Origin of the sequence: Nocardia ignorata NBRC 108230, assembly GCF_001612905.1 — a bacterium.
Lineage (GTDB): Bacteria > Actinomycetota > Actinomycetes > Mycobacteriales > Mycobacteriaceae > Nocardia > Nocardia ignorata.
The window spans coordinates 114,316-224,598 of the sequence record NZ_BDBI01000023.1 but is presented as its reverse complement, the minus strand read 5'-3'; the positions used below and the strand labels follow the sequence as shown (position 1 = coordinate 224,598).

80 protein-coding genes, 1 tRNA gene and 1 pseudogene (1 of these 82 only partly in view) are annotated in these 110,283 nt (G+C 69.3%); 41 read left to right on the top strand and 41 right to left on the bottom strand.

Annotated elements, in window-relative coordinates; all coding sequences use genetic code 11:
* The 5 genes from NI2_RS35210 to NI2_RS19385 form a co-directional block, all read right to left on the bottom strand.
* Window positions 1–12,175 (bottom strand): non-ribosomal peptide synthetase (locus NI2_RS35210; RefSeq protein ID WP_255284028.1); only part of this gene is annotated, 12,175 nt, incomplete at its 3' end.
* A 62-nt stretch (window positions 12,176–12,237) separates the two neighbouring features.
* On the bottom strand, window positions 12,238–19,575 hold the full coding sequence (locus tag NI2_RS19400) for a non-ribosomal peptide synthetase (protein ID WP_166655759.1): 7,338 nt from the start codon (window positions 19,573–19,575) through the stop codon (window positions 12,238–12,240).
* Window positions 19,576–19,715: 140 nt separating this feature from the next.
* Entirely contained in the window at window positions 19,716–25,520 is a 5,805-nt protein-coding gene (locus tag NI2_RS19395) for a non-ribosomal peptide synthetase (RefSeq protein WP_067492597.1), read from the bottom strand.
* Window positions 25,521–25,592: 72 nt separating this feature from the next.
* The gene (locus tag NI2_RS19390) at window positions 25,593–32,870 is read right to left on the bottom strand and encodes a non-ribosomal peptide synthetase (protein WP_067492549.1); all 7,278 of its coding nucleotides are present in this window, start codon (window positions 32,868–32,870) and stop codon (window positions 25,593–25,595) included.
* Between the two features lie 235 nt (window positions 32,871–33,105).
* The gene (locus tag NI2_RS19385) at window positions 33,106–33,966 is read right to left on the bottom strand and encodes a M23 family metallopeptidase (protein WP_225281822.1); all 861 of its coding nucleotides are present in this window, start codon (window positions 33,964–33,966) and stop codon (window positions 33,106–33,108) included.
* A 261-nt stretch (window positions 33,967–34,227) separates the two neighbouring features.
* Here NI2_RS19385 and NI2_RS19380 point away from each other — a divergent pair, with 261 nt between their 5' ends.
* Both NI2_RS19380 and NI2_RS19375 read left to right on the top strand, forming a co-directional pair.
* Window positions 34,228–35,259: a nitronate monooxygenase gene (locus tag NI2_RS19380; RefSeq protein WP_174552220.1), complete on the top strand. Its 1,032-nt coding sequence runs from the start codon at window positions 34,228–34,230 to the stop codon at window positions 35,257–35,259.
* A gap of 84 nt (window positions 35,260–35,343) precedes the next feature.
* Window positions 35,344–35,736: an SCO5389 family protein gene (locus NI2_RS19375; RefSeq protein WP_067492545.1), complete on the top strand. Its 393-nt coding sequence runs from the start codon at window positions 35,344–35,346 to the stop codon at window positions 35,734–35,736.
* A 99-nt stretch (window positions 35,737–35,835) separates the two neighbouring features.
* On the opposite strand, the gene NI2_RS19370 is transcribed toward NI2_RS19375, so the two are convergent.
* A complete protein-coding gene (locus NI2_RS19370) occupies window positions 35,836–37,470 on the bottom strand; it encodes a long-chain fatty acid--CoA ligase (RefSeq protein ID WP_067492543.1) in 1,635 nt (544 codons plus the stop codon).
* Between the two features lie 154 nt (window positions 37,471–37,624).
* On the opposite strand from NI2_RS19370, the gene NI2_RS19365 reads away from it, so the two are divergent.
* The 3 genes from NI2_RS19365 to NI2_RS19355 all read left to right on the top strand — a co-directional run bounded on the left by NI2_RS19365 (window position 37,625) and on the right by NI2_RS19355 (window position 39,714).
* Window positions 37,625–38,764 carry an acyl-CoA dehydrogenase family protein gene (locus NI2_RS19365; protein WP_067492540.1) on the top strand — a complete coding sequence of 380 codons (1,140 nt, stop codon included), beginning with the start codon at window positions 37,625–37,627 and terminating at the stop codon, window positions 38,762–38,764.
* Between the two features lie 100 nt (window positions 38,765–38,864).
* Entirely contained in the window at window positions 38,865–39,575 is a 711-nt protein-coding gene (locus NI2_RS19360; RefSeq protein WP_174552219.1) for a DUF1542 domain-containing protein, read from the top strand.
* Window positions 39,576–39,641: 66 nt separating this feature from the next.
* Window positions 39,642–39,714: transfer RNA gene (locus NI2_RS19355), tRNA-Arg, on the top strand.
* A 307-nt stretch (window positions 39,715–40,021) separates the two neighbouring features.
* Here NI2_RS19355 and NI2_RS19350 read toward each other — a convergent pair.
* Together NI2_RS19350 and NI2_RS19345 are read right to left on the bottom strand one after the other, a co-directional pair.
* Window positions 40,022–40,882 (bottom strand): DUF6670 family protein, encoded by an 861-nt coding sequence (locus NI2_RS19350; RefSeq protein ID WP_133733956.1) that lies wholly within the window; start codon window positions 40,880–40,882, stop codon window positions 40,022–40,024.
* 253 nt (window positions 40,883–41,135) lie between these two features.
* The gene (locus tag NI2_RS19345) at window positions 41,136–41,738 is read right to left on the bottom strand and encodes a TetR/AcrR family transcriptional regulator (protein WP_067492536.1); all 603 of its coding nucleotides are present in this window, start codon (window positions 41,736–41,738) and stop codon (window positions 41,136–41,138) included.
* A gap of 86 nt (window positions 41,739–41,824) precedes the next feature.
* Here NI2_RS19345 and NI2_RS19340 point away from each other — a divergent pair, with 86 nt between their 5' ends.
* Both NI2_RS19340 and NI2_RS19335 read left to right on the top strand, forming a co-directional pair.
* Window positions 41,825–42,721 carry a sterol desaturase family protein gene (locus tag NI2_RS19340; RefSeq protein WP_067492534.1) on the top strand — a complete coding sequence of 299 codons (897 nt, stop codon included), beginning with the start codon at window positions 41,825–41,827 and terminating at the stop codon, window positions 42,719–42,721.
* Window positions 42,718–43,227, top strand: a complete 510-nt coding sequence (locus NI2_RS19335) for a DoxX family protein (RefSeq protein ID WP_067492532.1) — start codon at window positions 42,718–42,720, stop codon at window positions 43,225–43,227. Before NI2_RS19340 ends, NI2_RS19335 begins: the two co-directional genes overlap by 4 nt.
* 154 nt (window positions 43,228–43,381) lie before the next feature.
* Here NI2_RS19335 and NI2_RS19330 read toward each other — a convergent pair whose 3' ends face one another.
* Window positions 43,382–44,269, bottom strand: coding sequence for an exodeoxyribonuclease III (locus NI2_RS19330; RefSeq protein ID WP_067492530.1), 888 nt, complete (start codon window positions 44,267–44,269; stop codon window positions 43,382–43,384).
* A gap of 107 nt (window positions 44,270–44,376) precedes the next feature.
* On the opposite strand from NI2_RS19330, the gene NI2_RS19325 reads away from it, so the two are divergent.
* Window positions 44,377–44,937, top strand: coding sequence for a TetR/AcrR family transcriptional regulator (locus NI2_RS19325; protein ID WP_067492528.1), 561 nt, complete (start codon window positions 44,377–44,379; stop codon window positions 44,935–44,937).
* A gap of 46 nt (window positions 44,938–44,983) precedes the next feature.
* Here the strand turns inward: NI2_RS19325 and NI2_RS19320 are convergent, their stop codons facing one another.
* Both NI2_RS19320 and NI2_RS19315 read right to left on the bottom strand, forming a co-directional pair.
* The gene (locus NI2_RS19320) at window positions 44,984–46,105 is read right to left on the bottom strand and encodes an alpha/beta hydrolase (RefSeq protein WP_067492526.1); all 1,122 of its coding nucleotides are present in this window, start codon (window positions 46,103–46,105) and stop codon (window positions 44,984–44,986) included.
* Window positions 46,106–46,195: 90 nt separating this feature from the next.
* Window positions 46,196–47,722, bottom strand: coding sequence for a flavin-containing monooxygenase (locus NI2_RS19315; RefSeq protein WP_255284027.1), 1,527 nt, complete (start codon window positions 47,720–47,722; stop codon window positions 46,196–46,198).
* Window positions 47,723–47,918: 196 nt separating this feature from the next.
* On the opposite strand from NI2_RS19315, the gene NI2_RS19310 reads away from it, so the two are divergent.
* Entirely contained in the window at window positions 47,919–48,944 is a 1,026-nt protein-coding gene (locus tag NI2_RS19310; protein WP_243749841.1) for an AraC family transcriptional regulator, read from the top strand.
* Here the strand turns inward: NI2_RS19310 and NI2_RS19305 are convergent.
* The gene (locus NI2_RS19305) at window positions 48,928–49,887 is read right to left on the bottom strand and encodes a quinone oxidoreductase family protein (RefSeq protein WP_067492522.1); all 960 of its coding nucleotides are present in this window, start codon (window positions 49,885–49,887) and stop codon (window positions 48,928–48,930) included. The genes NI2_RS19310 and NI2_RS19305 overlap by 17 nt on opposite strands.
* Window positions 49,888–49,957: 70 nt before the next feature.
* Between NI2_RS19305 and NI2_RS19300 the strand changes: the two genes are divergently transcribed.
* A complete protein-coding gene (locus NI2_RS19300; protein ID WP_067492520.1) occupies window positions 49,958–50,593 on the top strand; it encodes a TetR/AcrR family transcriptional regulator C-terminal domain-containing protein in 636 nt (211 codons plus the stop codon).
* 172 nt (window positions 50,594–50,765) lie between these two features.
* Here NI2_RS19300 and NI2_RS19295 read toward each other — a convergent pair whose 3' ends face one another.
* The 4 genes from NI2_RS19295 to NI2_RS19280 form a co-directional block, all read right to left on the bottom strand.
* A complete protein-coding gene (locus NI2_RS19295; protein ID WP_067492518.1) occupies window positions 50,766–50,951 on the bottom strand; it encodes a hypothetical protein in 186 nt (61 codons plus the stop codon).
* A 288-nt stretch (window positions 50,952–51,239) separates the two neighbouring features.
* Window positions 51,240–52,598 (bottom strand): aminotransferase class I/II-fold pyridoxal phosphate-dependent enzyme, encoded by a 1,359-nt coding sequence (locus NI2_RS19290; protein WP_067492516.1) that lies wholly within the window; start codon window positions 52,596–52,598, stop codon window positions 51,240–51,242.
* Complete coding sequence (locus NI2_RS19285) at window positions 52,595–58,900, bottom strand: type I polyketide synthase (protein ID WP_067492593.1); 6,306 nt, start codon at window positions 58,898–58,900, stop codon at window positions 52,595–52,597. Before NI2_RS19285 ends, NI2_RS19290 begins: the two co-directional genes overlap by 4 nt.
* Window positions 58,901–58,915: 15 nt before the next feature.
* Window positions 58,916–59,536: a GNAT family N-acetyltransferase gene (locus tag NI2_RS19280; protein ID WP_243749840.1), complete on the bottom strand. Its 621-nt coding sequence runs from the start codon at window positions 59,534–59,536 to the stop codon at window positions 58,916–58,918.
* A 268-nt stretch (window positions 59,537–59,804) separates the two neighbouring features.
* Between NI2_RS19280 and NI2_RS19275 the strand changes: the two genes are divergently transcribed.
* Window positions 59,805–61,145, top strand: a complete 1,341-nt coding sequence (locus NI2_RS19275) for a TrkH family potassium uptake protein (RefSeq protein ID WP_067492513.1) — start codon at window positions 59,805–59,807, stop codon at window positions 61,143–61,145.
* A complete protein-coding gene (locus tag NI2_RS19270; protein WP_067492511.1) occupies window positions 61,135–61,809 on the top strand; it encodes a potassium channel family protein in 675 nt (224 codons plus the stop codon). The genes NI2_RS19275 and NI2_RS19270 overlap by 11 nt, the downstream gene beginning before the upstream one ends.
* Window positions 61,810–61,837: 28 nt before the next feature.
* Here the strand turns inward: NI2_RS19270 and NI2_RS33185 are convergent, their stop codons facing one another.
* From NI2_RS33185 to abc-f, 3 genes and pseudogenes are all read right to left on the bottom strand, one after another.
* Window positions 61,838–62,005, bottom strand: a complete 168-nt coding sequence (locus tag NI2_RS33185; RefSeq protein ID WP_084457272.1) for a DUF4236 domain-containing protein — start codon at window positions 62,003–62,005, stop codon at window positions 61,838–61,840.
* Window positions 62,006–62,049: 44 nt separating this feature from the next.
* Window positions 62,050–62,470, bottom strand: a pseudogene (locus tag NI2_RS35750) (CatB-related O-acetyltransferase); the annotation flags it as partial.
* Between the two features lie 18 nt (window positions 62,471–62,488).
* Window positions 62,489–64,090, bottom strand: a complete 1,602-nt coding sequence (gene abc-f / locus NI2_RS19260; protein ID WP_174552218.1) for a ribosomal protection-like ABC-F family protein — start codon at window positions 64,088–64,090, stop codon at window positions 62,489–62,491.
* A gap of 149 nt (window positions 64,091–64,239) precedes the next feature.
* Here abc-f and NI2_RS19255 point away from each other — a divergent pair, with 149 nt between their 5' ends.
* The gene (locus NI2_RS19255; protein ID WP_067492507.1) at window positions 64,240–64,860 is read left to right on the top strand and encodes a TetR/AcrR family transcriptional regulator; all 621 of its coding nucleotides are present in this window, start codon (window positions 64,240–64,242) and stop codon (window positions 64,858–64,860) included.
* Here the strand turns inward: NI2_RS19255 and NI2_RS19250 are convergent.
* Window positions 64,849–65,280, bottom strand: coding sequence for a DUF6194 family protein (locus NI2_RS19250; RefSeq protein ID WP_067492505.1), 432 nt, complete (start codon window positions 65,278–65,280; stop codon window positions 64,849–64,851). The two genes, NI2_RS19255 and NI2_RS19250, sit on opposite strands and share 12 nt — an antisense overlap.
* Before the next feature lie 61 nt (window positions 65,281–65,341).
* Here NI2_RS19250 and NI2_RS19245 point away from each other — a divergent pair, with 61 nt between their 5' ends.
* The gene (locus NI2_RS19245; protein ID WP_067492503.1) at window positions 65,342–66,076 is read left to right on the top strand and encodes a MerR family transcriptional regulator; all 735 of its coding nucleotides are present in this window, start codon (window positions 65,342–65,344) and stop codon (window positions 66,074–66,076) included.
* Here the strand turns inward: NI2_RS19245 and NI2_RS19240 are convergent.
* Window positions 66,040–66,936: an NAD(P)-dependent oxidoreductase gene (locus tag NI2_RS19240; protein ID WP_067492501.1), complete on the bottom strand. Its 897-nt coding sequence runs from the start codon at window positions 66,934–66,936 to the stop codon at window positions 66,040–66,042. The two genes, NI2_RS19245 and NI2_RS19240, sit on opposite strands and share 37 nt — an antisense overlap.
* Window positions 66,937–67,127: 191 nt before the next feature.
* On the opposite strand from NI2_RS19240, the gene NI2_RS19235 reads away from it, so the two are divergent.
* The 4 genes from NI2_RS19235 to NI2_RS19220 all read left to right on the top strand — a co-directional run bounded on the left by NI2_RS19235 (window position 67,128) and on the right by NI2_RS19220 (window position 69,669).
* Window positions 67,128–68,114: an adenylate/guanylate cyclase domain-containing protein gene (locus NI2_RS19235; protein ID WP_067492499.1), complete on the top strand. Its 987-nt coding sequence runs from the start codon at window positions 67,128–67,130 to the stop codon at window positions 68,112–68,114.
* A gap of 55 nt (window positions 68,115–68,169) precedes the next feature.
* Window positions 68,170–68,412, top strand: a complete 243-nt coding sequence (locus NI2_RS19230; protein ID WP_084476532.1) for a ribbon-helix-helix domain-containing protein — start codon at window positions 68,170–68,172, stop codon at window positions 68,410–68,412.
* Window positions 68,409–68,717 (top strand): PIN domain-containing protein, encoded by a 309-nt coding sequence (locus NI2_RS19225; protein WP_208115339.1) that lies wholly within the window; start codon window positions 68,409–68,411, stop codon window positions 68,715–68,717. Before NI2_RS19230 ends, NI2_RS19225 begins: the two co-directional genes overlap by 4 nt.
* Before the next feature lie 184 nt (window positions 68,718–68,901).
* Window positions 68,902–69,669 (top strand): RluA family pseudouridine synthase, encoded by a 768-nt coding sequence (locus NI2_RS19220; protein ID WP_084476531.1) that lies wholly within the window; start codon window positions 68,902–68,904, stop codon window positions 69,667–69,669.
* Here the strand turns inward: NI2_RS19220 and NI2_RS19215 are convergent.
* A complete protein-coding gene (locus tag NI2_RS19215) occupies window positions 69,659–70,201 on the bottom strand; it encodes a DUF4333 domain-containing protein (protein ID WP_133733955.1) in 543 nt (180 codons plus the stop codon). The two genes, NI2_RS19220 and NI2_RS19215, sit on opposite strands and share 11 nt — an antisense overlap.
* Window positions 70,202–70,476: 275 nt before the next feature.
* Between NI2_RS19215 and NI2_RS19210 the strand changes: the two genes are divergently transcribed.
* Both NI2_RS19210 and NI2_RS19205 read left to right on the top strand, forming a co-directional pair.
* The gene (locus NI2_RS19210; RefSeq protein WP_067492494.1) at window positions 70,477–71,256 is read left to right on the top strand and encodes a metallophosphoesterase; all 780 of its coding nucleotides are present in this window, start codon (window positions 70,477–70,479) and stop codon (window positions 71,254–71,256) included.
* 88 nt (window positions 71,257–71,344) lie between these two features.
* A complete protein-coding gene (locus tag NI2_RS19205; RefSeq protein WP_067492492.1) occupies window positions 71,345–72,523 on the top strand; it encodes an acyl-CoA dehydrogenase family protein in 1,179 nt (392 codons plus the stop codon).
* 21 nt (window positions 72,524–72,544) lie between these two features.
* Here NI2_RS19205 and NI2_RS35195 read toward each other — a convergent pair whose 3' ends face one another.
* Both NI2_RS35195 and NI2_RS19200 read right to left on the bottom strand, forming a co-directional pair.
* On the bottom strand, window positions 72,545–73,147 hold the full coding sequence (locus tag NI2_RS35195) for a hypothetical protein (protein ID WP_243749839.1): 603 nt from the start codon (window positions 73,145–73,147) through the stop codon (window positions 72,545–72,547).
* Window positions 73,148–73,255: 108 nt separating this feature from the next.
* A complete protein-coding gene (locus NI2_RS19200; protein WP_243749838.1) occupies window positions 73,256–75,337 on the bottom strand; it encodes an ATP-binding protein in 2,082 nt (693 codons plus the stop codon).
* A 95-nt stretch (window positions 75,338–75,432) separates the two neighbouring features.
* On the opposite strand from NI2_RS19200, the gene NI2_RS19195 reads away from it, so the two are divergent.
* From NI2_RS19195 to NI2_RS19185, 3 genes are all read left to right on the top strand, one after another.
* Window positions 75,433–77,526: an ATP-binding cassette domain-containing protein gene (locus tag NI2_RS19195; protein ID WP_084476529.1), complete on the top strand. Its 2,094-nt coding sequence runs from the start codon at window positions 75,433–75,435 to the stop codon at window positions 77,524–77,526.
* Window positions 77,523–78,263, top strand: coding sequence for an energy-coupling factor transporter transmembrane component T family protein (locus NI2_RS19190; protein WP_067492490.1), 741 nt, complete (start codon window positions 77,523–77,525; stop codon window positions 78,261–78,263). The genes NI2_RS19195 and NI2_RS19190 overlap by 4 nt, the downstream gene beginning before the upstream one ends.
* A gap of 211 nt (window positions 78,264–78,474) precedes the next feature.
* Complete coding sequence (locus tag NI2_RS19185) at window positions 78,475–79,110, top strand: DUF8020 domain-containing protein (protein ID WP_067492488.1); 636 nt, start codon at window positions 78,475–78,477, stop codon at window positions 79,108–79,110.
* 79 nt (window positions 79,111–79,189) lie between these two features.
* Here the strand turns inward: NI2_RS19185 and NI2_RS34765 are convergent, their stop codons facing one another.
* The 5 genes from NI2_RS34765 to NI2_RS19160 form a co-directional block, all read right to left on the bottom strand.
* Window positions 79,190–79,369: an antitoxin gene (locus NI2_RS34765; protein ID WP_225281792.1), complete on the bottom strand. Its 180-nt coding sequence runs from the start codon at window positions 79,367–79,369 to the stop codon at window positions 79,190–79,192.
* Between the two features lie 74 nt (window positions 79,370–79,443).
* Window positions 79,444–81,711 (bottom strand): ATP-dependent DNA ligase, encoded by a 2,268-nt coding sequence (locus NI2_RS19175; RefSeq protein ID WP_067492484.1) that lies wholly within the window; start codon window positions 81,709–81,711, stop codon window positions 79,444–79,446.
* 51 nt (window positions 81,712–81,762) lie between these two features.
* Entirely contained in the window at window positions 81,763–82,011 is a 249-nt protein-coding gene (locus tag NI2_RS19170; RefSeq protein ID WP_067492586.1) for an antitoxin, read from the bottom strand.
* A gap of 60 nt (window positions 82,012–82,071) precedes the next feature.
* The gene (locus NI2_RS19165) at window positions 82,072–83,205 is read right to left on the bottom strand and encodes an MBL fold metallo-hydrolase (RefSeq protein WP_067492482.1); all 1,134 of its coding nucleotides are present in this window, start codon (window positions 83,203–83,205) and stop codon (window positions 82,072–82,074) included.
* On the bottom strand, window positions 83,205–83,933 hold the full coding sequence (locus NI2_RS19160) for an enoyl-CoA hydratase (protein ID WP_067492584.1): 729 nt from the start codon (window positions 83,931–83,933) through the stop codon (window positions 83,205–83,207). The genes NI2_RS19165 and NI2_RS19160 overlap by 1 nt, the downstream gene beginning before the upstream one ends.
* A 91-nt stretch (window positions 83,934–84,024) precedes the next feature.
* Here NI2_RS19160 and NI2_RS19155 point away from each other — a divergent pair, with 91 nt between their 5' ends.
* A complete protein-coding gene (locus NI2_RS19155; protein ID WP_067492480.1) occupies window positions 84,025–85,143 on the top strand; it encodes an NAD(P)-binding domain-containing protein in 1,119 nt (372 codons plus the stop codon).
* Here the strand turns inward: NI2_RS19155 and NI2_RS19150 are convergent.
* Together NI2_RS19150 and NI2_RS19145 are read right to left on the bottom strand one after the other, a co-directional pair.
* A complete protein-coding gene (locus NI2_RS19150) occupies window positions 85,124–85,978 on the bottom strand; it encodes an aldo/keto reductase (protein ID WP_067492478.1) in 855 nt (284 codons plus the stop codon). The two genes, NI2_RS19155 and NI2_RS19150, sit on opposite strands and share 20 nt — an antisense overlap.
* Window positions 85,979–86,070: 92 nt before the next feature.
* Window positions 86,071–87,567 carry an acetyl-coenzyme A carboxylase carboxyl transferase subunits beta/alpha gene (locus NI2_RS19145; protein ID WP_067492476.1) on the bottom strand — a complete coding sequence of 499 codons (1,497 nt, stop codon included), beginning with the start codon at window positions 87,565–87,567 and terminating at the stop codon, window positions 86,071–86,073.
* An 83-nt stretch (window positions 87,568–87,650) separates the two neighbouring features.
* Here NI2_RS19145 and NI2_RS19140 point away from each other — a divergent pair, with 83 nt between their 5' ends.
* Both NI2_RS19140 and NI2_RS19135 read left to right on the top strand, forming a co-directional pair.
* Window positions 87,651–87,929 carry a helix-turn-helix transcriptional regulator gene (locus tag NI2_RS19140; protein ID WP_067492474.1) on the top strand — a complete coding sequence of 93 codons (279 nt, stop codon included), beginning with the start codon at window positions 87,651–87,653 and terminating at the stop codon, window positions 87,927–87,929.
* Window positions 87,926–88,468 carry a hypothetical protein gene (locus NI2_RS19135; protein ID WP_067492472.1) on the top strand — a complete coding sequence of 181 codons (543 nt, stop codon included), beginning with the start codon at window positions 87,926–87,928 and terminating at the stop codon, window positions 88,466–88,468. Before NI2_RS19140 ends, NI2_RS19135 begins: the two co-directional genes overlap by 4 nt.
* 49 nt (window positions 88,469–88,517) lie before the next feature.
* Here NI2_RS19135 and NI2_RS19130 read toward each other — a convergent pair whose 3' ends face one another.
* The 4 genes from NI2_RS19130 to NI2_RS19115 are packed head-to-tail and all read right to left on the bottom strand — an operon-like array spanning window position 88,518 to window position 93,588.
* Window positions 88,518–89,120, bottom strand: a complete 603-nt coding sequence (locus NI2_RS19130; protein ID WP_174550224.1) for a GTP-binding protein — start codon at window positions 89,118–89,120, stop codon at window positions 88,518–88,520.
* Window positions 89,101–89,475 (bottom strand): DUF742 domain-containing protein, encoded by a 375-nt coding sequence (locus NI2_RS19125; RefSeq protein ID WP_067492470.1) that lies wholly within the window; start codon window positions 89,473–89,475, stop codon window positions 89,101–89,103. Before NI2_RS19125 ends, NI2_RS19130 begins: the two co-directional genes overlap by 20 nt.
* Before the next feature lie 7 nt (window positions 89,476–89,482).
* On the bottom strand, window positions 89,483–89,896 hold the full coding sequence (locus tag NI2_RS19120; RefSeq protein WP_011207200.1) for a roadblock/LC7 domain-containing protein: 414 nt from the start codon (window positions 89,894–89,896) through the stop codon (window positions 89,483–89,485).
* Window positions 89,893–93,588, bottom strand: coding sequence for a sensor histidine kinase (locus tag NI2_RS19115; RefSeq protein WP_084476528.1), 3,696 nt, complete (start codon window positions 93,586–93,588; stop codon window positions 89,893–89,895). Before NI2_RS19115 ends, NI2_RS19120 begins: the two co-directional genes overlap by 4 nt.
* 316 nt (window positions 93,589–93,904) lie before the next feature.
* On the opposite strand from NI2_RS19115, the gene NI2_RS19110 reads away from it, so the two are divergent.
* The 12 genes from NI2_RS19110 (at window position 93,905) to NI2_RS19055 (ending at window position 102,314) form a co-directional block, all read left to right on the top strand.
* A complete protein-coding gene (locus NI2_RS19110; RefSeq protein WP_067492468.1) occupies window positions 93,905–95,935 on the top strand; it encodes an AMP-binding protein in 2,031 nt (676 codons plus the stop codon).
* A gap of 169 nt (window positions 95,936–96,104) precedes the next feature.
* Window positions 96,105–96,809, top strand: coding sequence for a response regulator transcription factor (locus NI2_RS19105; protein ID WP_067492466.1), 705 nt, complete (start codon window positions 96,105–96,107; stop codon window positions 96,807–96,809).
* 41 nt (window positions 96,810–96,850) lie between these two features.
* Window positions 96,851–98,173 (top strand): sensor histidine kinase, encoded by a 1,323-nt coding sequence (locus tag NI2_RS19100; protein WP_307657540.1) that lies wholly within the window; start codon window positions 96,851–96,853, stop codon window positions 98,171–98,173.
* Between the two features lie 119 nt (window positions 98,174–98,292).
* Window positions 98,293–98,856 (top strand): RNA polymerase sigma factor, encoded by a 564-nt coding sequence (locus tag NI2_RS19095; protein WP_067492462.1) that lies wholly within the window; start codon window positions 98,293–98,295, stop codon window positions 98,854–98,856.
* Window positions 98,847–99,419, top strand: a complete 573-nt coding sequence (locus NI2_RS19090; RefSeq protein WP_067492460.1) for an Asp23/Gls24 family envelope stress response protein — start codon at window positions 98,847–98,849, stop codon at window positions 99,417–99,419. Before NI2_RS19095 ends, NI2_RS19090 begins: the two co-directional genes overlap by 10 nt.
* Window positions 99,420–99,424: 5 nt before the next feature.
* Complete coding sequence (locus NI2_RS19085) at window positions 99,425–99,793, top strand: Asp23/Gls24 family envelope stress response protein (protein ID WP_067492578.1); 369 nt, start codon at window positions 99,425–99,427, stop codon at window positions 99,791–99,793.
* A complete protein-coding gene (locus NI2_RS19080; RefSeq protein ID WP_067492458.1) occupies window positions 99,790–100,125 on the top strand; it encodes a hypothetical protein in 336 nt (111 codons plus the stop codon). The genes NI2_RS19085 and NI2_RS19080 overlap by 4 nt, the downstream gene beginning before the upstream one ends.
* Window positions 100,126–100,198: 73 nt before the next feature.
* Entirely contained in the window at window positions 100,199–100,669 is a 471-nt protein-coding gene (locus NI2_RS19075) for an Asp23/Gls24 family envelope stress response protein (RefSeq protein ID WP_067492456.1), read from the top strand.
* A gap of 1 nt (window position 100,670) precedes the next feature.
* A complete protein-coding gene (locus NI2_RS19070; RefSeq protein WP_067492453.1) occupies window positions 100,671–100,859 on the top strand; it encodes a hypothetical protein in 189 nt (62 codons plus the stop codon).
* Window positions 100,856–101,209 carry an Asp23/Gls24 family envelope stress response protein gene (locus NI2_RS19065; RefSeq protein ID WP_084476526.1) on the top strand — a complete coding sequence of 118 codons (354 nt, stop codon included), beginning with the start codon at window positions 100,856–100,858 and terminating at the stop codon, window positions 101,207–101,209. Before NI2_RS19070 ends, NI2_RS19065 begins: the two co-directional genes overlap by 4 nt.
* Window positions 101,206–101,742: a DUF6286 domain-containing protein gene (locus NI2_RS19060; RefSeq protein ID WP_067492452.1), complete on the top strand. Its 537-nt coding sequence runs from the start codon at window positions 101,206–101,208 to the stop codon at window positions 101,740–101,742. The genes NI2_RS19065 and NI2_RS19060 overlap by 4 nt, the downstream gene beginning before the upstream one ends.
* Window positions 101,739–102,314 carry a hypothetical protein gene (locus NI2_RS19055; protein ID WP_067492451.1) on the top strand — a complete coding sequence of 192 codons (576 nt, stop codon included), beginning with the start codon at window positions 101,739–101,741 and terminating at the stop codon, window positions 102,312–102,314. The genes NI2_RS19060 and NI2_RS19055 overlap by 4 nt, the downstream gene beginning before the upstream one ends.
* Window positions 102,315–102,387: 73 nt before the next feature.
* Here the strand turns inward: NI2_RS19055 and NI2_RS19050 are convergent, their stop codons facing one another.
* Window positions 102,388–103,041, bottom strand: a complete 654-nt coding sequence (locus tag NI2_RS19050; RefSeq protein ID WP_067492449.1) for a DUF8020 domain-containing protein — start codon at window positions 103,039–103,041, stop codon at window positions 102,388–102,390.
* Between the two features lie 238 nt (window positions 103,042–103,279).
* On the opposite strand from NI2_RS19050, the gene NI2_RS19045 reads away from it, so the two are divergent.
* Both NI2_RS19045 and NI2_RS19040 read left to right on the top strand, forming a co-directional pair.
* Window positions 103,280–104,440 carry a YhgE/Pip domain-containing protein gene (locus NI2_RS19045; RefSeq protein ID WP_067492447.1) on the top strand — a complete coding sequence of 387 codons (1,161 nt, stop codon included), beginning with the start codon at window positions 103,280–103,282 and terminating at the stop codon, window positions 104,438–104,440.
* Window positions 104,441–104,475: 35 nt separating this feature from the next.
* Window positions 104,476–105,057, top strand: coding sequence for a Uma2 family endonuclease (locus tag NI2_RS19040; RefSeq protein WP_067492445.1), 582 nt, complete (start codon window positions 104,476–104,478; stop codon window positions 105,055–105,057).
* A 48-nt stretch (window positions 105,058–105,105) separates the two neighbouring features.
* On the opposite strand, the gene NI2_RS19035 is transcribed toward NI2_RS19040, so the two are convergent.
* Window positions 105,106–105,729 carry a DUF8020 domain-containing protein gene (locus NI2_RS19035; RefSeq protein ID WP_067492443.1) on the bottom strand — a complete coding sequence of 208 codons (624 nt, stop codon included), beginning with the start codon at window positions 105,727–105,729 and terminating at the stop codon, window positions 105,106–105,108.
* Between the two features lie 205 nt (window positions 105,730–105,934).
* Here NI2_RS19035 and NI2_RS19030 point away from each other — a divergent pair, with 205 nt between their 5' ends.
* Complete coding sequence (locus NI2_RS19030; protein WP_067492441.1) at window positions 105,935–106,507, top strand: hypothetical protein; 573 nt, start codon at window positions 105,935–105,937, stop codon at window positions 106,505–106,507.
* Window positions 106,508–106,560: 53 nt separating this feature from the next.
* Here the strand turns inward: NI2_RS19030 and NI2_RS19025 are convergent, their stop codons facing one another.
* The 4 genes from NI2_RS19025 to pdxH all read right to left on the bottom strand — a co-directional run.
* Entirely contained in the window at window positions 106,561–106,920 is a 360-nt protein-coding gene (locus tag NI2_RS19025) for an FKBP-type peptidyl-prolyl cis-trans isomerase (RefSeq protein ID WP_067492438.1), read from the bottom strand.
* Between the two features lie 40 nt (window positions 106,921–106,960).
* Window positions 106,961–108,274, bottom strand: coding sequence for a citrate synthase (locus NI2_RS19020; RefSeq protein ID WP_084457266.1), 1,314 nt, complete (start codon window positions 108,272–108,274; stop codon window positions 106,961–106,963).
* Window positions 108,275–108,568: 294 nt separating this feature from the next.
* Entirely contained in the window at window positions 108,569–109,852 is a 1,284-nt protein-coding gene (locus NI2_RS19015; protein WP_174552217.1) for an MFS transporter, read from the bottom strand.
* Window positions 109,853–109,916: 64 nt separating this feature from the next.
* Window positions 109,917–110,283, bottom strand: the 3' portion of a protein-coding gene (gene pdxH, locus NI2_RS19010; RefSeq protein WP_371851991.1) for a pyridoxamine 5'-phosphate oxidase. Its footprint extends 317 nt past the window's final position; 367 of the gene's 684 nt are visible here — the last part of the coding sequence; the start codon falls outside the window, past its right edge; the stop codon is at window positions 109,917–109,919.

The window sequence follows — 110,283 nt, the reverse complement described above, 5'->3', positions numbered from 1 at the left end:
CGGCGGTGAGTTGCGCGCGCTCGGCGAGGGCGCCGACGGTGCGCGCGGCGAACAGGTCGCGCGGGCGCAGGGTGACGCCGGCGTCGGCGGCCCGCGACACCACCTGGATGGCGGTGATGCTGTCGCCGCCGAGGGCGAAGAAGTCGTCGTCCACACCGACCCGGTCGTGGCCGAGCACCTCACCGATCACGCGGGCGACGGCGCGTTCGGCGGAGCTGCGCGGCGGCCGGAACTCGCGGCGGCCGAGCACCGGATCGGGCAGGGCGCGGCGGTCGAGTTTGCCGCTCGGGGTGAGCGGCAGTTCGTCGAGTACGACGACGGCGGCGGGCACCATGTAGTCCGGCAGTGCCTCGGCGGCGGCGGCGGTGAGTGCGCTCGGTTCCAGATCGGTGCCTTGCACATAGGACACGAGCATGGTCGATCCGGCACCGTTGTCGCGGCCCATCGTGCTGACCCAGCTGACGCCGGGTGCGGCGGCCAGCACGGCATCGATCTCGCCGAGTTCGATGCGCAGACCACGGATCTTCACCTGGAAGTCGTTGCGGCCCAGGTATTCCAGCACGTCGCCGCGGCGGCGGACGAGGTCGCCGGTGCGGTAGAGGCGGGCACCGGCCGGACCGTGCGGATCGGCGACGAAGCGGGCTGCGGTGAGGCCCGCGCGCTGATGGTAGCCGCGCGCCAGCTGGATACCGCCCACGTAGAGCTCACCGGTGGTGCCTTCGGGCACCGGGTGCAGACGGGGGTCGAGGACCAGGGCGCGGATGCCATGGATCGGACCGCCCATGTGCACGTCGGTGCCGTGCAACGGTGCGCTGATCGTGGCAGCGATGGTCGCCTCGGTGGGGCCGTAGGCGTTGTGCAAGCGGCGTTGCGGCAGCGTGCCCCAGCGAGCAGCGAGGTCCGCGGGCAGGTGCTCGCCGCCGACGATCAGGACGCGCAGATCGGGTAGCCCCTCGGGCTCGAGGGTGGCGAGCACGGTCGGGGTGAGGAAGGCATGGCTGACTCCTTCCGTGCGGATCAGTTCGGCCAAGTCGGTGCCGCCGACACTGTCGGCCGGCGCGACGACGAGCGTGCCCGCGCCGCCGAGGGCGAGCAGCAGTTCCAGCATGGACGCATCGAACGACGGCGAGGCGAATGCCAGGGCGCGCGTGGACTTGTCGAGCCGGTAGCGCTCGACCTGTTCGGCGCAGAAGTTGGCGACACCGGCATGGGTGACCACGACGCCCTTGGGCAGACCGGTCGACCCGGAGGTGTAGATCATGTACGCCGCGCCGCCCGGGCGCGCGGTGCCGAGGAGCTCGATCTCGCGCAGCCCGACACCGGGATTCGCCGCGACCTCGGCGGTGAACGTGCGGTCGTCGAGCGCCACCCAGCCACCGGCGGCGGGCAACGCGGGCAGGTCGGCCAGTTCGGCGGCCAGGGTGACGCCGAGGGTCGCACCCGAATCAGCGACCATGTGCGCGATCCGGTCGAGGGGGTAGCCGGGGTCGATCGGCACGATCACCGCGCCGGTGCGGGCGATGGCCCACAGCGCGAGCACGGATTCCACCGATCGCCGGATGGCGACGGCCACCGGCACTTCCGGGCCCGCGCCACGGGCGATGAGCGCACGGGCCAACTGGTTGGCGGCCGCGTCGAGGTCGGTGTAGGTGAAACCGCGTCCTTCGCCGCGCAGGGCGATTCCCGACGGGTTGGCGCGGACCGCGTCGCCCATGAGCTGGGCGAGGGTGCGCGCAGGCGCGGCGGGTGGGCCCACGAAGGTCGTCTGCGCGGCGAGTTCCCGCTCGTCGAGCAGGTCGATATCGCCGACGGGCGCGGTGGGGTCCGCGGCGACGGCTGCCAGCAGGCGGGTGAAACGGGCACCGAGAGTACGCACCGTCGATTCGTCGAACAGGTCGGTGGCGTAGGTGAATTCGGCGTACATGCCGCCGTTGCGCTGCTGCTCGCGCACGGTGAGCAGCAGGTCGAACTTGGCGTCGGCGGTGCGGGCGTCGAGGGCGTGCACGGCGAGACCGGGCAGTTCCACGGTCACCGGCGCGAGGTTCTCGAATGACAGCGCCACCTGGAACAGGGGGTGCCTGCTGGTCGAGCGGGCTGGTTGGACCGCGTCGACGACCCGCTCGAACGGGACGTCGGCGTGGGCGAAGGCGCGCAGGTCGGTGTCGCGGGTCGCGGCCAGCACCGCGGTGAACGGTTCGTCGCCCGCGATGCGGCTGCGCAGCACGAGGGTGTTGACGAACATGCCGACGAGGTCGTCGAGTTCGCGCGCACCGCGACCGGCGATCGGGGTGCCGATGGCGACATCGTCGGTGTCGGACAGGCGGGCCAGGAGAGTGGCGAGCGCGGCCTGCACGACCATGAACAGGGTGACGCCTTCCCGCCGTGCCAGTGCGGCGAGTCCGGCGTGCAGGTCGGCGTCGATGTCGAAACCTGTTGTGCCACCGGCGAAGGACTGCACCGCTGGGCGTGGCCGGTCGGTCGGCAGGTCGATCTCGTCGGGGAGGTCGGCGAGTTCGGTGGCCCAGTAGGCGAGCTGGTTCGCGGCGATCGATGACGGGTCCGCCTCGTCGCCGAGCGTATCGCGTTGCCACACCGCGTAATCGGCGTACTGGAGGGGCAGTGGCGTCCACGCGGGCGCGGCACCCGAGGTGCGCGCGGTGTAGGCGAGCACCAGGTCCCTGGTGAGTGGGCCCATCGAGAAGCCGTCGGCGGCGATGTGATGCGCGACGAACACCAGCACGTGTTCGTCGGCGCTCAGCCGGAGCAGACGCAACCGGACCGGTGGCGCGGCGGTGACATCGAACCCGGTCGAGGCGGTGCACCGAACTTCGGCGAGGACATCGTCGGCGGTGACCGGTACAGGTGTGAGGTCGAGGTCGACCGCGCCCGGAGCCAGCACCTCCTGCACGGGCCGGTCCCAGCCTTCCCGTTCGGCGCCGCGCCCGGCCGTGGCATCCACCGACGCACCGGTCGCCGGTTGCCCGGCGGCGGTTCCCCTGGTGAGCGCCGCAGGCTGCCGGACCCGATCGTGCGGGGTCGCCGGGTAGCGGGTGCGCAAGACTTCGTGGCGGGTGAACAGGTCGCGGACGGCGGCCTCGAGGGCGGGCAGGTCGAGGGTGCCGGTGAGGCGGATGGCCGCGGGGATGTTGTAGACGGTCGCGTCGGGGTCGAGCTGGTTGAGCAGCCACATGCGCTGCTGGGCCAGCGACAGCGGCACCTCGGCCGGGCGCGGTCCCGCGACCGGGCGCGCGGCCGACAACTCGTCGGCCCGGTGCACCCGCAGCGCGAGTTCGGTGACCGTCGGGGCCTCGAACAGCAGTCGCACGCCCACCGCGCGGTTCAGCGCCTCGGCGATGCGGGCGGCCGCACGGGTCGCGAGCAGAGAGTTACCGCCGAGGGCGAAGAAGTCGTCATCGGCCCCGACGTCGTCCACCCCGAGGATGTCGGCGTAGACCCCGGCGATCAGCTGCTCCGTAGGCGTCGTCGGCGCCCGGAAAGCGGCGGATTCGAAGACCGGTGCGGGCAGGGCAGCGCGGTCCAGCTTGCCGTTGACGGTGCGTGGCAGCGCATCGAGCACCACGAATGACTCGGGCACCAGGTACGCGGGCAATGTCTCCCGCAGCGCGGACTTGACCTGCGCCACATCGAGTTCCGGACGAATGGCCGGGGCGGATGCCGCGACCGAGTTCTCGGCAGCACCGAAATGCGCGGCGCGGCCGGCGGCCGATTCAGAGTCCGCCGGCACCACGTACGCGACGAGGCGGTCGCCGTAGTGGGCGTCGGTGCGTGCCAGGACGGCGGCTTGGGCGACCTGTGGGAGGGCGAGGAGCGCGGCTTCGACCTCGCCGGGTTCCACCCGGAAGCCACGGACCTTGACCTGGAAGTCGGTGCGGCCCAGGTAGATCAGTTCGCCACGCGATGCGCTGTCCGCGGGCGTGCGGATGACCAGGTCGCCGGTGCGGTACATGCGGGCACCCGGCTGGAAGGGGTCGGCCAGGAAACGTTCGGCGGTGAGGGCCGGTTTGCGCAGGTAACCCCTGGCCAGCTGGACGCCACCGAGGTACAGCTCGCCACGCACGCCGGGTGGGACGGGACGCAGGCGCTCGTCGAGCACGTAGACACGGCTGTTCCACTCGGGCGTGCCGATGGGGACGGTCTCGGTATCGGCGGAAGTCACCCGATGGTCGGTGATCGAGACGGCGGCCTCGGTGGGACCGTAGAGGTTGTCGATCCTGGTGTCCGGCAGGGTATTCAGCAGTCGCTGCGCCAGCGGGGCGGGCAGTGTTTCGCCGATCGCCAGGATGCGGTGCAGGGGTGGCGCGGTCGCCTCCCAGTAGCCGACGAGGGTGTCGAGCAGCGACGGTACCGCCGTGAGTGTGGTTACGTCCGCGTCGGCGATGAGCGCGTCCAGGTAGGCCGGATCGCGGTGCCTGTCGGGTGCGGCGATCATCAGGCGGCCACCGCAGACGGCCGCCGACCAGAACTCCCACACCGAGAGGTCGAAAGTGGCGGGCGTCTTCAGCAGGAACGCGTCGGCCGCGGTCGTCTCGAATTCGGCACGAAGCCACTGCAATTGGTTGACCACCGCCGCGTGCGGGACCGCGACACCCTTGGGTCGTCCGGTGGATCCGGAGGTGAAGATGACATACGCCGTGTTCTCCGGACGCAGCGGCGCCCGACGATCCGCATCGGTCACCGGGGCCGGATCGGCGGACTGCACCGCCGGATGGTCCACCCGGACCACGGGCGCCGCGTCCGTGCGGAAACCGTTGGACAGCACGCAGATCGGGGCTGCGGTGTGCAGGATGTAGTCGGTCCGGTCGGCGGGTTGATCCGGGTCGATCGGCACGTAGGCACCGCCGGAACGAGCCACCGCGTACATGGCGACCACTAGATCCACCGAACGGGGCAGGGCGAGCGCGACCAGCGACTCCGGGCCGACACCGAGCGAGATGAGGTGGCGGGCAAGGCGATTCGCGCGCGCCTCGAACTCGGCATAGGTCAGTTCGAGACGTCCCTCCGGCAGGTCCGCGACGAGGGCGATCGCTTCGGGCCGCGCCGAGGCGGGCAGATCGGCGAGGGTGCCGGTCGGCATCGCGAGATCGGCGGCACCGCTGACGATTTCGCTCGACCGCTCGACGGCCGTGCGCAGATCGACATCGCCGACCACCCGGGCCGGGTCCCGCACGATCGCGTCGAGCAGCAGGTTCAGCCGCTCGGCGAACCCAGCCACGGTGGCGGCGTCGAACAGGTCGGTGGCGTAGGTGAAGAACCCTTCGATGCCGGTGGGGCTGCCGTCCTCGGCGTACCCGTCACCGACGATCAGGTGCAGGTCGAATTGCGAGACCGCGAGATCCGCGGGCACCGGGGCGATCCGCAGACCCGGCAGTTCGAGGGTGGCGTGGTCCACGTTCTGGAAGGACAGGCCGACCTGGAACAGCGGGTGACGTGCCGTGGAACGCGGCGGGTCGAGGACCTCCACCAGCCGTTCGAAGGGCACATCGGCGGCGGCGAAGGCGGCCAGATCGCGGGAGCGCTGGTCGGCGAGCAGATCGGCGAAGGCCGCGCTCCCGTCGTAGCGGGTGCGCAGGACGACGGTGTTGACGAACATGCCGATCAGGTCGTCGAGTTCGCGTTCCCCGCGGCCGGCGACAGGTGTCCCGACCGCCACGTCGGCGGTACCGGCCAGCCGCGCGAGCAGCACGGCGAAGGCGGTGTGCAACACCATGAAGACCGTCGATCCGGTCTGCTGCGCGATCCGCGCGAGCCCGGCGTGGGTGTCGGCGTCGATCCGCACCGGCACCCGGTCACCCGCGAGCGAGGCGACGGCGGGGCGTGGGCGATCGGCGGGCAGCTCGAGCAGGTCCGGCAGCCCGGACAGTTCCGCCTGCCAGAAGGCAACCTGTTGCGCGGCGAGCGATTCAGGGTCGGTTTCGGCACCCAGCCGGTCCACCTGCCACAGCGCGTAGTCGGCGTACTGCACCGGCAGACTCACCCAGTCGGGCGCGTGCCCGGCCGCCCGTGCGAGATAGGCGGTGGTCATGTCGCGCACCAGTGGCGCCATCGACGAGGCGTCGGCCGCGATGTGGTGCACCACCACCGCGAGCACGTATTCCGTCGGCGCGTCCGGATCGGCACCGGTCACCTCGAACAACCGCACCCGCAAGGGCACCTCGGTCGTCACATCGAAGGCGGTCGAAGCCAGTGCGGTGATCTGTTCGACCAGCTCTGCGCCTGACCCGGACTCGGCCGGTAGCCCACCAGAACGGACGAAGGGCCGCCCGGCCGCATCAGGTGCGCCCGCATCGGCGGCAGCGTTCACGATGGGGAGCTTGGTGGTGGCGAAGGGGTCGGCGGGTTCACCGATACGGTGGACCGTGATGCCGAGGTCGATCTCGTCGGCGGGCAGGATCCGCTGGATCGGGCCGTCGCCGGTGTCGGGGTAGACGGTGCGCAGGACTTCGTGGCGGGCCAGGACGTCGTGCAATGCCGTGGTGAGGGCGTCGACGTCCAGGTTGCCGGTGAGGCGCAGCGCGAAGGGCAGGTTGTAGGCGGCGGTGCCGTCGCCGGTGGCGCCCTGGTCGAAGCGGTTGAGGAACCACATGCGGCGCTGGGCCGGTGACAGTGGAAGTTCGGCCGGGCGGTCCAGGCTGCCGAGGGTGGAGACGGTGTCCGCCGTCGCGTCGACGGCGGCCGGGTCGAGGGTGGCGGCCAGCGCCGCGACCGTCGGGTGCTCGAACAGGGTGCGCACGGGGATGCGGCTGCCGGTGGCGGCGCCGAGACGGGCGACCAGCCGGGTCGCGACAAGAGAGTTTCCGCCCAGGGCGAAGAAGTCGTCGTCGACACCGATGTCCCTGCGCCCCAGCACTTCCCCGTAGAGCTCAGCGACCAGTTTCTCAGCCGCGGTCGCCGGGGCACGGAAGGCGCGCGTGGTGAAATGCGGTGCGGGCAGCGCTTTGCGGTCGAGTTTGCCGCTCGGGTTGAGTGGCAATTCGTCGAGCACCGTGATGGCGGCCGGAACCATGTACGCCGGAAGGGTTTTGGAGACCGAGGCCAACAGACGATCCGGGTCGGCGGCGCGGCCGGGCGCCGGAACCACATAGGCCACCAGCTGATCGCCGAGTTCGGTCGCGGCGACCATCGCCACCGCCTGGCTCACGGATTCGCTTGCCAGCAGGGCGGTTTCGATCTCGCCGAGTTCGATGCGCTGGCCACGGAACTTCACCTGGAAGTCGATGCGGCCCAGGTAGTCGAGCCGCTGGGGCTCGCCCGCGGTCGGCCTGCGCCACACCACCAGGTCACCGGTGCGGTACATGCGGGCGCCGGTCACCGAACCACCGAAATCGGCGGCGAACGGGTCGGCGACGAACCGGTCGGCGGTGAGACCGGGCCGCGCGACATACCCGCGCGCGAGCTGATCGCCCGCGAGATAGAGCTCGCCCGCGACGCCCGGCGGCACCGGCCGCAGCCGCTCGTCGAGCACGTACACGCGAGTGTTCCACTGCGGCAGACCGATCGGCACCGACCGCTCCCCCGCCCTGGCGGGCCAGTAGGTCACCGAGACAGCCGCCTCGGTCGGCCCGTACAGATTGTGCAGCCGCGCCGAACACACCTCGGCCATGGCATCGACGGTTTCCGGCGGCAACGCCTCACCGATCACGAACACGTCGCGCAATGTCGACAGGCTGGCAGGCCGCGCATCTACGGGGCCGGGTAGCGGGTTGGCCGACGTCCGCGAGGCCCGCAGCGACCACGCGGGCGGCTCGTCCTCCTGAGCGGGCTCGGTAGCCAGCGCCGAACGCAACAGCCGCTCACGGGTGACACGATCCCCGACGGAGCCGGACGGAGCCGTCGACGCCGGACCACCCAGACCGTGCGCCTGTCGAGAACCCGAACCGGACTGCGTCGAGCCACCGAGCCCGGGCGAGGCCACACCGGCATCGTCCGTCGCCACGCGCGCCGGACCACCTCGGAGCCCTGCGGAATTCCCGGGCACGCGCTGCGGCAGCCCACCCGGCGCACGTCGCGGCTGCGCCGAGTCGCCGGATCCGGCCGAGGCTTGCGCGGCGTCGACGACCACACCGGAAGCGCCCTCGCCACGTGCCGACGCGCTCGCCACGGACTCGATTTCCGGCCGACCGGCACGTGCCTGCGCCGCGAAGACCGTGAGCATCGACGGGACGAAGTCGGTGACGGTGACGCGGTGGGTGTCGATGAGATCGATGAGGTACGCCGGATCGCGGTGGCCGTCGGGGGTCGCCAGCAGCAGAGTGGCCCCCACGCGCAACGGGAGGAAGTAACCCCAGAGGGACACGTCGAAGGTGGTCGCGGTCTTCTGGAGGTAGACGTCGCCCAGGACCAGGGGGTATTTCGCCAGCATCCACACCAGCTGGTTGTGGATGGCGGCATGCGAGATCAGCACGCCCTTGGGTCGGCCGGTGGAACCGGAGGTGAAGATGACGTAGGCGGGGTGCTCGGGGTGCAGCGGAGCGAGGAGTTCCTCGGGGCGCACCGGTTCGACGGACACGCCGGCGGTGCCGAGTTCGTCGATTAGCACCACGTCGATTCCCGTGGGGAGGGCGGTGGCGTCGGCGCGGGTGCTCAGTACGCAGGCGGGGCGGGCGGTGTCGAGGATGTAGGCGATGCGGTCGGCCGGATGGTCGGGGTCGAGCGGCACGTAGGCGCCACCGGCGGTGAGCACCGCGTACGTGCCGATCACCAGTTCCGGCGAGCGCCGGACAGCCAGTCCGACAAGGCTTTCCGGTCCGACGCCCGCGCCGATCAGCACGCGGGCCAGCGCGTTGACCCGCTCGTCGAACTGCCGATAGGTGAGCGCGGCGCCCTCGTACACCAGCGCCGTGGCCGACGGATGGGCCTGTACCGCACGGCGATAGGCGTCGAGCACGAGCTCCGGCGCCACCGGGTGGGTGGTGTCGTTCCAGGCGACGATGCTCTGGTGACGTTCCTCGTCGGTGAGCAGGTCGACTTCGGCCACTCTCAGCGACGGCTCGGCGGTCACCGCCGAGAGCAGGCGGGTGAAGCGTCCGGCCAGGTTCTCGATGGACTCCGCGTCGAACAGATCGGTGGCGTAGGTGAACAGCGCCGCCATCGGTTCGGCCGGATCGGTGCCGGGCACGACGGTCAGTTGCAGATCGAAACGCGCGACCGTGCCACCGAATTGGACCGGCGCCACTTCCATGCCGGGCAACCGCAACGTCGGCAGGTCGAGGTTCTGGAAGAACAGCGCCACCTGGAACAGCGGATGATGCGCCTGCGAGCGCACCGGGTCGAGCAATTCGACGAGCCGTTCGAAGGGCAGGTCGGCGTGGGCGAAGGCGGCCAGGTCGGCGCGTTTGGTCGCCCGCAGCAGCTCGAGGAAGCTCGCCCGCTGGTCCACCTGGGTGCGCAGGACCAGGGTGTTGACGAACATGCCGATCAGGTCGTCGAGTTCGCGGGCACCGCGCCCGGCCACCGGGGTGCCGATGGCGATGTCGTCGGTGTGGGCCACCCGGCTCAGCAGCACCGCGAGTGCGGCGTGCACGACCATGAACTCCGAGGTGCCGGTGCGTTGGGCCAGGTCGGCGAGCGCGGTGTGCACGGCGGCGGGGATCTGGAAGCCGAATTCCGCACCGCGACCGGTGAATACGGGCGGCCGCGGGCGGTCGGTCGGCAGGTCGAGGCGGTCGGGCAGGGCGGCGAGCGTATTGCGCCAGAAGGTGATCTGGGCGGCGGCGAGCGAGTCGGGATCGTCCTCGGCGCCGAGCAGTTCGCGATGCCACAGCGTGTAGTCGGCGTACTGCACCGGCAGGGGCGCCCAGCTGGGCCGGGACCGGTTGCGCCGCGCCAGGTAGGCGCCGAGCAGGTCGCGCAGCAGTGGGGTGATGGAGGCACCGTCGGCGGTGATGTGGTGCAGGGCGATCGCGACCACGTGATCGCGCGGGCCGAGTTCGGCCAGCGCCACCCGCAGCGGAACCCCGGCCGCCACATCGAAGCCCTTGGCGGCGAATTCGGCCAGCCAGAGCGGCAATTCGTCCTCGGACAGGCTGTCTACGAGCACCTCGGGCACCGCTTCGGAGGCGGGCAGGATCACCTGGTGCCCGACACCTTCGGCCACACCGTCGTCGGCGGTTTCACCGGCAGTGAGCACCGGATACCAGGTGCGCAGGGATTCGTGCCTGCCGACCAGATCCGACAACGCCGCGTACAGCGCGTGCGCGTCGAAAGGCCCGGTCAGGCGCAGAGCGAACGGGATCGTCTCGGCCGTGGAGTTCGGGTCGAACTGGTTGAGGAACCACATCCGCCGCTGCGCGGGCGAGAGCGGGATCAGCTCGGGACGGCCGCGCCGGGTCAACGGCGCGTGCCCACCCGCACCCTTCAGCGGCTCCAGCAGCGCGGCGAGCCCGGCGACAGTGGGACTCTCGAAGACATGCCCGGCCGGAACACGGGTCGACAGTTCGGCGCCGAGCCGAGCCGCGACCCGGGTGGCGAGCAGGGAGTTACCACCGAGGGCGAAGAAGTCGTCGTCGGCGCCGATCGGATCGGCCGGGTGCAGCAGGTCGGTGAAGACCGCTGCGACCAGCTCCTCCATCGCCCCGGACGGCCTGCGGAACTCGGCGGCGCGCAGGGTCGGCGCGGGCAGCGCGGCCCGGTCGAGCTTGCCGACAGGCGTGAGCGGGATGGTCTCGAGCACCGTCAGCGCGGTCGGCACCATGTGGGCGGGCAGACCAGCCCTGGCGTGGGCGAGCACCTCGTCGAGATCGATCGAGGCGCCCGGCGCGGCATGCACGTAGGCGGCGAGAATCGTTGTGCCGTTGTCGAGTTCGTGGCCGACGGTCACCGCGAAGTCGACGGACTCGTGCGCGGTGAGCACGGTGTCGATCTCGCCGAGCTCGATGCGGAATCCGCGCACCTTCACCTGGAAGTCGTTGCGTCCCACGAATTCGACGGCGCCGTCGGGCCGTCTGCGCACCAGATCGCCGGTGCGGTACATGCGTCCGCCCGCCGGGTCGAACGGGTCGGTGACGAATCTGGACGCGGTGAGCGCGGGCCTGCGGTGGTAGCCGCGCGCCAGCCCGTTACCCGCGATGTACAGTTCGCCGATCATCCCGTCGGGCACGCGGACGAGGCGTTCGTCGAGCACGTACTCGGTGACCCCACGCAGCGGGGCACCGATGTTCACCGTGTCGCCGATCTCCAGCGGCGCACTGATATTGGTGACGATGGTGGTTTCGGTGGGCCCGTAGCAATCGTGGAAACGCCGGGTGCCGGTGGCCCAGCGGCGGATCAGATCCGGCGGGCACGCCTCACCACCGGTGGTGACCACGGCCAGTTCGTCGAGCCCGGTGGGATCGAGCGAGGCGAGGGCGGCGGTGGTGATGAACATGTGCGTCACCGACTCGCGGCGCAGCACCTCGGCCAGCTCGGCACCGCCGAGGATGCCCGCGGGCGCGACCACCATGGTCGCCCCCGCACCGACGGCCATCAGCAGTTCCAGCACGGCCGCGTCGAACGACGGCGACGCGAAATGCAGAGTGCGCGAAGTGGGTTCGATGCCGTAGTGGGCGCGTTGCTCGGCGCAGTACCCGGCGAGACCGGCGTGGGTCACCACGACACCCTTGGGCAGACCGGTCGACCCGGAGGTGTACACCACGTAGGCGGGATGCTGTAGCCGCAGCGGGCGCACCCGGTCGGCGAAGGTCACGGGGTCGCCGGGGTGTTCCTCGGCCGCGCGGCGCACCGCCGGGTCGTCCAGGCACAGCCATTCCACGGTGCCGGGCAGGCGATCGACGGCCGCCGACATCGACAGCCCGACCACCGCGCCCGCGTCGGCGAGCATGTGCGACACCCGCGCCTGCGGGTAGTTCGGGTCGACGGGCAGGAAGGCCGCACCGGCCTTGGTCACCGCCCACATGGCCAGTACCGACTCCGGTGAGCGGCCGATGCCGACGGCGACCACGTCCTCGGGACCGACTCCACGCTCGATCAGCAACCGGGCCAACCGGTTGGCGCGCTCGTCGAGTTCGCCGTAGGTCAGGCGAACCGGCGCCGACACACCGTCGGACCAGCTCAGCGCCACCCCACCCGGATTGGACTCCACCGCCACGGACAGCAGTTGCGGCAGCGTCTTGCCCCGCTGCCTGGCTCGGGTACCGGACGCCCGCGACGCCCTGGTCACGACAGCCCCATCCGATCGCCGGAGTCGACTCGCCGCTGCCCGGTCATGCACGCACCTCGTACCTATCCATCCATCCCAGCCACCGCACGCCGCTGCTGCGACCGGCCGGCGTTGCCGATCATCTCACTCAACGCGACGATCGTCGCACCGGCACCTTCCCCTGGTTCGGCGACAGCGACCGCCGATTCGGTGAACACATGGCTCACCTCGTCGGCGCCGTCGTCACCGGACCCCAAAACGACAGCCGCACCGGCGATTCCGGCCGCGACCAGTTCGAGCACCCCGGCCACCGAATCCGGCCTGCCCGCCGTGCGGGTCCGTGATTCGAAATTCAGACCCGTACGCTGCCCGATCCGCTCGGCCGCACCGGCCAGCTCGTCGTAGTTCAGCACCCGGCCACCACCGACGAAGGCCACGTCGTCGCCGCGCAGGGCGCGGGTGCGGTGGGCGTAGCCGATGGGGCGCGGTGACTCGGCGGCCAGTTCAGCGCGCAGGGCGGGGTCGGCCAGGTCGTACCAGTCCAGACCGTCGGGCGGGTCGAGGATGTCGAGGCTCAGCCCGAGCTTCACCTCCAGCCCGTCGGGTAGCGGCGCGTCGATGGTGAGCAGCGGCACCACCGCCGCCCCCGCCTTGAGCACCGCCCACACGGCGATGGCGGCCTCGGCACCCCGGTCGAGCCGGATCGCGACGCCATTGCCCGGTCCCGCACCACGCGCGATCAGCGACCGCGCCAACTGTGAGGAGCGGGCGTCGAACTGGTGGTAGCTCAGTTCGGCGTCGCCCAGGTCGAGGGCAGGCGCGTCGGGGTCCTCTTCCACGGCGGCGGCCAGTTCCTGGGCCAGTGCGGCGCCGTTGGCCGACGGGGCGGGCGCGTAGGCCGCGGCGGTGAGTTCGCGTTCCTTCTCCCTGGCATCGCGCAGGTCGATATCACCCACCCGCACCGCGGGATCGGCGGCGACGGCCGCGACGATCTCGGCGAAGCCACGCGCCAGCGCGGCGACGGTGTGTTCCTCGAAAAGATCTGTCGCATAGGTGAACACGACACCGACCTCGTCGGGTTCACCGGTGGCGGTGTGCGTGGGTTCCACGTTCACCTGCAGATCGAACTTGGCCGAACGGGCGGCGGAGTCCACCGCCTCGATGGTGAGTCCAGGCAGCCGCAGGATCGGTGTCTCGTTGTTGTGGAACGACAGCACCACCTGGAACAGCGGGTTGTGCGAGACGGCGCCGGTGGGCGCCACCTCCTCCACGATCCGCTCGAACGGCAGGTCGGCGTGGGCGAACGCGGTGAGGTCGACTTCGCGTACGGTGTCGACGAATTCGGCGAAACCGCGCTGCGGCGTGACCTCGGTGCGCAGGGTCAGCGTGTTGACGAACATGCCGACCAGGTCGTCGAGCTCCGGCTCCCCCCGCCCGGCGATGGGCGTGCCGATGGCGATATCGGTGTCACCGCTCACCCGGGCGAGCAGCACCGCCAGCGCCGCGTGCACGACCATGAACAGCGACGCGTTGTGCTCGCGGGCGATCTCGGCCAGCCCGGCGTGCACGTCGGCGGGCAGCGTGGTTCGCACTTCGGCACCGCGCAACGAGGCCTGCGGCGGACGCGGGTGGTCGTGCGGCAGTTCGATGGTTCCGGTGCGACCGGCCAGGGTGGTCCGCCAGAAAGCGAGCTGGCGTGCGGCGGTGGAACTCTCGTCGTTCTCGTCGCCGAGCACCGCGCGCTGCCACAGCGCGTAGTCGGCGTACTGCACCGGCAGCGGCGCCCAGCTCGGCGAACGCCCCTCCACGCGGGCGCGGTAGGCGATCACCAGATCGCGGGCCAGCGGGGCGAGGGAGGCACCGTCGGCGATGATGTGCTGCACCACCACCGCGAGGACATGCTCCTCCTCGGCCAGCGGGTCGGTGTCGGGCACGGTGAACAGGCACGCGCGCAACGGAACTCGCTCGGTGACATCGAAACCACCGGCCAGCAGCCGCATCACCCGTTCGGCCGGGTCGTCGCAGGTCTCGATCGGCAGCCCGCCCGGCAGCACCGCGCTCACCGGCAGGATCTCCTGATACGGCAGCTCGCCCGGTGCGTCGGCCGGGAAGCGGGTGCGCAGCGCCTCGTGCCGCTCGAGCACATCGGCCACGGCGTAGCGCAGTGCCGAGGTGTCGAGCGCGCCGCGCAGGCGAAGCACCAGCGGGATGTTGTAGGCCGGGGAATCCGGGTCGATGCGGTTGAGCAACCACATGCGCTGCTGGGCGGGCGAGAGCGGGATGACGCCCCGATCCTGGGCGGGAACCAGCGGCGGGCGCGGGTTGGTGACCGCGCCGGGGCGCACCCGCGCGGACAGGGCGGCCACGGTCGGCGCCTCGAACAGGTCGCGCACCACCAGGTCGGCGGCCAGGGCGGTGTCGATGCGGGCGATGGCGCGGGTCGCCAGCAGCGAATTGCCGCCGCGATCGAAGAAGTTGTCGTCCAGGCCGACCTCGGGCACGCCGAGCAGGGTGGCGAACACCTCGGCCACGCTCTGTTCGATCGGGGTGGTCGGCGCGCGGAACGTCGCCGCCGAGGCGAACTCGGGGGCGGGCAGCGCGGCCCGGTCGAGCTTGCCGTTCGCGGTCAGCGGCAGCCCGGCCACCACCATCACGGCGTCGGGAACCATGTACCCGGTGAGGAATTCGGCGACGGCCGCGCGGACGGCCACCGGGTCGAGGTCCGCCCCCGCCACCGGCACCACGTACGCGATCAGCCGGTCGCCCGCGTGTTCGTCGGCACGCACGACCACCGCCGCCTGCCCGACACCGGCGACGCCGAGCAGCGCCGACTCGATCTCGCCCGGCTCGATCCGGAAGCCGCGCAACTGCACCTGCTGGTCGCCACGGCCGCCGTATTCGAGGGTCGGGGTGCCGCGGAAGCTGACCCAGCGGCCGAGGTCGCCGGAACGGTAGCGCCGCGATCCGGGCGGACCATACGGGTCGGCGACGAAACGGGTCGCGGTCAGTCCCGGCTTGCCGAGGTAGCCGCGCGTCACCTGGTTGCCCGCGATGTAGAGCTCACCGGCCACGCCGAAGGGCACGGGACGCAACCGGTCGTCGAGCACCGCTACCGAAAGACCGGGCAGGGCGCGACCGATCACGCTGCCCGCGGTCGCCGACGGCTGCGGCGAGAGAGCCAGGTGCGACACGTGCACCGTGGTCTCGGTGATGCCGTACATGTTCACCAGTTCCGGTGCGGCGGGGCTGTTTCCGTACCGGTCGTACCAGCGGACGAGTTTGCGCGGGTCGAGCGCCTCGCCACCGAAGATCACGTAGCGCAGCGCGAGCGGGGCGGCGCCCGCGGCCTGGGCGGCACGGTCGGCCTCGTCGAGCTGGGCGAACGCGGTCGGCGTCTGGCTCAGCACCGTCACCTGTTCGCGGGCGAGCAGGTGACGGAACTCGATCGGCGAACGCGAGGTGACATGGTCGACGACCACCACCGAAGCGCCACCGGCCAGCGCGCACCACAGCTCCCACACCGAGAAGTCGAAGGCGAAGGAGTGGAACACCGTCCATACGTCGTCGACGTCGAAGCTGAACAGTACCTGGGTATTGGCGAACAGCTCGAGCACGTTGCGGTGGCTCACCGCCACGCCCTTGGGCAGACCGGTGGAACCGGAGGTGTAGATGACGTAGGCCAGATGGTCCGGACGCAGCGGAGCGTGACGTTCGGACGAGTGCAGCGGCGCGTCGGAATGCAGGGCGCGCTCGTCGAGCAGCACCACCGGCAATGCCGAGGCCCAGCCGTGTCCGGCCTCGCGCAGGATGTCGTATTCCGACGACGACGCAAGCAGCACAGCGGGTTGCGCGTCGTCGACCACGTACTCCAGGCGTTGCGCCGGGTATCCGGAGTCGATCGGCAGATAGCCCGCGCCCGACAGCAGTACCGCGAGCAGCGCGACCGGCAACTCCTCGGTGCGTGGCACAGCAACGGCGACAAGGGTTTCCGGACCCGCGCCGCGGGCGATGAGCGCGCGGGCCAGCGCCGAGGCCTGACCGAACAGGTCGGCGAAGCTCAGCGACCGCTCCCCCGCCCGCACCGCGACGGTGTCGGGCCGCTGCCGCGCCTGGGCGGCGAGGAGGTCGACCAGGGTCACCTCGGGAACCGGCACACCGGGCGAATTGCCTTCGCGGAGCACGAGATCGCGCTCACCGGGAGCGAGGACGTCGATATCCCCGACGGGCAGGGTCGGATCGGCGACCACGGTGCCGAGTACCCGCGCCCACCGATCGGCGAAATCGCTGACGGTGCCGCGATCGAACAGGTCGGTGGCGTACCCGAACGACACGGCCATGCCCTGCGGCGCGCCGTCGTCACCGATGTGTTCGGCGACCTCCACCTGCAGATCGAACTTGGCGATCGGCACCGTGAAATCACCGTCGCTGACGGTGAGCCCGGGCAATTCGAGATCGGTGCGGGCCAGGTTCTGGAAGGTGAGCATCACCTGGAACAGCGGATGCCGCGACGTCGAACGGACCGGCTCGAGCAGTTCGACGAGACGCTCGAACGGCACGTCGGCGTGGCCGAAAGCGGCCAGGTCGCGGGCGCGGACATCGATGAGCAGTTGCCGGAACGACACCGCCGGGTCGATCTCCGTGCGCAGCACCAGGGTGTTGACGAACATGCCGATGAGCTCGTCGAGCGCCTGCTCGCCGCGCCCGGCGACCGGGGTGCCGATGGCGATGTCGCGGGTGCCCGACAGGCGCGCGAGCAGCAACGCCAGCGCGGTGTGCACCACCATGAACACGGTGGCGTTGTGTTCGCGCGCGAGGTTCTGCAGGCCCGCGTGCACCGAGGCCGGGACATGGATGTGGTGCAGGTCGCCCTCGTGACTCGCGACGGCGGGGCGCGGCCGGTCGGCGGGGAGTTCCAGCTGCTCGGGCAGGCCGGCGAGGGTGTCACGCCAGAACGCCATCTGGGTGGCGAGCAGCGAACGCGGGTCGTCCTCGCTGCCGAGCAGTTCGCGCTGCCACAGCGTGTAGTCGGCGTACTGCACCGGCAGCGGCGGCCACTGCGGTACGCCACCGCCGCGTCGCTCGGCGTAGGCGGTGAGCAGGTCCCTGGTGAGCGGGGCGAAGGAGAACCCGTCGGCGGCGATGTGGTGGATCACGCACGCCACGACGTGTTCGGACTCGTCGAGTTCGAAGATGCGGATCCGCACGGGCGGGGCGGCGGTGACGTCGAAGCCGGTGAGCACGGTGTCGGCGACGGCGTCGGCCAGCTCGGCCTCCTCGATCGCGACGACCTCGAAATCCGGAGTGGCCAGCGGGTCGCCGGGCGCGAGGATGAGCTGGTGGCCGTGGCCTTCCAGCACCGGCCCGTCGACACCATCGATGGCCGGGTACACCGTGCGCAGCACCTCGTGCCGGGTGGCGAGGTCCCCGATCGCGGCTCGCAGGGCGGGCAGATCCAGGCGCCCGTTCAGGCGGAGGACGAGCGGGATGTTGTCGACGGCCGAGGACGGGTCGAACCGGTTGAGGAACCACATCCGCTGCTGGGCGTAGGACAGCGGGATCTGTGCGGGTCGCGACCGGGCGACGAGTGCCAGCGCGCCCGCCGAGGTCCGCTGCTGTTCGGCGCGCTGGGCCAGCGCGGCGACGGTCGGCGCCTCGAAGACGGCCTGCACGGGCACCCGCACGTCGAGTGCGGCACCGATGCGGGCGACGGCCTGGGCGGCCAGCAGCGAGTCGCCGCCGAGCTCGAAGAAGTCGTCGTCGGCGCCGACCCGGCCCGCGCCGTCGCGCAAGAGCAGCGCGGCGAACACATCGGCGACGGCCTGCTCGGCGGGTGTGGCGGGCGCACGGAAACCGCGAGCGGTGAACACCGGCGTCGGCAGTGCGGCGCGGTCGAGTTTGCCGACCGAGTTCAACGGCAGCTTGTCCAAGACCATGATGACGGCCGGAATCATGTACGCGGGCAGTGATTCGGCGAGGAATTCGGCCAGTTCGCCGGTGTCGACCGTGCGCCCGAGACGCGGCAGCACATACGACACGAGACCGGTGGCCCCCGACGGCATGGACTTACCGAGGGTGACGGCGTAGTCGAGGTCGGGATGGGCAGTGAGGGCGTTGTCGATCTCCCCGAGCTCGATGCGGAAGCCACGCACCTTCACCTGGAAGTCGGTGCGGCCGAGATATTCCAGGGTGGCACCGGATTCCACGCGGCGCACCAGGTCGCCGGTGCGGTAGAGCCTGCCCGGCCCGAACGGCGAGGCGATGAACCGCTGCGCGGTGAGCCCGGGCTTGCCGAGATACCCCTGCGCCAGCGCCGGACCCGAGAGGTAGAGCTCGCCCACCACGCCGGCGGGCACCGGTCGCAGCCGCGCGTCGAGCACGAACAGGCCCATACCGGGCACGGCGGTGCCGAGGGTGATCGGCTCGTGCGGGTGCAGGGCGGCGGTGCTGGTGGCGAGAATGGTCGCCTCGGTCGGCCCGTAACCGTTGTGGAAGTTGCGGCCGTCGACCGCCCAGCGGCCGACCAGTTCCGGTCCGAACCGGTCGCCCGCCACGACGACGGTGCGCAGGTCGGGCAGCCCGGCCGGGTCGACCGACTCCAGGGCGCCGGGCGTGATGAGCAGATGGGTCACGCGCTCGCGGCGCAGCAGATCCGACAGTTCGAATCCGCCGAACACGCGCGGCGGCGAGATCACCAGCGTGGCACCGCTGGCGAAGGTGAGCAGCAGCTCGAGCACCGAGACGTCGAAGTTCGGCGAGCACACGTGCAGCACTCGCGAATCCGGGCCGACCCCGAAGTTCTCGCGTTCGGCCGTGACCAGCGAGGCCAGACCCGCGTGGGTCACCACCACGCCCTTGGGTTTGCCGGTGGAGCCGGAGGTGTAGATGACGTAGGCCGGGTGGGCCGGGTCGATCTGGCGCACCCGGTCGGCGTAGCTCACCGCGTGCGCGGGGTGGGCCGCGATGCGCTCGGCGACGACGGGGTCGTCCAGCTCGATCCAATACAGGCTCGTCCCGAGGCTCGCCCGGTGGGCGGCCGTGGTGAGGCCGAGGGTGGCGCCGGAATCGACGGCGATGTGCGCGATCCGGTCGCTGGGGTAGGCCGGGTCGACGGGCACGTAGGCGGCGCCGGTCTTGGCGACCGCCCACACCGCGAGCACCGATTCGATGGAGCGGGAGATGCCGACGGCGACCACGTCACCCGCGCCGACACCACGGCCGATCAGTTCACGGGCCAACCGCGAGGAGCGTTCGTCGAGCTCACGGTAGGTGAGCACCTGCTCGGCACCGGGCATGCCGGTCGGGTTGTAGCGCAGCGCGACCGAATCGGCTGCGGACTCGACAGCAGCCGTGAGCAGCTGGCCGAACAGCGCTCGGCCGCCGGTTCGACGACGTTCACGGCCAGCGCGGCGGGGGCTTTCCACAGACCAATACACCTCTCGCGTCCGACGAGGCCGAACGGGACACAGCATAGATCTCTACCTTGCACCGCCGACCGTCGCCGAGGTGTGCGCCATGACACACCGACTCTCTGGCAACAGAATCGTAATCTGCCGCCCGCCCGTTACGTGGTGCTATGCCCAGACCCGCTGATCACCTGGTGCAGAACCGGTCCGATGACGGCCGGTGCCGGGTCGGCGAGCATGAGCTGATGTGTGGTGGCGACGGGGTGATCGACGATGACCCCGCTGATGTGGTGCCGCCACCGCGAAGCGGCGCCACGGTCCACGCCGCCGGTGTCCATGGCCGTGAAATAGGTGAGTGATCCGTCGAACCGGTCCGGGACGAGTTCGGTCACCAGCGCGACCGAACGCAGCGCGCCCCGGTACATCGCCACGAAATCGTCCCGTGAGATCGGCAGGTCGGCCGCGAGGGTGGTGTGCAGAGCGGCCACGGCTTCGTCGCCGAGGTCGGCCAGGTCGTCGGTCGAGGGGAGCTTGCCGTCGGGGATGCCCAGGTCGAGCAGGGCATGACGCAGTTCGGCGCGGAAGTCGGTGAGGTCGGCGCCCGGCACACTGTCGAGCATGGTCAGCGAGGCCACCGGCTGGCCCGCTGCCTGCAGTCGGGTGGCGACGGCGTGGGCGAGCACACCGCCGAGCGACCAGCCGAGCAGCCGGTACGGGCCGTGCGGTTGGACGGCGCGGATTTCGGACACATAGCGGTCGATCAGTTCGTCGGCCGAGCCGGGCCGGAAGCCGGGTTCGCTGAGGGCGGGAGACTGGACCCCGATCACCGGCCGGTCTGCGGGCAGGTACGGGACCAGCGACGAATACGCCCAGGCCAACCCGGATACCGGATGCAGGCAGAACAAAGGTTCCGCGCTCACCGGGCCGCCGACCCGCGTGCCGCCACGGGCGGCGTCGTTCAGGGGCAGGACGACCGACAGCGCGGCCGTCAGATCCTGCTGTCCCGAACCGCCGAGACGTTCGGCGAGGCCGCCCACGGTGGGGTCGGCGAAGAACGCGGCGACCGTGAGCGCGGTTCCGGTGCGTTCGTGCAGGCGGTGGACCACGCGGGTGGCGAGCAGGGAGTTGCCGCCGAGGGCGAAGAAGTCGTCGTCGAGGCCGGGGTCGCCGACACCGAGCACCTCGGTGAAGACCTCGGCGACCGCGATCTCGTCGCCGCTTTCCGGCGCCCGGTACCGGCGCGGTTCGATGACCGGTGCGGGCAGGGCAGCGCGGTCGAGCTTGCCGTTGGCATTGAGCGGCAGCCGATCGAGGACGACGAACGCCGACGGCACCATGTACGACGGAAGCACCTGCGACACCGCGTTTCTGGCGACGGTCGCGGTGAGTTCGGCGCCGGGGGCCGGCACCACATAGGCCACCAGCCGGTCACCGAGCCGCGGGTCGGTGGTGGCGAGCACCGCGGCCTGGGCCACCTGCGGCGCCGCGAGCAGGGCCGATTCGATGTCGCCGAGTTCGATGCGGAAGCCGCGGATCTTCACCTGGAAGTCGGTGCGGCCCCGGTAGTCGAGTTCGCCGACCGCGTTCCAGGCGACCAGGTCACCGGTGCGGTACATGCGGGCGCCCGGTTCGAAGGGGTTGGCGACGAAGCGGTCGGCGGTGAGGTCGGGGCGGGCGAAGTAGCCTCGGGCGAGCTGGTCGCCTGCCAGGTACAACTCGCCTGCTACGCCCGGGGACACCGGCCGCAGGCGGGCGTCGAGCACATAGACGCGGCTGTTCCATTCAGGCGCGCCGATCGGCACCGTGGTGCGGTCGGCGGCGGTGACGCGGTGGTCGGTGATCGACACCGCCGCCTCGGTCGGCCCGTACAGGTTGTGCAGGGCGGCGTCGGTGGCGGCGAGAAAACGCTGAGCCGTGTCGGCCGGGAGGGCTTCGCCGATGGCGAGCACGCGGCGCAGCGAAACCGGAAGTGCGCCCGCGCATTGGGTGAGCAGCGCGTCGAGCATGGACGGGACCACATGCAGCGTGCTCACCTGCTGATCGGTGAGCACCCGCAGCAGGTAGGCGGGGTCGCGGTGCCCGTCGGGTGCGGCGATCACCAGTGTGCCGCCGCTCACGGCGGTGGTCCAGAACTCCCAGACGGAGAGGTCGAAGGTGGCGGCGGTCTTCAGCAGCACGGAGTCGTCGCCGGTGAGGCCGAAACGCTCGGTCTTCCACAGCAATTGGTTGACGATGGCGCCGTGCGGCACCGCGACACCCTTGGGCTTGCCGGTGGACCCGGAGGTGAAGATGACGTAGGCCGTGTTCTCCGGCCGCAGGTAACCCCGCCGCTCACGTGCCTCGATCGGTCCAGCCGGATACCCGGCGAGGTCGAGTGTGTCGATCGCCACGGCATCGCCGAAACCCTCACGCGCGGTGGTCAATACGCACACCGGTGCGGCGGTGTCGAGAACGTGGCGCACCCGGTCGGCGGGCTGATCGGGATCGAGCGGGACATAGGCCGCGCCCGCCTGAGCCACCGCGTACATGGCGACGACGAGATCCACGGACCGCCGGATGGCGAGCGCCACCCGGTCCTCCACACCGACACCCTGCGAAATCAGGTGCCGCGCAAGCTGATTCACCCTTGTCGCGAACTCGCGGTAGGTCGCCTCGGCCCCGTCGGGAGCGACCAGCGCCACCCGATCGGGATGTGCGGCGACCGTCTCGTCGAACAGCGCGGGCAGTGTGGTCGACGGGCAGACATGCCGGGTGTCGTTCCAGTCGTGCAGGATTCGTGTTCGCTCGTCCTCGGACAGGAGCTCGATCTCGCCGACGGGACGCCGCGGGTCGGCGGCGATTCCCGCGAGTACCCGTGCGAACCGGTCGGCGTATGTCCGCGCGGTCTCGGGCTCGAAAAGATCGGTGGCGTAGGTGAGTACACCGTTGATGCCCTGGGCCGCACCTTCGCTGTCGTAGGCGTCGGCGACGATGGCGTGCAGGTCGAACTGCGAGACCGCCAGGTCCACATCCACGCCTTCGACGTCGGTCTCCCCCAGCTCGAGCCCGGTGCGGGTGAGGTTCTGGAAGGACAGGCCCACCTGGAACAGCGGGTGCCGCGCAGTGGAGCGAGCCGGATTGATCGCCTCGACGAGTCGTTCGAACGGCAGGTCGGCGTGGGCGAAAACCTGCAGGTCCGTTTCCCGTTGCCGCGCGAGCAGATCGGTGAACGGTTCACCGGCGTTCAGAGTGGTGCGGAAGACGAGGGTGTTGACGAACATGCCGATGAGGTCGTCGAGCGCGGCCTCACCACGACCGGCGATGGGGGTCCCGATGGCCAGGTCATCGGTACCGGCCAGCCTGCCGAGAGTCACGGCGAGCGCGGCGTGCACAACCATGAACAGGGTGGCGCCCTGCGCACGGGCCAGGGCGAGCAGCGCGCGGTGGGTGTCGGCGTCGATCTCGATCGGCACCCGGCCACCGGCCAGCGACTGGACGGCGGGACGCGGGTGGTCGGTGGGCAGGTCGAGCTGGTCGGGCAGCCCGGCCAGGGCCGTGCGCCAGTAGTCGAGCTGGGCCGAGGCCAGCGAATCCGGGTCGTCCTCGCCGCCGAGCAGCTCGCGCTGCCACAGCGCGTAGTCGGCGTACTGCACGGGCAGGGGCGCCCAGTCCGGTGCCGTACCCGCCGAGCGGGCACCGTAGGCCAGCATCAGATCGCGGCTGAGCGGGGCGAGCGAGCTACCGTCCCCGGCGATGTGATGCACGACGACCGCGAGCACCGATTCCTCGGGACCGAGCTGGAACAGCGCGACCCGCAGCGGCACCTGACTGCGCACATCGAAACCGTGGGAGCCGAGTTCCCGCATGGCCGCCGGCAATTCGGCGGCCGTCAGGGTGCGCACCTCGAGCCGGGGCGTCGCCTCCGACGGGTCGAGGATCCGCTGCACCGGCCCGTCGTCGGTCTCGGGGTAGACGGTGCGCAGGGTTTCGTGCCTGGCCACCAGGTCGGCGACGGCCGCGTCGAGCCCGGCCACGTCGATGGCGCCGGTGAGCCGCACCGCCATCGGGATGTTGTAGGCCACCGACTGCGGATCGAACTGGTTGAGGAACCACATCCGCTGCTGGGCCAGCGACAGCGGGATCCGGTCGGGCCGCTCGCGGGCCACCAGCGCCGGACGCGCACCGGCACCGGCGGATTCGGCGAGCCGACGCGCCAGGGCCTCCACCGTCGGCGCCTCGAACAGCAGCCGCACCGGGAATTCGGTGTCGAGGGCGGCGCCGAGCCGGGCCGCGACCTGAGTGGCCAGCAGCGAGTTGCCGCCGAGGGCGAAGAAGTCGTCGTCGAGGCCGAGTTGGGTGTCGGCGTCGAGTACCTGGGCGAAGGTGCCTGCCACGATCTGCTCGATCGGGGTGACGGGCGGGCGGAATGCGGCGTGCTCGAGCACCGGCACGGGCAGCGCCCGGCGGTCCAGCTTGCCCACGGGGGTGAGCGGGATGGTGTCGAGTTCCATCAGCACGGTCGGCACCATGTGCGCGGGCAGGCTGCGTTCGGCGAACGCGGTGAGCTCGGCGGTGTCGACGACGCCGCCCGGGGCGGCGTGCACGTAGGAAACGAGAATAGTCGCGCCGCTGTCGAGTTCGTGGCCGACAGTAGCGGCGAAGTCGAGACTCTCGTGCGCGGAGAGCACGGCGTCGATCTCGCCGAGCTCGATCCGGAAACCACGAATCTTCACCTGGAAGTCGTTGCGCCCCACGTACTCCAGGGCACCGTCGGTGGTCCAGCGGACCAGGTCGCCGGTGCGGTAGAGCCGGGAACCGGCGGGCTCGAACGGGTTCGGCACGAAACGCGACGCGGTGAGCCCCGGCCGCGCGTGGTAACCGCGGGTGAGCTGGGCGCCGGTGATGTACAGCTCGCCGGTGACACCGGGCGGCACCGGGCCGAGCCGGTCGTCGAGCACGTATTCGGCCACACCGGCCAGCGGTCCGCCGATGGTGAGCGGATCACCCGGTTTCAGCGGCACACTGATATTGGTGACGATGGTGGTCTCGGTCGGCCCGTACACATTGTGGAACTGCCGCAGACTGCCGTCGGCCAGCGGAATCGCCCAGCGCCGCAGCAGATCCGGCGGACACGCCTCGCCACCCACCGCGACCACCCGGAAGTCGTCGAGACCGGCCGGGTCGATCGAGGCGAGCGCGGCCGGGGTGATGAAGGCGTGACTCACCCGCTCCCGGCGCAGCAGCGCGGCCAGTTCGTCACCGCCGAACACACTCGGATCGACGATCACCATGGTCGCGCCCGCACCGACGGCGAGCAGCAGTTCGAGAATGGAAGCGTCGAACGACGGTGAGGCGAAATGCAGTGTCCGCGAATGCGCTTCGACCCCGTAGTGCTTGCGCTGTTCGGCACTGAAGCCGGCGAGCCCGGCCTGCGACACCGCCACACCCTTGGGCAGACCCGTCGAACCCGAGGTGTAGATGACGTAGGCGAGGTCCTCGGCGCGGATCTGGCGCACCCGGTCGGCATTGGTGATCGGCACACCGGAGAACTCGTCGAGCCGGGCCACCGTCGCCGCGTCGTCGATGGCCAGCCACTGGACCTGGGCGGGCAGCCGCTCGGCCGCGCTCGCGACGGTCAGACCGAACACCGCTCCGGAATCGGTGACCATGTGCGCCACCCGGTCCGGCGGGTAGTTCGGGTCGACGGGCACGAAACCGGCACCGGTCTTGGCCACCGCCCACACCGCGAGTACCGACTCGATCGAGCGCGGAATCCCCAGGGCCACCAGGTCACCCGCGCCGATCCCGCGCGCGATGAGCAGGCGCGCGATGCGGCTGGACCGCTCGTCGAGCTCGGCGTAGGTGAGGCTACCGAGGGTGCGGGTGGCATCGGCCAGCACCACGGCGACACCGTCGGGAGCGGTCTCCACGGCGGTGGCCAGCAGCTGCGGCAGCGCGGTCACCCGGGCGCGGCGTGTGCGCACCGGGCGTGTGCGTACCGGTCGTGTCATCGCGAATCCACCTCATCCGTCACCGAAACTGCCTCGGTCATGGTTTCAGACCGCGGCGGCGCTCAGCTCGGCGAGTACCAGGACCACCTCGGCTCGGCCCGCGTCGCCGGGCGCCGCGTCGTCGGCGATCACCGCGCGCAGATCCTCGAGCTCGCCCGTGTCCACCGCGTCCAGACCGGCCCGGTCACCGAACAGGTGGCTCACCCATTCCTCGGCGAGCGCCGCCGACGGATCGCCGGTGACCAGCACCATCGACGCGCCCGCCACACCGGCCGCGACCGGTTCGACGACGGCCGCGAAGGTGTCGGTCGCGGTGGCGAAGGTCCGTGATTCGAAGGTGAGCTCTGCCTCGGTACGCACCCGCGAGCCCGCCGTAGCGAGGTCGTCGTAGCTGCGCACGCCCTCGGCGCCGACGAAGGCCGGGTCGCTGCCGCGCAGGGCGCGGGTGCGATCGGCGTAGGTCACCGGGCGGGCCGACCGCGTGGACAGTTCGGTGCGCACGGCGGGATCGTCGAGCACCACCCAGTCGAGCTCCGACGAGGGTGCCGTGCCGGTGGTGATGCCGATCTTGGCCGTCGGCTCGGCCGCCGTCTCCCGCGAGAACGGCACGATCGCCGCACCCGCCTTGAGCACCGCCCACACCGCGACGGCCCAGTCGGCGCCACGCGGCAGATCAAGGGCCACACCGGAACCCGGTCCGAAGCCACGCCCGATCAGCAAGCGTGCCAGGCGCGAGGAGCGGGCGTCGAGCTGTTCGAAACCGAGCTGCTCGTCGCCCCAGACCAGCGCCGGGCCTTCCGGGTCGTCCTCGGCGGCGGCGGTGAACGCCTGGGTGAGCGTGGTTCCGCCGGTCGCCGTGGTCGGCGCGGGCGCCTGGGCGGCCCCTGCGAGCAAGCGGGCGCGTTCGCTCTCGTCGAGGATGTCGATGTCGCCCACGCGGACCTGCGGGTCGGCGGCCACCGCCGTGAGGATGCGAGCGAAGCGCGTGCCGATGGAACGAACGGTCGCCTCGTCGAACAGGTCGGTGGCGTAGTTGAACAGGGCGACCAGCTCACCGGGCGCGCCTTCGTCGGTGTAGCGCGGCTCCACGTCGACCTGCAGGTCGAACTTGGCCGACACCCCGGTGTCGAGCGCGGCGACGGTGAGGCCGGGCAGTTCGAGTGCGGCGGTCTCGTTGTTGCTGAAGGTCAGGGCCACCTGGAACAGCGGGTTGTGGGCGCTGCCCTTGCCCGGCGCCACCACCTCGACGACCCGCTCGAACGGCAGATCGGCATTGGCGAACGCGCCGAGATCGGTCTCGCGGGCCAGGTCGACGGCCTCGTCGAACGAACCGGCCGGGTCGAGGGCGGTGCGCAGCGTGAGCGTGTTGACGAACATGCCGACCAGCTCGTCGAGCGCCCGCTCACCACGACCGGCGACGGCGGTGCCGATCGCGATGTCGGTGCTGCCCGACAGCCGGGCGAGCAACACGGCCAGCGCCGCGTGCACAACCATGAACAGCGACGACTTGTGCTCGCGCGCAAGATGATTCAGCTGCTCGTGCACCTCGGCCGGCAATCGCAGCTCGGTGGTCGCACCGCGCAGGCTCGGCACGGAGGGACGCGGACGGTCCTGCGGCAGCTCCAGCAGCGGCGGCATCCCGGCCAGCTGGCCGCGCCAGTAGTCGAGCTGGGCGGCGGCCACCGAACCCGGCTCGTCGTCGGCGCCGACCACTTCGCGCTGCCAGAGCGCGAAGTCCGCGTACTGCACCGGCAGCGGGGTCCACGCCGGGCTCTGCCCACCCGTGCGGGCGACATAGGCGGTGATCAGGTCGCGCGCCAGCGGGGCGAGCGAGGCACCGTCGGCGGAGATGTGGTGCACCACGAACACCAGCAGCGAATCCGACGATCCGTCGGTGAGCAGCCGCGTCCGCACGGGCACCTCACGGGTGACGTCGAAACCGGCGCTCGCGAGTTCGGCGACCCGGCCGAGCGCGTCGTCGGTGGTCTCCACGACCAGACCGTCGGGCAGCACCTCGGCGACCGCGACGATCTCCTGGTAGGCGCCGTCGCCGTCGGCGGCGGGGAAACGGGTGCGCAGCGACTCGTGCCTGCCGAGCACATCGGCGATGGCGGCGTCGAGCGCGGCCACATCGAGGCCCCCGGTGAGGCGGAGCGCGAAGGGCAGGTTGTAGGCACCCGAGGCGGGGTCGACCTGGTTGAGCACCCACATGCGCTGCTGCGCCAGCGACAGCGGAATCCGCTGCGGGCGCGCGGCGGGGACGAGGGCGGGCCGTGCGCCGGAACCGCTCGCGCTGATCCGGGCGGCCAGCGCGGTCACCGTCGGGGCCTCGAAGAGGTCGCGGATGCTGATGTCGGCGTCGAGCGCCTCGTTGATCCTGGCGATCGCACGGGTGGCCAGCAGCGAGTTGCCGCCGAGCGCGAAGTAGTCGTCATCGGCGCCGACTCGGGCCATGCCGAGCAGTTCGGCGTAGACGCCCGCCACGATCTCCTCGGTGGGCGTGGCCGGTGCCCGGAACTCGCCCGCGGTGAAGGTGGGGGCGGGCAGCGCCTTGCGGTCGAGTTTGCCGCTGGGGTTGAGCGGCAGTTCGTCGAGCGCGACCAGCGCGGCCGGAACCATGTAAGAGGGCAGCGTCTCACCGATGGCGGCCAGCAGCGGTGCCGGTTCGATCGTGGCGCCCGGCTTCGGCACCGCGTAGGCCACGAGCTGTTCTCCCGCAGGCGAATCCGCGACAATCGCCACGGCCTGGCTCACGGCGGGCCGGCCGAGCAGCGCGGTCTCGATCTCGCCGAGTTCGATGCGCTGACCACGGAACTTCACCTGGAAGTCGGTGCGGCCCAGGTATTCCAGCGTGCCACGGCCGTCTGGCTGCGTGCGCCAGACCACCAGGTCGCCGGTGCGGTACATGCGCGCGTTCGCACCGAAGGGATTGGCGACGAAGCGGTCTGCGGTGAGGTCCGGCCTGGCGACATACCCGCGCGCGAGCTGATCACCGGCGAGGTAGAGCTCGCCGACGACACCCGCGGGAACCGGACGCAGCCGCGAATCCAGCACGTACACCTGGGTATTCCACTCCGGCACACCGATCGGCACCGAGCCGCGGCCCGGGTCGTCGGCGGGCCAGTAGGTCACCGAGACGGCGGCCTCGGTGGGCCCGTACAGGTTGTGCACGCGGGCGTCCGAGACCGCGCGCACGGCGGCGACGGTCTCCGGCGGCAGCGCCTCACCGATCGCGAACACATCGCGCAGGGTGGGAATGCTGCCCGGCGCGGTGTGCGCGGCGAAGACGGTGAGCATCGACGGCACGAAGTCGGTCATCGTGACGCGTTGCGCCGCAATGGTTTCGGCGATGTAGGCCGGGTCGCGGTGCCCGTCGTGGGTGGCGACGACCAGCTTCGCGCCGGTGCGCAGCGGCATGAAGTAGCCCCACAGCGACACGTCGAAGGTGGTCGCGGTCTTCTGCAGGTACACATCGCCGGGGCCGAGCGGGTATTCGGCGAGCATCCAGGCGATCTGGTTCTCGATCGCCGCGTGCGACACCGCGACACCCTTGGGCCTGCCGGTGGAACCGGAGGTGAAGATGACGTAGGCGGGGTGCTGCGGCAGGACCGGGCGCGCCAGCTCGGACGCGGTCAGCGGTTCGGCCGAGAAGTTCTGCAGCGCAACGGTATCTATTGCGATCACCGGGGTTCCGGCAGGCACCTCGACCGCGTCGGCGGTGGTGGTGAGCACGCACACCGGCTGCGCGGTGTCGAGAATGTGGGCGATGCGCTCGGCGGGGTGGTCCGGGTCGAGCGGCACGTACGCGCCACCGGCCGTGACGATGGCGTACATGCCGACCACCAAATCGAGCGAACGCCGAACCGCCAGCGCCACATACGATTCCGGTCCGACGCCGTCGGCGACAAGCTTGCGCGCCAAACGGTTCACCCGCTCGTCGAACTCCCGGTATGTCAGTTCGGCGCCCTCGTAGGCGAGCGCGACCGCATCGGGGTGTTCGGCCACCGCACGGCGGTAACCGTCGAGCAGCAGCGCGGGCGCCAGCTCGTGACGGGTGTCGTTCCAGCCCAGCAGGATTCGATCCAGCTCGGCCTGCTCCATCAGCTCGTGCCCGCCGAGCGGGGCCGCCGGGTCGGCGACGACGGCGGTGAGCAGCCGGACGAACCGGGCGGCGATACCTTCCACGGTTGCCGCGTCGAACAGGTCGGTCGCATAGGTCAGGCCGACCGCGATGCCGTGCGGTACGCCGTGGCGATCGGTGTCCTCGACCATCTCGAACTGCAGGTCGAACTTGGCGAACGGGATGCTGAGGTCCACCCCGCTGACGGTCATCCCCGGCAGCTCGAGCGCGGTGCGCGCCATGTTCTGGAAGGCGAGCATCACCTGGAACAGCGGGTGCCGCGCGGTGGAACGGGCCGGATCGAGCAGCTCGACCAGCCGCTCGAACGGCACGTCGGCGTGGCCGAACGCGGCCACATCGGTGGCGCGGGCCTGGGCGAGCAGTTCCTCGAAGCCCATCGCCGGATCCACCTCGGTGCGCAGCACGAGGGTGTTGACGAACATGCCGATGAGGTCGTCGAGGGCGGCGTCACCACGGCCCGCCACCGGCGTGCCGATCGCGATATCGGTGCTGCCCGACAGCCGCGCGAGCAGCGCCGACAGCGCCGCGTGCACCACCATGAACAGCGTCGAGTTGTGGGCGTGCGCGAGCTTGTCCAGCCCGGCGTGCACGTCGGCGGGGATGCGGAAGTCGAAGGTGGCGCCACGGTAGGTGGCGACCGAGGGGCGCGGCCGGTCGGCGGGGAGGGCGAGCTGATCGGGCAGGCCGGCGAGTTGGGTGCGCCAGTAGCCGATCTGCTGCGCCAGCACCGACTCCGGATCGTCCTCGGTGCCGAGCACGGCGCGCTGCCACAGCGTGAAGTCGGCGTATTGCACACGCAGCGGCGGCAATTGGGGTTCGGACCCCGCGCTGCGCTGCACATAGGCGGTCATCAGGTCGCGGGTGAGCGGGCCCATCGACACACCGTCACCGGCGATGTGGTGGACCACGCAGATCAGCACATGCTCCTGCGCGGTGAGCCGGAGCAACCGCAGCCGGATCGGCGGCGCGAGCGACACATCGAAGCCGACACCGACGGTCTCGGCGACGAGCCCGGGCACCTGCTCCTCGGTGACCTGCTCGCAGGCCATCTCCGGCACCGCGCGCGGATCGGACACCGGCAGAATCAGCTGCTGACCGGCGCCGTCGACCTGCGGGTACATGGTGCGCAGCACCTCGTGCCTGGTCACCAGGTCGCGTACCGCCGCGCGCAGGGCGTCGACGTCGAGCGCGCCCGACAGCCGCACCGCGATGGGCATGTTGTTCACGGCACTGGCCGGATCGAACCGGTTCAGGAACCACATCCGCTGCTGCGCGAACGACAGCGGAATGATCTCGGGCCGCTCCTGGGGCAGGAGTTCCTGGCCGGAGCCGGTGCCGATGTGGCGTTCCACCCGTTCGGCCAGCGCCGACACGGTGCTCGCCTCGAACAGCACCTGCACCGGCACCCTGGTGTCGAGCGCGGCGCCGATGCGGGTGGCCGCCTGGGCGGCGAGCAGCGAGTTGCCGCCGAGTTCGAAGAAGTCGTCGTCGGCGCCGACCCGGATCTCCTCGTCGCCACCGGTGGTGAGCAGGGCGGCGAAGACGTCGGCGACGATCTCCTCGACCGGGGTGGACGGTGCGCGGAACTCGCGCGCGGCGAACACCGGTTCCGGCAGGGCGTTGCGGTCGAGCTTGCCAACCGGGGTGAGCGGGATCCGGTCGAGCACCATGATGGCGGCCGGAATCATATAGCCGGGCAACGACTCCGAGAGGAACGCGTCGACGGCGGGGATGTCGAGGGTGGCGCCCGCGCGCGGCAGCACATACGACACCAGCGCGGTGACGCCCGAGGGCAGTGTCTTGCCGAGGGTGGCCGCGAAGTCGATGTCGGGGTGCGCGGTGAGGGCGTTGTCGATCTCGCCGAGCTCGATGCGGAAGCCGCGGATCTTCACCTGGAAGTCCGAGCGGCCCATGTATTCGATGACACCGTCACCGGATTCGCTGCGGCGCACCAGGTCGCCGGTGCGGTACAGCCGGGCGGTGGCGTCGCCCGCCTGCGCGCCGAACGGGCTCGCGACGAAACGCTCCGCGGTCAGCGCGGGCCGGTTCAGATAGCCCTGCGCCAGCGCGGGACCGGACAGGTACAGCTCGCCGATCACCCCGGCGGGCACCGGTCGCAGCCGCGAATCGAGCACGAACGCACCGATTCCGGCGATGGCCGAACCGATCGTCACCGGGGCGGCGGGATCCATCGGCGAGGTGCTGGTGGCGAGGATCGTCGCCTCGGTCGGGCCGTAACCGTTGTAGAAGCGGCGATCACCGACGGCCCAGCGGCCGACCAATTCCGGGCCGAACTTGTCACCCGCGACCACGACGACCTTCAGATCGCCGAGATCGGCCGCCTCCACCGATTCCAGCGCACCGGGTGTGATGAGCATGTGCGACACCCGCTCGCGGCGCAGCAGGTCGGCCAGTTCGAAGCCGCCGAACACCTGCGGCGGCGCGATCACCAGGGTGGCGCCCGCCGAGAACGCCAGCAGCAGCTCGAGCACCGACACGTCGAAGTTCGGCGAGCACACGTGCAGCACGCGCGAGTCGGCGGTGACGCCGTAGTGCTCGCGTTCGGCGGCGACCAGCGGGGCGAGGCCGGTGTGGGTGACCACGACGCCCTTGGGCTTGCCGGTGGAGCCGGAGGTGTAGATCAGGTACGCCGGATGACGCTCGTCGAGCGTGCGGACGCGGTCGGCGTAGGACACCGGGTGCGCGGGCTGGGCGGCGATCCGTTCGGCGGTCGCGGAGTCGTCGAGCTCGAGCCACGGCAGTGTGGTGCCGAGGACCGCGCGGTGCGCGGTGGTGGTGAGGCCGAGGACCGCACCGGAGTCGGACAGGATGTGGGCGATGCGGTCGGCCGGGTAGTTCGGGTCGACCGGCACGTAGGCGGCGCCGGTCTTGGCGATGGCCCACACCGCGAGCACCGATTCGATGCTGCGGGCGATGCCGATGGCGACCACGTCGCCGGGGCCGATGCCGCGCCCGATCAGTTCCCGCGCCAGCTGGGCCGACCGCTGGTCGAACTCCGAATAGGTGAGCTCGCGCTGATCGGCGGGCTCGCCGGTGGGATTGAACCGGACTGCCACCCGATCGGCCGACGACTCGACAGCGGCGGTCAGCAACTGCCCGAAAGTCGGACTGCTCGACCGGCGACGGCGGTTACCGCGGGCAGAACGACGGGCAGTTTCCATGCGGGATCATTCACCTCTCATCGAGCCTGACGCGCGGCCACAACCGCACCGTGCAGATCGGGCCATCATATCGACCGTCCACACACATACCGGGATCGCGCCGGTAGCCCCCAGAATCTCGGGCCCAGAGGAGTATCGGCGCAGGCTTTGTCACTGTTGCCCGTTCAACGGCAAAGTGACGGGGCTCATACGAACCACCGTCACTCGATCGTGCCTGTTTGCGGGCGATATCCGCTCAGTGAGCCGACGGGCCCCATTCCATCGGAACGCCCTTGGAAGCCAGGTACGGCAGCGGGTCGATCTTGGCGCCGCCCTGATCCCAGATCTCGAGGTGCAGGTGCGGGCCGGTGGACTGGCCGCGGTTGCCGACGGTCGCGATGACCTGGCCCGCGTTCACCCGCTGACCCTCGCTGACGAGCATGTCGTTGACGTGGCCGTAGACCGCGGTGGTGCCGTCGTCCTGCAGCACCCGCACCCACAGGCCGAAGCCCGAGGCCGGGCCCGCCTCGACGACGGTGCCGCTCATGACGGAGTGGATCGGGGCGCCGAGGTTGTCGGCGAAATCGATGCCGCTGTGCATGGCGCCCCAGCGGGCGCCGAAGCCGGAGCTGATGGGACCGGCGACCGGGCGGGCGGCCTGCGGCGGCGCGACCTGGTGCTGGATGCCCTGCAGGATGTCTTCGACCTGCGCCAGTGGGCCGGAGATCTCCGGGGGCAGGTTGCCGATACCGAACGGGGCGGCCACCGGAGCGGCGATGGGGGCGGCGACGGCCTGCACCGGCGCGGGCGCCTCGACGTGGGAGGCGACTTCCTGCGCGGCGACGAGGTTCACGTCTTCGCGGGCCGACTCCGGAACGACGGATTCCTCGACGTCGTCCTGGGTGGTCGGCAGCAGCGGGGCGGCGTAGGCGATGGCGGGGACGACCTGCGCGGCGGTCCCGACCAGGGCGCCCGCGGCGACCGCGGCACCGGCGGCGGCCCGCACCCGCTCGGTGCGCGAGGGCGCGGCGCGGTGCCGGCTGGGGCGTCCGGCGCCACCGTCGGCCAGCAGGGCCTTGACGGAGATCGAATCGGGGCCCATACGGTGCTGCGACAAGGTTTCGTCCTAGCGTCCGGCGACAATGACGGTACGAAGCCGATCTCGCGATCGACCTGGGATCTCTCCCGATGCCGGACTATGTGTAACGGTTCGGCATCCGTCGTGATGTGAACTGTACCGCGCCGTGATCATTCCGCAACCTTCGGTGGCAAAATCCCAGGTGAATCGGGTGTTGATTGGTAACGAGCCCAGGTTCGAGGCGTGTTACAGACGGTGTCGCGGGGGCTGGACACCGGTTCGCCGGGCCACACTCTTGGCATGGTGATCGAGAGCTTGCGCGTCCCCGTCGTCGCCGCGCCCATGGCGGGCGGCCCGTCCACTCCCGAATTGGTGGCCGCGGTGTCGGCCGCGGGCGGATTCGGACAGCTGGCCGCCGGGTACCTCGGCACCGAGGCGGTGGCCGCGCAGATCGCCGCCATCAGGACGCTCACCCCGGGACCGTTCGGCGTGAACCTCTTCGCGCCTGGCCCGGTCGCCGATCCAGCCTCCTACGCGGGCTACCTGGCCGAACTCGGGATCGAGTTTCCGCTCGGCACACCCAAGCACGACACCGACGGGTGGGCCGACAAGCTCGACCTGCTGGTCGAGGAGCCGGTCGCGGTGGTGTCGACCACCTTCGGCTGCCCCACCGCGGTGGAGGTGGACCGGTTGCACGCCGTCGGCTCCGAGGTCTGGGTGACGGTGACCTCGCCCGCCGAGGCCACCATCGCGCTCGACGCGGGCGCCGACGCACTGATCGCCCAGGGGGCCGAGGCGGGCGGGCACCGCGCGTGCTTCCTCGACGATCCGGCCGACGACCCGATCGACCCCCTCGGCCTGCTCGCCCTGCTGCAACTGCTCACCGCCGCCACCGATCGTCCGATCGTCGCCGCGGGTGGCATCGCGACCGGCGCGGCGGTCGCGGCGGTTCTCGCCGCGGGCGCACGGGCGGCGCAGGTCGGCACGGCCCTGCTGCGCTGCCCGGAAGCCGGAACCAACGCGGTGCACCGTGGCGCGATCGGCTCCCCCGAACCGACCATGCTCACCCGCGCCTTCACCGGTCGGCGTGCGCGCGGCATCCGCAACGGGTTCCTCACCGACCACACCGCGGGAGCACCCGCCGCCTATCCTGAAATCCATTACGCCACTTCGCCTTTGCGCGCCGAGGGCCGGGCTGCGGGCAACCCGGATCAGGTGAATCTGTGGGCCGGGCAAGCACATTCGCTCAGCCCCGAGCAACCAGCGGGCGAACTGGTCACCGCCCTGTGGTCGGATGCGAAATCCTCGCTGCGCCGCGCCCTTTCGGACTGAACCCCGCTTATCGACAACGGATTTCGTTTACACTCGGCCGGGCATCGCATTCCACCGAAACACTTCGAGCAGGAGGAGAGCGCCATGTCCCTCGATGTTCCCGCCGCCTTACTTGAACGCGCCGAACAGGGCGATATCGACGACGCGGAATTCGTCGACTGTGTCCGCCAGTCGCTGCCCTATGCCTGGGAAGTGGTGAGCCGGGTCGCCGATGACCTACGTTCGGGCACCGACGAATACGCCGACAACCGGGTCCCGCCGCCGGACGAGGCGGCCCGCGGCCAGCTGCTGCGTGCCCTTGCCTCCGACGCCATCCGCGGTGGCCTGGAACGCCACTTCGGGGTCAAGTTGGCCTTCCAGAACTGCCACCGGGTCGCGGCCTTCCCGCTCTCGGCGGTCGGCGGGGAAACCTACACCCGCTACATCAGCCCACGCGCCCAGCTCTTGAACCAGAGTCCCGAGCTCCGTAACTGCTGAATCTTCGGCGGCCGGCGCCGCGGGTCTTGCTCCGAGAAGGGGCTTGGACGGCAGAAAGGGCGGGCGTGGAAGCGATTCCGCGCCCGCCCTTTCGTCGTTCTAGACCGTGACGACCTCGAGCTCGCCCTCGGCGTACTGGGCGCGCAGACGCTTCTTGTCGAATTTGCCGACGCTGGTCTTGGGCACCTCCGCGATGAAGGTCCAGCGCTCCGGGAGCTGCCACTTGGCGAACTTGTCGGCCAGGAAGTCACGCAGCTCGGTGGCCTCGGCGGCGGCACCCTCGGCCAACACGATGGCGACCAGCGGGCGCTCGTCCCACTTCTCGTCCGGCACGCCGATCACGGCCGCCTCCGCGACGGCGGGGTGGCCCATCACCGCGTTCTCCAGGTCGACCGAGGAGATCCACTCGCCGCCGGACTTGATGACGTCCTTGGAACGGTCGACCAGGGTCAGGTAGCCGTTGGGGCTGATCTTGCCGACATCGCCGGTGCGCAGCCAGCCGTCGTCGAACTTGTCCGGGTCGACCTCGGCGCCGGTGGGCGAGTAGTAGGAGCCGGTGATCCAGGCACCACGCACCTCGAGCTCACCGAGGGACTCACCGTCGTTGGGGACGACCTTGCCGTCGTCACCGACGAGGCGGGCCTCCACGTTGGCCGGGAAGCGGCCCTGGGTGTAGCGGTACTCCCAGGCCTCGTCGCCCTCCACGCCGGCGGGCGGGTGCGCGACGCTGCCCAGCGGCGAGGTCTCGGTCATGCCCCAGGCGTGCAGAATGCGCACACCGTGCTTCTCCTCGAAGGCACGCATCATCGACGGGGGAACCGCCGAACCACCGACGACAGCCGTGCGCAGGTGCGAGATGTCCTGCGGCGCGGCCGCCAGCGCGGCGAGCACACCACCCCAGATGGTCGGCACCGCGGCGGCGAAGCTCGGCTTCTCGGCGGCCATCATCTCCAGCAGCGGCGCGGGCTGCAGGAAACGGTCCGGCATCAGGATGTTGGCGCCCGACATCAGCGCCGCGTACGGCAGGCCCCACGCGTTGGCGTGGAACAGCGGAACGATCGCGAGCACGTAGTCGCCGCCGTGGAAACCCATGCCGTTGGGCGAGTTCACCTGCATGGCGTGCAGCCAGTTGGAGCGGTGCGAGTAGACGACACCCTTGGGGTCGCCGGTGGTGCCCGAGGTGTAACACATCGCGGCGGCCGAACGCTCGTCGACGACGGGGAAGTCGAACTCGGCGGACTGGCTGTCGAGCAGCTCACGGTAGGAATGCACCTGCACGCCCTCGGGCGCGGTGAGCGCGGCCGGGTCACCGTTGGCGACGATCACGTGCTTGACCGTCTTCAGGTTCGGCAGGTACTGGGCGAACAGCGGAACCAGCGTGCCGTCGACGATCACCACCTGGTCCTCGGCGTGATTGGCGACGAACACCAGCTGCTCCGGGAACAGCCGGATGTTGAGCGCGTGCAGGACGGCGCCCATCGCGGGGACCGCGATGTAGGCGGTCATGTGCTCGTTGTTGTTCCACATGAAGGTGCCGACCCGGTCGCCCTCTTCGATGCCGAGCCCGCGCAGCGCGTTGGCCAGCCGGGCGGAATCCGCGCCGAGCTCGCGGTAGGTCATGGTGCGAACACCGTCGCCGGTCCAGGTGGACACAGTGGAGTCGCCTTGGAAAGTGGCGGCATAGTTGAGCAGTTTCGCCAGCGAGAGCTGGTCGTCCTGCATTGTGCTCAGCATCGGTGCTCCTTCGAATCCCTCGCCGCGGAATGATCCACGTCACACGGGATGTTACCGAAAGGTTTGGCCTGGGCAACGGTTCTCCCCGCCAAGATTCCGGCGGACACATTGTCGGCGCGAACCGTTCGACGGGCCCCGCCGTAATGTGACGGCCATGGCTGTTGACCGCATGTTGCCCACCGAAGAAGCGCGCGATCTGATCGAGCTGACCCGTGAGATCGCCGACAAAGTGCTCGAGCCGCGCGTTGCCGAGAGCGAGAAGACCGGGGTCTTTCCCGAGGGCGTTTTCCCCGCCCTCGGCGCGGCCGGACTGCTCAGCCTGCCCTACCCCGAGGAGTTCGGTGGCGGCGCGCAGCCGTACGAGGTTTACCTGCAGGTGCTCGAGGAGCTGGCGAGCCGGTGGGCGGCGGTCGCGGTGGCGGTGAGCGTGCACGGGTTGTCGTGCCATCCCTTGTTCACCTACGGCACCGACGAACAGAAACAGCAGTGGCTGGCCGGAATGCTCTCGGGCGAAACCATCGGCGCCTACAGCCTTTCCGAGTCGCACGCCGGTTCCGACGCGGCCGCGCTGCGCTGCCGCGCGACCCCCGTCGACGGCGGTTACCGGATCACCGGAACCAAGGCCTGGATCACCAACGGTGGCCGCGCCGACTTCTACACCTTGTTCGCGCGCACCGGCGAAGGCTCGCGCGGCATTTCGTGCTTCCTCGTGCCCGCGGGCACCGAGGGTCTGAGCTTCGGCAAGCCCGAGGAGAAGATGGGTCTGCGCGGCATCCCGACCACCACCGCCGCCTACGACGACGTGTTCATGCCCGCCGAACGCCGCATCGGCGAAGAGGGGCAAGGACTTTCGATCGCCTTCAGCGCCCTCGACGCGGGCCGCCTCGGCATCGCCGCCGTCGCCACGGGCGTCGCCCAGCGCGCGCTCGACGAGGCCGTCGCCTACGCCAAGGAGCGAGAAGCGTTCGGCCGCAAGATCATCGACCACCAGGGCCTCGGCTTCGTGCTCGCCGACATGGCCGCCGCCGTCGACACCGCCCGCGCCACCTATCTCGACGCCGCCCGCCGCCGCGACGCCGGGCTGCCCTATTCGCGTCAGGCCAGCGTCGCCAAACTCGCCGCCACCGATGCCGCGATGAAGGTGACCACCGACGCCGTCCAGGTGTTCGGCGGCTACGGCTACACCCAGGACTTCCCCGTGGAGCGCTACATGCGCGAGGCGAAGGTGATGCAGATCTTCGAGGGAACCAATCAGATCCAGCGCCTGGTGATCGCCCGCCATCTCGCCGGGTGAGCAATTCGGCAACGCGCTGATCAACAACGGTCAGCGCGTTCGCCGCAACCGGTCAGTAAACTGGACGGCATCTCGACACCTCGACGAAATGAGGCGTGCGATGCTGTGGTGGCTGGTGTTGATCGTGGTGGTATCGGTGGGCGCCCTGCTGTACCTGCGCGCCGAGCAGAACAAGCGGATCGCCCGCGAATTCGACGAGGCGCGAGCCGAGGCCAGGGTGGGCATCGAACGCCTCGGCGGCCAGGTCTACGCCCTCACTCCGCGCAACGAAGCCGCCCACCAGGCCCTCGCCGACGCCGCCGAACGCCACACCGCCGCCACCGCCCAGCTCGACCGTGCGCGCTCACCCCACCAGGCCGACCTCGCTCGCCGCACCGCGCTCGAAGGCCTCTATTACGTCCGCGCCGCCCGGCAGGCGATGAACATGGACCCCGGCGATCCGATCCCCGCCCTCGACGGCCAGGACATCGCGGGCCGCGTCGAACAACCTCGAACCATCGACTACAACGGCCGCCGCATCACCGCCTCCCCCCACCCCTCCCCTACCACCGGCCACTACTACCCCGGCGGCCGAGTCGCCGGCCGCCCCGTCCCCGCGGGCTGGTACTCCGAACCCTGGTGGAAACCCGCCCTCCTCGCCGGCGCCTGGGGAGCCGGCTCGGTCCTGTTGTTCTCGGCCCTGTTCGCCGGCATGCACGGCATCGGCTACGACGCCGAAGCTTTCGAAGACGGCACCGGACAAGCCGCCACCCCCACCCCCACAGACCTCACCGACCCCGGCTACGACACCGGCACCTACCCCGCCTTCTGACCGAGCCCCACACCCCCCACCCACCCCTCGCGTTATACTCACCTCGGCCCGCCGAGCGAGCCCCCCGCCTTCGTAGCTCAGGGGATAGAGCACCGCTCTCCTAAAGCGGGTGTCGCAGGTTCGAATCCTGCCGAGGGCACAACCCTTCACCTGCATTTCCAGGTGAAGGGCTGGTTTCAGTATCGCAGGTTCGACCCACCACGGTCCTGCGCCCAATTCACCAGCGCGCCCACCGCCTTGGCCAGCGCAGCGTTACTTCGCCTTCTGCACACCGACGTACCGAAGGTGGGGGACACTGTGATCCCGCCACACACCGCGTCCACCATATCCTCCGATCGTCATTCGCCTGTTCGAGGTCCACCCCGCAGTACCAGCCGAGCACCGGCATGCCGGTGTGCCCGAGTCCGGGTGTTCGCCGCCACCGTGGGCCCAGCGTAGGGATTCGATCAGCGGCAGTCGATGTACTCGAGGTAGGCCCGGCCGACGATGTGGCGGCCCAGATAGGTGCCGGTGTAGTCGTAGGTACCGACGAACCCGGCACCGAGGCCATAGGAGTAGTCGCCGCCGGACGTGCCGACGATGGTGATCAAGTCCCGGCCATCGTCGTCGAGTACCCGCCACGACAACGCCTGTGGCAGACGCATCGCGCGGCCGTCGGGGGTGCGCCGCGGCTGGGGTTCGTAAGCGCTGACATGGAAGTCGAACCCCCGGGTGAACACACCACCGTAGCTGTCGAGCGAGCGCAGGTAGACCGCCTTCTGGATGGGGAACCCCCAGGGTCCGAGGACCTGGACCAACAGCGCCTGCGTGCGATCGTCGATGTTGAGTACATGGTAGGTGAAGAACTTCGCCGGCAGCTTGGGCCGCGTCGACGCCAGCATGCTGTGGGTACCGACGCCGGTGGCGTATTCCACGGTGCACAACCCGTTGACGTCGATCCGGTCGCCGCGGTGATCGATATGGCCGCGGTAGGTCGACAGCAGGCTCCAATGCCGATACATACCGGGGATGTTCGCGAAATGGGCCACCTTGTCGGTGGCCTCGATCTGGAGTTCGACGGTGACGTCGGGATGGGTCCTGCGCACGGTGAAGTGTGGGTAGGTGCCCGCGATATCGAGTTCATCGCCGAACCGCAGACGGCTCCCGTCCGGGGTGAATTCGCAGTCGCGGGCGATACTGTGCGCCAGGAATTGACCGTCGATCATGGACGCCGTCGCCGATGAGGTGTAGACGGTGTCGGACGGTGTGGTCGAGATGGCGTGATCGTTGGCGAAAACCGTCACCCCGGGCGTGCCGAGGATCGCCATGACGCCGAATGACCGGTGTGGCTCTGGAAGATTGGGCACCATGACCCCGTAATGGACCCAGTTCCGCAGCCGCCCCGACGGCGGGCTCATGGGTCGGGCGGAATCGAACGGAGAACCGTTCACCCGGCCGGTTCGATTCACCAGACCTACCAACCGCTGCGCCATTCGTTGCGCGTCGACCATCGTTCGCTCTCCATCCCCTCGGCCCGGTTACCCAGCCATAGTCGAAAGTGATATCAGTGCGGCCCGCGTATCAGCGAGCGGCAGCGGTGAGTGCCGCGACCAGGCGGCGACTGCGGGCGCTCATCTGTGCCGCGGTCTGGTCCGGATGACGCAGCCACCACAGAACCAGCGAGGTGACCGTGCCCATCCAGATATCGGTGAGCGCGGAGAGGTCATCTGGGTCGGCGAGGTCGACGGCGCCCAGGACACCCGCCACGCCGCGGGCAGCCTGCGCCGCGATGCGGCGTCGCGCCCTGCGGGCGGCGTCGGCGGCGGGACCTTCCTCGGGGTGGGAGCGGTCGAACACGACCGTCCAGTCGTGTGGACGCGGTTCGAGCACGACGAAGATCGCGTCGAGGGTTCGCTGCGCCATCAGCAGGTCGTTGCCTGCGGTGATCGCCGATTCGATCGCGTCGCACAAGATGGCCTCAGCCCGCTCCACGCACGCGACATAAATAAGATCCTTGGACTGAAAATAGGTGTACACCAGCGGTTTCGACACCCCCGCACGTTGCGCGACGTCGGCCAGCGAGAGACCGGCATAGCCGGTGCGGCCGATCTCGGCCACCGCGGCATCGAGGATCAACTGCTCGCGCCGCGCGCGGGGGACACCCTTGGTTCCGGCTGTGCTCACCCCACCATCCAATCATCTCCGGTCGGCCACTTGACGTTGAATTTACTTTTTTGTAAATTACCATAGCGTCTACATAAGGAGTCGGCTTGCTGTCCACACTGTGGGACCACATCAACAACCCCTTGGTCTATGCCACCCCCGCTTTCCTCGTCTTGATCGGGATCGAGGCAGCGAGCCTGCGTCACGCGGGCGAGGATTCCAGTCCGCGCGCCTACTCCCCCATCGACACTCGAACCAGCCTCACCATGGGCATGGGCGCGATCGTGGCGATGCTGATCTTCAAGACGCTGACGCTGCTGCTGTTCGTCTTCGTGTGGGTGGAACTCGCGCCATGGCATCTGCCGACCGACGCGTGGTGGTACTGGCCGCTGCTGCTACTGGTCGTCGATATCGCCTGGTACTGCAATCACCGCTTCTCGCACCGCGTCCGCATCGGCTGGGCCGCGCACCAGGCCCATCACTCGAGCGAGTATTTCAACCTCGGTACCGCACTGCGACAGAAGTGGAACCCGTGGTCGGAGGCGATCTTCTGGCTGCCGTTGCCGCTGCTCGGCTTCGCACCGTGGACGATCTACGTCGCGTTCGCCTTCAACCTCATCTACCAGTTCTTCACCCACACCGAGACGATCGACAAGATGTGGCGCCCGATCGAATTCGTGTTCAACACACCGTCGCATCACCGGGTGCATCACGGCAGCGACCCGGTGTACCTGGATCGCAACTACGGCGGCATCCTGATCATCTGGGATCGGATGTTCGGCACCTTCCAGGCCGAATTGCACACGCCTACCTACGGTCTCACCACTCCGGTAGGTACCTACAACGTGCTGAAGTTGCAGTATCGCGAGTACGGCAACATCATCGGCGATGTTCGCCGAGCGACCCGGTGGCGCGACCGGCTCGGCTACGTCTTCGCCCCGCCCGGCTGGCAGCCCGCCGCACAGCGGGCGAGCAGTGCCGCGCTGGACAAGCAGTCCGCGTGAGCGCCGTCGACGCCGCCGCCCTGATCCTGCGCCTGACCCTCGGTGCAGTCGTCCTCGCCCACGGCATCAATCACGCCTGGGGCGGCGGCAAACTCGCGGGCACGGCGGGCTGGTTCGCCTCGATCGGTCTACGTCCGGGAAAGCTGCACGCGGCCCTCGCCACCGCGACCGAGATCGCGGCGGGCCTGCTCCTCATCGTCGGCCTGCTTACGCCGTTCGCCGCGGCCGCCGTTGTTTCGACGATGACGGTCGCGTTGATCACCGCGCACCTGCGCAACGGGTTCTTCATCTTCCGGCCAGGTCAGGGCTGGGAGTACACCGCGGTCCTCGCCGCGATGGCCCTGGCGACCGCCACGCTCGGACCCGGCAGGTGGTCGACCGACCATCTTGTCGACATCGATTTCAACGGCATGGCAGCACTAGCGATCACGGCTGTCCTCGGCGTCGGGTCGGCAGCGCTGCTGCTGACCGTGTGCTGGCGCCCAGCACCGCGCAAAAACCGCTGATCCGATTTCGTAGTCCTCGACTCGTCTGGCCCGAAACGACGACTATGGCGCCACATCGGCCTTGCCGTCATCGCTGGATCGGATAGCAATACGCGATGAACAGGCGTTTTCCGGTTCTCATGTTTGCATGTCCGACCGAGGGCGCCAGAACTTCTCAGTCGGGCGTCGCCGAGTAGGTCACTACGAGGGGCGCGTGATCGGAGAGGCGCTCGGCGGGTGACGGTTCCTTGTCGACGACGACAGACATCGCGTGGCGGGCAAGGCCGGGTGTCGCGAGTTGGTGGTCCACTCGCCAACCCACGTCCTTGGCGAACAACTGACCCGCCCAGCTCCACCAGGTGAGTGGACCCGGGCGATCGCCGTGCACCTGTCGCACCACGTCTACGAGCCGGCGCGTGCCGAGAACCGAACTGAACCACTCGCGGTCGGCGGGCAGGAAGCCGTCCATCGTGCGGGCGGCACGCCAGTTGGTCACATCGTGCCGGGTGTGCGCGATGTTCAGATCCCCGGTGAGGACGAACTCGCGTCCCACACTCAGCGCAGCGAGCCGGTTCCGGTGCACTTCGCGGGCGAACGCAGCGAGGAACCTCTGCTTGCGTTCGTACTTGACCCCACCGTCGGGCTGTTCGCGCATCGATCCCGGGCGCTGGAGATGCGCTGGCAGACCACCCTTGGGGAGATACAGAGAGGCCACCGTTACCGGACGGTCGGCCAGGTCGACCTCGATATAACGTCCCTGGGCGGTGAACTCACCGAGTCCGCGGGCCCTGGGTGGGTGGGTCACCCACGTCCGCACGGCAGCGGCGGGAACCTTGGTCAGTACGGCCACACCGTTGCGACCGGCCACGGAACCGACGTCCACTGCCGCCGAATAGCCCGGGAAGGTTCCCACATCGGCTGCGGAACAACGCAATTCCTGCAGCGCGACCACATCCGCCGACCTGGCCCGCAACCACTGGTCGAATCCACGACGACGTGACGCGCGGATTCCGTTGACGTTGAATGTGGCGACAGTGAAAGTCTCAGCGACCGACGAACCCATGGGGACACTGTGCCGGAAACCCCTGTCACCCGTGCGTCTGCCGACCGCTTTCTTGAGGACTGTCCAAGATAGGCTGGTTCGCAGGCCGCGATGAGTCAGGACTGGTGATGCCGAGAAACAGACGCCCCCGGGATCGGGAGGAGAAGCGCGCCGAGATCGTCGCTGCCGCTCGGCGGTTGTTCACCGAACTGGGGTACGACGCGGTTCCGGTGAGCAGAATCGCCCAGGACGCCGGCGTGGTGTCGAACACGCTGTACTGGTATTTCCGGGACAAGGACGCGGTCCTGACGGCGGTGCTGGAGGAGGTCCTGGCCGAGTCGATGGCCCGGTACGGTCAGGTTCTCGACACCGATATCGTCGATCGACTGCTGTGGGTCGTCGCGGAGTTGGAGCACGTGAGCCGGTTGGTGACCACCGTGCATGCTCGCGCGAAGGAGTCGGATGCTGTTCGGGACTGGCACGAAGGGTTCCACGCGTTGGCCGAGGGCTTGTTCCGGGCGGAGCTGGCCATGATCGGGGTTCCCGAGAACGAGTTGGATGCGATGACCTCGATCGGGGTCTTCGTGGTCGAGGGACTTCTGATGCACCCGGTCGACGATGAGCGCAAGCGTGCGGTGATGGAAACACTGATACAGAGCGCCCGCGCAATGGCGGTAGCCGCCCGCTGACGAAACAGCGGGCGGATACGCAAGCTGCGCACCGCGTCGTGCGGGTCTAACTCGCGGTGCGCGCAGCCTTGGCGAATTGTTTTGTCAGGAAGTCGATCTGGTCGCGGACGGCGTCTTCGAAGTAGGTGCCGAGGTAGATGTCGAAGTGGTCGCAGGGGTAGGTCTCCACGTGGACATGTGCCAGGCCCCGCGCGCGGAGCTTGGTGGTTTCGGCGGGGGCGGCGGCGTCGTTGTCACAGACGCACAGCAGGGTCGGAACGCCGGAGCGGGCCATGGCGCGGCCGGGTCGGTAGAGCGGCAGCCGCAACACCAAGCGGGCGGCCAGCGCATTGGCGGCATCGAAGTTGTTATCCGGGCCTCGTAGTACGCCCCATATCGAGTCGCGGCCCACCGTGGTGACAGGCTCACGTTCGTCGGCGATCGTCAGTTCGATGTTCTGTGACAGCCGCGCACGAACCGATGACAGCCGTCGCAGGAGGGCGCTGGTGCGGCGCGACAGCCGGGTGCCTGGCGGTAGCAGCGCCGACGCGCCCGCGATGGCGTCGGGTGAGGCCACGAAAGCGGGCATCCACGAGGTTCCGGCCATCGGCATGAGGATCGGCTTGATACCGAGCCACGAGCATGCGGTGTCGAGGATGCCCGCCGCCATCAGCGCGACGGCGCTCAGCGGCCCGGTTCGCAGTCGTGAGATCAGCGAGGCCGGTCCGTCGGTGAAGGGACATTGAGCGACGATGGCCGCGACCTGTGGGTTGCCGCTCCCGACCTGCAGGACATGTCCACCACCGAATGAGGTGCCCCACAATGCGATCCGCTCGACATCGACCTCGGACAAGGTGCGCGCGAAGTCCACAGCGGCACGCCAGTCCGCGAGTTGGCGATCGATGTCGAGGAGCTGACGCGGCTGTCCGCCGCTGGCCCCGAGGTGGCGGTAGTCGAAGACCAGCACCGACCAGCCGTTCGCGGCGAAGCGTTCGGCGAACGCCTCCAGGCGCATCTCGCGCACCGCTCCCAGCCCGTGCCCCATGATCACCATCGGGCGAGGACCGGACGTACCGGGCGCGGAGTACAACCACGCCGCGCATGGCACACCGCCGGAGAGGAACTCCACATCGCGCCGCCGAATCGCCGCAGCGGCCTCACCTCGATCGATCGGCTCGTCGGTAGCCATGACTTGATTCCTTCCGCTCAGCGAACCAGCACTCTTGAACGTCGCCCAAGAACGGTGTCGCGACTACGGTAAGAGCTTCTTGAACGTCAGTCAAGAAAATGTTGCGGGGTGACCGCCGGAGCGGCCGCACGTAGTCGCTTCGGTGCTGTCGGGTACTCGCGAGACTGCCGTGGTGTGGAATTCAGCGAGCGAGAACTTCGCCGTCCGTCGGGAGTACTCCGAGACCGACCCCGGCCAATTACTCGAAATGCGACCGGAGGCGGATTTGTACCAACTCACACAACCCGCCCACGCCGAGCCGGCGAGGCGACGCTGTATCTCCTCGTCGTAGCGGTGTTCGACCTCCGCGCGGATCTCCACGACCGCACCGGGCTCTCGCGTCAACACCTCGACGGCCTGCCGGATGTAGCGTGCCTGCCGTTCCAGCATGTAGATGATCGAACCGGTACCGAGGTTGGTGTTGGGGCCGTACATGAGGAACATGTTCGGAAACCCGGGAACTGTCATGCCGAGATGAGCGTGGGCACCCTCGGCCCACGCGGCACGGAGTTCACGGCCTGCGCGCCCGCGCACCGTCATCGGTCCGATAAATTCCTGGGTAGCGAATCCGGTGCCGTAGATGATCACATCGACCGCGTGCTCGACGCCGTCAGCGGTGCGAATACCGCCCGCGGTGATCTCGATGATGCGTTCGGTGACAACGTCGACGTTGGGCTCGGTCAGGGCAGGGTAGTAGTCGTTGGCGAACAGCACCCGCTTACAACCGATCGGGTAGTCGGGTGTCAGCTTGTGCCGCAAGTCCGCCGAGGCCACTTGCCGTCGCAGTTGCCACCTCGCCGCGGCTTCGACCGCGGCGCTGATCCGCCGGTTACCGGTGATACCCAGCGTCCACACCTCGCCAAGGGTCCACCACAGGCCGCGTTCGAGCTTTTGCAGCAGGGGCAGCCGCCGGAAAGCGGAGTGGTGGATCGACCGGTACTCACCGTCTGGTTTGGGCAGGATGTAGGGCGCCGAGCGCTGGAACAGGGTCAACTGCGCGACCTGCGGTTGAATCCGCGGAACGAACTGGATGGCGCTCGCGCCCGCGCCGATCACCGCGACCCGACGTCCACGCAGGTCGCAATCATGACGCCACTGCGCCGAATGAAACGATGCGCCCTCGAAACGCACACGCCCCTCGATGTCGGGCATCGCCGGACGAGACAGCTGCCCGGTCGCAGGCACGAACACCCGGGCGCGTACCGAACCGCCGTCGGCGGTGCGCAGATCCCACAGCCCCTCGGACTCCTCGAACCGGGCGGTTGTCACCTCCACGTCGTACCGAATTCGGTTCCGCAGGCCGGGCGCGGATGCGATATCGGTCAGATAGCTCTCGATCTGAGCCTGGCCGGCGTAGCGCCTGGTCCAGTCCGGCTTCGGAGCATAGGAGAACGAGTAATAAGGCGAGGGCACATCGCAGGCGGCTCCCGGATAGGTGTTCTCGCGCCACACCCCGCCCGCGCGATCCGCCTTCTCCAAGATCACGAAATCGCTGATCCCCGCCCGCAGTAGCTCATTGGCCATCGCCAGCCCGGCGAAACCCGCACCGACGATGACCACCGATACCGTGTCCGCCACGCTTGTCGTCCCATCTCGCATGGTCCTCGACGCTAACCACGGACCATCGCGCGGCGTATATCCGCGCGGCCAGAGAATTGACAATTCTGGCCAAACCTGAGCGCGGTTTGTAAACTCGCTGGTCATGACGGGATCTATCCCGGCCGCAGCGGTTTCCCACCATGATTTTCCCCGCTCAGTCGCCAGCGTCACCCTGATGTCCCGGTTCGCCTGCGACCACGGCCTCCCACTCGAGCAGGCACTCGACGGCTCCGGGCTCACCGTCGCCCACCTCGCCGACCCCCACGCGCACGTTTCGGCCGCACAGGAACTCGCCGTCGCCACCAATCTGGCCTCCGCGCTCACCGAGGAAAACCATCCTGGGCTCGATCTCGGCCGCAGATACCGCACCACCACATTCGGCATCTTCGGATTCGCCTGCCTGGCCAGCCCTACCCTGGGTGACGCCCTGTCGTTCTTTCTCCGCTACTTCGACCTGACCTTCGCCTTCTGCGTGCCACGAGTAGAACTGTCCGAGACCGAGGTGATCGTGCGACTCGACGACAGCGCCCTCGCGGCACCGGCACGACAATTCCTCTTCGACCGCGACGCAGCAGCCATCCTCACCGTGAGCGAAGACCTCTTCCCCGGCCAGTTCTCACCAGCGCGAGTCGAGATCCGCCGCCCACGACCAGCCTCGACGACAGCGTACGAGGAAGTGTTCCACCAGCTTCCGATCTTCGACCGACCCGAGAACATCGTCGCGTTCGACCCGCACCTGCTCACCCAGCCGCTCCCCCGAGCCGATCCACGCACCCTCGCCCAATGCGAAGAGCAATGCCGGCAACTGGTTACCGCACGCCGACACCGCAACGGCATCGCGGCACAGGTCCGAGACCTGCTCACCCATGTCGACCTGAACGCAGCAGGGCCCGACGAGGTCGCCCGCGCACTCCACATCAGCACCCGAACCATGCGACGACGACTCGGCGAAGCAGGCACCAGCTACCAGGTCCTGCGCGACGAGGTTCGCGAAGCACTCGCAGAACAGATGCTGCGCACCGGCGTGCTCTCGGTACACGACGTGGCGATCCGCCTCGGCTACGCGGAATCCGCGAGCTTCATCCACGCGTTCAAACGCTGGAAGGGATTGACCCCCAAACAATTCCAGGTCACCTCTCACGCCACCTCTACGCCGACCCCACGCGCTGCACCGCGCGGCGCGATCAATCCGGGACGATGACGGCGCGCTGACGGCCTTGATGTGCCCAGGCTTCGCCGACACGACTGAGCGGGTATGTGGTGTACGGCGGGTCGAAGGTGCCGTCGGCGAAGCGGGCGAGGAGGGCGGGGACCTCGGCGATCATCTGTTCCTTCGAGACCGAGCCGAGGCCACTGCCGCTGATCCGGATGCGGCGGCTGCGCAGTAGCGCCGCGGGGAGCGAGGCATCGGTTCCGGCGAGTGTGCCTATCTGCACGTAATCGAGTGGCACGCTGTTGGCGGACGGGCCGGAGCTTCCCACTGCCGCGAAGGCAGCCTCGGCGACGGCGCCCCACACGTAGTCGAGGACGAGGGTGGGTTGGGTGTCGGCGACGGCCGCACCGAGGGTGGTCGACCAGGTGTCGGGTGCGTCCGGGGCGAGTGCAACGGTCACTACACCCGGGCCGCGCAGTCGTTCCAGCGCTGCGTGGTCGCGCCCGGCCGCGACGACTTGTTTCGCGCCGAGGGCCAGCGCGGCCCGCACCGCCAGACCGCCCGAGGCGCCGGTCGCGCCGAGCACGAGTACGGTCCCGATTTCGCCCGCCTCCTCGCGCCGGGCGATCAGGGGCATCCAGCCGGAGAGGGCCGGATTCATGCCGGCGGCGACGGCGAGCGGATCGGCCCCGGCGGGAAGTTCCGCCTCGAACGGCGTGACCATCCATTCCGCCATGGTCCCCCACGGCGCCCGGGCGAAACCCGTGTAGACCAGCCGCCCGTCCTCGGTGCGGGCCACGGCATCGACGCCCGGTACGAGGGGATGTGCCGGGCCGCCGGAGTAGTGGCGCCCGGAGGCCTGCCCACGGACGACGTGGTGCAAACCAGCGCCGACCAGCCTCAGCGGTGCCCGGCCCGGCCGCGGTTGTGGATCAGGGAAGTCCGCGAGAACTGGTGTGGCGTCGGGGGTTTCGACGACAGCAGCGCGCATGAGATATCTCCTTAACTAAGTTAATTTCCGATGTCGCCAACGGTGCCTTAACTTTGTTAAACTGTCAAGCGTGGCAAAGGGAATCACCCGGGAGCAGATCGTGACGGCAGCACTCGAACTGCTCGACGAGCAGGGCATGGACGCCCTCACCGTCCGCGCGCTCGCCGCCCGGCTCGACGTGAAGGCCCCCGCCCTGTACTGGCACGTCCGCAACAAACAGGAACTTCTCGACGAGATGGCCACATTCGTCATGCGCCGCGTCACCGATGCACTGGCGGCGATCCCGCGCGGCGCCGACTGGCGTGCCGACGTGTCCGCCTACGCCCGCGTCCTGAGGTCGGAGTATCTGAGGCACCGGGACGGGGCGCGCATCTTCAGCGGCACGCGTTTCGCCGACCCCGACGTGGTGAAGGCGAAGGAATCGTGGCTCGAGCGCTTGACCGCGGCCGGGTTCTCACTGCCCGAGGCCGACGACACCCTCGACCTGCTCACGGCCTTCGTGGTCGGCTTCGTCATCGAAGAGCAGGAGCGCAGCCCGTCCACGAGCACTGACCCCGCTCGATACTCGCTTGCCGAACGTGATGCGTGGCTCGGCGAGGGGGCCGAACTGGTCAAGGCCGCCGGACATCTCCGCGACGACGGCGACCCGAGGTTCGAACGACAACTCGGCGTCGTCCTCGACGGGCTCGCGACCCGGTTGCGCTGACGGCCGACGCTCACTCCTCGTCCACATCGTGCTCGTCTGGTCCCGATTCAAATCCGGCCGGGCGACCGACCCGCGCAGGCCCAGCACTCGACAAACTCCCCACGATCGACGCGATCGAACCGCTACGCCCGAGCGCGGCGTGCCAACAGCAGGTGCTCGGAGCACTGCGGCCCTAGCTGGTGGAGCGCAGGGCCTTCCCGAGCTTCACCCGGCGCTCGTCGTCCGCCGAACGCCGGACAGGCCAGAGTGTTTCGGCGATTTCCGTACCCGCCTGGGTGCGGTAGGCGTCGACCAGGATGGCTGGGTCGCCGCCTGTTTCGGTGAGGGTGGCCGCCGCTTCGCTGCCGTCGGCGAACACGAGGTCGAAGCGATCAGCGGGGCAGTTCGAGTTCCAGGCCTGGGAACAGGTGGGTGTAGGCGACGACCACGGATGCTGCGTCGGTCACGGGTGTTCCTTCCGATCGGAGGCGATCTCACACTACGTCGCGAAGTGCCCCATCGACCCGCACCGAGCCTCCGATGTCGGGAGCGCCGGTCACCGATCGGGGTGCTGCCAGATCGGGTTCGACGCCGCGGTGGTCATCGGGCAATCGTCACGCCTGGCCGATCACGATGCATCATCCGTTCCGGGTGACCTCAGGAACCCTCAGCCGATGCCGTTGACGGCAGGCAGCGCTTCGGCGACCCGCACCGCCTCGGCCAGCTCGTCGGCGGTGCTGCGGAGCTGGTCAGGGGTGTGTTCGGAGGTCAGGAAGAAGCGGAGGCGCTCGGCCCCGACCGGGACCGCAGGGGCGGTGATCGCGCCCGTGTAGATGCCCTGTTGCAGCAGCCGCGCAGAGACGAAACCGGCGCGGAATTCCTGCGGCACCATGACCGGGAAGATCGGGGTGCCCTCGGAAACACCCAGGTCGAGGTCACGTTCGACGAGCAAGCTCCGGAAGAACTCGGTATTGGACCACAGGCGGGTCAGGCGCTGGGGTTCCATGTCGAGGATGTCGAGGGCGGCCAGGGCGGCACCGATCGTCGACGGCGCGGGGCCACCGCTCAGCATCGCCACACCGGGTGCGGCGACCTTCATCGCACCGATCAGGTCGGCGTCGCCGGCGACGAATCCACCGCAGCTGCCGAGCGCCTTGGACAGGGTGCCCATCCAGATGTCGACGGCATCACCGGGCAAGCCGAAATGTTCGCGAACGCCTCGGCCGTTAGCGCCGAACACACCGAGCGAATGCGCCTCATCGACCATCACGGCACAGTCGAATTCCCTGGCGATAGCGGCGATTTCGGGCAGCTTCCCGATGGTTCCGTCCATGCTGTAGTGACCTTCGATCACCACCAACGCACGGTCGAAATCGGCGCGCGCCATCCGCAGCACCGACCGCAGCGACTCGGGGTCGTTGTGCCGGAAGGTGAGCTGACGCGCACCCGACCACTGCACGCCCGACACCACACTGCGGTGGATCAGCGAATCACAGATGGCGACATCGCCGTCGCGCAACAGGAAGCCGATCACCCCGGCATTCGTGAGATATCCGCTGGTGGTCACCAGGGCGTCGGCGACGTCGTACATCCCGGCCAGGCGCTGCTCGAGTTCGGCGTAGAGCGGGATCTCCCCGGCGACGATGCGCGAGGCCGAGGCGGAGGCGCCGTAAGTGTCGAGCGCGTCCTTGGCCGCCTGCACCACCTTCGGATGATTACTCAGCCCGAGGTAGTTGTAGGCGCCGAAGTTCACCAGTTCGCGTCCCTGCCAACGGATCACGGTGTCGTTGGCGCTCTCACGCAGCAGGAAGACCGGGTTCGGCATGTCGAATCGGTCGTACAGTTCGGCGATCGTGGCGCGTTTCTTCGCCATCGCCGCCACCTCGGGGTGGTCGGCGAACTGGCGACCCGGACCGCGCCGGGGCCGTCGCGTGACGGACGGGGGCGTGGACGGCGCCCGCGACACCCCCTCGCCGACCGTGTCGTTGAGCAGCTTCCTGGCCAGTTCCCGCGCCGACTCGCTCATGCCCGCACCCCGACGATCGCCTCCGCCACCCGCGCTCCCGCCTGTTCGAGGCTGAACGAACGACCCATCTGCAAGGTCAGCAGCTCGACACCGAGCGACTTCGACACCAGCGCACCGAATTCCACCGCCATCAGCGAATCCAGGCCGAGTTCGGGAACCGGAACGCTCAGGTCGATCGAATCCGCCGCGACACCCATCACCTGCGCCAGCTGTTCGGCCAGCATGTACGCCACAACCTCCCCGCGTTTGTCCTCGTCGAGTTCGGCGAGCTGGATACGCAATTGGTTCGCCGCCGAATCATCCTGCGCCGCAGCGGCGATCATCGTCTCGAGCCGTCCGGTCTCGGCGAAGAACGGCGCGGTGGCATCGACCTTGGCCCAGTCGATCGGAATGATCGCCGCCTGCGTGATGCCAAGGCGCAGCGCTTGTTCCAGATATTGCGCGCCCTCGTCCATGTCGAGCGGATCGAAGCCGGTGGTGCGCAGATACCGGGTGATGTGCTCGTCGGCGGCGGCCATACCGCCGCCGGACATGTGACCCCAGCCGACCGCGAGCGCCGTGCCGCCTGTGCGGACGACCGATTCGGCCATCGCCTGCAGCGCGGAATTGGCTGCTGTGTAGGCGAATTGACCGACGGCACCGAACATTGTCGAGCCGGAGGAGTACAGCACGAAGTGGTCGAGTCGCACGCCTGCCGCCTCGAGACCCGCCGCCAGGGCGCGCACGCCGTCCACCTTCGGCCGATACACCGCCGCCAGACTGTCGATGTCCATCACCGTGGCGCGTTTGTCGTCGATCACGCCCGCCGTGTGGAACACACCGCGCAGCGGATGGTCGGCCGTGTGCGCTCGGTCGATCACCCCGGCGACGGCCTCGGCATCGGTGATGTCGACCAGCTCGCTGACCACCGTGATGCCCTGCTGCGCCCACGCCGCGAGCTGCGCGACGGCCGCTCCCGTGGTGGGACCGCTACGGCCGAGCAGCGTGAGGTGGCGGGCGCCGTTGCCGACCAACCACCGTCCGGTGGCCAGGCCGAAGGCCCCGAAACCGCCGGTGATCAGGTAGTTCGCGTCCGCTTCGATACGCACTTGGGGCTGGGCGGGGCGGACGAGGGGCTCGGCTTCGGTGAGGTCGAGCGCGACGCGCCCGGTTCCGGTGGACCGGGCCACCGCCTCGAAGGCCTCGCCGACCTCGGCGGTGCCGTAGCTGGTGAACGGCAGCGCCCGGTAGGTGCCGTCGTCGAGCCTGGCGTTGATTCCGCGCACCAGATCGAGCACGCGGTCGCGCCGGACGCGGGCCATCCGGTCCAGGTCGAAGGAGTAGTAGGCGATGTTCTTGTCGAAGGCGGCCAGTTCCAGCACGCCACCGGCGTAGATGTCGGCCTTGCCGATTTCGACGATGCGGCCGAATTCGGCGACCATAGTGAAGTTCTGGCGTTGCAACTCACCGGGTGCGGTACTGAGGATCACGTCGACGCCACGGCCGTCGGTGAGCGCGAGCACCTCGTCCACGAGCGTGAGCGAGCGTGAACCGAGGACGTGATCGGCGCCTTCGGCCGACACGAGCGCACGGCGTTGCTCGGTGCTCGCGGTGCCGATCACCACGGCACCGTGCTGCTTGGCGATCTGCACCGCGGCGGTGCCGACACCACCGGCGGCGCCGTGGATCAGCACGGTCTCCCCCGGCTGGATCCTGGCCAGCTCGAGCAGGGAGTGTTCGGCGGTGGCGAAGGCCGTTCCGCTCGTGCAGCGCCCGGGATCGGTGCCGGGGCGCACGCGGGCGAGCAGGGCGGCGTCGGTGGTGTGGAACCGGGCGATCATGCCCTTCGAGGTCACGGTCACCTCGTCGCCGACGGCCACGTCGGTGACTTCGGCGCCGACCCGGACGACGGTCGCGGCTCCTTCCATACCGGGCACCGTGCCGAAATAGGTGGGCGCCAGCTCCCGCTCCCCGAGCACGCCGATCACCTTCAGCGCGTCCTTGTAGTTCAGGCCGACCGCGCGCATGCGCAGTTCGACCTCACCGGGTCCGGGTGCACGGCGTTCGCACCGCCGCCAGCCCAGCCGGGCGAAGGTGCGCGAGCGGGGCAGCTCGAGTTCGAAGTTCGCCTCCGGATCGGTGAGCGGCTCCGCCGTGTCGAGCGTTTCGAGGCGCTGCGGCATGGTCCGGTCCACGACGGTGACCCAGCGCAGTCCGTCCCGCAGGATCACCTCGTCACTGCGGTCGTAGGTGAAGGCACCTGGCACGGCGAGTTCGGCGGCCAGTTCGGTTTCGGTGACCCGAGCGTCGATATCGACGAGCCGCCAACGCAGCCTGGACTGTTCGTTGAGCAGCACCCGGCGGGCGCCCGCGATCGCGGCCTGGGTGAGCGAGGGTGGCGTCGGGTCGGCCGGGTGCGCGTAGGCGTTGGCGGTGACGACCGTCGCGTGCAGTGACCCGTCGCCGGTCATGGGCAGGTCGACGGCGAGTTCGTTCGCGCGGACGTCGAGGAAGCTCTCGAGGGTGGCCGCGACCCGGCGAAGGGTCCACAGGGTGGGTATATCGCCGTCGGCCGAGGCGCCGGGAACCACGCAAACATGCACGCGCTCGACCACTTCGAGAGCGAAGAGGTCGCGGAGGCGGGCGGTGAGGTTCGCTTCCAGCTCGGCGTCGTCGAGCAGGACGGCGGCCGAACCGGCGGCACCGGTGCGCACGGCCTGGTGCACCCGCTCGACGCGGTCCTCGACGCCTTCGCCGTAACCGAGCACCAGCGTGAACAGTCCGTCGTTGCCGGGAAGCGCGGTCGTGTCGACCGGGTCGCGCAGCTCCCAGCGTTCTTCGTAGAAGAAGTCGCTCATCCGCCGCAGTGGTCCCGCACCCGGCGTGAGCGAGGCGAAGCGCACGCCCCGCAGTTGCAGGCAGACAGCGTTGTCGGCGCCGAGCAGGTCGATGTCGGCGGCGTCACCGGACATCCGGGTGACCACCGTGATCTCGGTGGGCAGCGCGGCCAGCCGGCGCACCGAGCGGACGCCGACGGGGACCATCGCCCCTTCGGCGGCACGCCCGGCGAGCAATGCCGCGACCGTTTGCAAGGCGGCGTCGACCACGGCGGGGTGCGCGAGATGGCGTGCATCCCGGTCGATTTCACCGTTCACCTGCGCGACAACGGTGTCGGTGTCGAGCCGGATCGCGGTCACCCGCTGGAACGCCGGACCGTACTCGAGCCCGGCCGCGACAAGACCGGTGTAGAAGTCGGCGGGTTCGACCGATGTCATCGCGGAGAGGTCGGGCACGTCGGCCCCGACCGGCGCGTAGGAGCCCTCGACGAGCCGTCCGGTCGCGTGCACGGTCCACACCGAACCCGCGGCGCCGCGCGAACGGATGGTGAAGCGTCGGGTCGAAACCTCCAGGTGGAGTTCGACGATCGGTGCGTCACCACCGTCGACGACGAGCGGCGCGACGAACCGCACGTCCTCCAGCCCCACCTGCTCGGACTCGGCCCGCACGGCCGCGGCGCTGAGCGCGGCGTCGAGGTAGCCCGAGCCCGGCATGATCGCGGTGCCGCCGACGACATGGTCGGTGAGCCAGGGCAGCGCGGCGGTCGACAGGTTGAGACGCCAGGTGCTCGCGTCGTCGGGGCGCCGGTCGCCGAGCAGGGGGTGCGCGTCCGGGGTGCCGTGCCGTTGCGTTCGCAGCTCGGGCAATTCCGAGCGCAGCACCGTGCGCTGCCAGGGGTAGCGCGGCAGGTCGATATGCGGTGTCGGGCGAACCGCTTCGGTGAACAGGGTGTCGATATCGAGAGCGCCCGCGGCGTAGAGGTCGACGAGCATCTGACGCATGCTGTGCGCGTCGTCCTGTTTGCGGTGCAAGGTGGCGATGGTCGTGCCCGTCTCGCCCGCACCGATGAGGATCTCGCGGATATTGGCGCCGAGCACCGGGTGCGGGCCGACTTCGAGGAATACGCGGTGTCCCGCCTTCACGAGCGTCGTGGCCGCCGCCGCGAAACGCACCGGCTGGCGCACATTGGCGCACCAGTAGTCGGCGTCCCAGTCCGCGCCGGTGACCAGTTCGCCGGTGACGGTGGAGTACAGCGGGAGGCGTGGTTCGGCGACGGTGATGTCGGCGAGTTCGGCACGCAGTTCGTCGAGGATCGGGTCCATCAGGGCACTGTGATACGGCACTTCGACCTGCAGACGACGCGCGAACACACCCCGCTCCGTGAGCGTTTGGGCAACGGCGTCGAGCCGGTCGACCGCACCGGCGAGGGTGACCGCCGACGGGCTGTTGATCGCCGCGATATCGACCGCGTCCTCACCTGCCACGAGCGCACCGGCCTCGTCCGGCCCGAGCCCGACCGCGAGCATGCCGCCGGTGCCCGCCGTGGTCGCCTGCAGCCGCGAACGGTGGTAGCTGACGAGAACGGCGTCGACCAGCGACAACATGCCGGTCAGGTACGCGGCTGCCACCTCGCCGACACTGTGCCCGACGACGGCCGCCGGCTCGATCCCCCGCTCCCGCAGCGTCGCGAACAGCGCGACCTGCACCAGGAAATTGGCCGGTTGCGCGACGGCGGTCGAGGGCACCCTCGATTCTTCCTCGGGCCGCAACAGTTCCTCGATGATCGACCAGCCGGCCACCGCCTGGAACTCCGCGTCCACCCGCTTCGCTTCGACAGCGAAAGTGCCTTCCGCCGTGAGCAGCTCACGTGCCATGCCCCACCATTGCGGGCCCATGCCGGTGCAGACGAACACCGGTTCACCGGCGCGTTTGGCGACGGTCTTGGCGACCCGGCCCGATCCGGTCGCCAGATCGATCAGCCCCTGCACCAGCTCGGTGTCGTCACCGAAGGCGACGCCCGTGCGCACCGGATGATGCTGGCGCCGCCGCCACGCCGCCTCCGCCAGCCGCTGCGGATCGGAACCGTCGGCGATGCGTTCGGCGAACCCACGCGCCAGCTCCCGTACCGCACCCTCGGAACGCCCCGACAGCGGCAGCACGCCGAAATGCACAGGTGGCCGAACGGTTTCGGCGCTCGGCCGGTACTCCTGCAGGATCGCGTGCGCGTTCGTCCCGCCGTAACCGAAACCGTTGACGGCCACGGCCATGCGCTCGACGTCGGGTCCGACCGGCTCGGCCTCGGTGAGTACCCGAATCCCCCACTCGTCGAAGGGGATATCGGGGTTCGGCGTGTCCAGCCAGCCCTGCGGCGGGATCGTGCGATGCCGAATCGCCAACGCCGACTTGATGATGCTCGCGACACCCGAGGCGGCCTCGGTGTGCCCGAGCGTGGCCTTCAACGACCCGACGCCGAGCTGCCCCGGCCGTCCGGCAGGTGCGCCGTAGGCGCGGCCGATGGCCCGCAGTTCGATCGGATCGCCCACCGGGGTGCCGGTACCGTGCGCCTCGACGTAGGTGACATCGCGAACATCGAGGCCGGAGCGCCGGATCACCTCGCGCGCGAGGCTTTCCTGGGATTCCGCATTGGGGACGGTGATCGCGGTGGTCCGCCCGTCCTGGTTGGCGCCGGTGGCCTTGACCACGGCGTAGACCCGGTCACCGTCGCGTTCGGCGTCGGCCAGCTTCTTCAGGACCACCACCCCGGCGCCCTCGCCCCGGCCGTAGCCGTCGGCCGCGGCGTCGAACGGCTTGCTCCGCCCGTCGGCGGCGAGGAAGCCGCCCTTGCACATCGTGACGAATGTTTCCGGCTGCACCATCACGTTCACGCCACCGGCGATCGCGACCTCGCAGTCACCGTCGGCGATAGCCCGGCACGCCAGATGCAGGGCGACCAGCGACGACGAACAGGCCGTATCCACCGTCACGGCGGGACCTTTCAGGTCGAGCGCGTACGCGAGCCGGTTCGACAGCATCGTGTACGACACACCGACGGCGGTGTGCAGGTCGACATGCGGCAGCGCGGCACCCGCCGAAACCACCATCTGATCGAGGGTGAAGGCACCCACGTACACCCCGAGCGAGGACCCCGCGGCCCGGCCGGCCACGCCCGCGTCGTCGAGCGCCTCCCAGGCCACCTCGAGGATCAACCGCTGCTGCGGGTCCATGCTGGTGGCCTCGCGTGGGGAGATGCCGAAGAACTCCGGGTCGAAGGCCCACGGGTCGCCCGTCATGAAGGCGCCGCGTTTGGTGTACATGCGGCCGGGGGCGCGCCGGTCCTCGTCGTAGTAGCGGCGCCAGTCCCAGCGCTCCTCGGGAATCTCACGAACGCCGTCGCGCTTGTGGATCACGAAGTCCCAGAACAATTCCGGCGAGTCGATGCCGCCCGCATAACGGCAGCCGATGCCGACGATGGCGATGTCAGTCATGTGCATTCCTCGGGGTCAGAGCGGCCGCGGGCGGCGAATCATGATGTTGAGTTCCGGGCCGGAGGCACCGAGCCGGACGGATCCGGCGCGCTCGTTGCCCAGCGCCTCGTAGTAGCCGACATTGGCGTCTTTGCAGATGCCGCAGATCGATGCACCTTGCCGGTCGGCCTTGTCGGTGAACGAGGCGTACAGCGCCCGGCCTACACCGCTGCGCTGCAGGCTCGGATCGGCGCCGAGGTAGACGTGGAAGAAGTGCGGTTTGGGCGGAGCGGCGCGATCCATGGCCGCGTCGACCTCGATACCGCGACGCACCGCTGACCCCATCGCGACGAGCAGCTCCGGGCCGGCGATCAGCTCGCGCAAACCGCCCGGGCGATAGCCCTGCGGGTACCACAGCAGGACTCCCACCACGCGGCCGTCGAGCACCGCCACCTCGGCCCCGCCCGCAGGCAGGAAGCGGTGGCGGATCATGGCGCGCAGCATGCGCGGGGCCCGTCGATACCGGACGGTCTCGTCTGGAAAGACGTACTCGTCGATCGGATCGTCATGGGCGAAAGCGGCGGCGAGCACTTCCACCATGGAGTCGATGTCGGCCCTGGTTGCCGGGCGGACGATCAGACTCTTTCCTGAACTCAACGCTGTTGTACCTCAATGGATCCACTGTGCCGGATCACGGAACTCGTTCGGGCAGATCGTGTTTCGTTAGGCTATCTCAGCACATCCGCCGAGCATAGAATTCGGAACGACTTGTCGGTTTTCGCGACGTCGGCATGCGTCAAGGGGCGTAGACACGCTGGTCGCCCGCGCCGATTCTTGACGAAATCCTTACGGTCGCGTCGGGATGCCGGGGCCGGTCGGGCAATTAGGCTGGCCCATCGTGATTTCTTCCCGGGACCTGGTGCGCATGCTCCCCAGCCCGCACCATCCGGCCAGGCTGGTCGTCCTGGGATTCGGCGCCGCGACGCTCGTCGGGACGCTGCTGCTGATGCTGCCCGTAGCGGCGGAATCGCGCACCGCGACGGCGCCGGTCACGGCGCTGTTCACCGCCGTTTCGGCCGTCTGCGTGACGGGGCTCGTCGTGGTCGATACGGAGAGTCACTGGTCGCTGTTCGGTGAACTCGTCGTCCTCGGGCTGATCCAGATCGGCGGCCTCGGGATCATGACACTGGCCTCGCTGCTCGGGTTGCTGGTGGCCAGGCGGATGGGGCTGCGGATGCAGCTGATCGCCCAGTCCGAGACGAAGGCGCTGCGGCTCGGGGAAAGCAGGCGGGTGGTCATCGGGGTCATCCGGATGAGCCTGGTGGTCGAGGCGATCACGGCGATCGCGTTGACGCTGCGATTCGTGTTCGGGTACGACCAGGGCGGTTGGCACGGCGTCTATCTCGGTGTCTTCCACGCCGTTTCGGCCTACAACAACGCCGGATTCGCGCTCTACCAGGACAGCCTGATGGGTTACGCGACCGATCCGTGGATCATCGTCCCCATCACCGTCGCCCTGGTTCTCGGCGGCCTCGGCTTCCCCGTGCTGTTCGAGGTCGGCAGGTGGTTGCGCCGCCGCACCCGCGATCATCGGTGGACACTGCACACCCGGCTCACGCTGTGGACGTACTTCGCGCTCGCGGTGTTCGGCATCGTGGCGGTGACCGCGTTCGAATGGTCCAACCCGGGCACCCTCGGCCCCCTCGGTTCACTGCAGAAACTGCTGGTCGGCGGCTTCCATGGGCTCTCACCACGCACCGCGGGCTTCAATTCGGTGGATGTCGGCGCGATGCACTCCTCGACCCTGCTGGTCAACGACATCCTGATGTTCATCGGCGGCGGCAGCGCGGGCACGGCGGGCGGCATCAAGGTGACCACCTTCGCGCTGCTCGCGTTCGTCATCGCGGCGGAGATTCGTGGTGAACCGACCGTGCATGTGCTCGACCGCAAGCTGGCCGCGCCGGTGCAACGGCAAGCGATCACGGTGGCGCTGCTCGGGGTCGGCGCTGTCGTCGTCGGCACGCTGACCCTGCTGACCATCACCGGGATGGACCTCGATGCCGTGCTGTTCGAGGTGGTTTCGGCTTTCGGCACGGTCGGCCTGTCCACCGGGATCACCGCCGCCATTCCCGATTCCGGCCTGATCGTGCTGGTCGCCCTGATGTTCCTCGGCCGCCTCGGACCCATCACCCTGGCCACCGCGCTCGCGCTGCGCGACCGCGGCCGCCGCTACGAACTACCGGAGGAGCGCCCCATTGTCGGGTAGAACCGCACGCAAACACAGCACGCGCGTCGTCGTCATCGGGCTCGGCCGCTTCGGCGGGGCATTGGCCCGCGAATTGGTGACGCACGGTTCCGAGGTGCTCGCGATCGACTCGAATCCACATATCGTGCAGCAGTATTCGGACCTACTGACCCATGTCGCCGTGGCGGACACCACCGATACGACAGCGCTGGAGCAGCTCGGGGTGCCCGACTTCCCGCACGCGGTGGTGAGCATCGGCTCCAATATGGAGGCGAGCATCCTCACCACCTCGTTGCTCGCCGACTACCGGATCCCCAAGATCTGGGCGAAGGCGACCAGCCGTCAGCACGGGCAGATCCTCGAACGCGTCGGCGCACACCATGTGGTGCTGCCCGAACACGACATGGGTGAACGGGTCGCGCACCTGGTCACCGGCCGGATGATCGACTACATCGAGTTCGACACCGACTACGCCATGGCCAAGACCACCGCGCCCCGATCGGCCGTCGGGGCGACCCTCACAGGCAGCGGGCTGCGCAAGCACTTCGACATCACCGTCGTCGCCATCAAACACCGCGGCGGCGAATTCACCTATGCCACACCGGACTCCGTCGTCGCCGAGGGCGATCAGCTGATCGTCTCCGGGCGCATCGAAGAGGTCGAACGCTTCTCCGACCTGACCTGACGCGGCGAAGACGAAACAAGCCCGAGTTTCAGCGCTGGCGCCAGCTCAGGGGGCCGGGGAGGTCGACGGCGTTCTTCCTGGTGCGCGAGTTCCAGGACCAGGGACCGATTTTGATGCCCCAGGACGACAGGCCCGACTGGGTGAAATTGAACTTCAGGGGGCCGAAGGATTTGCGCTGGCGGAATCGGATGGGCATTGCTGACCTTTCGGTTCGGCGCGTCGATCCGAATCGAGCTCGGCGGCAGCCGATTCCAATGCATCGACGCTACCGGCCATGATAGTTCGAATATGGCGGGTGATGTGGTCGAGCGGCCAGCCCCATCAGGCACAAGCCAGCAGACGGTCGACTTCGGCCGCGGGATAACGGGTTCCGATCAGCCGGGCGGGGTTGCCACCGACGATCCCGTAGTCGGGCACATCGGCGGTGACCACGGCGCCCGTACCGATGATCGCCCCGTTGCCGACGCGGACGCCGGGCATCAAGGTCGCGCCGTTGCCGATCCACACATCGTTGCCGATCACCGTGTCGCCACGGCTCGGCAGGTCCATGACCAGGTCGATGTGGTCGGCCCAGGAACCGCCGAGGACCGGGAACGGGTAGGTCGACGGGCCCGTCCATTCGATGGTTGGCGCCGTTCATGATGAACCGGGCGCCGGGGGCACGAGGGTCCTTCGCGATTCAGACGGTGGCGGTGGCGCCGAGGGCGAGGTGGGCGCCGCGCCAGCGTGAGCGCAGGCGGCGGTCGTGGCTGACGACCAGCAGTGCACCGCGATAGGTGCCCAGGGCGGTTTCCAGGTCTTCGACCAGGGCCGGCGAGAGGTGGTTGGTCGGTTCGTCGAGGAGCAGGGCGTCGACGGGCTCGGTGACGAGGCGGGCGAGGGCCAGGCGTTGGCGTTGGCCGGTGGACAGGTCGGCCACGCGGGTATCCAGCCGCGCGCGATCGAACAGGCCGAGGGCGAGTAGTTGCTCGGTGTGCTCCTCGGCGTCGCCCGCGCGACCGTGCGCGAAGGCGGCGGCCAGGGTTTGCGACGGGTCGGGGAACGAAGACTCCTGGGCCAGGTAGCCGATGCGTCCGCGCCGTGTCACGGTGCCGGCGTCAGGTGTGACTTCGCCGGTGAGAACCCTGAGTAGCGTGGACTTTCCGACGCCGTTGGGCCCGGTGATCAGCGCCCGCTCCCCCGCCGCGATCGACAAGCTCGTACGGTGCAGCCGACCCTCGACCGCCACGTCGACCGCTTCGAGCACCGGCCCCTGCACCCGCCGGGTCCGCAGCACCGGGGTGAACCGCAGCGGCTGCGGCGGTGCGGGTACGGGGTCGGCAAGCAGCCGCCGCAAACGTTCCTCCGCATTGCGGACGCGGCTGGCCAACGACTGCTGCACGCGCCCCCCGGCCCGGTCGTAGGCCATCTTGTTGTTGTCCTTCATCGCCCGGCCCGGTGCCACCGCGCGGGCGGTGGTCGCGGCGGTCTCGCGCAGGCGGGCGATATCGGCCTGCCACTGTTCGTGGGCCTGCTCCCAACGTTGCCTGGCCGCCGCTTTCTCGGTGAGGTAGCCCACGTAACCGTTGCCGTAGCGGACCACTCGTCTGCGGTCGGCGTCGACCTCGAGCAGGTCGGTGGCGACGCGTTCGAGGAACCGCCGGTCGTGCGACACCGTGACGATGGTGCCGCGACGGGTGCGCAGGTGGTCTTCGAGCCAGGTCATGGCGGTGTCGTCGAGATGGTTGGTCGGCTCGTCGAGCAGCAGCACCTCGGTGCCCGCCGCCAGCACCGAGGCCAACCGCAATCGGACCTGTTCGCCACCGGACAGGTCGCCGACGCGGCGGTCGCGGGCGACGAGTCCGAGCCCGAGACCGTGCAGGGCCCGTTCCACCTCGGCTTCGGCGTCGTAACCGCCACGCAGCTCGAAAAGGGTTGTCAGCTCCGCATATTCGGCCAGGCCGTCACCGTCGGCCATCGCAACTTCCAGCGTTCGCAGGCGATCCTCGATGGCCCGTAGGTCGGCCAGGGCGCGGTCGATGATCTCCTGCACAGTGAGGTGCGGTGGAAGTTCCTCGTCCTGGGCGAGATAGCCGACGCCACCGTCGGCCCGGACCGTCACCTCGCCGGAATCGGGCAGTTCGCGGCCGGCCAGCAGGCGCAGCAGGGTGGACTTGCCCGAACCGTTCTCGCCGATGATCCCGGTGCGCTCGCCCGTGGCGAACGCGCACGTCACCTCATCGAGGACCGGGCGCCCAAGGAAGGATTTGCTGACCGCACGTGCGGTGAGTTGAGTTGGCATACAAGCACTCCGAAGCATTCGAGGAAGCGGACCCAGCGGACCGCAGGACGTGATGAACGCTTCGAAGGAGCATCGGCAACCTCACTAGTGCGACAACAATTGCATTAGTATGCTGCCACAGGATTTCCCCGCGAGCAAGAAGAAGATTCATGAGCGAACCGAAACCGCGCCCGGGTGGCCGCACCGCCCGCAACCGGGAGCAGGTACTGGCCGCTGTCAGCGCCGAACTGGCCGAGAACGGCTACGACGCGTTGACCATCGACTCGGTCGCCGAGCGCGCCGGTGTGCATCGGACCACCGTGTACCGGCGGTGGCGCAATGTGGGCGGGCTGCTCGCCGATGTCATCGCGGCGGCGGGTGATCTGGACTGGCAGCCACGTGATACCGGTTCGCTCGCCGGGGATCTGACCGCGCTGAACGAGGAGATCCAGGAGTCGTTGCTCGCGGAACCATCGATCGCGTCGGCGCTGATCGCGGTGTCGTTCCGGTCGACGGAGGCCGCACAGGGGCTCGCGCGGATGTGGGAGGACCGTTACGCGCAGTGCGAGATCGTCGTGGAGCGGGCCGTGGAACGGGGCGAGATCCCCGCCGACACCGATGCCCGAGCGCTGCTCATCGCGGCGACGGCCCCGGTGTACCACTGCCTGATGCTGCTGCGCACACCGCCGGATCCGGGGTTGCCGGAGCGGGCGGCGGCCGGCACCGCGCTCGCCGCCCGCGCGGGGGCGTTCCGCGAGTCGCCGCACACCACTCGGCGGTTATTGTCCTGAACGTCGTTCGGCTCGTGATTTGTCGCGGCCGTGGGCTTCTCGCAACAGTTCACGCAGCACCTCGGCGTTGTCCGGGCCGGGGTTCGTGATCGAAAGCCAATGCGCGCGGGCGTACAGCGGATGCGGGGCGAGGGTGTTGTCGGCGAGCGAGTTGTCGGCGTATTCGGCGAAGGTGTCCGTGCCGACCGCGACGTTGACGCGGAAGGCACCGGGCCTGTCCAGGCCGGTAGCGGTGTCGTCGGGATAGTTCTTGGTGACGATCGTGGCGAAGGGCTGGCCACGGGGCACCACGCCGTCCGGGGCGTAGTAGTAGAAGATGTCGCCCCAGCTGATCTCGGGGAAGTCGCTGCCCTCGGTGGGTCGCAGGGCGAGCACACCGTCGAGTCCGCTCACGAAGTCGTCGATCTCGGTAATCTGCATGCTTCAAGCGTCACATTGAAGTGCTTGTGTGGACTTGGACGCGATACCGCCAGGAGAACTCATGACAAAGCTACATTCGCACCGGATGCGGACGGTCGATGTGGCGCGGGCGGCCGGTTACTCGGTGCAGCAGGTGCGCGACCTCGAGAACGACGGTGTGCTGCCCGCCGCGCAGCGGTCGCCGGGCGGCCACCGGAACTATCGAGACGCGCATGTCGCGGCCGCCCGGGCCTACCGCGCGCTGGCGGAAGGGACCGGCCCGGTGGCGGCGAAGGCGATCATGCGCGATGCCGTCGCCGGGGAAACCGAGCGGGCACTGGCCGGGCTCGACGCGGCCCACGCCGCCCTGCACACCGAACGCGGCGAGCTGGCGCTCGCGGTGCGGGCGGCGGCCGGTATCGGAGCCGAACCGATCGCGGATGTGCGCGACTCCGACGCACTCGGCATCGCCGAACTCGCCGACGCGCTCGGCATCCGGACCTCCACGCTGCGACATTGGGACGCAGCGGGATTGGTCGTTCCCGAGCGCGCGAAGGGGGCGCGGCGATACACGCCCGAACAGGTGCGCGACGCCAGGATCGTGCACCAGTTGCGGCGTGCGGGTTACGGCATAGCCACGCTGCGCACGGTGCTCACCCAGTTCCGGCGCAGCGGGCCGGGAGAACTACGCGACGCCCTCGCCACCCGAGAGGCCGCACTCACCCGACGATCCAGGGCACTCGTCGAATCGGCGGCGGCCCTGACGGAAGTCCTGCGGGATCAGCCGCACAACCCACGTGCTCGCGCGCTCTGCTGAGTACCGGCGGCGAGCAACTCGAACAGTGCGGTGATGCTCTGGTCACCACGCCCCTCGGCGACCGCGCAACGGAGCAGGTGGTGGATGGGTTCGTGCCAGCTCATATCGATGCCCGTCTCCGCCGCGAGCTGGGTGTCGTCGGTGACCGCCGTGTGGAACAGGTTGACGGTGGCGCCGAGGCGGGTGTAGTCCTGGGTGTCGATCTCGGTGGCCAGGATCGGCAGCAGGGATTCGATCATCCGCAACCATTTCGCCGAGTACCCGACCATCGCCTCTGCCGGAATGCCGCGGGAGGCAAGGATCGCCGCACCCTCGAAGATGCCGAGCAGGGTGGGCAGAAGTGTTGCGCCGACGGCGGATTCGTAGAGTGCGGCCAGGTCGGGGTCGGGGCCGAGGAACTCGACGTCGCCGCCGAGCACGCGCAAGGTCTCGACATGGGTATCGAAGACGGCGCGGTCGCCACCGAAATACAGCAGGGTGTCGAAGTTTCCGACGGCCGATGGCACGTTCTTGATCGCGCCACCGAGGTAACGCGCGCCCACGCAATGCGCGAAGCGTGCGAATTGCCTTGCCTGTGCCGGTGTTCCGCTGTTCAGGGTGATGAGATCGCGGCCCGCGAGTTCAGCGGTGCCGTCCAGGCTGTCTCGGGTGGCGGCGAAGGTCGTCATGGTCGTCACGATCACCCGGCTCGCGCCGACGGCATCGGCGACGGCGGGATGGGCGATCGCACCCGCCGCCACCAGGGCCGTGGTGCGCTCGAGGCTGCGGTTCCAGACATGGGTGCGGTAGCCGGCGGCGAGAAAGGCCTGGGCGATCGCCGTGCCCATCGCGCCGGTGCCGAGCACGGTCACGTTGTTCATGGATCCGAGTGTGGGCGCCATCCGGGCGGCACAGAAGTACGCACTTTTCCCGTCCCTAGCTCACCCACAGGTAATCGTCCAGGTCAGGGCACCGGTGGCTGAAAAATTGTGGGGCGTCATTGTTGTGAACTCTGCCAAGGCCGAAGGTGAGCATCCCCGGGTGTACGGCCGGTGGCCGTAAAGTTTCAGGTATGTCGGAGCCCGAGATGACCGAATTGGTACAGCGCATCGTCGAGGAGGCGCTACTGGGCGGCCCACGACGGTTCAACCGGACCCAGGTGGCCGAGCTCTCCGGCGTACCGGAGAGCGAATCCCGACGGCTGTGGACGGCACTCGGTTTCCCCGCCAACTCCGAGGAAGCCGTCGACTACGCCCAGATCGATATCGACTCGGTCAGCACCTTCCGCGGCATGAAAGTGGTTGCGGCGTCGAATCTCCGGCAGCAGGCGGCGGCGGCGCGCACCATCGGTCAGGGCCTGGCGCGGCTGGCGGAATGGCAGGCCGACCTGGTGCTCGCCGAGGTCGAGGTCCGCGCGGAGGCGGCCGATCCCGCCCTGCCCGTGGCCGAGCGGATCAGGGCAGCCGCCGAGGACACGCTCGCCGAGGTCGAGCAGTTGCAGGCGTATGTGTGGCGCAGGCATCTGGTGGCCGCCATCGCCCGTTCCATCGACGACGCCGGGGACGGATCCACCCGCACCCTGGCCGTCGGTTTCGCCGACATGGTCGGTTTCACCCGGCTCACCCGGCACCTGCATCCCGACGAATTGTCCACGCTGCTGGAGGCTTTCGAGTCGACCACCACCGCCGCGATCACCGACAACGGCGGCTGGGTGATCAAGAACGTGGGCGACGAGGTGATGTTCGCCGCCGAGAACGCGGTCGACGCGGCCCGGATCGCGTTGGCCATCCAGGAGTCGACCATGCTCGTCGGCGGCACCCCCGAACTGCGCGTCGCCTTCGCCTACGGTGAGGTGCTGCAACGCTTCGGCGACCTGTACGGCTCGGTGGTCAATATCGCCGCCCGCCTCACCGGCGTCGCCCGCCCCGCCAACATCCTCATCGACGACGCCGCCGCCGAAGCCCTCGCCGACCACCCCGAATTCGCCATCCGTCACCTGCGCAGCGTCCGCGTCCGCGGCTTCAACCGCCTGCGCCCCCACCGCCTCCGCCGCGCGTAGAGAAGCGCGCGTAGAGAATACTGTCGCCACCCGATTGGGTGGCACCATATGTGGCATGAACAAGACGACCGTGTATCTCCCCGAGGCGCTGGAGATGCGCCTCGACGCGGAAGCGGCCGCTACCGGTGTCAGCAAGGCGGAACTCATCCGTCGCGGCATCGCCATGTTGCTCGACACCTCCGATCGCCCCAAGCAGAACGCGCCACTCCCCGTCTTCCGCAGCGGCCGGTCTCGCACCGCTGACGAGATGGATGACGATGTGTACTCCCATATCAAGCAGCAAGCGGCGCGCCGGTGATCATTGTCGCCGACCCGTCGACCTTGTTCGCCGCCTTCGATGCAGATCAAGAGGAGCATGCGCAGGCGGTCGAAGTGATGGAAACCGAGACGCTCGTGATCTCGCCGCTGGTGTTGACCGAACTGGACCACCTCGTCCACCGAGACCTCGGCTTCCCCGCGGCCATGCAGGTGATCGAATCGCTGATGGGCCGCATGATCGACGGACGCTATCGGCTCGCCGAGCTGAAGCATGTGGATCTGGCCGCGGCTCAGACGATTCGATCCAATACGAAGGGCTACGGCTGGATCTGGCCGACGCCGTAGGGGTCGTGCTGGCAGACAAGTTCCGCACCGACACCGTCTTCACCCTCGATCAGCGTGACTTTCGCGCGATAGAGCCGTTGACTCACGGCATCGACGCCTTTCGCATTCTTCCCGCCGATATCTAGCGGATGCGGCAGGTGTCCCTCGGAGGCCCGACACCGTTCTCTAGGGTGTTGTGGTGGAGATGGATTGGCTGAGTGTGCGCGAGGCGTACACGGTGTTCGCCGATGACGCGGTGGTGGCGCTGAACAAGCCGTCGGGCATTTCGGTGACCGGGGAGCGGCACGACACCGATCTGGTCGAGATCGCGAAGGCGGCGGGGACGCAGGTGTACCCGGTGCACCGGATCGACAAGGTGACCTCCGGGCTGGTGCTGCTGGCGACCGATCTGGCGGCGCACGGGCAGCTCACCCGCCAGTTCAACAAGCAGACCGCGCGCAAGGCCTATCTGGCGATCGTGTCCGGGGACGACCTACCCGACCAGGGCGAACTCGACCTGCCGTTGAGCGTGGGACGCAAGAACCGGGTGCGGATCGCGGCGCCGCGCGAGGCGATCCGCCGCGAGGGCGAACGCTGGTTCGTCGACGACGCCGACCTGCTGCCCGCCAAGAACTACCCCTCGCTCACCAGGTTCACCACCGTCGCGCGCAAGGACGATCGAGCCCTGCTCGCCCTGCGACCGGTGACCGGGCGACGACATCAGATCCGCGTGCAGCTCGCCTGGACCGGCCACCCGATCCTGGGCGACCCCCTGTTCGACCGCACCGCCGCCCTCCCCCGCACTCACCTGCACTCCTGGCGGCTGCGACTGGACGCCGACTGGCTCACCCCACCGGTCCTCGACCTGCGCGCCACCCCGGGCCCCGACTTCTGGGCACCGTTCACCACCGACCCCGACGAAGCAGCGCACCTGCTCGCCGAGGCCGACCGCCGCACCGGTGCTACCCGGTGATCTCCCAGCTGCTGCTGCCGTCGTTGCGCGCGGTGACCACGACGGTCGCCGTATCGCCCTCGGCCTCGACCGCCGTACAGGTGAAGGTGCTGCCGACCTCGGCGATCTTCAGGCCCTGACCGCAGTCGACGGTCACCGCGAAACCGAGCTGGTTCGAGGCTTCGGTGCTGATGTCGGCCGCGGTCGCCGCCAGGTCGAACGCGATATCGCGGCTCTTGTACTCCACCGAGCCTTCGCCGTCCTCGACCCGCACATCCACGCGCACTTCTTTGTCCTCGACCTTGGCCACACAGATGAAGGTGTCGCCCGTAGCCGGTTCGTCGGCCAGACGCGGGCACTTCACGGATTCGACCTTGCGCGAGATCGGCGCGTAGGCCTTGTCGAGCTCGGTGGCGATCTCCTTCTCCAGAGCCTCGTAATCGGGACCGCCGATCGAGATGAAACCACTGCATCCGGCCAGCGCGAGGGGGAAAACCAAGGCGCTCAACACGACCCGGAACACGGGGCGAGGCGCGGTACGAGAAATCGACACGCCGGTGACGCTACAAGGCCGCGAACCGGTTGGCCGGGCGAGCAAACATCCGATCCCACTCAGCGGAATACACTTACTACAACAGGCTGATTCGCGCAGGAGAACGCGAGCTTCCGCGCGGTGAAAACGCACACAGACCAGCCGATGGGTTTCGGTCCGTGGTAGGGCTCATGCAGACGAATAAGCGCAGGTCATCTAGCCTTGAAGGGTGCCGATGAGTCATCCCGGCGCACTCTGACGCAACGGAGCGATCCCAGAGAAGAAAGCGACTGCCGATGATCCTGGCGGCTCAGCTCAGCGACACCCATTTCGACCTCAGCGCACGCAATACCGAACGGGTCGAGGCGGTGATGGGCTATCTGGCGGACCTGCCGCGCAGGCCCGACGTCATCCTCGTCACCGGCGACATCACCGATTCCGGCAGACCCGAGCAGTACGCCGAGGCGCGCCTGGCCCTGACCGCCGACATCCCGGTCTACCTGCTCCCCGGCAACCACGACGACCGCGCGAACTTCCGCACCGGCCTGCTCGGCGAGCCCGCCTCCACGGCCCCCATCAACAGCGCCAACCGCGTCGGCCCGCTGACGATCCTCATGCTCGATTCCAGCATCCCCGGCGAGCCGAGCGGTGCGCTGTCCGAGGACACGTACACGTGGCTACGCGCCGCCCTGGCCGAGGCGCCCGCCGACGGCCCGATCCTCATCGCCCTGCACCACCCGCCGAACCACCTGTTCAGCCCGATCGTCGACGTGATCGCCCTGGCCGATCCCGGTCGCCTGGCCGCCATCGTCGCGGGCGACCAGCGCATCATCGGCGTCCTCACCGGCCACGCCCACTCCCCCATCGCCACCACCTTCGCGGGCAAGCCGATGATCACCGGCCCGAGCACCGCCTCGGTCCTCGGCGGCGAATGGGAGATCACCCCGCCGCACCGCGTGATGGACTACGCGCCCGACCCGGCCATCGCGCTGCATGTCATCGACGAAAACCACGCTCTGACAACCCATTTCCGCACGGTGGCGATGGGCGGCTGGCTGGCGGAGCCGCTGATTTGAACCGGCGCGGCCGCCCACGCGCGGGCCGGTGGGCGGCCGTGACAGCGAATGACAGCGCGGTGACAGGGCCTGCCCGGACAGTGGCCGCATGACCCAGACCATCAGCGAAACCCGCAACATCCCGATCGACATGCTGGAACGGTTCCGGGCCCGCGCCGCGGGCCACGACCGCACCAACACCTACTTCGCCGAGGACCTCGCCGAGCTGCGCGGTATCGGCTACCTCGCCGCGGCGGTTCCGGCCGAGCGCGGCGGGTGGGGTCTCGACCTGGCCCAGCTCGCGGCGAGTCAACGACGCCTCGCCCGCTACGCCCCCGCCACCGCGCTGGCGATGACGATGCACTCCTACTGGATCGGCATCGCCAACGAAATGGCCAGGGCGGGAGACGATTCGGTGGACTGGATCTACACCGCGGCCCTCGCGGGCGAGGTGTTCGCGGCGGGGCATGCCGAGGCGGGCAACGACATTCCGGTGCTGCTGTCCACCTGTCAGGCGCGCCGCGTCGACGGCGGTTACCGGCTGACCGGGCGCAAACAGTTCGGTTCCAACGGACCGGCGTGGTCGTGGCTCGGCGCGCACGCCCTCGACGTCGATGCCGAGGGTGGCCCGAAAGTGGTGCATGCCTTCGTGAAACGCGGTTCCGAGGGCGCCGTCGTCGTCGAGAACTGGGACACCCTCGGCATGCGGGCGACGCAGAGCTACGACACCCGGCTCGACGAGGTGTTCGTCCCCGACAGCCGGGTCGGCTGCGTGGTGCCCGCAGGCGATGCGGATCACCCGTTCCTGGTGGGGATGACGATGTGGCCGCTGGCGCTCATGGGTGCCGTCTACCTCGGCATCGCCGACCGCGCATCGGAACTGGCGGTGGCCCACGCGCGGAACAAGAAGTCGATGGCGATCGAGCGCGGCGCCTACGCCTACAACCCGTTCGTGCAGCACCAGATCGCCACGATGTATCTGGAACTCGACGCCGCCGCTGCCGTCCTGACCGGTTTCACCGCCGACTGGGTGGCCGGTACCGATCACGGCGCCGACTGGGTGCCGAAGGTCTACTCGATGAAATGGCGGGCAGTGGAAGGCGCCAAACGAGTGGTGGACACCGCGCTCGATGTAGTGGGCGGAGCGGGCATGTTCGCGGGCAACGAGCTCGAACGCCTCTACCGCGATGTGCGCTGCGGGGGATTTCATCCCGGCAACGACGCGCTGACCCACGAGATGGTCGGCAAGGCGGTGCTCGGCATCATCGACGAACAGCCGCGCTGGTGATCCGCGGGCCCGCAGGCACTTTCAAGCCTGCGGGCCGAGGGCCGCGAGGGTGTAGCCGATCAGCGCGTCGTTGCCGAGGCTCGCACCGAAGCGCCGGGCCTGCTCGAAGAGGTCCGCGCCCAGTTCGTCGCGCAATCGCTTCGACAACTGGTCGAGCACCTCGCGGTCCGAACCGAGCGGTGCTTCGGCGGTGGCGGCGCGGATCGCGCCGTCGAGCACGGCCGCTCGTTGTGCGCGGCCGAGTTGCTCGAGCAGCAGCGCGATCGCCCGGAGCATCACCCACTGGGTGGACCACATGCCCGCCCGCTGCCAGGCGCGCAACAGGGCCGGATAGGCGGCCGCCGCCTCGGCGGTGCGACCCGAGCGCACGTCGAGCGAGGCCCGCGACGCACCAGCGACGCCGGTGACGAAGGTGGTGCCGGTCGCCTCGGCCATCCGCAGGGCACGGTCGAGCAGACCGCGCGCCCGATCCGGATCGACATCGAGGACAGCCTCACCGGCGCAGTAGAGGTTGTAGGCCGTGTACGGGGAGACGATCGTCGCGGCGGCCAGCTCCGCCGAGCGCTGACCGACGCTCGGGTCACCCGCGTAGCCGAGCAGCATCGTCCACGTCGCGCTGTCCATATTGGGCACCTCGCGGCCGGGAATCTCCGAAGCACGGCGATACCACTGTGCGGACTCCTCGAACCGCCCCGAGAACAGTTCGCAGACGCCGTATGCACCGTAGGCGTTTTAAGGCGGGTCGTCGCAGGCGGCGAGGGCCCGGCCGGCGCGATCGTAGGCGCCGGGCAGGTCACCGGCCATCCACCGGGCGTACGCCGCGGCCGCCAGCACCTCGGCAGCGAGCCGGCCGGTCGGCTCGGGCTCGGCGGCGAGTACCAACTCCGACCAGGCGAGGACGTCGGGGCGGAGCCTGAGCAGGCCGTAGTCCATCAGGGCGGCGACGAGACGGGCGGCGCGAGGGGTGTCGCCGTGGTCGAGGAGCCAGTGCAGGGCACGGTGGAGTTCGGTGATCGTGTCGTCGACGCGGGCGATGGCGGTGGCCGAGTCGGCGAGCTCCCGGCAGGTCCGTTCCGCCCAGTCCACGAAGTAGGCGGCGTGGCGAGCCCCCGCGCCGTCGTCTGCGGTGGCACGCGCGGTGCGGCCGAAGGTGCGCAGGGTTTCGAGCAACGCGTAGCGACGACCGGGCGCGCGCAGGACGAGTGAGCGTTCGGTGAGCGCGGTCAACCTGTCGGCCGCGACACCGAGCTCGATATCGCAGACGGCGGCGGCCGCCGCCACATCGAACGGTCCGGCGAACACCGACAGGCTCGTAAACGTCTCGCGCAGTGGGCGATCGAGCAGATCTACCGACCACGCGACGGCTGCGGCGAGCGAACCGTGCCTGGTCGCGGTGCGGTATCCGGCCGAGAGGAAATCGAATTGGCGGTCGAGTCCGGCCGCGATCTCCGCCACGTCGTGGGAGTACATCCGGGCCGCGGCGAGCTCGATGGCCAGCGGCAGCCCATCGAGCCGGGACACGATGCCACCGATCCGGGCGAGGGCAGCGGGTTCGAGCCGCAGGTCGCCGGTGACCGAGGCGGCCCGTTCGAGGAACAGGGCGACGGCGGGCGAGCCGTCACCGACCGCGAGCGGCGGCACCCGGCGAACCTGCTCACCGGCCACCCGCAGCCGCTCGCGGCTGGTCGCGACGATCCGCACGTGCGGACAGCGGCTGAGCAGGAGCTCGACCAGCGCGGCGATCGGCTCGACGACGTGCTCGCAATTGTCAAGGAGTACAAGCATTTCCGACTCGCCGATCACACCGGCGATGCGTTCGCCGAGCGGGATGCCGGGGCGCACATCGATGGCAAGTGCGGCGGCGACCGCCGCGACCGCACCGTCTACATCCGTCGCGGCGAGTTCGCACCACACCACCGGCGAGCCGGCGTGCCCACGTCCCAGCTCCAGCATCACACGGGTCTTGCCGACCCCGCCGGGGCCCACGAGGGTCAGGAGGCGATGGCCTGCCTGCGCCGCGCGTGCCTCCGCGAGCAGGTCGTCGCGGCCGATCAGTGGCGTCACCGACAGCGGAAGTGGCTGGGGTGCACCGGTTTCCACCTCGCCGGCGAGCAACTGCCGGTACCTGTCCCGCAACGGTTGCGACGGCTCGGTGCCGAGTTCGGCTGCCAGCAGCCTGCGGAATTCGTCGTACACACGCAGGGCGTCGGCGGGCCTGCCCGTGGCGGCGAGCGCGTCGATCAGCAAGGCGCGCAGGTGCTCTCGCAGCGGATACTCGTCGACCAGCGCGCGCAGGCGAGCCGCCACACCGTCGGTGCGTCCCTCGGCCAGCAGGCGGGCCGTCTCGGACTCGACGGCCCGCACCCGCAGTTCCTCCAGCCGCGCCGATTCAGCGCGCGCGTCGTCGACCATGTCCAGTTCCGGGTAGGCGGGCCCCACCCAGCGGCGCAGGATCTCCTCGGCCGAGCCGCCGCTGTCGAGGATCGCGGCGAGTTCGTCGGCATCGACCAGTACCCGGCCCGGATCCAGGCGATACCCGTCACCGGCCGAAGCGATCGCTTCCGGGAGCACCCGGCGCAACCGGGACACATGGTTGTGCAGGGCCGCCGCCGGATTGCTCGGCCGTTCGCCCGGCCACAACAGCTCGATCGCCGCGTCCGAGGACACCACCGCACCACGCCGGAGCAGCAGCAGCGCCAGCAGCCGCCTCGGCAACACCCCCGCGGGCGTCACCTCGTCGCCGCCGGGAGCGTGGACTCGCAGCGGCCCGAGCACCGCGCAGTGGAAACGCTCCGAGCGGCTGTCTTCGTGCACCGACCAAGCCTACGACCACGGGTGCCCACCGGATCCACACACAATCCACACGCCGCGCATATCCCGGTGGGGCAACCCCCTGGCAGACTGGACACGTGAATCACAAGCCCGCGGATCTTCCTCGCGGACCATTGCGTCCCATCGAGCTGGCCACCGGGGCGGTGATGGCGGGGCTCACCGTCGGCCTCATCACCGTGGGGTCGCTGGTGCCGATGGCGGCCGCGTTGCAGCTGGTCGCGGCCGTTCCGCTCGGGCTGCTGGCCCACCGGTACCGGCTGCGGGCGCTGGTCACCGCGACCGTCGCCGCCGGACTGGTGACGTTCGTGGCAGCGGGGATCATGCCCGCGCTCGGGGTGCTCGGCGCCGCGACGATCGCCGGGATCGTCGGCATCGTCAAACGACGAGGTGGCGGATTCGCCGCCGTGCTGGCGCTCGGGCTGGTCGCGGGCCTCGGCTGGGGGCTGTTCTCTGTGGCGAGCCTCCTGCTGTTCGCCCGGACCAGGCAGCTGTTCTTCGACGCCATCCGCAGCACCGCCGAGGGCATCAACAACCTCGCCGAACGACAGGCGCAGCTCGAACCGCTGGGCCGGATGGCGACCGAGGCCACCGAGGCCGTGCTGCGCTGGTGGTGGCTCTACATCGGCGGCTCGGTCGCGCTCGGCGTATTCGTGAGCACCGTCGTCTCCTGGTTCGTGCTCGGCTCGGTGCTCGACCGGCTGCGGTGGCTGCCGGGCAGCGACCGCCTCGACGCACCCGAGGACGACCGGCAGATCGCGCCGCTGCCCGTCTCCCTGCACGGCGTCGGTTTCCGGTATCCGGGAGCCGTCACCGATGCGCTCGCCGATATCGACCTCACCATCCGGCCCGGCGAGTTCGTCGCCGTGGTCGGGCACAACGGGTCGGGCAAATCCACGCTCACCCGGGTGCTCGCGGGCAGACCACCGACCTCCGGCGCCGTCGACCGGCCGGGCTCCGCGGGCCTCGGCAAACTCGGCGGCACCGCGCTGGTGCTGCAACGCCCCGAGAGCCAGACCCTCGGTGTCTCCGTCGCCGACGACGTGGTGTGGGGCCTGCCGCCCGAACTCGCCGCCCAGGTCGACGTGGACGCACTGCTCGCCGAGGTCGGCCTCGACGGCATGGGCCGCCGCGAAACCGCCACCCTCTCCGGTGGCCAGCAGCAGCGCCTCGCCGTCGCCGCGGCCCTGGCCCGGCGCCCGGCCCTGCTGATCGCCGACGAGGCCACCTCGATGATCGATCCGGACGGCCGCCGCGACCTGGTCGCCCTGCTGGCCCGGCTGCCCGAGCGGCACGGCACCGCCGTGGTCCTGGTGACCCACCACGAAGCCGACGCGAGCGCCGCGGGCCGGGTGATCCACCTGGCGCAGGGCCGCATGGTCGACCGGCTCGCGGCCTGGCCGCAGCCGGCCCGCGACCGGCGCCGGGCCCCGATGGGCGAACCCATCCTCGAGCTCACCGACGTGCGCCACACCTACAACCGGGGCACACCGTGGGAGGCACCGGCCCTGCACGGTGTCGACCTGTCGGTGCGCCGCGGCGAGGCACTGCTCGTGGTCGGCGGCAACGGGTCGGGCAAATCGACGCTGGCCTGGATCATCGCCGGCCTGATCGCCCCGAGCGAGGGCCGCTGCGAACTGCGCGGCACCCCGGTCGACAAGCAGATCGGTCGCGTCACCCTGGCGTTCCAGCATTCCCGCCTGCAACTGCAGAAGCAGACGGTCGGCGAGGAGATCGCCGACTGGGGCGGCAAGGCCACCGGTTCCGGCGCGGTGGGCCGCGCGCTCGACGCGGTCGGCCTCGACCGGGCCTTCGCGGCCCGCTCGGTCGACGAACTCAGCGGCGGTCAGGCCAAACGGGTAGTGCTCGCGGCGATGGTCGCCAGCCATCCCCAGGTCGTCGTCCTGGACGAACCGCTGGCCGGACTCGACCCGCAGGGCCGCGCCGAAGTGGTGGAACTGCTTGCCCGCCTGCGTGATTCGGGCCTCACCCTGATCGTGATCTCCCACGATGTGGCCGATGTGTCGGTGGTGTGCGATCGCACCGTCCACCTGGATTCCGGGGTGATCGTCGAGACCGCGCGCCAGACCGTGGGCGCTGTCGCCGCGCACACCGAACCGCTGTGGCGACTGGACAATTCACGCAACGAACCGGGGAACGGAGTGGCCCGATGAGCACCGTTTTGTTGCGCGAGGTACCCGTGGACAGCGTGGTGCACCGCCTGTGGGCCGGCACCAAGATGATCGCGGCGTTCACCATCAGCCTGCTGCTCATGTTCTGGCCCGCGTGGCCGGTGCTCGGCGTGATCATCGCGTTCCTGATCGCGATCGCCGTGCTGGCCAGGATTCCGCTGGGCGCGCTGCCGCGCCTGCCGCTGTGGTTCTGGGGACTGATCCTGCTCGGCGCGCTGGTCAACATCCCCAACGGAGCGCGTGGGGTGCTGGTCTACGCACAGGTGGTCGTGTTCGGCCTAGTACTGGTCGCGGCCTCGCTGCTGATCGCGTTCACCACCCCGATGGGCGAGGTGGCCCCGGCGCTGGCCAAGCTCGGCGCCCCGCTGCGCAAGCTGCGGCTGCCGGTCGACGAGTGGGCGGTGGTCGTCGCGCTCACCCTGCGCGGGCTGCCGCTGCTGCTCGACGAGATCCGGGTGCTGCGCGCGGCTCGCAAGCTGCGCCCCAAGGAGAGCCTGTTGCATCGCGCCTCCGACGCGAATCCACTCATCGACATCCTCACCGCGTGCATGGCGGTGTCGTCGCGGCGGGCGGGCGAGCTGGCCGAGGCCATCACCGCGCGTGGTGGCACGGGCATGCTCACGGCCCATCCCAGCGCCCCGACCAGGCGCGATGCCGTAGCCCTCGTGATCGTTTTCGCGGTCTGCGCGGGTGCGCTCGGGCTCAACGCCGCACTGTGAACGAGCACGGCTCCTCATAGCGTATATCTATGAGGAATTTCATGTTTAAAATCTGAATTCCTCTGTGAGACACCATCGAGACGACTAGCGTTCAATCGACAACCGAGCTGGACCGCTTTCACGTGCCGACGCTCGCTTCTCGGGGGAAGCAACGAACGCGGCGCCTTCGTTTGGGCACGTCTCCTGATGAAAACCAGATGGGAATGTTCACATGATCATCCGTAAGATCGCCGCGGTCGCCATTCCGGTGCTCGCGGCAGCACTCGTCGGCACCGGCGTCGCGAACGCCGAACCCGTGCCGCCGAGCGTCGAGTACCGCACCGAACTCGTCGGCAACACTGTTGTCACCACCCTCACGCACGGCACCTTCACCCTCACCGACGACGCCGTCCAGGTCCGCGACGAAGCGGGCGCCACCCTGCTGTCGCTGCCGCTTTCGGTGCGCGACGGCGCCCTCGAGTACCCGCTGCCGCACGCGGTCAGCGACGAGGGCCGCAAGCTCGAACTGACGGCTGTGAAGGACGCTGCCACCGCGCGCCCGAACCTCACCCCCGTCGCCTCGCCCTCGGAAAACTATGCGGCGCAGGCTAATTTCGCCTCGACTTTCGGCCTGGCCACCGCCATCGGCAGCTTCGTCGGCATGGCCATCGGCGCGGTGATCGGCCTCGTCGTCGGCGCGGCCGCGGGCGGCGTCGGCGCACTGCCGGGCCTCATCACCGGTGCGTCCGTCGGTGCGATCATCGGCACCATCGTCGCCGGTGGGCCCACCCTGATCGTCGCGGGCATCGACCTGATCAACACCTTGACCGCTCCCCCGGGCACCACCCGCTGGGCGCAGACCGGGTAATCCCCGCAGGCAACGCGCTGGGAGCAAACTCTCAGCGCGTTGGTCCGGCGGGCCGGTGGCGGCCGGCCCGCCGTCGGCCTCAGGCCTTGTCGCGCAGCGCGTTCTTCGCCGCTTCCTGAGCCGAATCCACCTGACCGGCGAACTTGCCGCCGGTCTTGTTGTCCACCACGTCACCGGCCTTCTCGATGACGTCGTCGACCTTGTCGGCGTGCTGGGAGGCAAGGCCCATCGCCTTGTCCGCCAGGTTCTTGAAATCCACCGCGTACTCCTCGCTGATTCGAACCGGGTACAACGCGATCACCCTAGCAACAGCGCAGCTTTCACGCGCGAGCATCATCGTGGCGAACTTGTCACACCGTCCCAGATCGGATGCCACAGGCGTCCCGTATCGGTCCACGCCTGGAAGCGCACGATGCCGGTGACGCTCGGCGTGACCCACTCGGCGTCCTTGATCTCCTCCGCTGTCATCTCGTTCGTGAACGGTGAGGTCTTGCGGCGCAGGCGTTGCAGCTGCTCGGCGATGCGGCGCTGCTGTTCGGAATCGAACCCGGTGCCGACCCGGCCGACGTAGACGAAGTCGTCGTCGTGCGGAATACCGACGAGCAAGGACTTGAACGGGCGGGCCGCGCTCGACCGCCACCCACCGATCACCACCTCCCTGGATCGCCAGTTGCGCTGTTTGATCCAGGTCTGGCTGCGTTTGCCCGGCTGATACACCGAGTCGACGCGCTTGGCGACCACGCCCTCCTGTCCCTGTTCACGGCTCTGCTCCATCGCCTCGGCCCCGGAACCGCCGAGTCGTTCGGAGATCCGCATCGAGGGCGCCAGTTGTCCCAATGCCTCGAGGACCACCCGGCGGTCGCTGTATTTCTTGCGGAGCAGCGAGGTGCCGTCGAGGTAGAGGACATCGAAGGCGACGAAGATCGCGCGGGCCGAATCCGCCTGGAGCGCGGAGATATCCGAGAGCCCGCTGTCGTCGAAAACGACCGCCTCTCCGTCGAGCACCACGCGGTGCCCGGCCAGTTCGGCGGCCAGCGCGGCCAGGCGCGGGTACCGGGCGGTGACAGTGTTGCCGCGCCTGCTGCGCACGGTGACGGTGCCGTCGTCGATCTCGACGATCACCCGGAACCCGTCCCACTTGGTCTCGAACTCCCACTCCGCGGGCTGCAACGACTCCACGTCCCCGGCGGTCGCGAGCATCGGCGACAAGCCGTGCGGAAACGACCGGGAACCGTTGTCGGACAGCGTTTCACGGGCGCCCTGGTCGCGCATGTAGTGCATCAGCCACTGGTCGCCCTTGGTCTGGATGAAGGCGTAGCGACCGCGCACCTTCTTGCCGTCGAACTCGACGATCACCTCGTCGTCGCGCCACTTCTCGGTGCGGTAGGTGCCCGAATCCCAGATCGTCATCTCCCCGGCGCCGTACTCGCCCCTGGGGATGGTGCCGTGGAAGTCGAGGTATTCGAGCGGATGGTCCTCGGTGCGCACGGCCAGGCGGTTGTGTTTCGGCTCGGTCGGCGGGCCCTTCGGGACGGCCCAGGAGGCGAGGACGCCGTCGCGTTCGAGGCGCACATCCCAGTGCAGGCGGCGGGCGTGGTGTTCCTGGATCACGAACCGGTCGTCGCCACCACGCTCGGGGGCGGTGGCGGGGACCGGTTCCGGCGTGCGCCCCGGGTCGCGCATGCTGCGGTACTTGGTGAGCGAGTCGGGACGGGCGGGCAGCGGTGGGTCGAGGTCGGCCAGCAGGTCGCCGTCGGCTTTCCAGCGGCCGAGCACTTCGTCGAAACGCAACTGCCGCAACGACTTCGCGTCCGCGATCTCGGCCCAGTCGCGCGGTGCGGCGGCATTGGGCTCGGTGCGTCCGCGCAGCGAATAGGGCGCGATGGTCGTCTTGGCGGCGTTGTTCTGGCTCCAGTCGAGGAACACCTTGCCGCCCCGCGCCGACTTCGCCATCGTCGCGGTGACGAGGTCGGGGTGCAGCTTCTCCAGATTCGTCGCCACCTGTTTGGCAACCGTCGACGCGCCGCGCGAACTCACCGGCCGGTCCAGCGGCACGTAGAGGTGAATTCCCTTGCTGCCGCTGGTCACCGGAAAGGCGCGCATGCCGATCTCCCCGACCATGTCGCGCACGGCCAGCGCCACCGTGGCACATTCGACCAGGCCCGCGCCCGGCCCGGGATCGAGGTCGAACACGATGCGGGTGGCCGGACCGCGCTCGCCGGCCTCGAAACGCCATTGCGGCACATGGATTTCCAGCGCCGCCTGCTGCCCGAGCCAGGCCATCGCCGCCTCGGAATCGATGAGCGGGTACACCACCCGGCGGCTGGAATGCTCGAGCGCGGCGCGGTGCAACCACGCGGGCGCGTGCTCGGGCAGGTTCTTCTCGAAGAAATCGGGGTGATCCACCCCGTTGGGCCACCGCTTCCTGGTGACCGCACGACCGGCGATATGCGGCGCGATGGCATCGGTGATCGCCGAATAGTAGGCGATCACTTCACCTTTGGTCGTTCCGGTGGCCGGGTACAACACCTTGTCGAGGTTGCTGAGCTCGACCTCGACATCCGGTTCACCCGGCGCACCACGGAACTCGCGGCGGACCATCGACGTGGCCCGGCGGCGGGGGCCGCGTCGTCGCGGCCCCCGCGCACCGGATCAGGCCTTCGGCCCCGGATCGGTCGGGGTGGTGCCGCCCGTGGCAGGTCCCGAGCCCGGCTGCTGCGGGGGCACGGCCTTCTTGGCGGCTTCCTTGCCCTTCTCGATCTTGTCGCTGTACTTGCCCTTGGTTTTGTCGTCGATGAAGGTGCCTGCCTTGTCGACCGCATCGTTGATCTTGTCCGCGTTCTGCGCGGCGGCCTCCTTGCCCTTACCGAGCAAGCCCTTCAAGGTGTCCACGAGACTCATCTGCCGATGTTCCTTTCCCAGTTTCGCGCGATCGCCCATCGCTGCACTAAGCCGAAAGGTTCACTCCACATCTTCCCACCACGAAACCCGTGGTGGGAGGTCATTCGGAACCACCCGCTCACCCGGCTTGGGCACCGCGATCGCGGTTGCGGCCGCGGCGGCCGCCGACACCAGCCGGTGCACCGGTTCGGCCCAGCCGTGGAAGGCCAGGTTGAAGGTGGCCCAGTGAATCGGGACGAGCAGCCCGTAGCCGGGGTCGCCGAGGCACAGGGCCGCGTGCGCGCGCACCGCTTCCTCGGGGGTCATGTGCACATCGGTCCAGCGCTCGTCGTAGGCGCCGATCGGGAGCAGGGTGAGGTCGAACGGTCCGAGCACCGCCCCGGCCTGCGCGAACGCCTTCGTGTACCCGGTGTCGCCGCCGAAATACACCCGCTTGGTCGGTCCGGCCAGCGCCCACGACGCCCACAGGGTGGTGTTGCGATTAAGGCCGCGGCCGGAGAAGTGGCGGGCCTCCGCGCAGGTGATGGTCAATCCACGGGCGCCCGCCTTGTGGCCGAGGGAAACCGAACCACCCCAGTCCAATTCGATGATGCGGTCGTCCGGAACGCCCCACAGCCGCAGGTGTGCGCCGATTCCCATCGGGACCACGAACGGCGCTCGCTGGGCGCGGACCAACTCGTCGACGGTCGGCTTGTCGAGGTGGTCGTAGTGGTCGTGGGAGATGACGACGGCGTCGACCCTCGGCAGGGTGGACAGCGCGCCCGGCACCGGATGCAATCGGGCAGGCCCGATCACCGGCGACGGCGAGACCCGCTCGCTCCACACCGGGTCGGTCAGCACGCGGTACCCGTCGAGTTCGATCAGCGCGCTCGCGTGCCCGTACCAGGTGACGGCCAGTTCCTCCGCCTGCTCGGGTACGTCGGGCGTCACCAGCGGCACCGGCCGCCTCGGCCGCCCGACCCGCCCCTGGGTGAGTCCCGACCACACCAGCGAGGCCGCCGAACCGGCCGCGATCATCGCGCTGGCCTCGGTGTTGTGGAAACGGCCGTCCCGATACGACGACTTGCCGAGCGCCGTCGGCGCGATCTCCGACGGCCCGGCGCCGAGTGCCCTCGGCAGCCCCCACACGGCACGCGCCACCCAGGCCAGCCCGAGCGCACTCGCCACCGAACCCGCGACCCGTGCCGGATTCATCAGCGCCCCTGGAATTTCGCCGGGCGCTTCTCCTGCCGGGCCAGCCGGCCTTCCTGCGCGTCGTCGCTGGTCCAGGCCGCCGACAGTGCCGTCTCCAGCTGCTCGCTGGCCGGTGCGCGGGTGCCGTCGTCGTTGAGCATGAGCTTCATGGCCCGCAGCGACAGCGGCGCGAGTTGGGCGATCGACTTGGCCCAGGCTTTGGCGTCGGCGACGGTACCGATCTTGTTGGCGAAGCCGAACGCGTAAGCGTCTGCGGCACTGACGGTTTCGGCGCCGAGCAGGATGGTGCGGGCCGGGCCGCCGCCGATCAGGGCGGCCAGCCGCGCGACGGTCCAGCGGTCCACCGAGATGCCGAGCTTGGCGGCGGGCACCGCGATGTAGGCGTCGGGCTCGATCACCCGCAGGTCCGAGGCGAGCGCCAGCTGCACACCCGCGCCGATCGCGCCACCGTTGATCGCCGAGATGACCGGCACCGGAAGGCTTTCGATGGTGTGCAGCATGTCGAGCAGACCGGTCAGGAAGGTCTCGGAGTACACACCGGACAGGTCGGCGCCCGCGCTGAAGATCGGGCCACGGCCGGTGAGCACGATGACGCGCGCCCCCTGGTCGACGGCCTCGAGCATGGCGGTGCGCAGCTGGGCGACCAGCTCCTCGTTGAGCGCGTTGCGCCGCTGTTCGCGCTGCAGTTCGATGGTGATCACGTCGCCATCGCGGGTCACGCCGAGCATGAATTCCTCCACAGAAGTACCGGATCACGTGGTTGTCTTCACTCTGCCACAGTCAGCGGTCGGCGCCCGGTAAGGCATACCATCGGCGGCTGTGGGAACCGACTTCGACATCGTGGTGATCGGCGCGGGCCAGGCCGGGCTGTCGGCGGGCTATCACCTGCGCCGGCTGGGGTTGGTGCCCGAACGCGACTTCCTCATCGTCGACCACGCGCCGGGACCGGGCGGTGCCTGGCAGTTCCGCTGGCCCTCACTAACCCTGACCACCGTGAACCGGGTGCACGACCTGCCCGGCATGTCGTTCGCCGAGACCCTGCCGCCCGGGTCGTCCTCGGCACCGGCCGCGACTGCCGTCCCGCACTACTACGAGCTCTACGAGAAGCGGTTCGACCTGCGGGTTCGCCGTCAGGTTTCGGTGCGGGTGGTCTGCGACCGGACCGCCGACGGGCAGAGCTGCGCCGGACGCGGTGAGGTGCTGCAGGTCGAAACCGACAGTGCCGGAACACTGCGCACGCGCGGGCTGATCAACGGCACCGGCACCTGGGAACACCCGTTCATCCCGCGCTATCCGGGCGCCGACAGCTTCGCCGGACGTCAGCTGCACACGCGCGACTACCGCAGTCCCGACGAATTCGCGGACAAGCACGTGATCGTCGTCGGCGGCGGTATCTCGGCGGTGCAGTTACTCGACGAGATCTCCCGGGTCACCTCGACGACCTGGGTGACCAGGACCGAGCCGCGCTGGCGCGAGACACCGTTCACCGAAGCGGACGGGCGCGCGGCGGTGGCCGCGGTGGAGGACCGGGTGCGCCGTGGTCTGCCGCCGGGCTCGGTGGTGTCGCTGACCGGGCTGCCGCTCGACGACCGGCTGCGCGCGGCCCGCGACCGAGGCGTACTCGACCGGCTGCCCATGTTCGAACGAATCGAGCCGACTGGCGTGCGCTGGTCCGACGGCACTTTCCAGCCCGCCGACGTGATTCTGTGGGCGACCGGTTTCCGCAGTTCCCTCGACCATCTGGCGCCGCTGCGACTGCGCGGGCCCGGCGGCGGCATCACGATGACCGGCCGTCTGGCCACCCAGGTCGCGGTCGACCCCCGCGTGCACCTGATCGGCTACGGGCCGTCGGCCAGCACGATCGGCGCCAACCGGGCAGGCCGGGCGGCCGCCCGGGAGTTGAGCGACTACCTGGGAATCAGTCCAGACCGGCGCTGAAGGTGGCCGGATCGGGGCCGACCCGGGTGCCCCGATCGAGGCGGTTGATCGCGGCCATCGCGGCGGCGCCGAGTTCGAAGGTGAACACGTCGAAGTTCTCCGCGATGCGCGAGGGCGTCACCGACTTCGGGATGACGATATTGCCCAGCTGCAGGTGCCACCGGATGATGACCTGCGCGGGCGTGCGATCGAGCTCCTCGGCCAGGCTCACGATGGTGGGATCGTCCAGCAGGGTGCCCTGCCCGAGCGGGCTCCACGCCTCGGTGGCGATGGCGTTGTTCGCATGGAAGGCGCGGAGTTCGGGCTGGGCGAGGGTGGGATGCAGCTCGATCTGGTTCACGGTGGGGATCTCGCCGGTCTCGGCGATCACCTGCTCCAGATCGGGGATCCGGAAGTTCGAGACACCGATGGATTTCACCCGGCCCTGCGACTTCAACGCCTGGAAAGCCCGGAACGTATCGACGAAACGACCGGCCTTCGGCACCGGCCAATGGATCAGGTACAGGTCGAGATAGTCCAGGCCGAGACGCTGCATGCTGGTGTCGAACGCACGCAGCGTGCTGTCGTAGCCCTGCTCGGAGTTCCACAGCTTGGTTGTCACATAGATCTCGTCGCGGGGAATCCCCGAGGCACGGATCGCGCGACCTACGCCTTCCTCGTTTCCGTAGATCGCGGCCGTGTCGATACTGCGGTAACCGACCTTCAACGCCTCGGCGACCACAGTGGTGACGTCTTCCTCCGGCACCTGGAACACACCGAAGCCGAGCTGCGGTATGACGTTCCCATCGTTGAGCACGATGGTGGGAACAGGACTGCTTTCGCTGCGGAAGGTCACCCTACCGAAGGGTAGAAGTGGTTGCCGGTGGCGTCAACGACGCGACCTCGCGTGTTTCCCCAGGTGTGCGAACCGGGGCGGAGGTCGGTTTTTCACCGGCCGATGCGGCGGTAGCGGGCCAGCCGCAGCGTGCGCAGTTCCTCGGGTGGGTGGGTGCGCAGGGCGGCCAGTTCCTCGGCGATCGCCAGGACGACGCGGCGGGCGAAGGCGACCGGCTCGTCGGCGGCTTCGGGATACTCCTCAACGATCCGGTCCACCACGCCGTCCTCGAGGAGATCCGCGGAGCGAATGCGTTGGGCCGCGGCGAGTTCCGGCGCATGCTCGATATCGCGGAAGACGATGGCACTGGCCCCCTCCGGCGGCAGCGGCGCGAGCCAGCCGTGCCGCGCGGCGAGCACCCGATCGGCGGGGAGCAGGGCGAGGGCGCCACCGCCGGTGCCCTGACCGAGCAGCACCGAGACCGTCGGGGTGTCGAGAGTGACGAGATCGGCCAGGCAGCGGGCGATTTCGCCCGCCAGACCACGTTCCTCCGCCTCCTTGGACAACGCGGCGCCGACGGTGTCGATCACCAGGACCAACGGCAACCGCAACTCCCCCGCCAGCGCCATGGCCCGGCGGGCCTCGCGCAGCGCGGCGGGGCTCATCGTCTGCTCCTCGAGGCGGCCGGATCGGTCGTGCCCGAACACCACGCACGGCTGTCCGCCGAACCGGGCGAGGGCGAGCAGGACGGTGCGGTCGGTTTCGCCCTGACCGGTGCCCGACAGCGGAACCCGTTGGCTGGTATGGCGAAGCAGGTCACGAATGCCCGGGCGGCCGGGGCGCCGGGTGCTGAGCACCGAATCCCATGCTGTGGCCGCGGGATTCGCCGGGATTCCCGGATTACGCACGGGCGCAGCCCAACCCGGCTCGGCGGACAACGGAAGCGGCAGGCCCGCGCACACACTCAACGCGCGATGCGCGATCCGGCGGAAGACCTCGATCGGCACCACCCCGTCGATCACACCGTTGCGGTAGAGGTTCTCGGCGGTCTGCACGCCGGGCGGAAACGCCTTGCCGTACAACGCTTCGTACACGCGCGGCCCGAGGAAGCCGATGAGGGCACCCGGCTGGGCGAAGGTGATGTGACCCAGCGATCCCCACGACGCGAACACGCCGCCCATCGTCGGATTACGCAGGTACACAAGATACGGAATGCCCGCAGCCTTGTGCACGGCGACCGCACCGGCGATCTTCACCATCTGCACGAAAGCGACTGTGCCCTCCTGCATCCGGGTGCCACCCGAGGTCGGCGAGGCGATCAGCGGCAGCCCGAGTTCGGTCGCGCGCTCCACCGCTTCGACGATCCGCTCGGCCGCCGCCACTCCGATCGACCCGGCGAGAAACCCGAACTCACAGGCGATCACGGCCACCCGCCGCCCGCGCAGCAGACCCTCGCCGGTGAGCACCGATTCGTCGGTGCCCGCCCGGCGGCTCGCGTCGACGAGCTCCTGGCGGTAGCGCGGCGAAGCGGCGCGCCCGATCGGTGGGCGATCCCAGCTCACGAACGAATCGACGTCGAGCAGCCGCGCGATCACCTCATTCGCCGACATCTGCACGAGCAGAGCGTAGCCGGGCGATCACGGTATCGCGGATAGCCTTGACAGAATGTTGGGTTTTTACAACACTATGTTGTGTGAGCCCAGTAAGACGAGGGGAAACCCTCCCGATCTACAACCGCATCGCGGTGCTGCGCGCCGAACAGCGGATGAGCCGGGCGGCCCTGGCCGACGCGGTGAATGTCAATGTCCAGACGATCGGCGCGCTCGAGCGCGGCGACCACTACCCGAGCCTCGACCTGGCGCTGCGCATCTGCGACGTGTTCGCCCTGCCGGTGGAGGCGGTCTTCTCCCGCACGGAATTCGGCCCGCTCTCGGCCGAGGTGTATCCACGAACGACGAAAGGCACGTCATGACCAGCGCGACCGGTTTGATCGACCGCTATCAGGACTATCGGGTGCGGCGCTGGCTCGTGCAGGAACAGCGCACGGCGGGCATGCTGAAAAGCTGGCGACCGCAACGACGTCGGCGGCTACTGGTGATCGGCACCGTGACCGCGCTTGCCGGAGTGGCGATCGCGGGCGTGCTGTGCGGGTTCGACCTGCAGGTCGTGCCGGTCGTGATCGCGACGATCTCGCTCCTGCTGTTCCTGCCCGCCTGGACCATGCTGCGAATCGCCAGCGGCGGACAGGATTACGCGCCGGAACAGATGCTCGACGAATTCGAGATCGCCGAGCGCAACAAAGCCCGCTCGGTCGGCCTCGCGCTCACCCAGTCGTTGACCCTGCCGGGTCTGTTCTTCCTGATCGGGGCAAGCGCTATCGACCCCGAAGCCGATGCGTATCGCACCGCCTACGCGGGGGGACTCATGCTGCTGGCAGCGATCATGGCGGGCGGTTGCGCGCCCGCGATGATCATCGGCTGGACCCGTCCCGATCCCGAACCGGAACCCTGACGGGTGAGACCGGGGCTGCGGCCTTCATCGACGCAGCCCCACCCGCCGATCAGTAGCCCTGCATCACCTTGCGCAGCGCGTATTCGGTGAGCGAGACCAGTGCCTGCTTGGCCGGCTCGCGGCGGCGGGCGTCGATCGACATGATCGGGACATCCGCGGGGACCGCGAGGGCCTGGCGGATGTCCTCGAGCGGGTACTTCGGTGCGTCGTCGAACTCGTTGAGCGCCACCAGGAACGGCAGGCCACGTGCCTCGAAGTAGTCGACGGCCGCGAAGCTGTCCTCCAGCCTGCGGGTGTCGACCAGCACCACGGCGCCGATGGCGCCGCGGATGAGGTCGTCCCACATGAACCAGAACCGGTACTGGCCCGGCGTACCGAACAGGTACAGGACCAGGTCGTCGGCGAGGCTGATCCGGCCGAAGTCCATGGCCACCGTGGTGGTCGACTTCTGCGGAATGCCGGTGAGGTTGTCGATTCCAGCACTGGCATTGGTCACCAACGCCTCGGTGCGCAGCGGAACGATCTCCGACACCGCACCGACCAACGTGGTCTTACCGACACCGAAGCCACCGGCAACAACGATCTTCGCCGAAGTCGGCTTGCTCGTGCGGGTGTCGACCTGCGCCGTCGAATCAAATACGCCGGAGTCCACTGAGAACCCTTTCGATCAGCTCGCGACGTTCATCGTCGCTGGAATCGTCTTTCAAAGTCGCCGAGACCCGAACATGACCGGCCTCGATGAGGTCGGCCACCAGTACCCGCGCAACCCCGATGGGGATGCGCAGTTGGGCGGCTATCTCGGCGACGGACGGCGATTGTCTGCACAACTCCACGATGGACGTTTCGAGGTTGTTCAGTTCGAACTGCCGCTCCATGGCGACCGGATGCGAGGCAACGAGAGCCTCCAACGCCAACTCGACTGCCGGCCGGGTACGGCCGGAAGTCAACGAGTAAGGGCGAACGAGGCTTGGCTCGGCGCTTCCCATGCGGTGATCGTCTATGTCCATCCCACCATCAGGAACCCATCGTGACGCGTGGCGTGGCCTGGACGGTCTGGCCCACACGCTCGACCAACAGAGCCATCTCGTAGCCGACCTGACCGATGTCACACGAGGTGTTGGTCAGGACCGCGAGATAGGAGCCGTCGCCCACTGCCATCAGCAGCAGGTAACCGTGCTCCATCTCGACGACGGACTGCAGTACCGTACCGCCTTCGAACAGATTCGACACGCCGACGGACAGGCTGGCCAGACCGGCGGTGACAGCAGACAGCTGCTCCGCGCGGTCGACCGGTAGCTGGGCACTGGCGGCCATCAGCAGGCCGTCGGCCGAGACAAGGACAGCATGGGCTACGCCAGGAACCTCGTTGGCGAAGTTCGAAACCAGCCAATCCAGCTGACGGTTCGTACCACCTAGATCGGGGTTCATCGGTCTCCTTTATCTCCGGTTAGGTTCATTGCCTTCATTGCGCGGCCATCCCGGACGCCCTGCTGGTGACGACTCAAGCTGGACCTGATGGTTTCAGGGTCGCGCTTCGGTGTGCGGTCGGCGTTACCGGTCACGCCACCGGGCACGAGCCTTCCGCCCGGATTGCGTTGTGGCAAGCCGGCGGCCGTGCGGGCCTCGGCCTGCGCCTCGGCGGCCCGTCGCGCGGCCTGCCAACCTTCGTCACCGGGTGATTCGAAGGCGGCGGCCAGCTGGGACCGGTCGGAATTCTCGTCCGTGAGCCACGCCGACATCATCTCCGCGAAGATCGGCGTTCCGCCCATCACGGAATCGCCCTCCGGTGCCGGCTGCAACCTGGTCTGGAAGAACGACGCGGCCTTGGCCGGATTCGACCGATAGCTGTGCCGTCCCGGATCACGCCCTGCCGACGCAGCGTTCCCCGGCTCCGCAGGATCCCGATCCCGTTGCGGCAGAGCCACTCCCGGCCCGGCGTTCGCCTGCGGTACCACAGTAGCGCCGGGAGCACGCTGGGGCAGCCCATTCGGTCCGAGTGGGCGCTCCGGTGCGGCTTCACCGCGCTGCGGGAGACCGGGCGCGCGCTGCGGCAGGCCGCCGTCGGCCGGATCCCGCTGGGCAGCCGGCGTTTCCGACGGGGTGCGCTGCGGCAGGCCACCGGCGGGGTTGCGCTGCGGCAGCCCGTTGGCCGGATCCCGCTGCGGCAGAACGCCGCCCGGGTTGTCCAGGCGCGGCAGGCCGCCGGACTGCTCGCGATGCGGCAGACGCGGGGTCGGCTCACGCTGGGGCAGGCCACCACGCTGCGGCAGACCGGTCGACGGGTCGCGCTGCACCGGCTCGGAATCACGCTGCGGCGCGGGTCCACCGCGCTGCGGCAGGCCCGTAGCCGGGTCTCGCCGCAGTGGCTCGGAATCACGCTGCGGGGCGGGGGTGCCGCGCTGCGGGAGGCCGGTCGGCGGGGTGTTCTGCGCGCGCTGCGGCAGACCGCCGGTCGACTCGCGCTGCGGCAGACCGTTGGACGGATCGCGTTGCGGGAGACCGCCGGTCGACTCGCGCTGCGGCAGACCGTTGGACGGCTCGCGCGGCGGGAAACCACCAGAGGGGGCGCGCTGCGGCAGCCCACCCGGCGGCGCGCCGACGGCCGGATCACGCTGCGGGAGACCGCCGGTCTGATCGCGCTGGGGCGCGCGATTCGACGGGTCACGCGGCGGCGGACCGGACGGTGGGGCACCGTTGGCACCCGGCGAACGCTGCGGCAGGCCGCCCTCATGAGTGGGTGCCGCGTCGCGCGGCGGCTGACCTTGCTCGCGGGCGGGAGCACCGTTGGCTCCCGGCTGACGCTGCGGCAGGCCACCGGCCGTCGGCGCGGGCTTGGCCTCGCCCGGCTTGCCCTGCGGGGGCTGGGGTGGCTGCGGACGCTGCGGCGTGCCGGGACCACCCGCTGCCAGATTGCGCTTGGGCAGGTTGGCCGCGGCCAGCTTGCCGCGCTGCGGCACATTGCCCTGACCGGGGGTGGCCGGGCGCAACGACGTGGACTGCTCGTTGCCGTCCTGCGTCTGCGCCATGGCATTGCCCGGCTGACGCTGCGGCAGTCCACCGGGACCGGTCGGCGGCGGGCTCACGCCCGGGTCGACGGTGACCATCATGTTGCCACCCGGGGTACGGGTAATCGCACGGGTCTGCATGGTGCTCGGCTGCTGCGGCTGCTGGGGCTGCGGCTTCTGCTGCTGCGGCGGTTGCTGCTGCTTCTGCAGCTGGTTCGGCGGCACGACCGCGCCACCGGCACCCGAGACGATCAGGCCGACCGGCACGTGCACGGTGACGGTGACGCCCGGATCGCGCGCGGTGTCGAACGTCGGGCGCAGGCGGACGGTGAGACCGTGCCGCTCGGCCAGACGGCCGACCACGAACAGACCCATGTGGCGGGCGGTGTCGGGGCCGGGCTCGGCTGCCTGCTCGAGCCTGCGGTTGATGTCGGTCATCTCCGCGGGCGGCATACCGATGCCCCGGTCGGCCACCTCGATCAGCAGACCCTGGTCGTGTGCCTGGGCGAAGGTGAACTTGACGTCGGTCTCCGGCGGAGAAGCGCGCAGCGCGTTGTCGAGCAACTCGGCGAACAGGTGCGCCAGGTCGGAGGCGGCCGGTTCGACGAGCGAACCGCGCGGGGTGGCGCCGAGCTTGACGCGCTCGTAGTCCTCGACCTCGGAGATCGCGGCGCGGAGCACGTCGGCGATCTCGACCGGGGCCGACTTGGAACGCCGCTGCTTGGTGCCGGCGAGGATCAGCAGGTTGTCACCGTTACGGCGCATGCGCGCGGCGAGGTGGTCGAGGCGGAAAAGGTTCTCGAGCAGGCGCGGGTCCTTCTCGTCGTACTCCATCGCCTCGATGAGGGTGAGCTGATGGTCGACGAGCGACTTGGACCGCCGCGCCAGCGTCTCGAACATGTCGTTGACCTGCGAACGCATCTGCGCCTGGTCGCTGGCCAGGCGCAGCGCCTGACCGTGGATGTCGTCGACGGCGCGGGCCAGCTGACCGATCTCCTCGTCGGAGCGCACCGGCATCGGCTCGAGCGGCACGTCCTCGGGGGCGGCGCCGTTGCGGAGCTGGGCGACCTCGTGAGGCAGGTCGGACTCGGCCACGCGCAGCGCGGCCAGGCGCAGGCGGTGCAGCGGCACGATCATCGAGCGCGCGACGAACACGGCGAGCAGCAGCGCGGCGAGGATGGTCGCGATGACGACCGCGGTGTAGGTCCAGGCGCCGGTGGCGGCCGAGGTGGTGAGCTCGTCCATCGAGGTCTCGATGGCCTTGGTCGACTCGTCGACGACGGTTTCGTAGGCCACGAGACTGGTGACCAGCGAGGTACGCATCTCACCGATCGGCAGCTTGCCCGCGGCCACGTCGGGCCCGCTCACCAGGTTCTGGCGGATGTCGGCCTGGGTCTTGAGGTCGGCGAGCACCTGGTCGCCGTCGGGGAAGCGGTTGGCGAGCACGTCGAGCAGGTGGCGCTCGGTTGCCACGCCGGTGAGGTAGTTCTGCGGGCCCGCGGGCGATCCGCGCAGCATCTCCGAGATCGCGGCCAGCTGATCGACGAGGATCGACCGGGTGTTGAGCGAGTCGACCAGGCGCAGCTTGGCCGTGTCCATCACCGGGTTGCTCACCTGGGCGATCGTCGACTCGACGATCGAGACACTGTCCTTGCGCATCTGCTCGACCGAGGCGAGCGCGGTATCGGGCGAGGCCGTGAGCCCCTTGCCCTGGGCACGCACATTCTTGGCCTGGGCGATCATCCGCTCGAGCGCGGAGTGCGCCTTCGGCAGGTCGACGAGCCGACCGAGCTCGGCCTCGCCCTCGGCGATGGCAGCGTCGAGGTCGACGAGGTCCTGATCGGTCACCAGGGTGACCCCAGGACCGGCGGGCACGGTCTGGCTACCGGTCACCCGCGCGGTCACAGCACTGAGCGAGGTGACCGACGGAATCGCGTCTACCTGCTCGTTGATGCTCGAAAGCCGGTTGGCCTCGGTGAACTCGGAGGTAATCCTCGACACGCCGAGCCCGACCGCGACCGCGAGAGGCACAGCCAAGACGGCCGTAACCTTCCAACGCAGGTCCCAGTTGCCGAGCGCCCAGCGCTTGCTGCCGGACCTAGCGGCGTCACGCATCTCCCACTCACTTTCCAAACTGGCCTCGTACCGTGCGCCATCACGAACCTCCACAGGCGCAATGGTGGCTCGCCAGACGGTGCTGGCCGAGAACTGCGGCTGGCCGAGAAATTGCGTCTACGACTGCCCGAATAAGTGACAACAGATTCTAACGGATCAATAACTTCTTGGCCGACTCCCGGTAGAGGTCCGCGCGATGACCTGCCCGTTACAGGCAAAACCAAAGGTCGCGGCACCCCCTCGGGTGTCGCGTGAAGTCTGCCACAATCATCAGGATCTATCGAGCGGGCACGAAGCGAGGCTAGGAGTCACAGGCTTGGACACCGAACACGAGTACCGGCCGGTCTATCAGACCAGCCTGGTCGATCCAGCCGACTTCTGGTCAGCCGCCGCTCGCGAGATCGAGTGGGATCTCGCCCCCGAGCACACTCTCGATGCCGCCGACAAACGTTCGGCCCGTTGGTATCCCGACGGCAAGCTCAATACCTGTGTGAACGCCCTCGACCGGCATGTGCGCGGCGGAACTCTCGCCGAAGGTGGACGTTCGGATCAGGCCGCGTTGATCTATGTGTCGGCCATGACCGACACCACAACGACTTATACGTATGCGGAATTGCTCAGCGAGGTGGAACGCTTCGCCGGGGCGATGCGTGATCTCGGCGTGGTCGCCGGTAACCGGGTGGTGATCTATCTGCCGATGATCCCCGAGGCCGTGATCGCCATGCTGGCGTGCGCCCGCATCGGCGCGGTCCACTCGGTGGTCTTCGGCGGGTTCGCCGCACCCGAGCTTGCGGCCCGCATCGACGACGCCGAGCCGGTGCTCGTCGTCACCGCGTCGGGCGGGCTCGAGCCGGGCCGCCGCATCGAGTACCCGCCGATCGTGCTGCAGGCCCTCGACCTGGCCGAGAGCACCTCGGTGCGCACGGTGCTCGTCAAACAGCGACCACAGTTCCCGACCATCGAGTTCGCCCAAAACCAGCCAGCCACCGACGTGCTGCCCGCCTCGGATCAGACCGTCGCCGCGCGCTGGCTGGACTGGGACGCCACCGTCGCCGAGGCCGAGCCGGCCGAGCCGGTGACCGTGGGCGCCTGCGACCCGCTCTACATCCTCTACACCTCGGGAACCACCGGAAAGCCCAAGGGCGTGGTGCGCGACAACGGCGGCCACGCGGTGGCCCTCGCCTGGTCGATGCGCAATATCTACGACGTGGGCCCGGGTCAGGTGTTCTTCGCGTCCTCGGATGTGGGCTGGGTGGTCGGCCACTCCTACATCGTCTACGCGCCGTTGTTCGTGGGTGCCACCACGGTGCTCTACGAGGGCAAACCCGTCGGCACCCCCGACGCGGGCGCGTTCTGGCGCATCGTCGACGAACACGACGTGCGGGTGCTGTTCACCGCCCCCACGGCGTTGCGGGCCATCCGCCGCGCCGACCCGGAGGCCACCGCCGCCCATCGCCATGACCTGTCCCGGCTGCGTGCGCTGTTCTGCGCGGGCGAGCGGCTCGACCCGGCCACCTTCGAGTGGGCCAGCGACACCCTGCTCGCCGGTCATCCCGACACTCCGGTGGTCGACCACTGGTGGCAGACCGAGACCGGCTGGCCCATCTGCGCCGACCCGCTCGGCCTGCAGGAACTGCCCGTGAAGCCCGGTTCCGCCGGGGTGCCGGTGCCCGGGTACCGCCTGCGGGTGCTCGATGCCAGCGGCAACCCGGTACCCAACGGCACCGAGGGCAATATCGTCATCGGCCTGCCGCTGCCGCCCGGTTGCCTGAGCGGCCTGTGGCGCAACCGGGAGCGGTTCGTGCGCTCCTATCTCTCGGCGTTCCCCGGCCACTACCTCACCGGCGACTCCGGCTACTTCGACGAAGACGGCTACCTCTACGTCCTCGGCCGCTCCGACGACGTCATCAATATCGCCGGGCACCGGCTCTCGGCGGGCAGTATCGAGGCCGCCATCTCCGGGCACGAGGCCGTCGCCGAGTGCGCCGTGATCGGCGTGCCCGACGAGCTCAAGGGCAGCCTGCCGCTGGCGTATGTGGTGCTCAAGCAGGGCATCGACATCGAGCCCGACCAGTTGCGCGACGAGCTCGTGGAACGGGTTCGCGAGCAGATCGGCGCCATCGCCACCCTGCACGACGCGATCGTCGTCACCGGCCTGCCCAAGACCCGCTCGGGCAAGATCCTGCGCAAGACCATCCGCCAGCTCACAGCCGGTGAACACGTGGAACCCCCGGCCACCATCGAGGACCCGGCCGTCCTCACCGCCCTGGCCGACCGCATCCTCGCCAATCCCCCGCTGGGCAGGCCGACCACCCCCGACCACGACGGCGACCAGGTAGCGCAATGACATTGGCGGCTGGCGCCGCGGTTCTCGGCGCTTGACTCCGCCTCTTCCCTCCCTCCGGGCACTCCTTCGTCGCACCCTCCGCTCAGTCCAGAGGCGGAGGCGCGCCGAGAACAGGCATCGGCGGCTGGCGACACAGTTCTCGACGCTCGAGTCCCCCTAGGATTGCGGCGTGACTGAACGTGCCGCCGCTACTGTGCTGGTCGTCGACGACGACGAAGACGTGCTCGCCTCGGTGGAGCGCGGTCTGCGGCTCTCCGGGTTCCAGGTGCTCGTCGCCCGCGACGGTGGCGCCGCGTTGCGGGCGGTGTCCGAGCACGCGCCGGACGCGGTGGTGCTCGATATGAACATGCCGGTCCTCGACGGCGCCGGGGTGGTGACGGCGCTGCGGGCCATGGGCAACGACGTGCCGATCTGCGTGCTCAGCGCCCGCGCCTCGGTGGACGACCGGATCGCCGGGCTGGAGTCGGGTGCCGACGACTACCTGGTGAAACCGTTCGAACTCGCCGAGCTGGTCGCCCGCATCCGCGCCCTGCTGCGCAGGCGAACCGACACGCCCGATCAGGTGGCGCCCGACGCGATCACCGTCGGCCCACTACAGGTGGATGTCGCGGGTTATCGCGCACTGCTGCACGGGCGGGAAATCGAGCTCACCAAAAGGGAATTCGAATTGCTGTCCACCCTGGCGCGCAATGCGGGTGTAGTGCTCACGCGTGAGCGGCTGCTGGAATTGGTGTGGGGCTACGATTTCATAGCCGATACGAATGTGGTCGACGTGTTCGTCGGATACCTTCGGCGCAAACTCGAAATAGATGACACGCCAAGGATTTTGCACACTATTCGTGGCGTCGGTTTCGTGTTGCGGGAACCTAAATGATCGTGCGGTCGCCGAAAGTCCGTCGCAGGCAATCGTTTTCGTTGCGAACACGGGTCGCGGCGGCCGCGGCGGCGGGTGCGGTGATCATCGTGAGCATTGCCGCGTTCGTCGGCTTTCAGGCGATCGAACGCAACAATGTGACCCAGACGGATCAGCAACTCGAAATCGCCTCGCGCATCGTGCTGATCGAGCCGGTGCTCGCCACCGGTTTCGTGAATCTCACCGGGTTGCAGAACACGATGGCGCTCACCGTGCGCGACAACGGCCAGGTGACCGCGTCCAGCTCCACCCAGCTGCCGGATCTCGCGCCCGGCTCGCAGACCGTCGAGGTGAACGACCAGCCCTACCGGGTGCTGACCACCACCGAGAACCAGCCGGCGGGTCGCACTGTGTCGCTTGCCATTCCGACCACCGAGGCGGCGAAGGCGACAGCTGATCAGCAGCGCTGGGTACTCGCGGGCGCCGCGATCGCGGTCGCCGCGGCGGCTGCCCTCGGCTGGCTCCTCGCCGGTCGGGCTGTCGACCCGATCGTGCGGCTCACCCGGCAGGTCTCGGCACGCAGCGCCTTCCCCGATCCCGACCACCCTGCCCAACCGGTCGACGGTTCCGGTGTGGACGAGGCGGAGAAACTCGCCGAGGCGGTGAACACCATGCTCGCCCGTGTCGATCAGGCCCAGGCCGAGACCGCCGCCGCGCTGGAGACCGCCCGCGATTTCGCCGCCGTGTCCGCCCACGAACTGCGCACACCCCTCACCGCGATGCGCACCGACCTCGAGGTACTGCGCACGCTCGACCTCACCGACGCCCAGCGCCGCGAGATCCTCGACGATCTGGCCCGCACCGAAACTCGCGTCGAGACGACGCTTTCGGCACTGGAACGGCTGGCCCGTGGTGACCTCACCGCCGAAGCCGACCATGTCGCCACCGATGTGGCCGACCTGTGCGACCAGGCCGCGCACGACGCCATGCGACACAACCCCGGCCTGTCGGTGCGCATCGATACCGACGCCGAACTGATCACCCGCGGTCTGCCCGCGGGCCTGCGCCTTGCCGTCGACAACGCGCTGACCAACTCGGTGAGACACGGCGGCGCGACCGAGGCCGTCGTCTCGGCTCACCGCGTGGGCGCCGACCGCGTCGTCATCGCGGTCGACGACAACGGCACCGGCGTTCCCGCCGCCGAACGCGACCGGGTGTTCGAGCGGTTCGCCCGTGGTTCCAACGCCACGAAGATCGGCTCCGGCCTCGGCCTCGCTCTGGTCGCCCAGCAGGCCCAGCTGCACGGGGGCCGTGCCTACTTCGAGAACAGCTCCCTCGGCGGTGCACGGCTGGTCCTCGACCTGCCGATCCGCCCGGCTGTCTGAGACCGCGACACTCCTGGGATCGCGGGGAACCGGGACAGAGACGACGATCACTCATAATTCGCCGTGACGATGTCCTGCGCGTCGGTGTCCATCACAGGAGCAGCGGAGGAGGTGGGCGTGTGACGGTGTCACCCGCGGCCGAGACAGAGCTGGACGACGCGACCCTGGCAGGTCGGGCGCGTGACGGCGATGTCCGCGCATACGAGCAGCTGGTGCTGCGCTATCAAGGACCGATGTTCCGGCTGGCCGCCAAGATGCTGGCCGACCGCGCCGAGGCCGAGGACGTCACCCAGGAGGTGTTCCTCAAGGCCTGGCGGACGATCGCGCGCCTACAGGACGACGCCGCGTTCGCGAGCTGGCTCTACCGGATGACGACCAACCGGTGTCTCAACGTCATCCGCGCGCGCCGCCCTTCCACCGAGGTCGACCCCGACACCACGGCGTCGACTCGCACCGACACCCGACCCGATCACGCCACCGAGGTGAGCAGCCAGATGGCCGCGCTGACCGACGCGCTGCAACTGCTCACGCCCGAACAGCGGGCCTGCTGGCTGCTGCGCGAAGTGCACGGCCGTTCCTATGACGAGATCGCCGAGATCGTCGGCACCAACAGCACTGCGGTGCGCGGACGGATCGCGCGTGCCCGAGCCCAACTGGCAGAGGTGATGAAGCCATGGCGGTGACCCACAACGACAACGACTACCTGCTCCCGTGCGGACGCGGTCTCGAACAGGTGTGGGAACGACTCGACGACAACGACGTCGACAGCCACGAGGCGACGTGCCCGCAGTGCGCCGCGGCCAGGGAGAGCCTGCTGACCCTGCGCACGGCCACCCGCGAACTGATCGAGGAACCCGACCCACCCCCACCCGACCTGTTCGGGCGCATCATGTCGGCCGTGCGCGCCGATGTGCGCCGTGGCCGCACCCTCACACTCGACACACCTCATCCCGGCGCCATCCAGGTCAGCGAGCAGGCGGTGGCCGTTGTGCTGCGGTTCGCGGCCGACACCGTCGACGGCGTGCGCGCCCGCGGTTGCCGGGTGCAGAGCAGCGAACCCGGCGCGAACGGCGAGCAGGTGATCGCCGTAGACATGACCATCGCCGTGCGCCACGGCGTGCCGCGCATCGAGGACGTCGTCTCGCTGGTGCGCGAGCGGGTGCGCGCCGCGGCCACCGCACGGGTCGGCGTGCACCTGGGCAGGCTCGACCTCACCGTTGTCGACCTCTACGAGGAGGACCGGTGACCGGCATGCTCCCCGAAACCGAATTGATCGTCGGCGACGCCGTGATCGCCGCGGTCGCTGCGCGGGCGGCGACCGCGGTGTCCGGGGTCGCCCGGCTCGAGCCCGGCGTACTCGGCCTGGTCGGTCAGCTCGCCCGCACCGGACGCCAGCTCTGGATCGGACAGGAACCCGCCGCTTCCGCCGGTGTCCGGGTGCGGCGGACCGGCGGGTTGCTCAGCCTCCAGGTCGATCTGGCGCTGACGGCGTCGGCGCATGTCGGCGAGGTCGGCCGGGCGGTGCAGCAGGCTGTCGCGCGAGCGGTCACCGAAGACACCGGCGCCGAGGTCGACGAGGTGACGGTGTGGGTACTCGATATCGAACCGGGGCGATCGTGAGCGGTGAGACCGAATTGATCGACCGGATCGTCGCGGCCATCGATGCCGTCGACGGCGTGCATCCCGCTGTCCCGATGGGCTTGGAGAACAGCCGCTGGCTGCCGTGGAACGCGGGCAGCTCGGCGGTGGATCTCGATGAGACGGCGGTGCAGTTGCGCGTGGTAGCCGCAAGTTTGCCGCTGCGTCCGCTGATCGACAAGCTGGAAGCCGCGATTCGCCCGCTGCTCGACGAAACCCCGTGGGCAGGCGCGGGGTTGCGGATCCATGTCGTCGACCTGCACGCCGAAACCGTTGCCGGCGGGAGCGATCCAGATCACGTTCCCCGCCCGTGACGAATCCCCGGCCACGGTGTCCTACCAGTGTTAGTTCGAGAAATGTTGGAGCACAACACCATCGGAGGAAGCTATGACCAGCACGAACACCGAGAACAGCAAGGCCGTCGAGAAGACCGGCGCACCGGGCAAGGGTACGGGGGCGCTGGCGACCGACCAGGGCACGACGACCATCGCCGATACCGTTGTCCAGAAGATCGCGGGACTCGCGGCACGTGAGGTGCGCGGCGTCTACGCCCTCGGTGGTGGCACCGCCCGCGCGATCGGCGCACTGCGCGACCGCATTCCGGGCGCTTCCTCGAGCATCGGCCAGGGTGTCTCGGTCGAGGTCGGCGAGAAGCAGGCCGCCGTCGACCTGGAACTCGTCGTCGAATACGGCGTCGCCATCGCCGAATTGGCGCGCGCGGTGCGCCGCAACGTGATCACGGCCATCGAGCAGATGACCGGACTCGAGGTCGTCGAGGTCAACATCAACGTCAACGACGTCTACATCGAAGACGAGTCCGACGACCAGCAGCAGCCTGCCCGCGACCGGGTGCAGTGACATGAACGCCACCACGATCTGCCTCGTCATGGGCCTGTCCCTCGGGTTCGCCGCCGCTTTCGGCGGGCTCGGCGCGTTCGCTGTGGTGCTGATCTTCGGTGGCCTCGGCCTGCTGATCGGGCGCTGGCTCGACGGTGAAGTCGATCTGTCCGGGCTGCTGCGGTCGGCGCAGGATCGGAGCAGGCGGTGACCAGCGCCGCCACCGAGCTCGCAGGCGTCACCGCGCGTCCCGAGGCCACCGAATTGCCAGGGGCGACGACGATCGACGAGCGCGTCGTACGGCGCATCGCCGCTCGGGCCGCGACCGAGGTGGCCGGGGTCGAACCGGATGTGCGGGTGCGCGCCGAGGTCGTCGGGACCGGCGCCACCCTGCACGTCCGGCTGCCGGTCCGCTATCCGTCGCCGGTCGCGCGCGTCACCGACGCGTGCCGCGCGCACCTCATCGCCAGGACCGAGGCGCTGACCGGTCTGACCGTGCCACGGGTCGACATCGAGGTGTCGGCCATGGTTCCCGAACCGCCGGAGAGGAGAGTCCGATGACGCGTCGCCCCCGCCGGGTCGTCCCGGCCGTCGTCGTCGCGCTGGCGCTGCTCGGCGCCGCCGTGCTCGTCGCGGTGTCGCTGATCCAGCGGCTCACCGGGTCACGGGAATGGGTTTCCTACGACAGCCTCGCCACCCGGCTGCACGACACGTCGTGGGACAGCGTGTGGGTGCTCGGTGCGGGTGCGGTCCTCGCCGCGGTGGGGTTGGCGCTGCTCGCGGTCGCGGTGACGCCGGGCAAGCCGGTGGTGCTCGCGCTGGAACCCGGTGACGATCTCGAGGCCGGGATCGCTAGGCGCAGCCTGCGGCACGCGCTCACTGATGCCGCGGGCGCCGTCGACGGTGTCGAGAAGGCGCGGGTCCGGTTGCGCCGCAAGAAGATCCACATCGCGGGGCACACCCGTCACACCGCCGAGCGGACCGCTGAGAACCTCGGCACAGCCGTGTCCGCCCGGCTGGACCGGATCAGGCCGGCCGTTGTCCCCCGCCTGCGCACCAGCCTGCGCACGATCGGACCAGGAGGTACGCGATGACCGTCGTCAACCGGCCCGCCCGGCTCAATCGCGGACTGCTCGGGCTGCTCGGCCTCTCGCTCGCCACGGCGGGCGGGCTGCTGATCGCGGCACACCTCGGTGCCTTCGCCCGGATCTCGCGCGATTCACCGCTGGTACCCGGAACGGCGGAACCACCGCGCTGGGTCTTCTTCCTCGCTGTGGCGGGAGCCGTCGTCCTCGCGCTCGCCGCGTTGCGGTGGCTGGCCGCCCAATTCACGCGCCTGCCCAAGCAGACGGTGTGGCAGCTCGGAGACTCCACCGACCAGGGGTACACCCGCCTCGGTTCCGCTACCGCCGCCGAACCGGTTGCCGCCGACATCGAGACCTACGACGGGGTCCGATCGGCCACCGCCCGGCTCTCGGGCACAAAGCTGGCACCCGATCTGCACCTGCTGGTCGAGACCGACCCCGACGCCGATCTGACCGCATTGCGCAAACGGATACTCGGTCACGCCGTTCCCCGGTTGCGAACGGCCTTGGAGCTCAGCGCGATTCCGGTGAGCGTCGAGTTCCGGATCGCCGATCGCGGCAGAACCAAGCGCGCCAGGTAGCCGAAAGCCCCGCACGGCGAGTGCGGGGCTTTCGTGTGCCGAGCCGAGGGCTACCGCCCGCGGGTGCGGATCATCAGGGCAGGACCTGGGGAACGGCTTCCGGGATGACCAGGCCGATGACTGCGCCGATGACCGCGCCGGTGATGGCGGTGGAGATCACGCCGGGGATGGCGCAGAAGACGTAGCCGATGATGAACGCGGCCAGGGCCGGGACGCACAGGATGGCGGCGGCGATCGCACCGATCGTCGCGCCCGCGGCGGCACCGTTCTGGACCGGGTCGTGGTTGGCGGCGGCCGGGTCGGTGGCGATGTTCTTCAGCTCGGTGCTGGTGTCGGCCGACAGCGCGGGGGCCATCGACACGCTCTTGCCGTCGGCCGAGACCACAGAGGCGACCGCGATGGCGTTGCCGTCGACGGTGTTCAGCTTCAGCGGCACCTCACCGACGGTGACGCCCTCGGCGGAGACCACGGTCAGCGCGTCGGGGGTGAGCACGAAGCGGCCGTTCTCGACGGTCGCGGAGATGGTGCGCAGGTCGGGCGAGACGGCGCTGCGGAAGTCGACACCACCCTCGGAGACGACGCTGGACAGGCCCGTGGCGATCTGCGCCTGACGCTCGGTCACGTCGGCGGCAGCGGTGCCCGCGGTGACCAGCGAGGTGGCGACGGCCAGCGGCAGCGCGGCGACGAACGCGCGACGACCCGCACGGGTGATGGTGTGGCGGAACATGAAAATGTCTCCCTCCCGATGCCTCCGGCGACCCCCGAACCCCCGGACGAATCGAAAAAATCTCGATGTCGATTGACTCGAGAGTTGTACCGAACAGAACAGCTGCGAAACCGGAACTGTGACACAGCACATAGCATTCGGGGGTTAACAGTCTCGATGAGTGGGAAATGGTGTTCCTCAACGAACTCTCAGACAACCCCCACGACCCGCACCGAACTGTCCCGATACCGTCGCGGCTGTGATCCACACACGCGCCCGCCTGCTCTGCCTGCTCACCGCCGTCCTGCTCACCGGTGCCACCGTCGCCGCCTGCGCCACAACGGATTCCGCGCCGACCGGGATCGCATTGGTCAACGCCGACACCGGACCGACCGGTGAACGGGTCGCCGAGGCGGTACAGGAGGCGGGCGGCTACGAGTGGACGCTCGCGAAGCCCGGCGAGGTCGATCCCGGCGACTACGCCGCGGTGATCACGCTGCCCGCCGATCTCACCTCGGCCATGGCCACCCTCGCCACACCGACACCGCAGCGCGCCAAGGTCACCGTCACCACTCACGAAGGCGCCGACCAGGGCACGGTGAACGGCGCGGTCGACGTGGTGACTCATCGGATCGGCGCGTCCGGCGTGGATGCGGCGCTCGCGGCGGTGTCGCAGGCGCGCAATCAGATGACCTCGGTGCAGTTCACCGCCCAGCTCCTGAGCGCGGGCGTGAACGCGGCCGCCGATGGGGCCGACCAGTTCAGCGGTGGAGCGGAGCAGTTGCTCGGCTTCCTCGACTTCGCCAAACAAGGTGCGGGACAGCTCACTTCGGCGATCGAGTTGCTGAACCAGACCGTCGACGGTGCGGCACTGCAGGCCACCCAGCTCGCCGATGCCCTCAGCTCCACCGGCGTGACCATCGCGGGCGTGCAGAACAGCGCGGCCGCCCTCGGCACCGGTCTCGACCAGATCCTGCCGCCACTGAAGGCACTCCCCTTCGCCGCCGACCCCCAGCTGGCCGGCATCATCACCAAACTCGAGGCGCTCCAGGCGGTCTCGAACCAGGCGGGCACCCAGTTGGCCGGTCTGAGCGAATTGACCGGCGCCGCAGTAGATCCCAACACCGACCTCGGCACGCTCCTGCGCACCGTCGTCGCCCGCCTCAACAGCGCCCGCGACCAGCTCACCCAGGGCGCCGCCCTCGCCAAAGACCTCCCCACCCTCGCCGAACAGGGCGGCGCCCAACTGGTCTCGGCCATCGAACAACTCACCGGCGGCGTAGGCGCCCTGCAGAACATCGTCGGCAACCTCAACACCCAAACCAGCAAGGCACTCGAAGCCCTCCCCCCACGCGGTCGATCGCAACAATCCGCCTTGGCCCTCGCCCTCACCGACCCGGTCGAGGTCGTCCACGAGTAGCTGCCCGATACCACACCAGTCGGTAAGCTCTGCCTATGACGATCCAGGCCGTGGACTCGCTACCCCACCAGATGACGGAAGAGCAGTACCGTCAGCTTCCCGAGGACATCTCGCGGGAGATCGAGGTGGTGCACGGACACGTCATTCTCTGCGAATCACCGACGCCCGAACACAACCGCGTCGCCCGCCGCCTGGCAGGTGCCATGGAAGACCTGCCGAGCACCGAACCGTGCATTCGCGTGGAGACCGACATCGATCTGGTGCTCTGGCGGGTCCCGAAATTCACCTTCCGCCGACCGGATGTGACGGTCTACCGGTGCCTGGAGCAACCAGGAGACAAACCGGAGGCGGGCGATGCGCTGATCGTCGTCGAGGTGTCCTCGCCGTCGACAGCCGCCGAGGACCTCCTCGACAAGAAGGCACAGTACGCGCGAGTCGGCATTCCGCTCTACCTGGTCGTCATGCTCGATACGAAATTCGGGATCGCCGAGGTACTCGAATTCCGGCTCGACGCCCACGCCCGTGAGTACCGGCTGCACCAGATCCACCGGGAAGGGTTGCTTCGGCTCGAGCATGTGATCGTCGGGGATATACCGTTCGACGAACTGATGCGCTGAAACCCGTGCGGCCCGGTCGAAGTCGACCGGGCCGCAGGGGTTTCGGGGTCAGGGCAGGATCTGGGGGATGACGTCCGGGGCGGCTACGCCGACGATGGCGCCGATCAGGGCGCCTACCAGGGCGTTGGGGAGGCCGACGAGGCCGACACAGGGCAGGTAGAGGATCATCGTGGTGATCATCGGGATGCAGACGACGGCGGCGGCGATCAGGCCGATGCCGGCGCCGATGGCGGCGGCGTTCTGGACCGGGTCGGGGAACTGGGCGGCAGGGTTGGTGGCGATGGTGCGCAGTTCGGCCGTCGCGGCGGGGGTGGGCCGCGGGGTCACCGTGAGGCTGTGACCGTCGGCGGCGATCTCGGTGGCGAGGGAGATGAGGTTTCCGCCCGCCGTGGTGAACGAGGTGGGGATCTGCCCGGTCTGCTCGCCCGCGGCCGATTCGACGACGACACCCTGCGGGCCGAGCACGAAACGACCTTCGGACAGCGAGGCCGACACGGTGCGCAGATCCGGGGCGACGGTCGTGCTGAACCCTTCGCCGGTGCTGGCCAGCCCCTGAGCGAAGCGCACCTGATCGGATTCAGCCGAAGCCGTCCCGGCACCGACCACGCTCACCGCGACGGCGACGGGCAGCACGGCGGCCAGCGCGTGACGGACAACCTTGTGGTGGAACATGATCGAGAATCTCCCTCCCGAATCACCCGGGCAGCCGGGCCCCGGACGAATCGAACAAGTCACTGTCATGGACAACGCATTGGAAACGAGACACACGGGGAGCTATGGCTCCGGTCACACCCGCCGCACATTACCCCGATGCCCGACCGGGCCGCGCCACGGGTCGCCGCAGCCCGTAAGCTGACGCGCGGGAAGGGGGGGCAGGATGATCGAAACCGGCTCTGGTACACACAATGTCGCACCCACCGGACCGGTGCGCCCGCCGGGCGGCTCGCCCGGCGTCGGCTGGATCGTCGTCGGCCTCCTGGTGCTCGTCGCGGCCCTGATCGGCGGATCGGCAGGCGCGGTGGCCATGTTTCGCGAACCTGCGGCTCCCGTGGCGCTGCCGGGCGAACCCGCCGTCCTGCCCCAGGAGGAGGCCCGACTCGCGGCCTGCGCGATCACGCGGATGATGGTGACTTATCACCACAGCGACCTGGACGGCTACTTCGAGCAGATGCGGGCCGGTTCCACCGGCGAATTCCACGACCAGTTCGTGGAGGGCGCCGCCGGGCTGCGGGCGGCGATGGAGACCGCTCAGGTGTCCTCGACGGTCGAGGGCGAGCCGGAGTGTCTGTCCAGGTCCGGCGCGGGCACCGAGTACGTCGTCGTCGCCATCGTCGGTCAGCGGCTGACCAACGGCACCGCACCCGACGGTCGTTCGCAGCGCACCACCTTCGCACTGACCATGCGCAAGGTCGACGACCGCTGGCTGGCCGCCGCGATCGACAAGGTGTGAAACGTCGGCGGCCCGTGTCTCCCTGGGGAAACACGGGCCGCCGGTAGCTCAGCTCAGTTGGCGTCGAGCAGGTCGATCACGAAGACCAAGGTCTTGCCCGACAGGTGGTGACCCGCACCGACCGGACCGTAGGCCAGCTCCGGCGGGATGGTCAGCTGGCGTCGGCCGCCGACCTTCATCCCCGGGATGCCGTCCTGCCAGCCCTGGATCAGGCCGCGCAGCGGGAAGGTGATGGATTCACCACGGTCCCAGGAGGAATCGAACTGCTCGCCGGTCTCGAACTCGACGCCGACGTAGTGGACCTCCACGGTGCCGCCGGGCACAGCTTCGGCGCCTTCGCCTTCGATGATGTCCTTGATGACGAGCTGGGAGGGCGGCGGGCCCTCCTGGAATTCGATTTCCGGCTTGGTCATTGCGGGCTATCCCCTTCGATAGTGTGCGTTGTCCAGATGACTAGCGGTTGTCGATCGCGCGGTAGTCACGCTCACCGTAGCCGGTGTAGATCTGGCGCGGCCGGCCGATCTTGAGCGGCTCGGAGTGCATTTCACGCCAGTGCGCGATCCAGCCGGGCAGCCGGCCCATTGCGAACAGCACGGTGAACATCCGGGTGGGGAAGCCCATCGCGCGGTAGATGACGCCGGTGTAGAAGTCGACGTTCGGGTACAGGCGACGCGAGACGAAGTAGTCGTCGGTGAGGGCGGCCTCTTCGAGCTGCTTGGCGATGTCGAGCAGCTGGTCGTCGCCGCCGATCTTCGACAGGATCTTGTCGGCGGCCTGCTTGACCAGGGTGGCGCGCGGGTCGTAGTTGCGGTAGACGCGGTGCCCGAAGCCCATGAGCTTCACGCCGTCTTCCTTGTTCTTGACCTTGCGGATGAATTCCTTGACGTCGCCGCCGTTGGCCTTGATCTCGTCGAGCATCTCGAGCACGGCCTGGTTGGCGCCGCCGTGCAGCGGGCCCCAGAGCGCGTTGATGCCACCCGACACCGAGGTGAACAGGTTGGCGTCGGAGGAGCCGACGAGGCGCACGGTCGAGGTGGAGCAGTTCTGCTCGTGGTCGGCGTGCAGGATCAGCAGCATGTCGAGCGCGGCGGCGACCTCGGGGTCGACCTCGTAGGGCTCGGCCGGGAAGCCGAAGGTCATCCGCAGGAAGTTCTCGACCAGCGACAGCGAGTTGTCGGGGTAGAGGAACGGCTGACCGACCGACTTCTTGTACGAGTACGCCGCGATGGTCGGCAGCTTCGCCAGCAGGCGGATGGTCGACAGCTCGACCTGCTCGGGATCGCGCGGGTCGAGCGAGTCCTGGTAGTACGCCGACAGCGCGTTCACCGCGGACGACAGCACCGGCATGGGGTGCGCGTTGCGCGGGAAGCCGTCGAAGAACCTCTTCAGGTCCTCGTGCAGCAGGGTGTGGCGGCGGATGCGATCGGTGAAGTCGTCGAGCTGGGCCTGGGTCGGCAGCTCGCCGTAGATGAGCAGGTAGCTCACCTCGATGAAGGTCGAGCGGCCCGCGAGCTGGTCGATCGGGTAGCCGCGGTAGCGCAGGATGCCCGCTTCGCCGTCGATGTAGGTGATGGCCGACTTGGTCGACGCGGTGTTCATGAAACCGGGGTCGTAGGTGACGTAACCGGTGCTGGCCAGCAGCTTGCCCAAGTCGAGTCCGTCGTTGCCCTCTGCGGCCCTGGTGACCGAGATCGGGAACTCGCCACCGGGGTACTGCAGTACCGCCTTGGCGTCATCGGCGACGTTGGTGATGTTCTCAGCGGGCACGGAAGGATCCCTCTCAGGCTAGTTGAGATTCTCGCCGAGCCCTGAAACCCGGCGCCGAACCGTGCGCCGTTTGCGGTCGGCAGACGGCGCGCTTGGTGTAACGCTAACTCTTGTCGGCCGTGGATGAGCAATCAGGGTTGGCCTGGGCTGTGCTCACACCGGGGCGAATCCGTGGTGAGGTGCTCCACCTGCGCGGATCCGGGTTCGCACGGCGCGCGGCGGGGCCGGAACCGGTGGTCACGGCCCGAACTCGCCCACTACCCGCGTCGACCGTGTATTTCCTTGTCTCCCAACTTATTCGGCGACAACCTCGGCGTGCGCGCGAGCCACGCGGTAGCGAACGAAAGCGGGGAAGGCCAACGCGGCGAGAAGCACCCCGATCACCACGAGGACGCCACCACCCGCGGCGGCAACAGCAGTACCCAAGCTCGCGGCGGCAAAACCGTGGGCAACATCACCGACCCGCGGTCCACCGGCGACAACCACGATGAACACCCCCTGCAGCCGACCGCGCATCTCGTCGGTCGACACGTTGAGCAACATCGCCGTCCGGAACGCCGCCGACACCATGTCGACCGCACCGCCGAGCGCGAGGAACGCCAGCGCGATCCACAACCACACCCCCAGCCCGAACAGATGCCCGGCCAGGCCGACCGCGACGCCGAAACCGACCATCGCCACGCCCCAGATCGCGATGCACACGATCACCGCCAACCCTTGCCTGCGCACCCGGGGCACCCACCCGGAGAACACCCCACCGAGCACCGCGCCCGCCGAGATCGCCGCGAACAACAGACCGAGTGCCACACCGCCCTCGGCCGGATCGTGGAAGGTCTCGTGCGCGATCTGCGGGAACAGCGCGCGCGGCATGCCGAACACCATGGCGATGATGTCGACGACGAAGGAGGCGAGCAGGATCCGCTGCCCGGTGAGGTAGCGGAAGCCGTCGATGACGGCGCGCAGACCGGCCCGGCGCTGCTCACCGCTCGGCGGGAAGGCGGGCAGGCGGCACACTGCCCACAGGGTGGCGAGCAGCGCGATCGCGTCGAGCAGGTACAGCGTCGGCAGACCGAGCACGGGGATCAGCACACCGGCGAGGACCGGTCCGGCGATCATGCCGACGTTCTGCACCGTCATGCTCAGCGAACTGGCGGCGGCGATCTGCTCGGGCGGCAGCAGCCGGGCGATCAGGGCGCTGCGGGTCGGCTGGTTGACCGCGAAGAACGCCTGCTGGGTGGCGAACAACCCGAGCACGAGCCACACGTTGTTCAGGCCGAGCGCGGCCTGCACCCAGAACGCGACCGCCGTCGCACCGGTGCCCGCGGTGGTGATGACGAGCAGGGTGCGCCGGTCCATCACGTCGGCCAGCGCGCCGCCCCACAGCCCGAACACCACCAGCGGAATCAGGCCGAACAGTCCGGCCAGACCCACGTACCCGGAGCTGCCGGTGATCTGAAAGATCTGCTGCGGCACCGCGACTACCGACAGCTGCGCGCCGATGACGGTGACGATGTTGGTCGTCCACAGCCTGCGATAGTCGCGATTTCGCAGGGGCCGGGTATCGGCGAGCAGTTTCACGCGCCGGAGATTAGCCAGTTGCGCTGAAACGTCCCATGTTTGCGCTCGGTGAGATATCCCACCGTCAGGGTTGCAGGCGCAGAACCGTCGTCCGTTCGCCGTCGATGCGGACGACGATCCGGTTGTGCAGCCGTCCGTGCCTGCCCTGCCAGAACTCCACCTCGTCGGGTCGCAGCAGATAACCACCCCAGTGCGGCGGGACCGGGATGTCGTCGACATCGGCGAACCGGGCGGTGGTCTCGGCCAGGGCGCGATCGAGGTCGGCGCGGGTGGCCGCGGGCCGCGACTGCTGCGAGGCCCAGGCGCCGAGCCGGGATTCGCGCGGCCGGGTCTGCCAGTACGCCTCGGTGACCTCGGGCGCGACACGTTCGGTCACGCCGCGCACGTGCACCTGTCTGGCCAGCGACGGCCAGACGAAAGTGGCCGCCGCG

Bases quoted from the DNA above. Each gene is read 5' to 3' on its own strand.
- NI2_RS19035 (WP_067492443.1), bottom strand. From the start codon at position 105,729: ATGTTCCACCACAAGGTTGTCCGTCACGCGCTGGCCGCCGTGCTGCCC.
- NI2_RS19290 (WP_067492516.1), bottom strand. From the start codon at position 52,598: ATGAGCGAGTCGGCGCGGGAACTGGCCAGGAAGCTGCTCAACGACACG.
- NI2_RS19170 (WP_067492586.1), bottom strand. From the start codon at position 82,011: ATGAGTCTCGTGGACACCTTGAAGGGCTTGCTCGGTAAGGGCAAGGAG.
- NI2_RS19310 (WP_243749841.1), top strand. From the start codon at position 47,919: ATGTCCCGGTTCGCCTGCGACCACGGCCTCCCACTCGAGCAGGCACTC.
- NI2_RS19370 (WP_067492543.1), bottom strand. From the start codon at position 37,470: ATGCTGAGCACAATGCAGGACGACCAGCTCTCGCTGGCGAAACTGCTC.
- NI2_RS19330 (WP_067492530.1), bottom strand. From the start codon at position 44,269: ATGGGTTCGTCGGTCGCTGAGACTTTCACTGTCGCCACATTCAACGTC.
- NI2_RS19275 (WP_067492513.1), top strand. From the start codon at position 59,805: ATGCTCCCCAGCCCGCACCATCCGGCCAGGCTGGTCGTCCTGGGATTC.
- NI2_RS19235 (WP_067492499.1), top strand. From the start codon at position 67,128: ATGTCGGAGCCCGAGATGACCGAATTGGTACAGCGCATCGTCGAGGAG.
- NI2_RS19070 (WP_067492453.1), top strand. From the start codon at position 100,671: ATGAACGCCACCACGATCTGCCTCGTCATGGGCCTGTCCCTCGGGTTC.
- NI2_RS19285 (WP_067492593.1), bottom strand. From the start codon at position 58,900: ATGACTGACATCGCCATCGTCGGCATCGGCTGCCGTTATGCGGGCGGC.
- NI2_RS19240 (WP_067492501.1), bottom strand. From the start codon at position 66,936: ATGAACAACGTGACCGTGCTCGGCACCGGCGCGATGGGCACGGCGATC.
- NI2_RS19305 (WP_067492522.1), bottom strand. From the start codon at position 49,887: ATGCGCGCTGCTGTCGTCGAAACCCCCGACGCCACACCAGTTCTCGCG.
- NI2_RS19360 (WP_174552219.1), top strand. From the start codon at position 38,865: ATGCTGTGGTGGCTGGTGTTGATCGTGGTGGTATCGGTGGGCGCCCTG.
- NI2_RS19250 (WP_067492505.1), bottom strand. From the start codon at position 65,280: ATGCAGATTACCGAGATCGACGACTTCGTGAGCGGACTCGACGGTGTG.
- NI2_RS35195 (WP_243749839.1), bottom strand. From the start codon at position 73,147: ATGGACAGCGCGACGTGGACGATGCTGCTCGGCTACGCGGGTGACCCG.
- NI2_RS19040 (WP_067492445.1), top strand. From the start codon at position 104,476: ATGACGATCCAGGCCGTGGACTCGCTACCCCACCAGATGACGGAAGAG.
- NI2_RS19320 (WP_067492526.1), bottom strand. From the start codon at position 46,105: ATGGCTACCGACGAGCCGATCGATCGAGGTGAGGCCGCTGCGGCGATT.
- NI2_RS19050 (WP_067492449.1), bottom strand. From the start codon at position 103,041: ATGTTCCGCCACACCATCACCCGTGCGGGTCGTCGCGCGTTCGTCGCC.
- NI2_RS19175 (WP_067492484.1), bottom strand. From the start codon at position 81,711: ATGGTCCGCCGCGAGTTCCGTGGTGCGCCGGGTGAACCGGATGTCGAG.
- NI2_RS19365 (WP_067492540.1), top strand. From the start codon at position 37,625: ATGGCTGTTGACCGCATGTTGCCCACCGAAGAAGCGCGCGATCTGATC.
- NI2_RS19120 (WP_011207200.1), bottom strand. From the start codon at position 89,896: ATGAACCCCGATCTAGGTGGTACGAACCGTCAGCTGGATTGGCTGGTT.
- NI2_RS19230 (WP_084476532.1), top strand. From the start codon at position 68,170: ATGAACAAGACGACCGTGTATCTCCCCGAGGCGCTGGAGATGCGCCTC.
- NI2_RS19090 (WP_067492460.1), top strand. From the start codon at position 98,847: ATGGCGGTGACCCACAACGACAACGACTACCTGCTCCCGTGCGGACGC.
- NI2_RS19220 (WP_084476531.1), top strand. From the start codon at position 68,902: ATGGATTGGCTGAGTGTGCGCGAGGCGTACACGGTGTTCGCCGATGAC.
- NI2_RS19165 (WP_067492482.1), bottom strand. From the start codon at position 83,205: ATGAATCCGGCACGGGTCGCGGGTTCGGTGGCGAGTGCGCTCGGGCTG.
- NI2_RS19325 (WP_067492528.1), top strand. From the start codon at position 44,377: ATGCCGAGAAACAGACGCCCCCGGGATCGGGAGGAGAAGCGCGCCGAG.
- NI2_RS19390 (WP_067492549.1), bottom strand. From the start codon at position 32,870: ATGGAAACTGCCCGTCGTTCTGCCCGCGGTAACCGCCGTCGCCGGTCG.
- NI2_RS19190 (WP_067492490.1), top strand. From the start codon at position 77,523: ATGAGCACCGTTTTGTTGCGCGAGGTACCCGTGGACAGCGTGGTGCAC.
- NI2_RS19145 (WP_067492476.1), bottom strand. From the start codon at position 87,567: ATGTCGGCGAATGAGGTGATCGCGCGGCTGCTCGACGTCGATTCGTTC.
- NI2_RS19160 (WP_067492584.1), bottom strand. From the start codon at position 83,933: ATGCTCGGCGTGACCCGCGATGGCGACGTGATCACCATCGAACTGCAG.
- NI2_RS19055 (WP_067492451.1), top strand. From the start codon at position 101,739: ATGACCGTCGTCAACCGGCCCGCCCGGCTCAATCGCGGACTGCTCGGG.
- NI2_RS19185 (WP_067492488.1), top strand. From the start codon at position 78,475: ATGATCATCCGTAAGATCGCCGCGGTCGCCATTCCGGTGCTCGCGGCA.
- NI2_RS19210 (WP_067492494.1), top strand. From the start codon at position 70,477: ATGATCCTGGCGGCTCAGCTCAGCGACACCCATTTCGACCTCAGCGCA.
- NI2_RS19125 (WP_067492470.1), bottom strand. From the start codon at position 89,475: ATGGACATAGACGATCACCGCATGGGAAGCGCCGAGCCAAGCCTCGTT.
- NI2_RS19375 (WP_067492545.1), top strand. From the start codon at position 35,344: ATGTCCCTCGATGTTCCCGCCGCCTTACTTGAACGCGCCGAACAGGGC.
- NI2_RS19380 (WP_174552220.1), top strand. From the start codon at position 34,228: ATGGTGATCGAGAGCTTGCGCGTCCCCGTCGTCGCCGCGCCCATGGCG.
- NI2_RS19030 (WP_067492441.1), top strand. From the start codon at position 105,935: ATGATCGAAACCGGCTCTGGTACACACAATGTCGCACCCACCGGACCG.
- NI2_RS33185 (WP_084457272.1), bottom strand. From the start codon at position 62,005: ATGCCCATCCGATTCCGCCAGCGCAAATCCTTCGGCCCCCTGAAGTTC.
- abc-f (WP_174552218.1), bottom strand. From the start codon at position 64,090: ATGCCAACTCAACTCACCGCACGTGCGGTCAGCAAATCCTTCCTTGGG.
- NI2_RS19350 (WP_133733956.1), bottom strand. From the start codon at position 40,882: ATGGCGATCCTCGGCACGCCCGGGGTGACGGTTTTCGCCAACGATCAC.
- NI2_RS19255 (WP_067492507.1), top strand. From the start codon at position 64,240: ATGAGCGAACCGAAACCGCGCCCGGGTGGCCGCACCGCCCGCAACCGG.
- NI2_RS19060 (WP_067492452.1), top strand. From the start codon at position 101,206: ATGACGCGTCGCCCCCGCCGGGTCGTCCCGGCCGTCGTCGTCGCGCTG.
- NI2_RS19025 (WP_067492438.1), bottom strand. From the start codon at position 106,920: ATGACCAAGCCGGAAATCGAATTCCAGGAGGGCCCGCCGCCCTCCCAG.
- NI2_RS19075 (WP_067492456.1), top strand. From the start codon at position 100,199: ATGACCAGCACGAACACCGAGAACAGCAAGGCCGTCGAGAAGACCGGC.
- NI2_RS19205 (WP_067492492.1), top strand. From the start codon at position 71,345: ATGACCCAGACCATCAGCGAAACCCGCAACATCCCGATCGACATGCTG.
- NI2_RS19245 (WP_067492503.1), top strand. From the start codon at position 65,342: ATGACAAAGCTACATTCGCACCGGATGCGGACGGTCGATGTGGCGCGG.
- NI2_RS19115 (WP_084476528.1), bottom strand. From the start codon at position 93,588: ATGCGTGACGCCGCTAGGTCCGGCAGCAAGCGCTGGGCGCTCGGCAAC.
- NI2_RS19135 (WP_067492472.1), top strand. From the start codon at position 87,926: ATGACCAGCGCGACCGGTTTGATCGACCGCTATCAGGACTATCGGGTG.
- NI2_RS19085 (WP_067492578.1), top strand. From the start codon at position 99,425: ATGCTCCCCGAAACCGAATTGATCGTCGGCGACGCCGTGATCGCCGCG.